This is a genomic window from Terasakiella brassicae (assembly GCF_014641495.1).
Taxonomy (GTDB): Bacteria; Pseudomonadota; Alphaproteobacteria; order Rhodospirillales; family Terasakiellaceae; genus Terasakiella; species Terasakiella brassicae.
Genome location: NZ_BMHV01000017.1, coordinates 1 through 86040, shown reverse-complemented (window position 1 = coordinate 86040; position 86040 = coordinate 1). Strand labels below are relative to the sequence as shown.

87 protein-coding genes, 3 pseudogenes and 1 CRISPR repeat array are annotated in these 86040 nt (G+C 46.5%); of the genes and pseudogenes, 49 read left to right on the top strand and 41 right to left on the bottom strand.

The features are described from left to right. Positions 1-117: 117 nt before the first annotated feature. The 3 genes from IEW74_RS12300 to IEW74_RS12290 all read right to left on the bottom strand — a co-directional run bounded on the left by IEW74_RS12300 (position 118) and on the right by IEW74_RS12290 (position 4117). Positions 118-1140, bottom strand: a complete 1023-nt coding sequence (locus tag IEW74_RS12300; RefSeq protein ID WP_188665533.1) for an amino acid ABC transporter substrate-binding protein — start codon at positions 1138-1140, stop codon at positions 118-120. Positions 1141-1686: 546 nt separating this feature from the next. Beyond that, positions 1687-2706 (bottom strand): asparaginase domain-containing protein, encoded by a 1020-nt coding sequence (locus IEW74_RS12295; RefSeq protein ID WP_188665531.1) that lies wholly within the window; start codon positions 2704-2706, stop codon positions 1687-1689. 10 nt (positions 2707-2716) lie between these two features. After that, positions 2717-4117, bottom strand: coding sequence for an aspartate ammonia-lyase (locus tag IEW74_RS12290; protein ID WP_188665529.1), 1401 nt, complete (start codon positions 4115-4117; stop codon positions 2717-2719). 221 nt (positions 4118-4338) lie between these two features. Between IEW74_RS12290 and IEW74_RS17645 the strand changes: the two are divergent. Next, positions 4339-4500 (top strand): annotated as a pseudogene (locus IEW74_RS17645) (helix-turn-helix domain-containing protein); the annotation flags it as partial. A gap of 60 nt (positions 4501-4560) precedes the next feature. Then, the gene (locus IEW74_RS12285; RefSeq protein WP_229734343.1) at positions 4561-5151 is read left to right on the top strand and encodes a hypothetical protein; all 591 of its coding nucleotides are present in this window, start codon (positions 4561-4563) and stop codon (positions 5149-5151) included. Between the two features lie 38 nt (positions 5152-5189). Here the strand turns inward: IEW74_RS12285 and hutC are convergent, their stop codons facing one another. Further along, positions 5190-5894 (bottom strand): histidine utilization transcriptional repressor HutC, encoded by a 705-nt coding sequence (gene hutC / locus IEW74_RS12280; RefSeq protein ID WP_229734342.1) that lies wholly within the window; start codon positions 5892-5894, stop codon positions 5190-5192. A gap of 171 nt (positions 5895-6065) precedes the next feature. Between hutC and hutI the strand changes: the two genes are divergently transcribed. From hutI to IEW74_RS12245, 8 genes are all read left to right on the top strand, one after another. Further along, entirely contained in the window at positions 6066-7268 is a 1203-nt protein-coding gene (hutI, locus tag IEW74_RS12275) for an imidazolonepropionase (protein ID WP_188665523.1), read from the top strand. A gap of 1 nt (position 7269) precedes the next feature. Further along, positions 7270-8811 carry a histidine ammonia-lyase gene (gene hutH, locus IEW74_RS12270; protein ID WP_229734341.1) on the top strand — a complete coding sequence of 514 codons (1542 nt, stop codon included), beginning with the start codon at positions 7270-7272 and terminating at the stop codon, positions 8809-8811. 19 nt (positions 8812-8830) lie between these two features. Further along, positions 8831-10498 (top strand): urocanate hydratase, encoded by a 1668-nt coding sequence (hutU, locus tag IEW74_RS12265; protein WP_188665520.1) that lies wholly within the window; start codon positions 8831-8833, stop codon positions 10496-10498. Positions 10499-10555: 57 nt separating this feature from the next. Further along, positions 10556-11509: a formimidoylglutamase gene (gene hutG, locus IEW74_RS12260; RefSeq protein WP_188665518.1), complete on the top strand. Its 954-nt coding sequence runs from the start codon at positions 10556-10558 to the stop codon at positions 11507-11509. A gap of 204 nt (positions 11510-11713) precedes the next feature. Further along, positions 11714-12118 carry an SxtJ family membrane protein gene (locus IEW74_RS12255; RefSeq protein ID WP_188665515.1) on the top strand — a complete coding sequence of 135 codons (405 nt, stop codon included), beginning with the start codon at positions 11714-11716 and terminating at the stop codon, positions 12116-12118. A gap of 7 nt (positions 12119-12125) precedes the next feature. Continuing rightward, positions 12126-12275: a DUF5989 family protein gene (locus tag IEW74_RS17360; RefSeq protein WP_229734340.1), complete on the top strand. Its 150-nt coding sequence runs from the start codon at positions 12126-12128 to the stop codon at positions 12273-12275. Between the two features lies 1 nt (position 12276). Further along, on the top strand, positions 12277-14112 hold the full coding sequence (locus IEW74_RS12250) for a carbamoyltransferase family protein (RefSeq protein WP_188665512.1): 1836 nt from the start codon (positions 12277-12279) through the stop codon (positions 14110-14112). After that, entirely contained in the window at positions 14099-15247 is a 1149-nt protein-coding gene (locus IEW74_RS12245; RefSeq protein ID WP_188665510.1) for a hypothetical protein, read from the top strand. The genes IEW74_RS12250 and IEW74_RS12245 overlap by 14 nt, the downstream gene beginning before the upstream one ends. 85 nt (positions 15248-15332) lie before the next feature. Next, positions 15333-15829: direct repeats of the CRISPR family, unit length 36 nt; unit sequence GTTGCGGGTTGACCGCATTTTCTAAGAAGCTACACT. A gap of 71 nt (positions 15830-15900) precedes the next feature. Here IEW74_RS12245 and cas2 read toward each other — a convergent pair. The 6 genes from cas2 to dgcN all read right to left on the bottom strand — a co-directional run bounded on the left by cas2 (position 15901) and on the right by dgcN (position 23417). Continuing rightward, on the bottom strand, positions 15901-16245 hold the full coding sequence (gene cas2 / locus IEW74_RS12240) for a CRISPR-associated endonuclease Cas2 (protein ID WP_229734339.1): 345 nt from the start codon (positions 16243-16245) through the stop codon (positions 15901-15903). A 4-nt stretch (positions 16246-16249) separates the two neighbouring features. Further along, positions 16250-17164, bottom strand: a complete 915-nt coding sequence (cas1, locus tag IEW74_RS12235; RefSeq protein ID WP_188665508.1) for a type II CRISPR-associated endonuclease Cas1 — start codon at positions 17162-17164, stop codon at positions 16250-16252. Continuing rightward, on the bottom strand, positions 17161-20292 hold the full coding sequence (gene cas9 / locus IEW74_RS12230) for a type II CRISPR RNA-guided endonuclease Cas9 (RefSeq protein ID WP_188665505.1): 3132 nt from the start codon (positions 20290-20292) through the stop codon (positions 17161-17163). The genes cas1 and cas9 overlap by 4 nt, the downstream gene beginning before the upstream one ends. A 276-nt stretch (positions 20293-20568) precedes the next feature. Continuing rightward, positions 20569-21420: a D-amino-acid transaminase gene (locus IEW74_RS12225; RefSeq protein WP_188665502.1), complete on the bottom strand. Its 852-nt coding sequence runs from the start codon at positions 21418-21420 to the stop codon at positions 20569-20571. Between the two features lie 18 nt (positions 21421-21438). Next, positions 21439-22422 carry an N-acetyl-D-Glu racemase DgcA gene (gene dgcA / locus IEW74_RS12220; protein ID WP_188665499.1) on the bottom strand — a complete coding sequence of 328 codons (984 nt, stop codon included), beginning with the start codon at positions 22420-22422 and terminating at the stop codon, positions 21439-21441. Beyond that, the gene (dgcN, locus tag IEW74_RS12215) at positions 22419-23417 is read right to left on the bottom strand and encodes an N-acetyltransferase DgcN (protein WP_188665496.1); all 999 of its coding nucleotides are present in this window, start codon (positions 23415-23417) and stop codon (positions 22419-22421) included. The genes dgcA and dgcN overlap by 4 nt, the downstream gene beginning before the upstream one ends. A gap of 151 nt (positions 23418-23568) precedes the next feature. Between dgcN and IEW74_RS12210 the strand changes: the two genes are divergently transcribed. Further along, positions 23569-24057, top strand: a complete 489-nt coding sequence (locus tag IEW74_RS12210) for an Lrp/AsnC family transcriptional regulator (protein WP_188665493.1) — start codon at positions 23569-23571, stop codon at positions 24055-24057. 171 nt (positions 24058-24228) lie between these two features. Here IEW74_RS12210 and IEW74_RS12205 read toward each other — a convergent pair whose 3' ends face one another. Together IEW74_RS12205 and IEW74_RS12200 are read right to left on the bottom strand one after the other, a co-directional pair. Next, positions 24229-24801 carry a cytochrome b/b6 domain-containing protein gene (locus IEW74_RS12205; RefSeq protein ID WP_188665489.1) on the bottom strand — a complete coding sequence of 191 codons (573 nt, stop codon included), beginning with the start codon at positions 24799-24801 and terminating at the stop codon, positions 24229-24231. A gap of 68 nt (positions 24802-24869) precedes the next feature. Then, the gene (locus tag IEW74_RS12200) at positions 24870-25373 is read right to left on the bottom strand and encodes a PepSY domain-containing protein (protein WP_188665486.1); all 504 of its coding nucleotides are present in this window, start codon (positions 25371-25373) and stop codon (positions 24870-24872) included. 255 nt (positions 25374-25628) lie between these two features. On the opposite strand from IEW74_RS12200, the gene IEW74_RS12195 reads away from it, so the two are divergent. From IEW74_RS12195 to IEW74_RS12185, 3 genes are read left to right on the top strand one after another with little or no spacing between them, the layout of a single operon-like run. After that, positions 25629-25961, top strand: a complete 333-nt coding sequence (locus IEW74_RS12195) for a PepSY domain-containing protein (protein WP_188665483.1) — start codon at positions 25629-25631, stop codon at positions 25959-25961. A gap of 29 nt (positions 25962-25990) precedes the next feature. Next, positions 25991-26653 (top strand): response regulator transcription factor, encoded by a 663-nt coding sequence (locus IEW74_RS12190; protein ID WP_188665480.1) that lies wholly within the window; start codon positions 25991-25993, stop codon positions 26651-26653. Next, positions 26650-27981, top strand: coding sequence for a sensor histidine kinase (locus IEW74_RS12185; protein ID WP_188665477.1), 1332 nt, complete (start codon positions 26650-26652; stop codon positions 27979-27981). Before IEW74_RS12190 ends, IEW74_RS12185 begins: the two co-directional genes overlap by 4 nt. Positions 27982-28139: 158 nt before the next feature. On the opposite strand, the gene IEW74_RS12180 is transcribed toward IEW74_RS12185, so the two are convergent. From IEW74_RS12180 to IEW74_RS12150, 7 genes are all read right to left on the bottom strand, one after another. Beyond that, positions 28140-28553: an ExbD/TolR family protein gene (locus IEW74_RS12180; RefSeq protein WP_188665474.1), complete on the bottom strand. Its 414-nt coding sequence runs from the start codon at positions 28551-28553 to the stop codon at positions 28140-28142. A 1-nt stretch (position 28554) separates the two neighbouring features. After that, a complete protein-coding gene (locus tag IEW74_RS12175) occupies positions 28555-29175 on the bottom strand; it encodes a MotA/TolQ/ExbB proton channel family protein (RefSeq protein ID WP_188665471.1) in 621 nt (206 codons plus the stop codon). Between the two features lie 14 nt (positions 29176-29189). After that, positions 29190-29927, bottom strand: a complete 738-nt coding sequence (locus IEW74_RS12170; RefSeq protein ID WP_188665468.1) for an energy transducer TonB — start codon at positions 29925-29927, stop codon at positions 29190-29192. Further along, on the bottom strand, positions 29924-30412 hold the full coding sequence (locus tag IEW74_RS12165; RefSeq protein WP_188665466.1) for a TlpA disulfide reductase family protein: 489 nt from the start codon (positions 30410-30412) through the stop codon (positions 29924-29926). The genes IEW74_RS12170 and IEW74_RS12165 overlap by 4 nt, the downstream gene beginning before the upstream one ends. 10 nt (positions 30413-30422) lie before the next feature. Next, the gene (locus IEW74_RS12160) at positions 30423-31679 is read right to left on the bottom strand and encodes a BNR-4 repeat-containing protein (RefSeq protein WP_188665463.1); all 1257 of its coding nucleotides are present in this window, start codon (positions 31677-31679) and stop codon (positions 30423-30425) included. Beyond that, the gene (locus tag IEW74_RS12155; protein WP_188665461.1) at positions 31679-33748 is read right to left on the bottom strand and encodes a TonB-dependent receptor; all 2070 of its coding nucleotides are present in this window, start codon (positions 33746-33748) and stop codon (positions 31679-31681) included. The genes IEW74_RS12160 and IEW74_RS12155 overlap by 1 nt, the downstream gene beginning before the upstream one ends. Positions 33749-33849: 101 nt before the next feature. Continuing rightward, positions 33850-34218 (bottom strand): hypothetical protein, encoded by a 369-nt coding sequence (locus IEW74_RS12150; RefSeq protein ID WP_188665459.1) that lies wholly within the window; start codon positions 34216-34218, stop codon positions 33850-33852. Between the two features lie 293 nt (positions 34219-34511). Here IEW74_RS12150 and pqqB point away from each other — a divergent pair, with 293 nt between their 5' ends. Beyond that, positions 34512-35444: a pyrroloquinoline quinone biosynthesis protein PqqB gene (gene pqqB, locus IEW74_RS12145; RefSeq protein ID WP_188665457.1), complete on the top strand. Its 933-nt coding sequence runs from the start codon at positions 34512-34514 to the stop codon at positions 35442-35444. Next, positions 35441-36202, top strand: a complete 762-nt coding sequence (gene pqqC, locus IEW74_RS12140) for a pyrroloquinoline-quinone synthase PqqC (RefSeq protein WP_188665455.1) — start codon at positions 35441-35443, stop codon at positions 36200-36202. The genes pqqB and pqqC overlap by 4 nt, the downstream gene beginning before the upstream one ends. Here the strand turns inward: pqqC and IEW74_RS12135 are convergent. The 9 genes from IEW74_RS12135 to IEW74_RS12095 all read right to left on the bottom strand — a co-directional run bounded on the left by IEW74_RS12135 (position 36165) and on the right by IEW74_RS12095 (position 43787). Further along, positions 36165-36899 carry a creatininase family protein gene (locus IEW74_RS12135; RefSeq protein WP_188665453.1) on the bottom strand — a complete coding sequence of 245 codons (735 nt, stop codon included), beginning with the start codon at positions 36897-36899 and terminating at the stop codon, positions 36165-36167. The two genes, pqqC and IEW74_RS12135, sit on opposite strands and share 38 nt — an antisense overlap. Continuing rightward, positions 36865-37992, bottom strand: a complete 1128-nt coding sequence (locus tag IEW74_RS12130) for a M48 family metalloprotease (RefSeq protein WP_188665451.1) — start codon at positions 37990-37992, stop codon at positions 36865-36867. Before IEW74_RS12130 ends, IEW74_RS12135 begins: the two co-directional genes overlap by 35 nt. After that, positions 37989-38750, bottom strand: a complete 762-nt coding sequence (locus IEW74_RS12125; protein ID WP_188665448.1) for a dihydroorotate dehydrogenase — start codon at positions 38748-38750, stop codon at positions 37989-37991. The genes IEW74_RS12130 and IEW74_RS12125 overlap by 4 nt, the downstream gene beginning before the upstream one ends. A 1-nt stretch (position 38751) precedes the next feature. After that, positions 38752-39789 carry a 3-phosphoserine/phosphohydroxythreonine transaminase gene (gene serC / locus IEW74_RS12120; RefSeq protein ID WP_188665445.1) on the bottom strand — a complete coding sequence of 346 codons (1038 nt, stop codon included), beginning with the start codon at positions 39787-39789 and terminating at the stop codon, positions 38752-38754. A 6-nt stretch (positions 39790-39795) separates the two neighbouring features. Continuing rightward, positions 39796-40305, bottom strand: coding sequence for a hypothetical protein (locus tag IEW74_RS12115; protein ID WP_188665441.1), 510 nt, complete (start codon positions 40303-40305; stop codon positions 39796-39798). 97 nt (positions 40306-40402) lie between these two features. Next, entirely contained in the window at positions 40403-41551 is a 1149-nt protein-coding gene (gene pqqE, locus IEW74_RS12110; RefSeq protein WP_188665438.1) for a pyrroloquinoline quinone biosynthesis protein PqqE, read from the bottom strand. Beyond that, on the bottom strand, positions 41520-41807 hold the full coding sequence (gene pqqD, locus IEW74_RS12105; RefSeq protein ID WP_188665435.1) for a pyrroloquinoline quinone biosynthesis peptide chaperone PqqD: 288 nt from the start codon (positions 41805-41807) through the stop codon (positions 41520-41522). The genes pqqE and pqqD overlap by 32 nt, the downstream gene beginning before the upstream one ends. Positions 41808-41892: 85 nt before the next feature. Next, positions 41893-41967, bottom strand: coding sequence for a pyrroloquinoline quinone precursor peptide PqqA (gene pqqA, locus IEW74_RS17640; protein WP_188665536.1), 75 nt, complete (start codon positions 41965-41967; stop codon positions 41893-41895). Between the two features lie 104 nt (positions 41968-42071). Then, on the bottom strand, positions 42072-43787 hold the full coding sequence (locus IEW74_RS12095; RefSeq protein WP_188665432.1) for a hybrid sensor histidine kinase/response regulator: 1716 nt from the start codon (positions 43785-43787) through the stop codon (positions 42072-42074). A 234-nt stretch (positions 43788-44021) separates the two neighbouring features. Between IEW74_RS12095 and IEW74_RS12090 the strand changes: the two genes are divergently transcribed. From IEW74_RS12090 to IEW74_RS12075, 4 genes are all read left to right on the top strand, one after another. Continuing rightward, on the top strand, positions 44022-44432 hold the full coding sequence (locus IEW74_RS12090) for a c-type cytochrome (protein ID WP_229734338.1): 411 nt from the start codon (positions 44022-44024) through the stop codon (positions 44430-44432). A 226-nt stretch (positions 44433-44658) separates the two neighbouring features. Continuing rightward, positions 44659-45093 carry a cytochrome c-550 PedF gene (pedF, locus tag IEW74_RS12085; RefSeq protein WP_188665430.1) on the top strand — a complete coding sequence of 145 codons (435 nt, stop codon included), beginning with the start codon at positions 44659-44661 and terminating at the stop codon, positions 45091-45093. 32 nt (positions 45094-45125) lie between these two features. Then, a complete protein-coding gene (nosP, locus tag IEW74_RS12080) occupies positions 45126-46292 on the top strand; it encodes a nitric oxide-sensing protein NosP (RefSeq protein WP_188665427.1) in 1167 nt (388 codons plus the stop codon). Next, positions 46285-48489, top strand: a complete 2205-nt coding sequence (locus IEW74_RS12075) for a hybrid sensor histidine kinase/response regulator (RefSeq protein ID WP_188665424.1) — start codon at positions 46285-46287, stop codon at positions 48487-48489. Before nosP ends, IEW74_RS12075 begins: the two co-directional genes overlap by 8 nt. 6 nt (positions 48490-48495) lie before the next feature. Here IEW74_RS12075 and IEW74_RS12070 read toward each other — a convergent pair whose 3' ends face one another. The 7 genes from IEW74_RS12070 to IEW74_RS12040 all read right to left on the bottom strand — a co-directional run bounded on the left by IEW74_RS12070 (position 48496) and on the right by IEW74_RS12040 (position 54593). Beyond that, entirely contained in the window at positions 48496-49131 is a 636-nt protein-coding gene (locus tag IEW74_RS12070; RefSeq protein ID WP_188665421.1) for a response regulator, read from the bottom strand. A 138-nt stretch (positions 49132-49269) separates the two neighbouring features. Then, positions 49270-51006, bottom strand: a complete 1737-nt coding sequence (locus IEW74_RS12065) for a PQQ-dependent methanol/ethanol family dehydrogenase (RefSeq protein WP_188665418.1) — start codon at positions 51004-51006, stop codon at positions 49270-49272. A 178-nt stretch (positions 51007-51184) separates the two neighbouring features. Then, positions 51185-52087, bottom strand: a complete 903-nt coding sequence (locus tag IEW74_RS12060) for a quinoprotein relay system zinc metallohydrolase 1 (RefSeq protein WP_229734337.1) — start codon at positions 52085-52087, stop codon at positions 51185-51187. A gap of 38 nt (positions 52088-52125) precedes the next feature. Next, positions 52126-52890 carry a quinoprotein dehydrogenase-associated SoxYZ-like carrier gene (locus tag IEW74_RS12055; RefSeq protein ID WP_188665415.1) on the bottom strand — a complete coding sequence of 255 codons (765 nt, stop codon included), beginning with the start codon at positions 52888-52890 and terminating at the stop codon, positions 52126-52128. Between the two features lie 9 nt (positions 52891-52899). Further along, a complete protein-coding gene (locus IEW74_RS12050; RefSeq protein ID WP_188665413.1) occupies positions 52900-53655 on the bottom strand; it encodes a substrate-binding periplasmic protein in 756 nt (251 codons plus the stop codon). A 209-nt stretch (positions 53656-53864) separates the two neighbouring features. After that, complete coding sequence (locus tag IEW74_RS12045; RefSeq protein ID WP_188665409.1) at positions 53865-54164, bottom strand: hypothetical protein; 300 nt, start codon at positions 54162-54164, stop codon at positions 53865-53867. A gap of 6 nt (positions 54165-54170) precedes the next feature. Next, positions 54171-54593 carry a cupredoxin domain-containing protein gene (locus IEW74_RS12040; RefSeq protein WP_188665406.1) on the bottom strand — a complete coding sequence of 141 codons (423 nt, stop codon included), beginning with the start codon at positions 54591-54593 and terminating at the stop codon, positions 54171-54173. A gap of 163 nt (positions 54594-54756) precedes the next feature. Here IEW74_RS12040 and pedA1 point away from each other — a divergent pair, with 163 nt between their 5' ends. The 7 genes from pedA1 (at position 54757) to IEW74_RS12005 (ending at position 60946) form a co-directional block, all read left to right on the top strand. Continuing rightward, the gene (pedA1, locus tag IEW74_RS12035; protein ID WP_188665403.1) at positions 54757-55926 is read left to right on the top strand and encodes a lanthanide ABC transporter ABC transporter substrate-binding protein PedA1; all 1170 of its coding nucleotides are present in this window, start codon (positions 54757-54759) and stop codon (positions 55924-55926) included. After that, entirely contained in the window at positions 55923-56888 is a 966-nt protein-coding gene (locus IEW74_RS12030) for a YVTN family beta-propeller repeat protein (protein ID WP_188665400.1), read from the top strand. The genes pedA1 and IEW74_RS12030 overlap by 4 nt, the downstream gene beginning before the upstream one ends. Next, positions 56885-57619, top strand: coding sequence for a lanthanide ABC transporter ATP-binding protein PedB/LutE (gene pedB / locus IEW74_RS12025; RefSeq protein WP_188665397.1), 735 nt, complete (start codon positions 56885-56887; stop codon positions 57617-57619). The genes IEW74_RS12030 and pedB overlap by 4 nt, the downstream gene beginning before the upstream one ends. Then, positions 57607-58395 (top strand): lanthanide ABC transporter permease protein PedC, encoded by a 789-nt coding sequence (pedC, locus tag IEW74_RS12020; RefSeq protein WP_188665395.1) that lies wholly within the window; start codon positions 57607-57609, stop codon positions 58393-58395. Before pedB ends, pedC begins: the two co-directional genes overlap by 13 nt. Next, positions 58392-58934 (top strand): rhodanese-like domain-containing protein, encoded by a 543-nt coding sequence (locus tag IEW74_RS12015; protein ID WP_188665392.1) that lies wholly within the window; start codon positions 58392-58394, stop codon positions 58932-58934. The genes pedC and IEW74_RS12015 overlap by 4 nt, the downstream gene beginning before the upstream one ends. A gap of 179 nt (positions 58935-59113) precedes the next feature. Continuing rightward, complete coding sequence (adh, locus tag IEW74_RS12010; RefSeq protein ID WP_188665387.1) at positions 59114-60634, top strand: aldehyde dehydrogenase; 1521 nt, start codon at positions 59114-59116, stop codon at positions 60632-60634. A gap of 87 nt (positions 60635-60721) precedes the next feature. Further along, positions 60722-60946: a DUF779 domain-containing protein gene (locus IEW74_RS12005; RefSeq protein ID WP_188665385.1), complete on the top strand. Its 225-nt coding sequence runs from the start codon at positions 60722-60724 to the stop codon at positions 60944-60946. 15 nt (positions 60947-60961) lie between these two features. Here the strand turns inward: IEW74_RS12005 and IEW74_RS12000 are convergent. Then, positions 60962-61093 (bottom strand): annotated as a pseudogene (locus IEW74_RS12000) (transposase); the annotation flags it as partial. On the opposite strand from IEW74_RS12000, the gene IEW74_RS11995 reads away from it, so the two are divergent. The 3 genes from IEW74_RS11995 to IEW74_RS11985 all read left to right on the top strand — a co-directional run bounded on the left by IEW74_RS11995 (position 61087) and on the right by IEW74_RS11985 (position 62890). Next, complete coding sequence (locus IEW74_RS11995; RefSeq protein ID WP_188665382.1) at positions 61087-62061, top strand: hypothetical protein; 975 nt, start codon at positions 61087-61089, stop codon at positions 62059-62061. The pseudogene IEW74_RS12000 and the gene IEW74_RS11995 sit on opposite strands and share 7 nt — an antisense overlap. A gap of 86 nt (positions 62062-62147) precedes the next feature. Next, positions 62148-62429: a helix-turn-helix domain-containing protein gene (locus tag IEW74_RS11990; RefSeq protein ID WP_188665379.1), complete on the top strand. Its 282-nt coding sequence runs from the start codon at positions 62148-62150 to the stop codon at positions 62427-62429. Between the two features lie 158 nt (positions 62430-62587). Then, a complete protein-coding gene (locus IEW74_RS11985) occupies positions 62588-62890 on the top strand; it encodes a plasmid mobilization protein (RefSeq protein WP_188665376.1) in 303 nt (100 codons plus the stop codon). Between the two features lie 4 nt (positions 62891-62894). Here IEW74_RS11985 and IEW74_RS11980 read toward each other — a convergent pair whose 3' ends face one another. Both IEW74_RS11980 and IEW74_RS11975 read right to left on the bottom strand, forming a co-directional pair. After that, on the bottom strand, positions 62895-64235 hold the full coding sequence (locus IEW74_RS11980) for a relaxase/mobilization nuclease domain-containing protein (RefSeq protein ID WP_188665374.1): 1341 nt from the start codon (positions 64233-64235) through the stop codon (positions 62895-62897). 262 nt (positions 64236-64497) lie between these two features. Beyond that, positions 64498-65055, bottom strand: coding sequence for a hypothetical protein (locus tag IEW74_RS11975; RefSeq protein ID WP_188665372.1), 558 nt, complete (start codon positions 65053-65055; stop codon positions 64498-64500). Positions 65056-65511: 456 nt separating this feature from the next. On the opposite strand from IEW74_RS11975, the gene IEW74_RS11970 reads away from it, so the two are divergent. The 15 genes and pseudogenes from IEW74_RS11970 to IEW74_RS11900 all read left to right on the top strand — a co-directional run bounded on the left by IEW74_RS11970 (position 65512) and on the right by IEW74_RS11900 (position 79940). Next, positions 65512-65760, top strand: coding sequence for an SHOCT domain-containing protein (locus IEW74_RS11970; protein ID WP_188665370.1), 249 nt, complete (start codon positions 65512-65514; stop codon positions 65758-65760). Next, positions 65757-66155, top strand: coding sequence for a hemerythrin family protein (locus IEW74_RS11965; protein ID WP_188665369.1), 399 nt, complete (start codon positions 65757-65759; stop codon positions 66153-66155). Before IEW74_RS11970 ends, IEW74_RS11965 begins: the two co-directional genes overlap by 4 nt. 20 nt (positions 66156-66175) lie before the next feature. Beyond that, a complete protein-coding gene (locus tag IEW74_RS11960) occupies positions 66176-68482 on the top strand; it encodes a heavy metal translocating P-type ATPase (RefSeq protein WP_188665366.1) in 2307 nt (768 codons plus the stop codon). Further along, the gene (locus IEW74_RS11955; protein WP_188665363.1) at positions 68479-68859 is read left to right on the top strand and encodes a cupredoxin domain-containing protein; all 381 of its coding nucleotides are present in this window, start codon (positions 68479-68481) and stop codon (positions 68857-68859) included. The genes IEW74_RS11960 and IEW74_RS11955 overlap by 4 nt, the downstream gene beginning before the upstream one ends. 14 nt (positions 68860-68873) lie before the next feature. Further along, positions 68874-69688 (top strand): annotated as a pseudogene (gene lgt, locus IEW74_RS17635) (prolipoprotein diacylglyceryl transferase). Then, positions 69685-70215, top strand: coding sequence for a ubiquinol-cytochrome c reductase iron-sulfur subunit (gene petA / locus IEW74_RS11945; RefSeq protein WP_188665362.1), 531 nt, complete (start codon positions 69685-69687; stop codon positions 70213-70215). The pseudogene lgt and the gene petA overlap by 4 nt, the downstream one beginning before the upstream one ends. Before the next feature lie 8 nt (positions 70216-70223). After that, positions 70224-70694 (top strand): c-type cytochrome, encoded by a 471-nt coding sequence (locus IEW74_RS11940; RefSeq protein ID WP_188665359.1) that lies wholly within the window; start codon positions 70224-70226, stop codon positions 70692-70694. 134 nt (positions 70695-70828) lie between these two features. Further along, entirely contained in the window at positions 70829-71365 is a 537-nt protein-coding gene (locus IEW74_RS11935) for a Spy/CpxP family protein refolding chaperone (protein ID WP_188665356.1), read from the top strand. 267 nt (positions 71366-71632) lie between these two features. Next, a complete protein-coding gene (locus IEW74_RS11930; RefSeq protein ID WP_188665353.1) occupies positions 71633-72889 on the top strand; it encodes a TolC family protein in 1257 nt (418 codons plus the stop codon). Further along, on the top strand, positions 72886-74619 hold the full coding sequence (locus IEW74_RS11925; RefSeq protein ID WP_188665350.1) for an efflux RND transporter periplasmic adaptor subunit: 1734 nt from the start codon (positions 72886-72888) through the stop codon (positions 74617-74619). The genes IEW74_RS11930 and IEW74_RS11925 overlap by 4 nt, the downstream gene beginning before the upstream one ends. After that, entirely contained in the window at positions 74616-77777 is a 3162-nt protein-coding gene (locus tag IEW74_RS11920) for an efflux RND transporter permease subunit (protein ID WP_188665347.1), read from the top strand. The genes IEW74_RS11925 and IEW74_RS11920 overlap by 4 nt, the downstream gene beginning before the upstream one ends. 41 nt (positions 77778-77818) lie before the next feature. Next, positions 77819-78160, top strand: a complete 342-nt coding sequence (locus IEW74_RS11915; protein WP_188665344.1) for a copper-binding protein — start codon at positions 77819-77821, stop codon at positions 78158-78160. Between the two features lie 206 nt (positions 78161-78366). Continuing rightward, positions 78367-78756 carry a hypothetical protein gene (locus IEW74_RS11910; protein ID WP_188665341.1) on the top strand — a complete coding sequence of 130 codons (390 nt, stop codon included), beginning with the start codon at positions 78367-78369 and terminating at the stop codon, positions 78754-78756. Between the two features lie 231 nt (positions 78757-78987). Continuing rightward, positions 78988-79257, top strand: coding sequence for a hypothetical protein (locus IEW74_RS11905; protein WP_188665338.1), 270 nt, complete (start codon positions 78988-78990; stop codon positions 79255-79257). 20 nt (positions 79258-79277) lie between these two features. Then, entirely contained in the window at positions 79278-79940 is a 663-nt protein-coding gene (locus IEW74_RS11900; protein WP_188665335.1) for a DsbE family thiol:disulfide interchange protein, read from the top strand. Positions 79941-80174: 234 nt separating this feature from the next. Here the strand turns inward: IEW74_RS11900 and IEW74_RS11895 are convergent, their stop codons facing one another. Continuing rightward, complete coding sequence (locus tag IEW74_RS11895; RefSeq protein WP_188665332.1) at positions 80175-80318, bottom strand: hypothetical protein; 144 nt, start codon at positions 80316-80318, stop codon at positions 80175-80177. Positions 80319-80432: 114 nt separating this feature from the next. Between IEW74_RS11895 and IEW74_RS11890 the strand changes: the two genes are divergently transcribed. The 4 genes from IEW74_RS11890 to IEW74_RS11875 all read left to right on the top strand — a co-directional run bounded on the left by IEW74_RS11890 (position 80433) and on the right by IEW74_RS11875 (position 83577). Beyond that, positions 80433-81665 carry a c-type cytochrome gene (locus IEW74_RS11890; protein WP_188665329.1) on the top strand — a complete coding sequence of 411 codons (1233 nt, stop codon included), beginning with the start codon at positions 80433-80435 and terminating at the stop codon, positions 81663-81665. A 71-nt stretch (positions 81666-81736) separates the two neighbouring features. Beyond that, positions 81737-82171 carry a cytochrome c gene (locus tag IEW74_RS11885; protein WP_188665326.1) on the top strand — a complete coding sequence of 145 codons (435 nt, stop codon included), beginning with the start codon at positions 81737-81739 and terminating at the stop codon, positions 82169-82171. Positions 82172-82194: 23 nt separating this feature from the next. Continuing rightward, entirely contained in the window at positions 82195-82665 is a 471-nt protein-coding gene (locus IEW74_RS11880) for a c-type cytochrome (RefSeq protein WP_188665324.1), read from the top strand. A 21-nt stretch (positions 82666-82686) separates the two neighbouring features. Beyond that, positions 82687-83577 carry a c-type cytochrome gene (locus tag IEW74_RS11875; RefSeq protein WP_188665321.1) on the top strand — a complete coding sequence of 297 codons (891 nt, stop codon included), beginning with the start codon at positions 82687-82689 and terminating at the stop codon, positions 83575-83577. A gap of 24 nt (positions 83578-83601) precedes the next feature. Here the strand turns inward: IEW74_RS11875 and IEW74_RS11870 are convergent, their stop codons facing one another. Next, positions 83602-84996, bottom strand: a complete 1395-nt coding sequence (locus IEW74_RS11870) for an ATP-binding protein (protein ID WP_188665316.1) — start codon at positions 84994-84996, stop codon at positions 83602-83604. After that, positions 84993-85715 (bottom strand): response regulator, encoded by a 723-nt coding sequence (locus tag IEW74_RS11865; protein WP_188665313.1) that lies wholly within the window; start codon positions 85713-85715, stop codon positions 84993-84995. Before IEW74_RS11865 ends, IEW74_RS11870 begins: the two co-directional genes overlap by 4 nt. Positions 85716-86040: the final 325 nt, after the last annotated feature.

Sequence of the window (86040 nt, the reverse complement as noted above, 5' to 3'; positions counted from 1 at the left end):
TTCTTTGTTTGCGACATATGCACACTCCAAACTCTTAAAAAAAGAAAAAGTGAGTGTGTTAGCCGAGGAAATCTCCGCAGAAAACACACTCACCCATATATCAACTACCGTGTGATCCTAGCGAACCGGCGGAGCGTACTGCAGACCACCTTTAGACCACAACGCGTTCAAACCACGAGAGATTTGCAACGGTGTGTTCGGGCCAACGTTACGATCAAACATTTCGCCGTAGTTACCGACCTGTTTCACAGCATCAAACGCCCAGTTTGCACCCAGGCCAAGCTTCGCACCCGCATCACCGCTTGTGCCGACAAGACGTTGAACGGACGGGTTTTCACTTTTCATGGCCGCATCGATATTGGCAGAGGTCAGACCCATTTCTTCCGCATTGATTTGTGCAAACAAGGTCCATTTGACAATGTTAAACCACTGGTCATCACCTTGACGAACAACCGGGCCGAGCGGCTCTTTGGAAATAACTTCCGGCAGAACAACGGCTGTATCGGGGTTGTCCAGCTTGGAACGCAACGCGTACAACTGGGATTGGTCAGAGGTCAAAATGTCGCAACGACCCGCCGCAAACCCTTGGATGGTCTGGTCCGCCGTATCGTAAACAACCGGGCTGAATTTCATGCCGTTGAGACGGAAATAATCCGCAAGGTTCAATTCGGTTGTGGTCCCGGCCTGAATACAAACGGACGCGCCGTCCAATTCCAGCGCAGATTTCACACCCAGTTCTTTTTGAACGAGGAAGCCTTGACCGTCATAATAGTTCACGCCGGTGAAGTTCAGACCCAAAGAGGTATCCCGTGTGTGTGTCCATGTGGTGTTCCGAGACAGCATGTCAATCTCGCCGGACTGCAATGCGGTGAAACGTTCTTTCGCGGTCAGCGGAATGAACTTCGTTTTGTTGGCATCACCCAGAACAGCCGCCGCAACCGCACGGCACGTATCCACATCAAGACCTGTCCAGTTCCCTTTTTCATCAGGCAGAGAGAAGCCCGGAAGACCGGCAGAAACACCACACAGCAACTCACCGCGTGCTTTTACCGTATCAAGGGTGCTGGCCGCCATTGCTGCGGTGGCCGTAACAGCCGTAACAACAAATGCGCCCGTCAGGACAGACAAAGTTTTTTTCATAGTTAAATTCTCCTAAGAAATGAAATCCAGTTTTCTTCCAGACCAAAGATCGGCGTGTAAAACTGAACACCTCCATGTTTTGATTAAATTCGCAGTTATGTATAGCTTGTGCCATTTATTATAATGTCCGTAGAAACATCATCCCCAAACCGAACACCATTACATTCGATGTTTGTGACTGAGACTCTACGGATAACAAGCATACTAGAGCGGGCTTTGAATTTGTTTGTTTTGTCAGCAGAAAAACACTCATTTTTCAAACTTTATTCTACATTATCGAAATAATCAGAATAAAATTGCACAGACAAGTTCGCAACTGCAACAATTCCAACAAATCGCCTCTTTTTATTTTCTGTATTTTTTATAGACGAGAGTATCTGGCTCTAGAATTTTGCAAATGGTGCACTTCTTACGCTATCAAACGCACAAAGCGCATCACGTTGCACCATTTAAGAAATAAAAATTCAAACAAAAAAAGACGATACATCAAGATGCACCGCCTTATACTTTGTTAGGTCGTAATATCCAACATCGTTAGGTTTTGACTCACAAAGGATTACATTCCCCACAATAAGGCACCAGCAACTCACGCCGGATAAGATCACTATTACACCCCTTACTGATTAAAAAATGCAACTTCGTAAAGGCGGCTTCCAAGGTCAAGTCCAAGGCAGGGACAACACCGATTTGATTAAAGGTCTCCCCTGTAGCATATGCACCTTGATGCACAGCCCCTTCAATACATTGTGAGACATTCAGGACAACCAAGCCTTTGGCACGGGCCGCCGCCAAGAAATCAATGAGACCTTTATTATTGTTTGGTGGATTGCCAACCCCATAGGACAAGATGATTAAAGCCTTTAGATCTTCGCTATCCAGCATCCCTCGAAACATATGCGCATCAATACCTGGATAAAGTTGCAGCATTGCAACGGAATTTGCCTGAAATTCTTTTTGATGGAAATCCGGTGTCTTTTTTCTCAGTAAAAGTTCTGTACGAATATCAATATTGATCCCCACAGTGCCCAGCCACGGGAAATTTGGTGTATCAAACGCGTCAAATCCGGCACTTTTTAATTTACGACATCGGTTTCCGCGCATAATACGACCATTGAAATATAAACAGACTTCCGGAATGTCATAATCTGCCGCCAACATCAAACTGGTCACGACATTGGGAAAGGCATCATTTCGCAACTCAATCAATGGAATTTGCGCACCTGTGAGAATAACGGGTTTATTCAACCCCAACAAAATGAAAGAAAGTGCCGATGCGGTATAAGCCATCGTATCGGTACCATGCAGGATCACAAATCCATCATATTTGTCTTTATGGGCAATAATGGTTCCCGCAATCTTCGTCCAGTCTGTTGGATGGAGGTTTGCACTATCAATAAGATTATCAAATTCAATCAGATCATAATCCGGCAAAGGGGTTAACGTGCGCCCTTCTAATCGACGGGTTAAGAGGTCTGCAAATCCTTCGACAGGTTCATAGCCATGATCGGTCTGGCGCATGCCGATCGTGCCGCCTGTGTACACAATTAAAATGCGTGGTTTTTTCATTTAGACCTCCCTACGACAAAAACTGCGGTGTCAGCATAGATTGCGGACTGAGCAATTTATCCAATTCCTCAGCACTTAAAATCCCTTCATTCACAACAAGGGAGCGGACCGTCTCACCCGTATGCAGTGCCGTTTGGGCAATTCGGGATGCATTTGCATATCCAATATGTGGGACCAGTGCCGTAATCGTCCCAATACTTTGGTTTAGAAGATAAGCACATCGTTCCTCATCTGCCTGAATACCTTGAATACAGCGTGTTTCAAACATCAAGCAGGTTTCTTTTAACATTTTTATCGAATTTAAAATGTTAAAAATGATAACAGGCTCCATCGCATTTAATTGTAATTGCCCGGATTCTGCGGCCAAAGTAACCGCCAAATCACCGGCAATGACTTGATAAGCCGTTTGATTAACCGCTTCAGGAATAACCGGATTAACTTTACCCGGCATAATAGAAGACCCCGGCTGCATCGGCGGCAGTTTAATTTCACCAATCCCTGTACGCGGCCCACTTGACAATAATCGCAGATCGTTGGCAATTTTACTTAACTTAATCGCAAACCGTTTCAGAATGCCGGAAAAAGCAACAAACGCGCCCATATCGGAACTGGCTTCAACAAGATTTGCCGCTAACTTCATCTCTTTTCCAGAAATCGATGCCAAATGTCCAACAGCCAAATTTGCATAATCAGGATGCGTATTGATACCGGTCCCGATGGCTGTCCCTCCCAAATTAACTTCACACAGTAAGGCTGTTACTTCACGCAAACGCGATATGTCTTCTCCCAGCGTCACGCCAAACGCTTCGAATTCCTGACCCAAGGTCATGGGAACAGCATCTTGCAATTGGGTTCGTCCCATTTTCACGATCTGTTTAAATTCGGTTCCTTTTTTATAAAAGGCTGTTATCAGGCTTGAGATCGTTTCAATCAAAGGGTCAACCGCAAATTGAATCGCAAGACAGGCGGCCGTAGGATAGGCATCATTGGTCGACTGAGACCGATTGACATGATCATTGGGGTGTAGGTGTCTATAATCCCCCTTTTGAAAACCTAATTTTGCCAGCGCCAAATTTGCAATCACTTCATTGGCATTCATATTGGTTGATGTCCCGGCGCCCCCTTGAATAACATCAACAACAAACTGGTCGTGAAGATGCCCTTCACAAATATCGCGACAAGCCGCAACAATGGCATCCACTTTATCTTTATCCAACAAACATAAATCACCATTGGCTTTGGCCGCCGCCCATTTCACCATCGCCAGTGCCTTCACCAGTTCGGGAAAGTGGCTGATCGGTATTCCGGTTATGGCAAAATTATTGACGGCGCGTTGTGTTTGCACCCCGTACCAAACATCCGCAGAAATCGCCAGATCACCCAAAAGATCATGCTCTATACGTTGTCTCACAGAAAAACCTCCTTTGATTTGAAGAAACACAAAGTCCTCGCGTCTTTTCTTTCAATTTAGGACAGAAGAAAAAGGAATGACAATTTGGCACCCCGGTACAAAAAGGTGCAAAAAGACGCAAATAGTGCATCAAAGTGCGCTAGTGTGCTATATTGAGATTTTATGGGATTTTTTTATAATCCCGCCCTCATTTATTGATCGTGTCATAAGGGCCTGCTTCCATGACTGACCACTTCGCAAAGAATTTAAGATTTGCATGCGGGTATTATAAGTCTATCGCCGAGGTTTGCCGCCGCCTCAAATTAAACAGGGCCCAGTTTAATCGGTACCTGAGCGGGCGGCACAAACCATCCGCCAATGCCATGATGCGGTTATGCGATTTTTTTGGCATGGAAGAGTTTGAATTTCTCTTACCTCATGACCAATTTCAGCGTTTACTCCAAGTGAAACCCAGAACGCAAACCATTGAAAGAAGTAACTACCCGGAACTGGAACATTTGACCAAACTGCACCGCACCGGGGATTCTAACCTTGAAAAATATCTGGGATATTATTTTGAATATTATTATTCCCTGTCTTCCCCCGGCAAGATTTTGCGAACACTCATTTGCATAGAACGCCAAGAAGACGGTGTCTATTATCAACGGACCGAACGTTTTCAGGAAGCCTCAAAGCACGTTATTAGTCATGGGGTTTACAACGGTGTAGCCTTTTTTCTGACGGATCGGATTTTCCTGATCGATTACGAAGCAAGAACCGGATACGAAATCACCGAAACAATTTTATTCCCCACCTTCAGAAACAAGTTATCTCGCCTGAGCGGCCTTAAACTTGGTGTTTCTGGCAGTGGTGAACGTATGCCGTGTTGTACACGCGTTGTTTATGAATATCTTGGCCGATCCATAAACAAACATCGCGCCTTATCCCTTTGCGGTCTTTACGACCCGGCAGGAGATGAAATTGACGCCCCGCTAAAAGAGGCTCTTGTCAATAGCATTGCACCAAACGAATGGCATTTCAGGGCGCGCCATTAGAGTTTCAGGTTCACTCAGACATAAATAAAGGGGAAACCTCAGCCACGAGAAACCAGTCGGTAACTATCACCGGGGTGGCTGAGCTTTACCGCAGTTATCGTATCGGCCCCTTGCCACGTGCGTCTTTCAATCACAAACAAGGCTGCGCCGATTTGCACATTCAAAAGATCAGCCATTTGTTCATCCGCGAGTTGTGCAGAAAACACGTGTTCGGCTTCTAAAAACGGTTCTTCCTGAATAAGCCATTCATTTGGGTTAGTGTCTTCAAAGCTTTGCTGAGCCGCGCTTGGTACGCGCGTCAAGTTAATCCAGCGGTCTTCATATTGGTATGGCGTTTCATCCGCAAAATGCAAACATCTGACATGCAGTGCTTTTTCTTTTTCCTTCATAGAAAGCTTCGCACGCACGCCCTCAGGCGGAAACCTTTCCTCATTTTCCAAAAGAACGTAGCGATAAGTTGCCCCGCGTGCCTCAATTTCCTTACGCACAATAGAAATATTGATTTTTGCCGACCGACCAGATTGCAACGCAACACGTGTTCCAGCTTTGCGACGGCGCTCGACAATCCCCTCAGATGCAAGTTCACGAATGGCGCGGTTCACAGTCATACGCGAACACCCGTATTCAACAGCCAAACTTTCTTCACCGGGAATCGTCTCCCCCGGTAACCAATGACCAGCCTTAATTTTTTCCAGAAGATCATCCTTGATCATTTGGAAAGAAGATAATCGCCCCTTATTCACGTCTCGTATCTCTTTCTAAAAGGAATTGAAATCAACTCCCTAAGGTCCAATTTCAGATAAGCAGACCTATTGTGCAATAAATTCAGTTTAACGCCAATTGATTTTACAATTGACTTATTTGTATATACATATAAATATTATGTACATAACTTATGTTTCAGAGGTCAACAGATGAACGCAAAAGTTTTCATCAACGCACAAATCGCGACAATGACACCATCATCGCCCTATGGCCTTATCCCCAATGGTGCAATTGCTGTCTTGAATGGAAAGATTGATTGGGTTGGGTCATCCTCTGCCCTTCCGATGAAATACCAGATTTGGGAACAGGAAGACGTAAACCAGCGCCTGATTACTCCTGCCCTGATTGACTGTCACACACATCTTATCTATGGGGGTAATCGGGCACAGGAATTTGAAATGCGTCTTCAGGGCGCCAGTTATGAAGATATTGCGCTGGCTGGCGGCGGGGTCGTATCGACCGTCCAACAAACCCGCAATCTAAGCGAAGATCAATTGGTTCAGACCGCCCTGCCCCGTCTCGATCATTTCATTGCAGAAGGGGTAACAACCCTTGAAATAAAATCCGGTTATGGATTGACGATTGACGATGAGCTTAAAATGCTGCGTGCCGCACGACGTCTGCAAACTCTCAGACCTATTCGGATCAAAACAACTTTCTTGGGGGCGCATGCTGTACCGCAAGAATATAAAGGAAATGCAGACGCTTATCTTGATGAAATTTGCCTGCCAGCCTTGACACAAGCGGCCAAAGAAGGGCTTGTCGATGCCGTTGATGCCTTCTGCGAAACAATCGGTTTTTCTCCGGCTCAGGTCCAGCGCGTCTTTGCCTTATCTAAAGAATTAAATCTGCCCGTTAAAATTCATGCCGAACAGCTCAGTGACCAAAAAGGGGCAATTCTCGCCGCCTCTTTTCATGCCTTGTCTGCCGACCATTTGGAATATTTAAGCTTGGATGGCATTGAAGCGATGAAAGCCTCACAAACTGTTGCCGTTCTTTTGCCCGGTGCTTTTTACACATTACGCGAAACCCAACTGCCCCCGATTGACGGTTTACGTAAAAACGGGGTTCCTATGGCAATTGCCAGCGACAGCAACCCGGGGTCCTCTCCCCTGACCTCCTTATTACTCTGTTTAAATATGGCCTGCACCTTGTTTCGTATGACACCGGAAGAAGCATTAACAGGTGTAACCCGCCACGGTGCACAAGCCCTTGGTCTTTCAGACAAGATCGGCACGTTGGAAACGGGAAAGATTGCGGACCTCGCAATCTGGAACGTCGAACATCCCAACGAATTGGCCTACCGCATCGGCTACAACCCACTTATCAAACGTATCTATGGAGATGCATAAAATGTCGCTTACCCTTATGCCGGGACATGCGTCCTTAAACGAGTTGCAAAATATTTTAAAAGAACATACCCCGATTAAAGTTGATCGTTCTTTTAAAAAAGCGGTGGAAAAAAGCGCCAAGCGGATTGAAGTAGCCGCGAACGGGGACGAAGCCGTTTACGGTGTCAATACCGGCTTTGGCAAACTTGCCAGTATTAAAATTCCGGCCGAAGATACCGCAACATTACAACGAAACCTTATTTTATCTCATTGCTGTGGCGTGAGCGATCCTTTGGATGAAGGCACAGTGCGCCTTATCATGGCGTTAAAACTGCTCTCCTTGGGGCGTGGGGCATCCGGTGTTCGCTGGGAATTGATTGAACAATTGGAAAATATGTCTGAAAAAGGCGTTATTCCCCTTATTCCGGCACAAGGTTCTGTCGGGGCTTCCGGCGATCTTGCTCCCTTGGCACATATGGCAGCCGTTATGATGGGCGAAGGCGAAGCCTTCTATGACGGTGTACGCATGAGTGGCGCAGAAGCCCTTGCCAAAGCGGATCTTAGCCCCATTACCCTAGGCCCGAAAGAAGGGCTTGCCTTGATCAACGGAACACAAACATCCACTGCCTTGGCCTTGGTTGGCCTGTTTAAAGCATGGAATTGTGCGCAATCGGCTTTAGTCACAGGTGCCTTGTCGACCGATGCGGCAATGGGGTCTTCCGCCCCTTTTCACCCGGACATTCACACGTTGCGTGGACATCGCGGCCAAATTGATGCGGGAGAAACATTGCGTAATCTTATGAGTGGGTCGCAAATTCGCGATGAACATCGTGATGATGATACACGTGTACAGGACCCTTATTGCATCCGTTGCCAGCCTCAAGTCATGGGTGCGGTGCTGGATCTTCTCAGACAAGCCGCACAAACTTTAGAAATAGAAGCCAATGCCGTCACTGATAACCCCCTTACCCTAAGTGACGGCTCCATCGTGTCCGGCGGTAATTTTCATGCAGAACCGGTTGCCTTTGCCGCCGATCAAATCGCCATTGCGGTATCCGAAATCGGTGCCATTGCCCAGCGCCGCATTGCTTTGATGGTTGATCCCGCGTTGAGTTTCGGCCTACCAGCCTTTTTATCGCCCAAACCGGGATTGAATTCAGGCCTGATGATTGCAGAAGTAACCTCGGCCGCCCTAATGTCTGAAAATAAACAAATGTCGCATCCCGCATCTGTTGATTCCACGCCGACCTCTGCCAATCAGGAAGATCATGTCTCTATGGCCTGTCATGGGGCGCGTCGTCTGCTGCCCATGACAACCAATCTCGAACATATTTTAGGGATCGAAGCCATATGCGCCGCCCAAGGCGTTGAATTTCGTGCCCCCTTGGAAACAAGCCAACGTCTGAAAGCTGTTATCGAAACAATTCGCTTGCAAATTCCCGCCATTGTTGAAGATCGCTACTTGGCACCGGACCTTGAAACAGCGGCCATCTTACTTGGCAACGGAACCATGTGCACAGCAGCAGGCATGGACGTGCTGCCTCATTTAAAAATCAAATCATAAGTTATTCTGGAGATTAAGAATGTCGAACCCCCGTCATAATATCCGTGAAGTACGCGCCCCGCGCGGCCCTGAAATCAGTGCGAAATCATGGCTGACAGAAGCCCCCTTGCGCATGATGATGAACAACCTTGATCCAGATGTTGCTGAAAACCCGAACGAACTGGTTGTTTATGGCGGCATTGGTCGATGCGCCCGCACTTGGAAAGATTTCGACATAATCGCAGACGAACTGCGCAAACTCGAAAGTAACCAAACCCTTTTGGTGCAATCCGGTAAACCCGTTGGTGTCTTCACCACACATGAAGATGCGCCACGGGTCCTGATTGCAAACTCAAACCTTGTCCCCCATTGGGCGAACTGGGACCATTTCAACAAACTGGATAAAGCCGGATTGATGATGTATGGCCAAATGACCGCCGGATCATGGATTTACATCGGTTCTCAAGGCATCGTTCAGGGCACTTATGAAACATTTGTTGAAGCCGGACGCCAACATTACGGCGGCAATCTAAAGGGCAAATGGATTTTAACCGGTGGATTGGGTGGCATGGGCGGCGCACAGCCCTTGGCGGCCGTCATGGCGGGTGCCTGCTGCCTTGCGGTTGAATGTAACCCTGACAGTATCGATTTCCGCCTACGTACACGCTATGTCGATGAAAAAACAGACAGTCTTGATGACGCCCTCGCCTTAATCGAAAAATGGACTGCCGCAGGGGAAGCCAAATCCGTTGCCCTTTTGGGTAATTGCGCCGACATTTTCCCTGAGTTAGTCCGGCGTGGGATAAAACCGGACCTTGTGACGGATCAGACTTCCGCACACGACCCGATCAACGGTTACCTTCCCCAAGGCTGGACGATGTCGCAATGGTTGGAACGCCGCGAAAGTGACCCCAAACGTGTGGAACGAGAGGCCCGCGCCTCAATGAAAGTACAAGTCGAAGCAATGGTTGCTTTTTCAGAACGTGGCATTCCCACAGTGGATTATGGCAATAACATCCGCCAAATGGCTTTTGAAGAAGGCTTGGAAAACGCCTTTTCTTTCCCCGGTTTTGTTCCAGCCTATATCCGGCCTCTTTTCTGCAAAGGGATCGGTCCCTTCCGTTGGGCCGCCTTGTCCGGTGATCCAGAAGACATCCGAAAAACAGATGCGAAAGTGAAAGAGCTTTTACCGGATAACAAACATCTTCATAACTGGTTGGATATGGCCGCCGAACGCATAGAATTTCAAGGTCTGCCTGCCCGTATTTGCTGGGTTGGTCTGGGGGACCGTCATCGTCTTGGTCTCGCGTTTAACGAAATGGTTAAAAACGGCGAGCTTTCCGCCCCCGTTGTTATTGGGCGCGACCATTTAGACTCCGGTTCTGTTGCCTCGCCAAATCGCGAAACAGAAGCCATGAAAGACGGATCAGATGCCGTTTCAGACTGGCCGCTTTTAAATGCCTTACTGAATACCGCATCCGGCGCAACATGGGTAAGCCTGCATCATGGCGGCGGTGTCGGTATGGGGTTCTCTCAGCATTCGGGTGTCGTCATCTGTGCAGACGGGACAGATGAGGCCGCCAAACGACTTGAGCGCGTTTTATGGAATGACCCGGCCACCGGGGTTATGCGTCATGCCGATGCAGGATATGAAATTGCCAAAGAATGCGCACGCGAACATGAACTGAACCTGCCTGCTATTTTATAATGCATATAAAGCCCCGGCTAACATGTCGGGGCTTTACTGCGGAAAGGATATCAACCAATGAGCAAACAATTTACCTGGACCGGCAGGGTGGACCCTGAAGATGGCGAGTATGCCAAAAGATGGCACCAAATCGTCACAACATCTCCTCAGCCAGATAACTTTGCTTCCCTCATTGGTTTCCCTTGTGATTTGGGCGTAAGATGCAATAAGGGTCGACCCGGCGCAGAACAGGGGCCCGATGCAATCCGCGCGGCCTTGGCTAATATGGCATGGCATGGCATGGACGGACACATCTATGATCGACAAAACACCCCTGTTGGTCTTGACCTTGCACAGGCGCAAATCAAATTGGGCGAAGAAGTCGAACGTGCATTAAAAGAAGACACAAAAGTTGTTGTTCTCGGCGGGGGACATGAAACCGCAGTCGGCAGTTTCACCGGATTGCTCAATTATTTAAAAAAAGACACAAATGCCTCAATTGGCATCATCAATCTGGATGCGCATTTCGACTTGAGAAAACCCGGTAAAAATGGCATTTCCTCCGGTACTCCCTTTTATCAAATACATGAAATGTTGGCGCAACGCGGTCAAAAAATGAAATACCTTTGTCTTGGCATCTCTGAGATATCCAATACAAAGGCATTATTTGAACGTAGTCGGGAATGGGATGTCCAATATATGCTGGATACGGAAATTCGCCCTCACTTGTTCCATCAGGTCACAGACACAATAGATCGTTTTTTAGAAAGCTGTGATCATCTTTACTTAAGCGTCGATCTCGACGTTTTACCCCATTGGCAAATGCCTGGCGTTAGCGCCCCGGCACCTTACGGGGTCAGCCTCGAAATAATCGAAGACATCATCACTCACCTTGCAACAAAAAAGATCAAATGGTTACTTTCCGATCTTGTCGAATTTAGCCCCAAACACGACATTGATCAGCATGGCGCAAAAACCACCGCCCGCTTATGCGATAAAATTACACGAGCGATGACTGGACCTGTTCGGTAAAACTTTTGTTTGCAACTGAAATATTGGCAACCTGTCACAATATAGCATGATAACTGTGCTCCCACTTTCTTTTCAACGGTCTGAATTTTCGCATTTTTATCTTTTATCTCAACCAATGCGCTCTGAGCCTGGATAGGTTCAATATTTCTTTACCTGCGTTCTATATTTTGCTAGGAAACTAAAAAACATGTGAAAGAATCCTCAATGTCTGAAAATACAAGTCACGTTGTCGTAAAAATGGGGTCTGAACGCAATTTCGGTATTGTGTTCGCTATATTTTTTGCAATCATAGCTTTTTTGCCGACATTAAAAGGGCAGCCCGTCCTAATTTGGGCTTGCGGATTATCTATTGCCTTTTTGTTCGCTGGTTTATTCTTTCCCAAAATACTCACTATTCCCAACCGGGTCTGGTTTAAGTTTGGACTGTTACTGGGGGGTATTGTTGCTCCGGTTGTTATGACCATTCTATTTATTCTTACCGTCGTTCCCATCGGATTAATCATGCGCCTTGCTGGTAAAGATCTGCTAGGGCAAAAGATTGACAAAGCGGCCTCAAGTTATTGGCTGGAACGACCAAAGTCCGATCATTCCATGAAAAACCAGTTTTGAGGTTATTATGTCTTTCTTTTCAGAATTTCTACAATTTCTTAAAGTGAGAAAAAAGTTCTGGCTGTTGCCTATTTTTTTAATGCTTGCTGTTCTTGGTGGCTTGATCGTCTTGAGCCAAGGTTCTGCTGTTGCTCCTTTCATCTACACCTTGTTCTAAAATGACTAACATTCTAGGAATTTCAGCTTTTTACCATGATAGCGCTGCTGCTTTAATCGTGGATGGAAATATTATAGCCGCTGCACAGGAAGAACGTTTTACCCGAAAAAAACACGATGCGGGATACCCTGCTCATGCGATTGATTTTGTTCTCGCGGAAGGAAATATCGCCCCTGACGATATTGATTACGTTGTTTTCTACGACAAGCCGTTCTTAAAATTTGAGCGTTTACTGGAAACTTATGTTGCAGTGGCCCCCAAGGGCCTAAATTCATTCCGTATGTCAATGCCGGTTTGGTTACGCGAAAAATTGTTTCAGAAAGACCTTCTGATCAAACAGCTTAAGGAAAAACAGGGCTTAACGAAGATGCCGGAGTTTTTATTTTCGGAACACCACTTCAGCCATGCCGCCAGTGCTTTTTACCCCTCTCCATTTGAAAAAGCTATTGTACTTACATTGGATGGCGTTGGCGAATGGGCAACCACAACAGTTGCAATCGGCGATGGTAATAATCTGGAAATTGTCAAAGAACTCTATTTTCCGCATTCTCTTGGATTGCTCTACTCTGCATTTACTTACTATACGGGCTTTCGGGTTAATAGCGGTGAATATAAGGTCATGGGGTTAGCCCCATATGGAACCCCCAAATATAAAGACCTAATTTTGGAAAAATTGATCGACCTAAAAGAAGACGGTTCCTTTAAACTAGACCAAACATACTTTAATTATACCAGCGGCTTAACCATGACCAACCGCAAATTTGCGGAACTCTTTGGTCAACCTGCACGTCGACCTGACAAAGATCCTCTAACACAATTCCATATGGATATTGCCGCTTCAGTGCAGGCTGTTACCGAGGAAATCGTTCTGCGTATTACCCGTGGGTTAGCACGAGAGTATAACATTCCAAACTTGTGTCTTGCTGGTGGAGTTGCGCTAAATTGCGTTGCAAATGGTAAACTGTTACGCGATGGGGCCTTCCCAAATATCTGGATTCAACCCGCTGCGGGCGATGCAGGCGGTGCCATTGGCGCAGCGATGGCCGCTTGGCATCAAGAATTAGGGAATGAACGCGTAGTAGATCCATCTGATGCGATGCAAGGTTCCTATCTTGGACCTCAATATTCTCAAGACATTATAGAATCTGAGCTTTCAAAAGCCGGTGCCGTCTTCGAAGTCATGGAAGATCGCGTCCTGTTCGAACAAACAGCATCTGCCCTCGCTGAGAACAAAGCTGTTGGCTGGTTTCAAGGCCGCATGGAGTTTGGGCCACGTGCTTTGGGTGGGCGCTCTATTTTGGCGGATCCCCGTTCTGCTTCCATGCAAAAAACTCTAAATTTGAAAGTGAAATTCCGGGAAAGCTTTCGCCCCTTTGCTCCTTCTGTTCTTGCAGAAGATGTGAGTGACTGGTTTGAACAAGAAACGCCTAGCCCTTATATGCTTATTGTTGCCGATGTTCACGAAAAACGCCGCTACAAAATGACAGATGAGGAAAAGAATTTATTCGGCATTGATAAACTTAATGTGTCCCGTTCTGAAATCCCTGCGATTACGCATGTCGATTACTCTGCGCGTATTCAAACAGTGCATAAAGAAACCAATCCACGTTATCATGCCCTTATTTCAGCTTTTAAAGAAAAAACTGGATGCCCCGTAGTCGTTAACACATCTTTCAATGTACGCGGGGAACCTATTGTAAACACACCACATGACGCATTTAAATGCTTTATGGGCACTGATATTGAAGTTCTAGTGATTGGAAACTGCTTTTTACGTAAAGATCAACAGGATCCAACTTTAGCTGTTAGTTACGAGAATAAATATGAACTTGACTAACCGAACGTCCAATCTGCTGCTTCTTTTCTTCTCTATCGCCATATCGCTGGCTTTTTTAGAAGGAGCATTACAACTTCTTTATGGTACGTCCACACGTTCAGACGATTTTGTATGGTCTTGTGACAAAAATGATGCCTACATAGAAGAAAACGAGTGTTTTGGTCGTTTCGATAATTTTGCCTACACTCGGTATTACTCCAAAGCAGGTTATCGACCTTTAGAAAACTGGAAAGGTCGAGGTGTAAGAATCAATGACATCGGCATTCGCTCCGATATGACACGTCAGGAGCTCAGCTCCATAAATCTTACCTTGTTCTCCGGTGGTTCCACGGCCTTTGGTGCTGGCGTCAAACAAGCAGATATATACTCAAATTTTGTTCCAAATGCAGAAACAGCCGGTGTCGGCGGATATCTCTTTGCGAATGAATTTGATTTTATAAAAGACTATCTGACGGACACTCTGAAACCTAAAGTCTGGGTCGCCTTAAGTGGCTGGAACGATGTCTATGCTGCCTATAGAGGATTTGATTATTATACCTCACCTGATATGCTTTCCGTGCAAAGAGCACTTTATACAGCCAATATTCTCTATCGAAATGCCTACATACCCAAAGTCATTCAGGCACAGACTACAATTACGCCTGAGAAATTTTCAATTAAACTGGTATACGTTGCAGCAAAAATTGCAGAACTCTCAGGCCTAATTTCCGTCCCCAACACAACACTGCAATCTAATGATTTCTCTTATGAACAGTTCTGGTTTAGGTTCAAGAATGAAATCCTCACTGCCAAACATTTCGCTGACCTCAACCAGATAAAGTTTGTTTTCGCTCTTCAACCAAGCTTGTACGTAACGAAAAAAGAACTCAGTTCAAACGAACAGAAACTTCTGGAAACATACAATAAACTGTTTCCAAATTTAGATGTCCATTTTAAAAAGTTCTACCCCAGATTAGAAAAAGATTTATCTGACTTGTCTCAACAATATGACTTCCCGTTCATAAATACAGATTTGGCTTTGGAAGATGTAAAAGAGTCTGCCTTTGTCGATCATGTGCATTTCGGCTCAATAGGCAACAAGGCGCTTGGCCTTTTTCTCAAGAAGCAACTTCTTGATCCCGTCCCTATAAAGTAGAGAGTACTAGGGCCTATATGGAAACTGCCAACGCATGCATCGATACCGGTTTCAGCCAGACGCTCTGTGTATTTGATAGACAGATACTGCGGGTTGACCGCATTTTCTAAGAAGCTATACTAACGCCGATGTCTTGCGTCCCCCATCCCCAGTTGCGGGTTGACCGCATTTTCTAAGAAGCTATACTTGCGCCGCTTGGTTGCCCTGCGATCCAAAGGTTGCGGGTTGACCGCATTTTCTAAGAAGCTACACTGCGATACGCTGTCATAATCCCGTCACGCAAGTTGCGGGTTGACCGCATTTTCTAAGAAGCTACACTCACAGCCGTGTGCGGTGCAGGGTTTCATGGTTGCGGGTTGACCGCATTTTCTAAGAAGCTACACTACGACAGAGCCAATGGATATTTACCCTTTAGTTGCGGGTTGACCGCATTTTCTAAGAAGCTACACTACTCGAACCCAGAACATCCCCCTTATCTAGGTTGCGGGTTGACCGCATTTTCTAAGAAGCTACACTCATTGAGCCGAACGCCTTTTTGCACCAAAAGTTGCGGGTTGACCGCATTTTCTAAGAAGCTACACTAGATAAAGGCCAGTTCATTGTTTTTAAATAATAAACTGGCCTTTTCATTTTCTAAAAATAGAAAAACACCATTAAAACAAAAGCAATTGTTCCGGATTTTTTGACGATTCCGACTTGCGGCTTCTGAAGGTTTGAATATTTTCATATTGTTTATCCGTAATCGCCAGTATTTGAACAGTGCCATATTTCGGCAAATTGCGTTCGATCCTTTTTCGTAAAGATTCGACCGCTTCCTTGCCCGACAACAATCGATAGTATATCGAAAATTGGCCCATGGCGAAACCTTCATCCAACAAATAATCCCTAAATCTGGTTGCTGCTTTTCGGTCTTTCTTTTCAACAACCGGAAGATCAAACATCACAATTACCCACATCAGCCGATACCCGCTTACCCATGTTTCCTGTTCAACGATCATACCCCTACCCCATAAACAAACTGCCTGACTGTCGTAATGGGGGCAATTGAAGGCTTGCCTCTTTATCCGTCAAACACACCACTACAGAACGTGCCAGTTGATGCAGGCAATTCACCAAGGGAGAAGCGCCCTTTTCGGTCAGTAAATCCAATTGCAAGAGGCTGACGAGCGCGCGTTTATATTCCGGTGTTAATTCTTCAATCTCGTGGGCGATTTTCGCAACCTTGCCATCCACGATGGGGCGAAACGGTTCCATCAAATCATCAACCAGGGCAAAAGCGTTGACCTGACTTTTATGATGTAGTCCCAAGGCTGGATGTAAACCAGCGGCAACAACCGCCCGCGCGGTTGCAGCGCGCAAGATGGTATAGCCGTAATTGAGAAAGGCATTCGGTCCATCCAATGTCCGGTCACGGCGAAAATCCTTGCCCATCAAAGCGGGCCAATAATGACGTTCCGCTTGGGCTTCAATATTATCCGGATCACCGGAACGTACGCGTTTCATCAGGGTGCGGAGTTCCTGAACTTTATCCGGGTTTACTCCGGCACATTCCAGAATATATTTCTGATTTTCAATTTTACTGCGCACAAGATGTTGCCAAAGCCTTTTTCGTCGCGCTTCTGAGAGGGCAATTTGGTCACGCAAAATCCCGGCATGACCATAATGGGCCTCCAGCGGCAAAGTAAGGCCCAAGGGATGCCAGTTTTTACCCGTTGTCACGATAATCACTTTGCGTTCCAACAAGGCCGTCATAATATTTTTGGACAAGCTAATTTGATGGGCGGACAGGACAAGGGCCGTGATATCATCCAGCGGCACACGCCCCAATTCATTTGTATTTTCGCTGACCTTTAAAAACCCGCGAAAGAGCGACAAATGCCGGCCATCCTCGGCAATTTCAACCACACCACCAATCATGGGTTTCTCCTTTTATTCAGGTAACGTCCGTCAGGGGAAATAAAGACCTGACGCAAACCTCTATCCCCCAATGAGTTGATAGAGAAATATTGTCGGGGTGCATCAGCCAGATTATGCGGTTTCAAATCCAACCTGTTGTTTGTTGTACTGAACCCAGCCACGCGCATAATATGTTCCTGTCCATCCTCCTGATATGACACCGTATCGTCTTTGAAGATACGCATGACAAAGCGGGCCGCCGGATGTGGTTTTTGTGCATTTTTATCGGGTAGATCGGGGCCGAATTTGGCGCATTCAGCATAATTCCAGAACACCCCTTGCCATGTTTCTTCGCCTTTTTTCCACTTACCTTTTTTGCCTTTTGGTAATGCCCAGATATCACAACAAACATAACTGTCTGGTGCGTAGGCTTTGTGTGGGGCGCTTTGGATGGCAATCGCCGACTGGTTTTTAACCAGAATGCGCAAGCGATGAATATTATGTGCCTTGCCAAACGCGCTTAAATATTCCGGCAATTTCTTGGCTTGATCCGTTTTGGGTAAACCATACCAACCGAGATCATAAAGGTGCTCTTTGATATTGGCCTGTATCAACGGGTCACGAATGGCATCCAGTTCCTTGGGGCTAAGGGAAGCAATCGGTTTGCGCGTCACAAGATTGTAACCATCGCCATGCTGGCTTTGCGGCAACACACCATATGATGTTTCGTTAAAATAACGCCCCAGAATGCCGTGATCCTGCTTGTAGGAAATCAGGATGTTATCAAGCTTTTCCCTGAAGTCCTGTCGCAACTGGCTGGGGAGTTCAGGTATTTCCATATGAATACGATCATCAGCACCGCGTGCGCTTAGGCGGGAGACACGCTGCAACACAGAGCGGTCACTGAGCGCAACCACAAAGGAATCAATCGCATGATGGCGATGATCATCCCGGCTTTTTCGTCCGTCTTCACCCAGGTTTAAGTGCCATTTCCCCCGTAACATCGCCGTCAATCGCCCTGGTGCCGGCACCACATGGTCAGTGAGGCAGTTTAAATATTTGCGCGCCGACCGGGCAATATAGGCGTTGTCTGTCATTTGACGCGCAATAAAATCGTTCTCGCCTTCCCATTTTTCCATTGCATCCGCAGCAAAACGCCACCGTTTGTTTTTGGGAAGACGCGAGGCTCTGTCCAGTATGCCTTCCCAGTCAAAATCAGGATGGCGATTGTCGCCGAAAGCCTCAAACGGGGAATTATTGCCCTTGACCCGGTTTGCCCCTTTGAACGCCAATGTCAGGTTGGCCATTGTATCGTCCAATGTGCGCGAGAAAGGCAGAATATGTTCGATTTCCACCTCGCCATTCACCAGATGATGTCCCGCAATATTTTGCCCTGTAAAGACGCAGCGCCGGGCCATAATATCTGTGCTTAATTCCTCCCACAATTTGACTTTTTTCAAATCACGCGCTGTGGCCTCGCGTCCCTTGGAAATCTCCTGCCATAGTTCCGCCAGCTTTTCATTGCGTTTGGTATTTTTTGCAATCTCTTTATTTATTTCATTACGTTGCTTGGGACCAAGTTTAAGATCGCGCGACAGTTCCACATGAATTTCAGTCGGAGCTTCGCCAAAACGATCAATCAAACTGTTGACCAGCACACGTAACTGATTAAGGGCCACATGCACCGTTGGATTGGCAATACGCCCGAAATGTCCTTCGGGGTCGACTTGCGGATCTTTGCTTGCATCTTCCCCCATAACGGATTGACTTAGAATTTCACCGTAATAAGGCAGTTTTTCTCTTTTTTCGACGCTCGCTGATGCACTATGGTGCAAGGGATTGCCTGTTTCATCACAAAGCTGCGTGACGGCATCATAATATTCCAGCCCCTGATCTCGCATAATCGGCAATAGTTCTTCCATGACTTGACGCGAAAGGTTAACCGTCATGCTCCCAATGGGCAGTGCGGCAAAAGCTTCGGCCTGTTCCTGCGTGATTTTATGCTTGCGTATCAGGTGCGGAACTAACTTGTCATCCTCCAGCGTGCCGTGCAGATCCTCAAAAATATCATCAAGGGTCTGAGGTGAAATCGTTTCCCAAAGGTCTTGAAGCCGCTCATCCGCTTTCATCCAGATCGCGATTTTATGACCGTCCAGTTTCTTGCGCTGTTCACTTTCCAGATTAAAACGGTAATCCCGGTGGAAAAGAGACTTACCATCCACGCCTTTTAATTGACGAATACCGCCCCATGTCACCGTTTTTTGCGTGAGCAGGGTTTGAATAATCGCATCACGTTGTTCCGGCGTTAAAGGGTGGCCTTGCAGTTTTTCATCAATCCAGCGCAAATTCCCCACATCCTGATAAAGGCGAAACCATTGTGCGATGGGCGTATCACGATGGGCGCGACGAAATTCAGGGCGCAAAGTGCAACGCCCCTTCTCCACCGGACGTAGAGGGTGCTGGAAAAGAATACAATTATCGCGCAAACGGTCCCATTCTTCTTCACTCAATTGATGATGGGGAAGCTGTGTATCTTTTAAGGCATTAAATTCTTCCGCATACATGGCACGATCAGGGAACCAGTCCGTTCCCTCTTTAAAACGCACGGGTTCACCCGCTTGCAATCTCTGCCATAAAAACTGCCCAAGAGTCTTATTACCCAAAGCCTCGCGCAAAGTGCTGATTTGCTGGGCACGTGCCGTTTCTTCCTTGGCTTCGTTACTCTCTTTGCGGTTTGACTTAAAGCCACGGCGCAATCCCAATTGAAAAAGCGCACGTCCCAACTCAAAAGGCGATAAGGGACGTTCCAAACCTTCTGCGCGAAGTTGATATGGATTTAAGTTCTCCATTTCACGGCGTTCTGCCTTGTCAGTCGGCATCAACCCCAAATCAATAAGATAGCGCATCATGTAAGCCATGCGATTTTTACCGCGATCACGACTGCGCCGCATACCGCGCCCCATGCGCCGTGCAACCGCCAAACTATCCCCGACACGTCCCCCCTTTGCCGGTTCACGACTATCGGGAAAGATGCGCACACCCATGTCTAAAAGTGAGAAACGTTCCAGTCCTTCTTTTGACGGATCAATTGTCAATGCTGTCCAGCCAATAGAATTCGTTCCTAAATCAAGTCCCAAACGATACCCCATATCACCCTCTTTTTGTTTACAAATTACACCCTATGCAATTTAAAGATAAAAAAGAGTGTTGACAATGCCATAAAATACAGGGAATATGAGGCCAGCTTTTTAGAAAATGCGGTCATCCCGTTAACAAGGATGATTCCAAAAAATTTAAAGGTAGGCTTCGGCCTACCTTTTTTGATTTTACAAACGAGATATTTTTAAAAGTATCATCCAAGATTATCCGTCCTGGTCGATATGATGGCAGCAACTTTATCCATCCTGAAATCTGACAACCCCTGCCTAACCGTTTTGAGCAATCTTTATATACATCTCACGAAGCTGTTGGGTGATACGGCCCGGTTTGCCATTTGCGATATCTTGTCCGTCAATTTTAACGACAGGCATGACAAAGGCAGAAGCCGATGTAAAGAAAGCTTCCTGCGCATTCTGTACTTCTGCAGGTGTAAAGGGACGTTCTTCAATTTTCAGATTGGCTTTCTTCGCAATTGTCAACACGGCCTTGCGGGTAATTCCGTGCAAGATATCATTGCTTAACTGGCGGGTGACAATGATGCCGTCTTTCGTCACGATATAGGCATTGTTCGATGTGCCCTCGGTAATAAAACCGTTATCGTCCATCAACCATGCATCATTTGCCCCTTTCGCCTTGGCTTCCATCTTCGCCATACAGGGATAAAGCAAACCGACTGTTTTGATGTCGCGCCGTCCCCAACGTAAATCCGGCAGGGTCACAACGGAAATGCCGTTATCGGCGGTTGGATCGTTCAACAAAGGTTTGGATTGTGTGAACATGACCAGAGTTGGCTTGACATTTTTGGGATAAGCAAAATCACGATCCGCCGCCCCACGTGTTACTTGCAAATAGACAAGCCCTTCAACAACGTGATTGTCTTGGATCAGCTTTATCTGCGCGGCTTCAATTTCTTCATCACTGCACGGTGCTGCCATATCCAATTCATTTAACGAGCGGTGCAACCGGACCATATGCCCTGCGTTATCGACTAGTTTACCATCCAGTACGGAAGAAACTTCATACACCCCATCCGCAAACAAAAATCCGCGATCAAAAACGGAGATTTTCGCGTCTTCTTCCGGTACGAATGCGCCATTCACATAAACAATACGGCTCATTTAACTATCCCTTGTTCATTATCCCCAAAGTGCAGGCTTTGGCGGAAACATTGTTCCATTTTTAAATTGAATTGCGTTTTCATGATCTTCTGCCAACAAAAGGGGACCATCCAGATCAACGACCTTTGCCCCTTGGGCCACAACCATTGCCGGGGCCATTGCCAAGGACGTCGCCAGCATGCAGCCGACCATAATGCCAAGCCCTTCTTTTTCTGCGGCTTGTTTAAGTGAAAGTGCTTCTGTCAACCCACCGGTTTTGTCCAGTTTAATGTTAATCATGTCGTACTTCCCCTTAATATCATCAAGGGAAGCAAGGCCGTGACACGATTCATCGGCACATACAGGTACAGGACGTTCAATTTCTGCCAAAATCGCATCATCCCCAGCAGGCAACGGCTGTTCAATCATTTCAACACCCAGCGCTACCAACCTTGGCGCAAGCTCTGTATAGATATCGGCCGACCATCCTTCGTTGGCATCCACGATAATACGGGCATTAGGCGCACCGTTTCGCACAGCGATGACACGATCCAAATCACCGGGACCTGCCAGTTTGAGTTTTAACAAAGGCAGATGCGCAACCTCTTTGGCCTTTTGCCCCATGTTCTCAGCCGTATCCAACGACAATGTATAAGCTGTCGTAAGGTTATGAAACGAAGAAAAACCCGCCAAGTCCCAGACCCGTTTGCCTGCTTTCTTGGCTTCCAAATCCCAGAAGGCGCAGTCAAGGGCATTGCGTGCCGCTCCACCCGGAAGGCGTGATTGCAAGTCCATGCGGGTCAAACCATTTGCAATGTCATTTTTCAAACCGTTAATCAGGTCTGTGACGCTTTCAATACTTTCGTTATAGCGCGCATAGGGAACGCATTCACCACGTCCGATATACTCACCTTCATGAATTTCAGCGACAACAACATCAGCGGTGGTTTTTGACCCGCGTGAGATGGTGAAACTACCGGCAATGGGCCAGGATTTATGACTGACCTTAAGTGAAACCGTCATTGCAGCACATCCACGATCCGCCCAACACCGTTTCGAACAGGGTCAACACACGGCAAACCAAATTTTTCTTCGGTTTCGCGCATAAATTTCTCGGCATCTTCATCAGAAAGGTTGGATGTATTGACACAGATGCCAACGAATTTAGCCTCTTTATTAGTCAACTGTGCCATGTGCAAGGCCAGATCCATGACGGCTTGCATCGATGGGATCGGATATTCGGGCAATCCACGCATATGTGTACGGGTCGGTTCATGGCAAAGGATGAGCGCATCGGCCTGTGCGCCATGAATAAGGCCTGCCGTTACCCCCGCAAATGAGGCGTGATACAGGGAACCTTGACCTTCAATCAAATCCCAATGATCGCTATCATTATCCGGAGAAATGGTTTCAACCGACCCTGAAATAAAATCTGCCGCAACCGCATCAATGGAAACACCAGATCCTGTAATTAGAATACCGGTTTGCCCGGTTGCGCGAAAATCAGCTTTCATGCCGCGTGCCCGCATTTCTTTTTCAAGGGCAAGGGCCGTGTACATTTTACCGCAAGAACAATCTGTGCCAACGGGCAACAGGCGTTTACCTGTACGGTTTTTGCCCGAAGCAACCGGGTAAATTTCTGTTGGATGGCGCACATCAAAAAGCTGACGTCCCAAACGATCGGCAATGGCAACCAGTTCCGGTATATCCGCCAGTTTGTTATGTAAACCGGCGGCCAAATCCAGCCCATTTTCAAGGGCATCAATCAGAACACGGATCCAGGCGTCTGAAATCACGCCACCGCGATTGGCAACACCGATCACCATTGTCTTACAACCGGCTTTGACGGCTTCTTCAATCGTCATATCCTCAAGGCCAAGATCGGCTTTACATCCCTCCAGACGGAATTGAGCCATCGCGTTTTCAGGTCGCCAATCCTTGATACCTTGGGCAACTTTGGCAGCAAGCGGATCGGCGGCATCACCGAGGAACAGCAAATAAGGGCGTTTGATCTCCATGCGTCATACTCTTTTCATTGGCACCAGATAAAAGACAAATGGTGGCTGGAAGGTTGAATTCAAATATGTTTTTAGTTTGCACGAATATGCGTGGTAATGTACCCATAGTTTGTAACTCAATTGGGTTTTTGGGATCATATCAGGCACAGGAATGAGCAAATTACCAATCGAATTGGACAAAATAGATCGACAGTTGTTGAATTTATTGCAGAAAGACAATCAGCTTTCCGCCGTGGTCCTAGCAGAAAAGGTCGGGTCGTCACGTTCCTCCGTTCAACGTCGTATCAAACGATTGCGCAATGAAGGGGTGATTGCGGCCGATATTTCTATTCTGTCCCCTAAAATCGTCGCGGATAAAATTCTGACCATTGTTGAAGTCAAGCTGGAAAGCGTACGCAGTGACCTGTTGAACGAGTTTCGCCAAACCATGTTAAAACTGGATCAGGTCCAGCAGTGCTATTTCATATCAGGTAAGGTCGATTTTATCGTCATGCTATCAACAGATACCTTGCAGGAATACGAGGCCTTCGCCCGGCAATATTTCGCAGATGCCCCCAATGTCAAACGTTACCAATCCAATATCGTATCGGATCGTGTAAAAGTCGGCTTGCATGTCCCTTTGAAGCTCAGCCAAAGCTAGACCACTATGTTGAGATCGTTGATTAAGTGGACAGACCAGCCCCACAAAACGGAATTGCTGGCCGGAATGTCCACTCTGTTGTTTTGCGACCTGTCTGTTTCCTGTTTTTGTTTTTTTATAAAATGTCATTCTATCCGCAAGAATAACATACCTTGTTATTGCAGCGTTTTGTCAGACAGAACCAAACATGGTCTGAATAGTTTTATGTCCCAAAATCTGGTGTAACATACCTGCGCCAACATGAATGCCCAGATAAGTCCACATCAAGGGGCCAAAGGCCTCATGGATTTCCTTTACATCATGCAACCAGCCGGTCATTTTTTGGTTTGGGTCGGCGTATACCAGAATAAGGGTTCCCGTAATGGCCAGAGCAGTCGCAATAACAAGCCCCAATCCCTGAATGGAACCGGCCAAAGGCGATGGTTCATCCGTTGATGGCAGTTTAAGGCGGAACAAATAGGTTATATGCGTGAGGATATCGTCCTTTAAAGCCGAAAGACGTTTTTTTGAAAACCACGGAAACAGGTGGCCGAGTGATATGGGTCCCTGTCGAACAAAAGTCCAACCCCAGTTCAAAATCAATACACCAAGCAGGAAGGCTCCCAGATATTCGTGGGCATTATAAAAAATGTTGGCCTCTCTGCCGGGTTTGGGGTGGACCATCATCAGCGTCAGCATCATTTGTGTTGTGATCCCAAAGGCAATCAGCATATGGAAAAGTCGGGTCAGTCGATCATATTGCATTGTAAAATTCTCCGGTCAGAATGTTGGGATCAGGTTGCAAGCTCCCTTACAACCTGATCATTTGATACTTAGCGAAAAAAAGTGTTCCACTGCGACAGAACCTGACCGGTCTGGGCATCAAGGATAATCTCCTGTTTTTGACCATTTTGATCTCTGATTTCCACCTCGTAACGGCCTTTCTCAAGTCCGATTTCCTCGATAGTGGTATAACCTTGTTCGCCAAGAATATTTAAGGCCTGATCCAGCGAGATGTGCGCGGGTATGCCTGCATATTGTGTTTTGTTTTTCTTGTGTTTCTTTTCCAGAACTTTAACGACTTGTGTTTCCGGGACGATGGCAAGCTTGATACGGTCACCATTTGCGTTGCGAACCTTGGCTTTGATAAAACCGTATTCGCTTTCAATTTCGTAAATGTCGCCGTATCCTTGTTTTTGAACGAGTTCAATGACCGTTTTGAAAGATGTCAGAGTATCGCTTTTATAGGTTGGCACATTCTCGGATGAATAAGCCTGAGTGCTCAGGGCGGCCAAAGCGAGAGCGGCGATCATGGAATTGCGGATCATCGGTTTCATGGTGTGTTTCCTTCATATGTTAGGGCAAATCCCGAGCAATCTGTTTTAGATTGCGATGATGCATTTGCGTAAAATCAATAACTTAGGGCATGACACATGAGTCAAATTAAAAGGGACATGCTCTAAATGTCGATGAACAACACTCTAACGGATCATACCTTGTCGCAGACTGAAGGGTGTTTTAAGCTGGCGTTAAGGTTCGAAACTGTATGTTGAACGGAACTTTTCACCCTTAATTGCGAAGTTGAGAAGACGATGAAATTTTTACTTTATCCGCTTGGCATACTGGCGGTTTTTTCAATCTTTTGCGTTGCACAGGCAGACGATGACAGACAGACGGCAATCGAATTGTTAAAATCCGGACAGATCGTTTCTGTCGAGGTTTTACTAAAAAAAGTACAATCCGAGTTTCCCGGACATATCCTTAAAATCAAACTGGATGACGAAGATGATGCACCATCGGGATGGGTTTATGAAACCAAGCTTTTGCGCGAAGACGGTGTTGTGATGGAAATAGAATATGACGCAAAATCCCTTGAGATTGTAAAAGTCGAAAAGGGAAAACAAAAAAAAGATCATCGCAAATAATTTGTCACAAAAAAAAGGGGGCAGACGTAATGAAAGTTCTTGTTGTTGAAGACGATCAGGAAATTGCCCGTCAGGTCAGTTCGGCATTGCGTGACGCAGGCTATGCGGTTGACAATGCCTATGATGGGGAAGAAGGTCACTTTCTGGGTGACACGGAAGCCTATGACATGGTCATTCTTGATCTGGGGTTACCTGTAATGAGCGGTCTAAACGTTCTGGAAAGCTGGCGTAAAAGTGGCCGTACAATACCTGTTTTGATTTTATCAGCCCGTGATACATGGCGCGAAAAGGTCATTGGATTAAGGACCGGGGCTGACGATTATCTTGCAAAACCGTTTGAAATGGAAGAGATGCTGGCAAGGGTTGAGGCGTTGGTACGTCGCGGTGCCGGACAAAGCAATCCGGTTCTTGAATGTGGTGAAATCAAACTGGATACAACCAGTGGGAAAGCTTTTCTAAAAAACGAAACCCTGTCGCTTACCTCGATGGAATATAGGCTGCTGTCCTATTTTATGCATCACCCGGAAGCCGTGATTTCAAAAACTGAACTCACCGAACATATTTATGAATATGATGGAGACCGAGATTCAAATACCATTGAAGTCTTGATTAATAAGCTTAGAAACAAGCTTGGGGCGTCCTGTATTCGCACATATCGTGGCCGGGGATATCAGTTGACGGCGAATGAATGATGTTTAAATCGTCTTTACAACTCCGTCTGATTTTGTCATCCCTGATCTGGACGGTTGCCAGTCTCGTGTTAACCGGATTTTTGATCGTATCCCTTTTTGAAGGCCATATCGAAAAGAGATTTGACAACCAGTTGAGCGATCATCTGGAAGAACTGGTGGCTGCCAGCGATATTTCGGCAAACGGTCGTCTGGATTTAACATGGTCACCGTCTGACCCGCGCTTTAATCGGCCGCATTCAGGATGGTATTGGGAAATACTTGAAAATGGTTCGGTGATACATCAATCAAGTTCATTGTTAATGGCATCGGTCTTTCCCAAGGATCAAAAAACCGATACCTTCCTGCATACAAACGGGCCGTCCGGTAAGGAGCTTCGGCTTTATAGCCGTCAGATCGCCTTGCCCAGAAGCACCAGCATTTTCATTTTCGTCGTGGCCGGTCCTATCAGTGATATGGAAGACGATATTCGCACCTTTTTGAGCAATATTGTGCTGGTTTTATCGGTCTTGAGCTGTTTTCTTGTGGGGATGGTTTTTTTACAAATCAAATATGGCCTGTTACCCCTGAAGCGCCTGACACAATCACTCGCTTTGATCCGATCCGGTAATTTGGACAAAATGCCACAGGACTTCCCTTTGGAAGTTCAACCTTTGGCATCCGAGCTCAATACCCTGTTGGATTATAATTTTACGTTACTTGAACGGGCGCGAACTCAGGTCGGTAATCTGGCCCATTCCCTAAAAAACCCGATTGCCGTTTTGATGAATGAAACAAAGGACATTCCCGGTGCAAAAGGCAAATTGATCAGGAAACACCTGAACAGCGCAACTGATAGCATTTCCCGTTACCTGAACAAGGCGCGAATTGCAGGATCTTCCCGCTTGTTGGGAACAAAAACGAGCCTTGGTGACGTTGCAAAAGACCTCAAGTTTTCACTGGAAAAACTCTTTAACCAATCGAGTTTAAAGATTAGCCTGTCGGGTTTGGACGGCGTGATTATCCGTGCGGATCCACAGGATATGGAAGAATTGTTCGGAAACCTTATGGAGAATGCCTGTAAGTGGGCAAAGAACAAAATTTCCATCTCCGGTACATGTCAGGCGGGGCAAGTTCTCATCCAGATAGAGGATGATGGCCCCGGTGTCCCCCTTGAACAGATGAATAATCTTGTCAAAAGAGGGCTTCGGCTGGATGAAACAAAACCGGGCACAGGATTAGGCTTGCATATCGCGTCCGAGATCGTTGACCTCTATGGCGGGCAGCTTGACTTTTTTAACTCGGACCTTGGCGGGCTGGGCGTTAAAATCACACTCCCTCAAGCCTTGTGAGTTACAAGAACAAACCACACCTGTAAGCCAGAGCCAATCCTGCCAGAATATAGTCAATCCGTTTCAAGCCGAAGGTTGATTTTACGCCCCCCTTAGCTTGATTTTACGCAAATGCATCGTCGCGATCTAAAACAGATTACTCGGGATTTACTCTAGGTTTAATTAGGCGAGGCGGTGGCAAATGATATTCTGGATATATCAGCTTTTTTCAATTCAGAAAGCGCATCTGCGACCAATTGATAAGGTAGATCGGCATCTGCGCCCAATTGAACAACCATTTTCTCTCCTTTGCTTTCCTTAACAGCCTTAAGGGCATTTAAAAGGTCAGCTTTGTGATAGATCACCCCATCCAATTCAAACTGGTTATTGGTTCTGACAATCAATGAAGCGACAATTGGTTCATTTTCCGGGGTACCATTGGCCTTGGGTAAATTCACTCTTAACGCCTGCGACATAATGGGTGCAGCCACAATAAAGATAACCAACAACACCAGCATGACATCAACCAAAGGAGTTACATTGATTTCGGAGAGAGGCTGATCTGGGTCTGATCCATTTCCACCAAGTGCCATATCAATCTCCCCTGCCCCAATGATTTACGATCCGAACCGCATTGCCATCAATCAAGGCATTTAATCGGCGCAGTTTGCGAAGTAAGAAGTTATAGCCAATGACCGCAGGAATAGCAGCCATTAACCCCACAGCGGTCGCCACCAATGCTTCGGCAACGGGGCCCGCAATCATATCCATCGAAATCTGTTCAACACCACCCAAGGCTTGCAAAGCGTGCATGATCCCCCAGACCGTGCCAAACAACCCGATAAAGGGGGCCGAATTACCAATTGTTGCCAACAAAGTCAGCCCGCTTTCCAAATCCAGTTTTTTCTCTCGTAAAATTTGCCCCGCAAATTCATTCAATTCCGACAGCTCCGCATGATCGGGGAGTTCTTCCGCTAGATGAACAGAGGGCACATGCACCGGATGATGTAAAACAAGGGTCCGGGGGGAGTTTGACCCCAAAAGATATTGGCGGACAAGCCTTTCAAATTTCGAAATATTTTTAAATTGAAAAACCTTCTGGATCATCATTGTCCAACTCGCCAATGACAACAGGACCAATATTATAAAAACGCTACGAATAATCCAGTCGGCCTCGCTCCACCAGGCAAACCAGGACATATCAGTTCCAGACATTTAGAAACTTCCTTTCATTTTGCGTTCAATGAGAAGCGAATAGGAACATCGACAACAGCATTGACGGCCTTCAACCCCTTTTGCGCGGGCTGAAATTTCCATTTTTTGACGGTTTCTTTTGCGGCATTATCCAACAAAGCAAACCCTGAAGATTTTTTAATTGATAAAGCAGATACCAATCCTTTAGCGCTCACAGAAACAGACAGCAGGACAATGCCTTCCATCCCTCTTTTGCGTGCCATGCGGGGATAAAATGGTTTTGGATTACGAAGATAAGAAACATGCGCATTCGGCGGGATGTACGACAAGGCCGGAGCCGACACCTCCTGTATTTTAACCGGATGTTTTTTCTCTACAGGTTGTTGAGCGGGCTTTTGAGGAAGACGAGCAACTTTTGGCGGGGTTGGCTTTTTCAAGACCATCACCTTAACCCGCGCAACCGGTTCTGCAACCTTCTCAATATTTTTCTCCACGACAATTTCATCCGGCACCTCCGGTTCCATTGCCACTGTCTTTTCCGGTTCAGGTGGCATTTCCATTGGCTGATCAACGGGCACATCAGGCATAACAGTTGGTGACGGTAATTCCACCATTTCGAAACCGCTTAACGGCACGGGTGCCTGTATCTCTGGTTTTGGGATGAAATACAGGGCACCCAAGACCAAGACATGTCCTAAAAGAGCCAAGAACGATGCAAGTGGCAACCGAAACTCATGTGTCATAAACGACGGATAAGTTGCCACGGCCGTCATTTTGAAAACCCTTTATACCATTGATCGAGGCGATCCCCATCTACCGCCCCTGTCAGGCTATGTCGCGTTCCATCGGGGTCGACAAGATAAGTCCGCGGCAATTGCCCTCGCCACTTGCGATCCACACTGAAACGAATTTTTTCAACAAATGCATGCGCAAACACCCAGGATTCGAACCTTTGTGGCCCATATTTTGCCAAGGTTCGGCGGATACGTTTCATTTGATCCCACGGATCTGTGGACACCAATGTCAACTTCACATCATCATGTTGTTGTGTAAAATGATCAAACTCGGCCATTTCCGCCAGACAGGGCACGCAATCATATGACCAGAAATTCACGATGAGAGGACGTCCCTTTTCCTTATGCAAAATTTCCTGAAAGCTTGTCTCATCAAAGGCATGTTCCTGTGTATCAGCAGCACTTACACGCCCGCCCAGAACAAAAACACAAAATAAAAAAAGGAGAATAATCTGTTTTTTCATCTTCCCCTTCCTATCTTTGTGCAAGCGTAAAGAGTTGCCATCCTTCAAAGGCTGTTGCCCACGAAAGATACAGCCCCTTATCATCTTTAATCAGGAAGGGATGATCCGATGCGCCCTTTGTTGTTGCGACGGGTATCGGTGCAGACCAGCTTTGTCCTTCATCATTTGATTGGATCAAAAGGACGCTGCTTTTCTCCCCATCAAATTCTTTCCATACGATATATAAAATCTCATCAACCGAAAGAACCTGAGGGTGAGCGGCTTGATTGTCTGGATTGCCAAACCCCATTGGTGCAGAAAACATCCCGCCTTGTTTTTGTTGATGGGCATAAAACAGGCCTGATCGTTTATCCGCATCGGTAAACCAGACCACATGACGCATACCGGATGCAGAGATCGAAAGGTCTGGTCCATGATGGGGACACCCGTCAATCGCCCAATCATCTTCGCTGATCCGTTCCATTTTTTCCGGCGTTCCATCTGCCTTGATTTTTAACATGGCATGGTCTCTGAAATTCTTACCGAAAATATGACGCCATATGATCACAGGATTATCGTCCAAATCATAATCCATCGCTGTTCGGCAACATTCACAACTGTGATCCATGCCCTTTTTATTGGCGGAAAAACTGTTTCCACGGTCATCCGAAAAGGCATAATACATCGCAGAACCGCTATAGTTATTTTTCGCCTTCTTGGCGGTAAACAAATCTCGTTTATCCAGCCAAGCGATATGAATCCGTCCCTGTTTATTCACACCTAATGTCGCAAAACGTTGACTACTGGGACGTTCCTCATCACTGATCTTTCGCGGGACGGAAAAACTATTGCCCCCATCTTGGGACTGCGCAAAATAGACCACGCCTGTATATTTTTTCTCCCCTTTTGCAGTAAAGGTGAGGTACACGTCCCCTTGGGGTCCAACGGCAATTTTGGGACGACTTTCCCCATTTATATCCAGTTGACGCGCTTGTTTTGTAATGCGGGAAATTTTTTCAAAACTACCACTTGCGGGATTTTTGCGATGCCCGACATAAACATGCCCATGTTCTGTCCATATAAGCCAAAGTGAGCCATCCGGTGCGATGTGGGGGGTAGGCACATTTGCACACAATAAAGACGGAGAATTTTCCGGTTTTAAACAGTGGTTGAAGGAGGGCTCTTGCCCTCCTCCACCATGTTGATGCGCCCCACTTGCGGCCAAAGCTGTCTCAACAGACATCCCTAACAACAAGAAAAGCACGGCAAATATCAATTTGCGCAACATTAGAATTTAACCTCGATACCCAGAAACGCAGATAAAGGTAAGCCCGGTGCAAATTCTTCCGTTGTACCGTTTAACGAGGCCGCCGTTGCATAACGACGATCCGTCAAGTTCATCACCTTGCCAAAAACATTAAAGTTTTCAGTTACTTTATAGGCACCGCGTAAATTAAACAGATGGTGACCTTCATATTTTGTCGTATTGGCTTCATCCATCCAATATTCCCCCAAATTGACCCATTCAATTTCTAGGTTCAATTCAGGCAAAAGACGCGGCGTATAGTTTAAGGTCGCGTTATTAATCCAACGCGGTGCAGATGTCATCTCTTTACCGGAATAATCTACGGTTGTAGACGGCATCCATTTTTCATAGGTATGTTTCGCATACGAGGAAGCCAGATTGAATTTCCATTCCTCTGTCAAGCGGTACCCAATACTCGCTTCAATCCCTTTGTGCAAAGTTTCACCGGCATTGGTTTGATATCGGTTCACCCCATCGTTATAGGTTAAGATGTCATCTTGTTTACTCATGTAATAAACAGACAATTCATAACTCAAGTCTTGTGTGGGTTTCCCGCGCACCCCCATTTCATAGCTATCGACTTTCACAGGATCCAGATGGATGGAATCTGCAGCCTTACCGGATCTAAACAAGTTACCTTCCGATGGTGCTCTAAAGGCATGCTTGTAAGAGGCAAACCCGTTAAGTTCAGGTGAAAATTCGTATGTTAAACCCGCTTTTGGGCTCAAATGCAGGAAGTTAACCGTATTGTCATCATGGCGACGCCAATTCCCCACTGTCACTACACTTAAATGGTTGTCATACTCATAACGGATGGCATCAAGGCGTAAGCCACCGCTCACGCGCAATTTATCGGTTGGTGACGTTTCCAAATGCGCATATGGGGAAGCGGACATAAATGTTGCATCATAATCATAAATTTGATCCCCGACCGTATAGCTGGTGTATATGTTCCCCACTTTCGTGCGCGTCACCTTTGACTCATCACGCTGTCCAGGGCTGTAATCCAGATCGGCACCAACAACAAGACGGGTGCGCATCGGTTCAAAGTCTTTACGATATTTGCTCATCAAACCGACAGAACTATGCCCCGTTTTATAAATAACCGGATCATAACCCAAGCTCCAGTTTGGCAACATCTCCATTTCGTTCCAACGCAGATAACCTGTCAAAGACGTCAAGCTATCCACTGTTTCCGTTTCATACGCACTGGAAAAACGCAGTGCTTTCACTTTGCGAAATGAAATCGGCGTGTAGTTCGTTGTCGGACTATTTTCATAGTCTTGTCGGTTTAAGCGTGAGGACCCTGCAGTTTCCTGATCAATATTGGATGCTGAAAAAATTGTTTTTACACTAGAGGCATCATCAACAAAGTGATCCCAGCGAACGGTTGTTGCTTGACGATCATAAGCTGTTGAATCGCGCCAACCATCCGTATGAGTCATATTGGCCGAGGCACGCAGACCATCATTTTCCCAGCTATTGCCGTAATCAATCAGGCCACGCATAAAACCGAAAGACCCATATTCCAGAGACATATTCATCTCTTCTTCCAACGAAGGATCGCGCGTCAAAACATTGATGACACCACCGATGGCATCACTGCCCTGTAAGGATGAGCCCGGCCCTTTAGAAATCTCGACACCACCGGATTGCGGAACGTTGATTTCGTAAAGTGCATTATGGTTAAAAAAACCGGTTGATCGTGTCGGAATACCATCTTCTAGATAAAGATATACCGGACTGGTCGAAATGGGCTGACGAATAGCCATCGTATGCCCCTCCCCCCCGGTAATAGCGGCATGCGCGCCGGCAACACGACCAATAACTTCTGTTGGGTGCTGTGGCTTGATATTTTGAATTTCTTCTTCACCAACAGATGAAATCGTCGTGGAAACTTCTGCTTTTGGCTGAGCCTCACGTGTACCGGTAACAGTCACTTCTTCCAGCGTAATATTGCTTTGAGCAAAAACAGAATTTGAACAAATTACAAAAGCGCTTGAAACAAGCAAGCATGCGCGCAAGCTACGCATCGCAAAAAACGTCGTCATTAAGATTACCCCAATAGTCTTTTCATCAAATAAAGACCACCCACGCAATGAGGCGAGCGCCATTCATTGGATAGATGTCTCGTTTTTAGTTTTTTTGATTGTCAGACAAGACGAGGGGGCGCACGTGCCGTATTGTCGGTAACAACGCGCCCTTGTGGGATTATCCCGGCATCGATCTCGACAATGTGTTGTTCGCCTTCATAAATTACATATTCGGCAATCAGGTCACCTGCATCAGGCAAAGAAAAGCCCAACAAAGCCAGACGACAACTCAAACAATGTTCTGCCTGATTGTCCGCTTTAGGGGGTTCATCCCCATCACTTACGCGAACAAGTTTCAAACCGTTCGCGGTACAGATGACCGTATATTCCCCACCAATGCCAGTATCAATCTTGGCATTGACAGGTGTCGATGTAATTAAAGGGACCGAAATTTGAACCATCAAAACAGACAAAATAAAAAACCGCATCGTTCCTTTTCTTAACAAAAGGCCCAATTTTTTTATTTTTCTATTTCTGTTAGCGTTCGACATAACGACTATGTAACCTATTTTAAATCCATCTACAATTGATGTTTGTTAATTTGATCTTGTTAGACGCAAATTCCATTAATTAAAATTGCGATTTAACCGCATTTTCCAAGAAACTACACAAATGCTCCCGTCCCTCATAAAATGGAAGCAGCCTAGACCTTTGTCCAATATGTTTTAAGGTGCCCTTTCACTTATCCTGTTGTTCCGTAAAACAGGCATAGGCACGCAAAATGTTGAAGATTAAAATTCTCGGGGCGGCGGCAGGTGGGGGATTCCCGCAATGGAATTGCCATTGTGACAATTGCCGCAAGGCATGGGCAAATAATCCTGATGCAATTGCCCGCACGCAATCCTCGCTTGCCATCACTGTGGATGGGGACAACTGGTTCCTGTTAAATGCCTCCCCCGATATTCGTCAGCAAATTCAAGCCAATCCCTGCCTGCACCCAAAACACGGTAAACGGCACAGCCCGATCAAAGGGGTTATTCTGACTAATGCCGATGTCGACCATATCGGCGGATTGTTGACGTTACGCGAAAGCCAGCCCCTCGCCCTTTACGCCACCCAACGCGTCATAAACGTTTTAGGCGAAAACAGCCTGTTTAATATCCTGAACCCCGACTACGTTGCACGGCGCAAACTTCCCATAGATCAAAAAACCGAGCTTTGTTTTCTGGACGGACAAAACAGCGGCATTGAGATTGAACTTTTCCCCGTCCCCGGCAAAATCGCCCTTTATCTGGAAGATGAAAAAGCAGGGGTGAATTTTGGTTCCGTCCCCGAAGATACCGTTGGCATAAAGGTTACGGTGCGCGACAGCAAAAAATCTTTTTATTATTTGCCCGGATGCGCTGCCTTGCCCCCGGACTTGGCTGAACGCGTGCAAAACAGCGATTTGGTCTTTTTTGACGGTACAACATGGGTTGACCATGAAATGATCGAAACAGGCTGCGGCGTCAAAACCGGACAACGCATGGGCCATATGTGCATGGCAGGCCCCCAAGGCAGCATTCAGGCGTTTGAAGAACTAAACATCAAGCGCAAAGTCTTTATCCATATCAACAATACAAATCCCGTTCTGTTGGAAAATTCAACGGAACGAGCAATTGCCAATAAAGCCGGATGGGAAATCGGCTATGACACAATGGAGGTTATCTTATGATCAAGCTAAATAAAGTTCTGAGCCCGGATGAGCTGGAACAAACCCTGCAAGGCATCGGAGCAGAACGCTATCACAATCTGCACCCCTTTCATAAATTGTTACACGGTGGGAAATTGTCATTGGGACAAGTGCAGGCCTGGGCCTTGAACCGATATGTCTATCAACAAGGCATCCCGATCAAGGATTACGCCATTTTGTCCAATTGCCCAGATAAGGAACTGCGCAATCTTTGGCGCCAGCGTATTTTCGATCATGATGGCATAGATCAGGATGAAGGTGGCATTGAACGGTGGCTGAAATTATGTGAGGCCTTGGGTCTTGAACGTGCTTATGTTCAATCAATGGAAGGGGTTCTGCCAGCCACCAAACATGCGGTTGATACCTATATCAATTTTTGCCGCCATGCCCCGTTACTAATTGGTTTTGCGTCCTGCCTGACAGAATTGTTCGCCCCGAAAATTCACAAAGAACGGATCGCAGGCATGTTGGAAAATTACGATTTTGTGGATGAAACAATGGTCGCCTATTTTCGAGAACGCCTGACCCAAGCCCCGCGTGATGTGGATTTTGCCCTGCGTTATGTGAAAGAACATGCTCGTACGATTGATCAGCAACAAGCCGTCATTGATGCCCTTTACATGAAAACAGGTGTTTTATGGGCACAACTGGATGCGCTTTATCTGGCCTATGTTAGCCCGGGCATGATCCCGCCGGGATGTTTTACCCCCGTTCAGACGGATGTTGCGGCGGCGCAATAGTCCCATCCTTGATCAAGGTTGCCATTAAATCATCCACACTTGTTTCAAAAAGCCGTTTCCCGTCCACCGGATCCGCCAGTGATACATTGGCCCCGATCCGGCCATCGGGATGTTTATCACGCATATCCTGTGCCCCCTCGTACGCCAACGCGGGGGCACACACAGGATCACAAGCGACATTTCGTAACGTGCTTTCATCCAGATATTGAACAACGGCAATCTCGCTGGGCGTGGCATGACGACCTTCCTGATCGGCATAAAGTAATGCCCGTAATTTTCGGGTTTCAGCCCCCATATACCAATTATAAAAACGGCAATTTGTGACGTCTTCCTGAAAGGTACGTTGCAAAACAGGACCATTACCACCATGCCCGTTGATGAAAATAAACTCTGCAAACCCATGCACTTCCAACGAATGCACCACATCACGAATAACCAGCGATAAAGTTTGCGGTTGTAAGGAAATTGTCCCCGCAAACGCCATATGATGTTCCGCCATCCCAATTGACAGAACGGGGGCGCACATCAGGCCACTTCGACGGGCGAGTTCTTTTGTTATCGCCTCTGCAATCATACTGTCCGTCCCAATCATGCCGCTCGGGCCATGTTGTTCAGTTGAACCGATCGGGATCAGGATCGTTTGGCAGGATTGCAGATAGTTTTCAACCTCCGGCCACGTGGATTTTTGTAGCTCCATTGTTTATTTTCCTTAGATATTGCGCCCGAGCCTGTGGTCTAGGATGCCCAAAATAAACCGCATCATAAACTCGATCCCCTGCTTGTATCACCGCATTTTGGACATGAATTTTATCCAAAGCCCGCAAGAAGGTCTCCGCCCCTCCGCCATAAAAACTTGCAAATCGGTCCGCCTGATATTCACAAGAGCGGATATAGGCATTCAAAATCGGTAAAGCCACTGCCGATATAGCCGGAGCACTTATCACCAAATGACTAAGCGATGTTGAAAATTGTGTAAAGATCAAGATCCCCAACAACGTCAGCCCCCCTTTTAAAAGCTGGAATTTAAAAATATGACGATGGGCATGGTGACCTAATTCATGGGCGATAACGCTGAGAATTTCGTCCTCATTCAGGTGATCGAGTAAACTGTCATTCAGCACGATACGCTTGAAAGGCCCAATCCCTTCGAAACGTGCATTGGCATGACTTGTCCGTTGGGAACCATCCTGAACATAGACATCGACAGGTTCATAACCGGCATACAGACACATATGGGTTACCCGGTTTAACAAATCCGCATCCTCTAAAGGTTTCAGCGCACAATCCAGTCGCGATTGCGTCCACGGGCGTATTGTAATCACGGCACTATCAAGGCAGAACCACACCAGCCACACCCACAGGAAAACCGCCATATGACTTGTCATCGGCATATAATAAAAGACCAGATTAACGGCACCAAACGTCAGCACAAGGCGCAGACATAAGGCCTTCAATATTACTTTCCCAAATATTTGCCATGTCATCCGACCAAAGCCGAAATGACGTTCAACCTGCATCTGCACACTGCCGAGAACCAGGCATCGCAATAACCAATGCGTAATGATCAAGCCTGTCAGGTCGAGAATAGTGGTGAAAGCATCACTGACAAGCAACAACGCACACCACAAAATATCCAGCATATAGGATAAAAGCGCCACATATGCCTTGGCCTTGGCATATCGCCCGATGTCATCGTTATGCCGTGAACCAATATAAGACACTTGCCGGGCACATAACCAAGCATGTGCAGACAACAGGAGGGTCAAGATTAAAACCATCGTTATGGTCATGGCCATAACCCTTGCACCAATTCACGCACGGCTTTTGGACCTTTCAACACCAGAAGGCTGAAAATTTCCACCAAATCCGCCCCCGATGACAAACGCATTTCCACATCTCTTTGCGTCATCACCCCACCAACCGACACGATCTTGAAGGGACACAAATCGGCATAAATATGTTTGATGTCCTGCACATCCTCTTGTGCGATATGTGCAACAACCACCCCATTCAGAGATAAATCCCCGATCCAGTCCGGTATCTGCTCACATCGGACTTTCAGGCATATCGGGCAAGAGACCAATGCATGTAATTGTTGGAACAGATCAATCGTCCAGCCTCGCCCACCTTTTTGTAAAAAGGGTCGACTACGCGGGGAACTCAGATTAATGACCAAAAAATCGGCTTGCGCTGCATAGCTTGCCGCGAGCTTCGTATAATGCACGAGGGACTCGTCCAAGGACATACAATCAACGTCAGCAGCAATGTTCATCCCCAACGGACCACTTTTGGAAAAAGATAACGGCTTTTCTTGCATCAGACTGCCGACTTCCATAAAGCCCAGCCCCAAATTTCGGGCCAGTGCCGTCATAGTGCCCAGTTTATCAAATCCGGCCGCCAGCCCCAACGGATTGGCAAAATCAATCCCCATAACTGTTTTAGGGAACACAGCTAATGGATCATCACATTCAAACCGTTGGGCACGTTTACGCGCCATAGGTAACGCGGCTCTCACCTGAAGATGGCGATGGATTGGGGAAAAATCCATATCACAACACCCGCGCCAACTGCCCATCAAACCTTTTGATAAAGTCCGCTAAGGCCACTACGCCCGCGCGGGGCAACGCATTATATAGGCTTGCACGCAATGGGGCACCCGCCGAATGACCGTTTAGATTAAGCAAACCTTCGTGCTGGGCCTGTTGTAAAAAAAGCTCATTTAAAGCCGGGTCTTTTAAACCGAAACACACATTCACATGCGAACGCATCTCCCCGTTGACACTGGCATGGAAAAAACGACTGTGATCTATCGTCTCATAGAGCACCGCACTCTTTTCCCGGCTGCGTTTCGCCATTTCAGGCAAACCACCTTGATCTGTCACCCATTTTGCCATCAATCCCGCCATATAAATTCCAAACAGGTTCGGCGTATTGACACGAGAATTGTTTCTCGCTTGCAGGGTATAATTAAAGACAGTAGGGGTAATATCCAAGGCACGATCAAACAGTTTCTCATGCATAATAACAAGGCTTAGCCCCGCAGGTGCGATGTTCTTTTGCGCACTGGCATAAACCAAGTCCATGTGTGAAAAATCAATCGGACGGGTCAAAATATCCGATGTCATATCCGCAACAAGTGGCAAACCTTGTGAGTCCGGGAGTTCGTGGAATTGCCGTCCCTGTGTTGTCTCGTTCGTGGTCATATGACAATAAGCCCCATCCGCAACAATCCGGTCCACGACAATCTCGCCATATTTGCTGGCCTCGGCAATTGCCCGTTTGGACCAATGACCTGTATCTAAATAACAGGCCCGTTTTTTATCTCCCATCAGGTTCATGGCAACAAAGGCAAAATGGGCATAAGCCCCACCTTGCAAAAACAACAGATGATGACTGTCCGGCAAATTCAAAACCTGTTGCAACGCCCGATGCGCTGTTTGCATCACCGCCCCAAAGGTCGGATCACCAAACGGGATTTCAAACAGTGACATTCCGCTTCCCTGCCAATTGAAGGCTTCCGCGCGGGCCTGTTCCAGAATATCACCGGGCAACACTGCCGGGCCCGCACCAAAATTAAACGATACCATGAGGTTTTATCCCCCAAACAGAAAACTCGTATGTGAGCCCGCCGCCATGAAAAAAACAGTCGGAAAGCTGAGAATTGTGTTGGTTCGTGATGACAAAAAGGTAATGCGCGAACAGCGCACCCGTTCCTCAAAACTTGCGGGGATAAAACCAATGACCTTTTTTTGATGCGGCCAAAGGACCAACCACAAATTCAAAACCATCAACAGGCCACACCAGACCCCCATCCCCAAAACCGCATGACTGCCATTTAAACGCAGCACGTCCCATAAAATATCGCGGTAAAATAACATAAACAGCCCGCTCCCCAGCACAACGATGGAGGCATAGCGAAACGTTGCATGTTCGCGGCGCAAGGCGGCCTCAAACCGTGCTTCGATGTCAGCCGCAGGCGCCTTCCCCTGTGGCATGTTATAAGTCGGATTTTGAATGACATTTGCAAAATTATGGCCCACCCAAACCAAAATTCCCATAACATGCAGCCAGCGTGCAACCAGATCAAGGACATCCATCGCCATTAACCACTCCCTGCCCAGAAATGCACCAAGAGCGAGAGCAAAACAATCAGACTTAATCCGGCACCAATCGTGCCACCTTTTGTTTCATGGGGAAGCTTCATGCACACACCTTTTTCATCAGATTGCTAACCGCACCGCGTGTGCGCATGACCAAAGGCATACCGGGGCGCCCCGTAACCCGCGCATTTTCAACAGCCGAGGTAATCATGTCAAAATGCGGTGATTTAGAACAAGCCGGGTCCGTGTTGGTCGCATCCCCGGTCAAGGCAAACGCCTGACAGCGACACCCGCCAAAATCATTTTCCTTTTCATCACACCCTACGCAAGGTTCCTTCATCCAGCTTGTCCCGCGATAGGCATTAAAGGTCGGTGATTCATTCCAGATCCAGTCAAGAGGACGATCTTTCACGTTGGGAAATTCAAGATGAGTGATGGTCTGGGCTTCCTGACAGGGTAAGGCAGACCCGTCCGGCGCAATTGTCAAATGAATCGCCCCCCATCCGTTCATACACGCCTTGGGTCGGCCATCAAAATAATCGGGAATAACGAAGTAAATCGTCATGTTTTTACCCAGACGGGCACGGGCTTCATTCACCTTGGCTTCGGCGTGTTGCAACTGTTCAATTGTTGGCAACAGTTCGTCACGGTTTAGCAGTGCCCAATTGTAATATTGCAAATTGGCAAATTCGAGAAACTCCACATTATGATATTCTGCCAATTTGATAATATCTTCAACCGCATCGATATTAAAACGTGAAACCGGGACATTCATCACCACCGGAAAACCGATTGATTTGATATCTTCGATACATTGCATTTTTTGTTCGAAGCTTTTCACACCAACCATCGCGTCATTTTTTGCCGCATCATTGTGTTGCAGGCTAATTTGTATCTGTTTCAAACCAACGCGTTTTAACTCTTTCAAACGATCTTTGGTTAAACCGACACCTGAAGAAATCAAATTGGTGTAATATCCTAATGTGTCCGCCTCATCGACCAATTCTTCCAGATCGCTGCGGACCATCGGCTCGCCACCGCTGAACCCCAGTTGCAGGCTACCGATTTTGCGTGCATCGCGTAAAACCGTTTTCCATTCTTGGGTCGTTAATTCATTGGCGTAATCTTCAAAACCCAATGGATTGGAACACCACGGACATTTCAGCGGGCATTTATAAGTCAGTTCCAGAACCAGCCATAACGGCTTGCCATTCCCATCAAGTTTTAAATCTGATCCAGCCTTTGGCATGGGCGACCTCCATAAATTTTACAACGTCTTTATCAAGGCCCTGTTGGTCAAACTCGCGCTCCAGCTCATGGATAACCTCAGAAACACAACGCACACCGTCACAATATTTCAGAATATGCCCGGCGGAATTGTTCAATTTCACAATTCCTTCTGGATAGAGCAGTAAATAAGCTTGTTCCTGTTCTTCCCAGCGAAACACATACATCGGATGGATTTGCAATTGGCTGATGAGTTCGATTTTTTCTTCTGCACACATTGATCTAAGCCCTGAGATAAAGATGTCCCGGCACATGAGACGATGAGGAAGGAACATAAAGCCCCTTCCCCTTTGTTTTTTTTGCTTAGCGAACGTAAACGTAAGCCGTCACTTCAAAACCAAGACGCAGATCGCAGTAAGCTGGTGTTTCCCACTTCATGAATTTTCTCCTGTTAAAATAATAGAACCGGAGGAATTGTCTGAATTTTAAGAAAGCACCGCAATTAGCCATTAGTCTTAGGGAGGTAAAAAACAGACCTGAACTCACCTCAGCAGGTGATTAAGCAAAGCGCGTAATTTGGCAGGTTTCAACGGTTTATTTAAAATATGATATCCCAGACGTTCACATTCGTTACTCACCGTCTGGGTGCGGTCCGCTGTGATAATAACGGCCGGAATATCGAAACCATACTCGGCATGGATATCCTGAATCACTTTGATCCCGGTTTCACCGTCATCCAAATGATAGTCCGCCAAAATGGCAACGGGCGGTTGTTCGGCATATTTCATTTCTGCCAGTGCTGCACTTTTAGACAAGGCACAGTGCGGAACCATGCCCCATTCATTCAGCAAATCAGCCATAGAATGTGTAATACTGCCTTCATTATCAATAATCAAAACCGGCACGCCCGACAGATTGTAAGGCTGCTTCGGCAAAGGTTCCATCAACATAACCGATTGATGAACACCATCACACAACGGGACATCGACACTAAACACCGATCCTTTGCCAACACTAGAGCGAACATGGATCGGATGACCTAAAATCTTTGCAATTCGCTCCACAATCGCAAGCCCCAGACCAACCCCTTTATTGTCACCATCCAAGCTATTTTCTTTGAGTTGGTGAAACTCCAGAAAAATATCATCCAGTTTATCTGATGGGATACCCGGCCCGCTATCCCAAACCTGAAAAGATATCTTATTTGCCCGGTGCCGACAGCCCAACACAACACGCCCGCTTGCGGAATAACGGATCGCATTGCTCAGGAAGTTACGTAAAATTCGCCCCAAAAGGCGTGGATCGGTCTTGACAGAATATCCACAAGGCATCACACGTAATTTAACATTGGCTTTATTGGCAACCGATTGGAATTCTTCTCCCAATGCCAACAACAATCTATTGGCTGGCACTTCGGAAATTTCGTGAACAATCGCGTTGGCGTCCAGTTTTGCAATATCCAGAAGGTCGGTGAGCAGTTCTTCAGCATTCCCCAACGCATTATGGATGCGTTGCACGAGCGAAGCATCTTTGTGCGATAAATCACGTTCTTGTAATGTCGAAATTAACAGACGTGCCGCGTTTAAGGGTTGAAGCAGATCATGGCTGGCCGCTGCCAGATATTTATCTTTGCTGATATTGGCCTGTTCGGCGGCTTCTTTGGCCTGCTTCAATTTCTGTTCCATAATTTTACGTTCCTGAACTTCACGGCTCAGTTGTTTGTTAAGAGCCACCAAAGCCTTGGTACGTTCTTCGACGCGGTCTTCCAATTCATCATGGGCTTGCTTCAAGCGTTCTTGTGCCAATTTGCGTTCCGTAATATCACCCACAGACCCCACCATTCGATAGGCAATTCCATTATTGTCTCGCAATGCTTTGCCACGAGCAAAAACCCAGTGATAGATACCATCGGTGGCACGCACCCGGTATTCCCATTCAAAATACTCGCTTAACCCTTTCAGATGTTCCGTTACTTTTTGTTCATAGCCTGCAACATCATCCGGGTGCACCCATTCCAACCATTGATGGGTGGTCGTGCATCGGCTTTGACTGGAATGACCCAACGTTTCCATCAAGCGCGAGGAAATGAACAAATCTTTGGTCACGGGGTTCCATTCCCACAGACCTTCGTTTGCACCATCCATCGCCAGCGCATAGCGTTCTTCGATCATTTCCAGTTCGGCTATACGTTTTTGCAGTTGATCGTTTTCTTTTTTCAACTTTTGCAAATCCGTTACGCCCTTAGACATTTTCGTCATCAATACCCGTCATTTCAAGGAACCCGCTTAACATAACGAGTATAGCGATTAAGCGGAGCCGACACCATAAATCAAATATATATCGTCCTCGCATTAGACTTTTTGCCAATCCCCCTTAGCCAAAAGTCGAACAGCATTCCAGCGCACACTTCCTTATCGTTGAAAGGATATAAGCGGCGTTTCATGTGAGGCTTCGCTTTCGTTAATCACCGCGCATTAAAGGAAAGCACACAGATGTTAAAAAAAATGTTGGCAGCACTTGTCTGCATGGTTCCGTTGGCGGCACAGGCTGGCGATGATGCAGAAGTCAAAAACAGTTACTTCGGATATAAACCACCCAGTACAGAAGCCGCAGCGGGCTTGCAGGTTTTCAAACGCTGCAAGGAATGTCATTCGCTTAATCCCGCCCTCAATACGTTCGGCCCAAATCTGCGTGGCGTCTTTATGCGTCCCGCCGCCAACCTGCCCCGTTTTGATTATTCCGAGGCTTTGAAGAAGTCCGGGATTGTTTGGGATGAAAAGAATTTACGCGACTGGGTTTCCGGCAATACCTGGCTGGTTCATGGAAACCGCATGCGCCATGTCCAAATTACGGACCCGGCAGAACGCGACTATTTGATCGCCTTTTTGAAAAGCTTCAAATAGGTGCTTTTTTATTATTTTGACAGACTCTTTTGGATTTTGCCTCAACTTCCCCGCTTCCTGCCGAACAGTAAGCGGGTTTTCTTTCAAAGAAAGAGCGTTTTAGACCTTTGGCTAATACCAATACGACCAAAGTCGAGGAGAAAACCAATCCGTCAAAAAGTTATAAGAATAACAGAGTAAAATTTAACAGTTAAATCGAAAAATTACGATTTGGAGGATCAAAAACATGCTCAAGAAGTTCCTATTCATCGGATTGGCAAGCGCCATCGTTACCGGCGTTGCCACAGCGGCCATCGCTCATGGTGATGTAACGCCCCAGGCCGTCGACACCAGTGGCTTGCCGCAACTGGGCGAAGAATGGTTGGACGAAAACCCGTTCCGTGACGACCAAAATCTTAAACCCCGTGCTGTCGAAATCGGATCTTCCGCCTATAATCAAAACTGCGCGCGTTGTCATGGGTTGCAAGGAATTTCAGGTGGCATCGCACCGGATTTGCGTTATCTTGAAGCAGATATGGATGGCGATGAATGGTTTAAAGAACGTGTCACTCATGGGGCTGTGCGCGATGGTAAAGTATATATGCCGAAATTTGCCGGCACCATTTCACAAGAAGGGTTATGGGCCATTCGGACCTATATCGACGAGCAGCCGGAAGACTGATCACACCCGGTTCAATAAGTAAGGTGTAAAACGTGCTGGATAACAAAGCAAAAAAACAAAAAATACCAAAAGGAAACAGCAAGGCGCGCACCGCCCCCCGTGCAGCCGGGGAGCTTTTTATCGGCTTGGGGAACGAACCGTTCTCCGCCATTTTTTTCTTTACCTCAGGTGCCTATGATATTGCGGCCCTGGGCGATGCCTTAGAAGCTTTTTATCCCGATGCCTTGGTCTTTGGCTGTACATCGGCCGGTGTGATCGGGGAAAACGGATATCAAAATGACGGCGTTTGTGCCTTCGGCCTGCCCGAAGATCATTTTATGGTTGAAGGTGCGCTGATACCGGATGTATCCACCATTGATATTTCAGACTGGTCGGTCCGGACCAAATCACTGGTCACTGAATTCAGGAATAGTCTGCCGCAAAAAAACACGGACCAGTCTTTTGGCCTTGTTCTGATTGACGGCCTTTCCTTGGTCGAGGAAACCGTCCTGAACGCCCTTTATCCCGAATTAGGCGACATTCCCTTATTTGGCGGATCGGCCGGTGATGATCTAAAATTCAAAGAAACCCTTATTTATTATAACGGGCAAGCCCACCACGATGCGGCCACATTGGTTTTAGTCCATACAGATTGCCCTTTCAAAGTCTTTCGCACCCAGCATTTTCTGGAAACCGAACGCAAGATGGTGATTACCGAGGCCGACCCCGCTTCACGCATTGTACGCGAAATCAATGCCGCCCCAGCAACGGAAGAATACGCCCGCCTGATCGGGGTCAAACCAGAAGATCTCAATCCGGAACAATTTGCAGCACACCCCGTCATGGTGCGCGTTGCCGGGTCCTATTATGTACGTTCTATTCAACGCCCCGAAGGCGAAGACGGTTTGCGTTTTTTCTGCGCCATTGATGAAGGGTTGGTCCTGACCCTCGCCAAGGGGCAAGACATTGTCACCAATCTGGAAACCACGTTTGACGATATCGAAAAGACAATCGGCAAGCCGGAACTGATCATTGGCTGCGACTGCATATTCAGAAAACTGGAACTGGAACAAGCCCCACAGAAAAAGGCACAAGTTTCACAATTACTGGTCGATCACAATGTTTATGGTTTCAATACCTACGGTGAACAGTTCGCGGGCATGCACGTCAACCAGACCTTTACCGGGGTCGCGATCGGCTGGAGGGACGCAGATGATTGATGCCCTTGATATCCCCACCGGAACGGCGGATGAAACCCTCAAACTGCGCAAAATCATTTCCGCTTTGATGAAACAGGTGGAGCGCACGCTGGACGTCCAAGGCGGGGCTTATTCTTCTTTTCAAACCGCAACCTTGCTGGATGAAAAAGTTCGTGAACGTACTCACCAGCTGGAACAGGCATTGGGGTCTCTGGAAAAAGTTAATCTGGAACTCAAACGCACCAAAGGTGAAGCCGAAACCTCGCGCATTCGTTTGGAAGAAGCCGTCGAAAGTGTATCGGAAGGCTTTGCCCTGTACGACAAGGAAGACCGTCTTATCCTGTGTAATAACAAGTTTTGGGATTTTTGGGGCAATCACCAAAATGATGTACCCTATGGGACACGTTTTGAAGATATGGCCCGTAAACTGGTGCGCCAATATGTCGTGCCGGAAGACGTGGAAAGTCCCATTGACTGGCTTAAGGAACGTTTAAACCGTCATCGTAACCCAAAAGAATCCTTCGTCATTCAGTTAAAAGACGGTCGTTGGCTAAAAATCAATGAACGCCCGACAAAAGACGGTGGAATTGTCGGTGTCTATACCGACATCACCGATATTAAGGCTGAAGAACAAATCCGGCGCGAACGCGAACTGGCTGAACAAAACGTCCTGTTGCAATCCACATTGGACAATTTGCGTCAAGGGGTCTCGGTCTTTGACAAGGATTTAAAACTGGTTGCTTGGAACCAACGCTTCATCGAATTGCTGGACCTGCCCGACGGGTTGGTCGAACATCATATGACCTACGAACGTTATACCCGGTTCAATGTCTTTCGCGGGGAATTTGGCCCCAAAACGGAAGACGCTTATCAAGAACGCATTCAACGGGCCCGGGCGCAGGAACCGCTTTATTTTGAATATACCCGCCCCAACGGGCAGGTCGTGGAAGTTCAACGCAACCCCATGCCCGGTGGTGGTTTTGTCACAACCTACAGCGATATTACCGCCCGCCGTCAGGCAGCGGAAGAATTACGCGAAGCCAAAGAAAATCTTGAAGAACGCGTACGCGAACGCACTGACGAATTGCACATCGCGAAAGAAGCCGCCGAGGAAGCCAACTTGTCCAAAACCCGTTTTTTGGCAGCGGCAAGTCACGATCTTTTACAGCCCCTGAATGCCGCCCGGCTGTTTATCTCCACACTTTTGGAACGGGCATTGGATGACAAAAACCGCCCTCTGGTCGAACGTGCCGACTTTGCCCTGAAAGGTGTGGAAAGTTTGCTCAGCGCCCTTTTGGAAATTTCAAAACTGGATGCCGGTGCTGTCCCCGTGGTAATTGCGGATTTCCCGTTAAGTGATTTATTCAACCGCCTTCAAGAAGAATACGGCCCAATCGCAGCCCAAAAAGGCATCGCGTTAAAAGTGATCCCGACTTCGGTATTCGTGAACAGTGACCCCAAATTATTATCCCGTGTCTTGCGCAATTTTGTCAGCAACGCCGTGCGCTATACGGATAGCGGGCGCATTTTGGTCGGGGCAAAACGGGAAGGGGAGAACTTACACCTTTGCGTTTATGATTCCGGCAATGGGATCGCCCAGAAAGATCAGGAACGCATTTTTGAAGAATTTCGCCAATTAGACCGGACAGATCAAACGGAAAAAGGTGCCGGATTGGGGCTCGCTATCGTCAAACGGATTGCACAAACGCTAGGGCATAAAATCCTCTTGAAATCCGAGATTAATAACGGTGCCTGTTTCAGTGTGGAGGTCCCGCTCAGTCAAAACCCCATCCCCTCCCCGCCAGTTGTGCAAACCAAAATTTTTACCGAGCATATGAACGGGCTGACTGTCTTGATTATCGATAATGAAAATGACATTCAGTACGGCATGCAAAGCCTGATGGAAAACTGGGACTGTAAAGTTCTCACCGCTGGCTCCCGCAAAGAAACCGTACAGCTTTTAGATGGTCTGGGCTATTTCCCCGATGCCATTATTGCTGATTATCATTTAGATGATGGGGACACGGGACTGGATTTACTGGGGGCCCTAAAACGTGATTACCGACCACATTTTCCGGCGATGGTTTTAACGGCGGATCGCACAGACGAAATCCGCGCAAGCGTCAGCTCACATGGCTATGCATTGCTGAACAAGCCTTTAAAACCCGCAAAACTGCGCGCATGGTTATCACACATCGCCAATGGAAACCGCTTGTAAAAAGCCTTAACCAAAATCCAGCGTTTTTGCCATAAGAACCGCCTGTGTCCGGCTATGCACACCCAGTTTACGCAAGATGGCCGATATATGTGCCTTGACGGTGGACTCTTTGATATCCAATTCATAAGCGATAATTTTATTAGGCTTACCCAACGTCAGCAGTTCCAACACGCCCACCTCGGCTGGGGTCAGCAAAGCAGCACGTTCGCGCAGCCCGTCATCGACACGGCGTTTTTCTTCAATGGCTTCTGCCAGTTCCGGTGGCACAAACGTTTTCCCAAGCAACACCGCATGGACCGCATCACCGATACGTTCCTTGCTGGATGATTTCGGGATAAACCCCAACGCCCCGCAGGTCAACGCGCGCTGGATAACATCCGGGCTTTCTTCCGCCGAGACAATAACCACCGGCAACACGGGGGCTGCGTTTCGGATTCCCAAAAGACCGGAAAAACCTTCGGCACCCGGCATATTTAAATCCAGTAAAACAATATCCAGATCGTCATTTTCGATGGCCTGTTCCCGTGCCTCTTCCAAGGTGGAAACTTCAATAATCGTTGCATCAGGCCAACGTTCGTCAACAACTTGTTTGATGGCATCGCGAAATAACGGATGGTCATCAGCGATTAAAAATGTGTACATCGTCCCAGAGAACCTCAGTTAAAGGTAGTATTTTATTTTATGTATTTCCGGTGATTATATACCAGAAGGGATGAAGCCCAAAGACTTCATCCCTCCTCCAAAGGTCGTAGATGTAATTTTATTTTTTTGCAACCGGGACTACATAACCAGTTTAAAGACCCAAACACTGCCGCCTTGGTTCAAATTCTTAATCCGTTTGGCTACGTCACCGCCCCACAAAGGAACCGCGCCGCCCCAACCGGATACGACCGCGACATACTGTTCACCATCCTGTTCCCATGTAATGGGGGAACCGACAATCCCGGAACCAGTATTGAATTTCCAGACCTCTTCGCCGTTATTGGCGTTAAAGGCTTTCAGATAACCTTCCGGTGTGCCTGTAAAGACAAGTTCCGGCGTTGTCATCACCCCGCCCCATAACGGCGCGTTATTCTTATATTCCCATTTGATTTTACCTGTACGCGGATCAATCGCTTTCAACGAGCCGATGTAATCTTCAAACAAAGGCTTAATGGTAAAACCAGCCCCCAGATAGGCAGCCCCTTTTTTGTAGGTAATCGGCTCGTTCCAGATATCCATGCCCCATTCATTTGACGGCACATAGAATGTTTCGGTCACCGGGCTGTACGCCATCGGCATCCAGTTTTTACCACCCAAGAAAGAAGGGATAGAGAAAATGGCCTTGCCTTTTTTACCGCCTTCGGCATCCATCGGGTTGCCCGGACGACCTGTTTCGCTATACATCGGGCGGCCTGTTTTAAGATCAATGCCCTTTGCCCAAGTGATATCTTTTACAAACGGTGTGGCATTTTGCAGTTTCCCGTTGGTCCGGTCCAGAACATAGAAAAATCCGTTACGGTCTGCGGTTGCCGCCAGTTTTTTACCATCAAGGTTATAAGAAACCACTTCGTTCACACCGTCAAAGTCCCAGCCATCGTGCGGCGTGGTCTGATAATGCCAATTGATTTCACCCGTATCAATATCGATGGCCAGACGGGATGCGGTATAAAGGTTATCACCGGGACGCAAGTGGGAATTCCACGGTGCCGGGTTCCCTGTTCCGAAAAACAGCTGGCGTGTTTCCGGGTCATAGGTGCCACCCAGCCAAGTCGCACCACCGCCATACTTCCACATATCCCCCGGCCAGCTCGCATTTTTCACACCGGTCATGGTGCTGTCTTTGCCGTTTAAAGTGCCCATGTGACCTTCGATCGTCGGACGGGACCAAACAAGTTCACCGGTTTTTGCATCACGGGCTTCAACCTTGCCAACAATGCCAAACTCACCACCGGACACACCGGTTACGACTTTACCTTCAACAATCAACGGTGTCGCCGTCAGGGAATAACCAGCCTTGTAATCACCGACTTTCTTTTTCCATTTCACCTTGCCTGTTTTGGCATCTAAGGCGACGATTTTGGCGTCCAGCGTCCCAAAATAGACCATGTCTTCATACAACGCCGCCCCCCGGTTGATCACATCACAGCACGGCATAATCCCATCGGGCAGACGTGCATCATATTGCCATAGCTCTTCGCCCGTTTTCACATCAATGGCAAACAGACGGGAATAAGACCCTGTGACATACATCACCCCATCCGCAACCAGTGGCTGGGCCTCTTGACCGCGCTGTTTTTCCCCGCCGAAAGAAAAGGTCCATGCCGGAACCAGTTTTTTCACGGTTTTCAGATTGATTTTATTCAGGGGGCTAAAACGTTGGGCCTGCAAGCCCATGCCATCGGTTACGACTTGGGAGGTGTTTTTGTCATCATTGAGAATATCCTCATTGGTAACCTTTGCCAGTGCAGCGTTGGAACCAAGTGCCCCCAGTGCCAGCCACCCCAAGGCGGCTGTCGTGAATAGTGCCCGTTTCATATATATGTCTCCCTTCCAAGGAAAGTGAAAGCCTCAAAAAAATAATGTTCAGTCGGCATGTTTTGCACATGCTTCAAAGACTGCTTCCACTATGAGGGGACGGGTTGTTATGCAATATTGGCAAAAAGTCGAACAAAGCCCATTTACAGCGGTTTTGGAACGTTTCAAGCCTTCAACTTTAGTCGTAAAGACGCGGCAAAGTCTCTTCGACAATCGCGGGCCACAAATACGCCACAGAACGCACAAACTCCGCACGCGCCACAGACAAAGATTGAAAACGTTGCGGGATATCCAGACGCATAACCTCGGTCATTTCAAGGCCATTTTCCGCCGCCTGATACAATGTTTTACGCAGCCAGATCAGATAATCCAGCGTCTGTTTAAATGAACGCCCGTCACGTTCCACCGGACCATGACCGGGCACAACAACATTATAAGGATGTTTTTCCAACTGTTCCAAAGCATGCATCCATTGTACAATATCGGCATGAGGTGTTGTCGGTGTGCGATTGTGAAAGGCTAAATCCCCACTAAACAGCACACCGCTTTTCTCATCAAAAACTGCTAAATCGCCTTTTGTATGCCCTTGAAGCGGCATGAACTGTATTTTACGCCCTGACAGATCCATATGGGATTGGTTGATGGAATGACCGGGTTTGACAAGCGTTGTGTCGATCATCCAGTCCCCGACCATGCGATACATGTTTTCCAGCAGGCCTTCGCCTTCGCGGTCTATGGCCTGAATGGTTTCATCCATCGCCCATATTTGGGCATCATCAAACGCCAGGTTCCCTAAAAAATGATCGGGGTGATGATGGGTAATAATCACATGGCGAACGGGTTTTGGCGTTATTGCGCCAATCGCCGCACGCATTTCATTACCGTATTTTAAAGAGGGGCCAGTGTCGATAACCACCACGCCCGTTTCACCAATTAAGAAACCGGTATTGACGATATTACCACCGTTTTCGCGATTGAAATGATCCGTGCTGCCGATAAAAACATAGACCCCGTCCCCAACTTTTTGCGCCTTCAAATCATAAGACAAATCATCAGCCATACTGTTGTGAGCAAAAGACATCAATACGCCCCATACCACACACCATATTCCCCATCTCATCATCTTGTCCCCACTTCAACATCAAATTCGTTGGCATTGTTGTCTCGCCCGGAAATACGCAACGGCGCTCCTCCCTTGGGAAAATCAAGTGTCAGAACCGGGTTTTCACTGATCGGTTCTTTCAGTTCAAAACGGCTTAGCAATAATCCGTTGGCGTCTTTAAAATTAATCTCTTCGATGATAAAAACCGGGACATCCCCGGACAGGCCCGTATCCATCGGGTGACGTAAACTCAACCTTATTCGTTCGCTATCGACGCGTTGCCAGATACGGCCTTTTGCCTCTAATAAATGATCTGCCCAGTCGGCCTGTGCTGTTTGCTGCGGTCCTGCCGTACATCCACCGCCTTGTGCACTGACAAACGTGCCATTCATATGCCAGATACCATCCGGTGTTTTCGCGATTGCATGAATGACGCTGCCTTCATTCAATTTCACCCGCGTTGCAAAATAAGGTTTGGCCTTCATGGGGAAAAAATGCGCCGCAATTGGAAAGGGGTTGAGATCGGTCATCAAAACAATCTCTTCCACCTTCCCCAGTGCGGACGCATCCACAGAAACAGGAACCTGAAAATTGCTTTCCGCATTGGTCGGGGCAAAAATCTTGAGGTTTTCATCCACAATAATCGTTGCATTTTCCCCAAACGTTTCTTCGGCCAGATATTCCCACATGGGTGAATTTAACGGGTCTTTGGCGATATTGCCCGCTTGTGCCGAAAAGGAAAGTACCGTTAACAAGAACGGAATGACAAATAGATAAGGCATAGCTGCCTCCTAATTATAAAAGCTTGCAGGTGGCGGGGTATAGGTCAGCCCGTATTTTTCAAACAGCGTCTTCATTCGCCCATCCAGAACCATCGCGGCAATAATATCCCCGACCGCATATCCCAACTGGCGGTAATCGCTTTTGACCGCAACACCCAACAACCAGCTTTCCCGCGACAGCCCCGGTGTCGGTATCTTCCCGATATCGTATTGGGCCATATGTTCCCCCAAGGCAGCCTCCACCATGCTGCGCGGTCCCATCAATCCAAACGCTTTTTGCGCAATTGCCTGATCGGCCGCCTCTTGAATGGTTGGGAAATGCAGGACGTTATTTCGAATACTGCCACCAAATGCCGCACTTAAATAAATATCGGCTAGGCTGTCCAATTCGACGGCTATTTTTTCATAACGAAAATGTCCCAAGGTCGCATCCCGGCCCAATTTTTTAATATCACGGGCAACAACCATGTCTTCGCGATAGTAAGGCGCAAGCAGAACAACCAAGTCGTTGCGCCGGGCCAATTCATTGTCATAAGGGACATGCAACATAATATCAGCCTTCTTGCGATCCAGAAAATGACCTTTCCAGATGGCATTGCGCAAATCATCATCAACGTTCTCATCCGCGCTGAGTTCAAACAAATCCAAACGCACGCCCAGTGCATCCGCAATAATCTGTGCAATCTCGACATCCACACCTTTTGCCTGCCCGTTTTCACGATAAGAAAACGGTGCAAAATCGCGATAGACGGCAACGGAAATCACACCACGATCTTGGATATCATCAAAAGAAAGCGCAAACCCGGGAGTTGGGTTTGCGCATACAAGTAATGTTAGGGGAGCTAAAAGCCCCTTCAACAGGTTCGCACTGCCAGAGGCCTTATGCGTCTGAGATTGAGGCTTAAGCAACTTCAGATACAAGGACCTTAACAAATTGCCGCCATGCCCGATATTCGACTTTAGGCGAGAAGGAATCAGTTTTTGGATAAACATTTTATTTCCTTACGACCTGTCACAATGATTGTCCGTTCCCACGGGGTAACGATCTGACACAGCTGTCGGGCATTGTTCATCCACCAGATATTGATGGTCGCGACCCTTTCTTCATTGGCAAAGGCAATTGATTTTGTTTGCCCACCTTCAATGCGCCCAGCACCGCCAACAGAAGACACTTTCACTTGTCGGTCCGTTTTATTATGGATGATCAGATTGCCCGCCTTGGCCTGCCCCATCATCACAACAAGGATCAAAAGCGAGAGACATATCCGTTTCATGGGTCACTACTTCACATGAATTGAGGTAAATGTGCCCTTTTCTTCCAGCCCTGCCGCATAAAGCTTGTAGGTGCCCGGTTTGATCGGAACAAAGAAGAGCTCGGCTTCGCTTTCTTCTTCAAATTCAAGCTCATACAGATGGGATACCTTGATTTCCATTTCGCCGGCCTCGACTTTGCGCAACCAGATAAAATTGAAGAAATCCGCACTACGCAGTGCATAGGGTTTGCGCCCGGTGCTGACAATTTTCAATTGATAAGCCGTTCCTGTTTCAAGGTCATATTGCTTCTGGCTCACCTGATAACCGGCTTCATCCGTTCCCAAAATCAAATCCGGTAAGGTCACAGCCTTGCGGGCCAGATACCCTTCTGCAAAAGCGGAAGTACTGAGAACAACAAGGCAAAATGCCAAAATACTCAAACGTTTCATCTAACTCATCCCTGTTAAAATTTGTTTCGTTTGGATAAGGCTAACAATCCGTCCTTGCCTCTGCCATTCGACAAAGGTCGAATTTTCAAGCTTGCGTGACGTTGCTCTAATAGCAAACATACCGGATTGCCGGTTCGTTCATGCATAATGGGAGTCTGGTTTCATGCGTTTTTTGCTCTGCCTTATCGCCGTATTAGGCCTGACGTTTCCAACAGCAGCCAAACAGGTAGAAACAATTTCCATCGTTTTTGTGTCGCAAAAAGTAGAACACCCGCCCGTTCTGTCCAATTTGATTGAGCCACCTGATGATCTGGGGGTACAGGGGGCTTTGCTCGCCTTGCAAGACAACAATACGACCGGACGTTTTCTTAAACAAAAATTTACGCTGGACACAATCACTTTGGCAGAAGACGCAAATGTACAACAGACCATCGACCAACTCGTCACCAAAGGTCATAACCTGTTTGTTCTCGATCTTCCAAGCGTTAGCCTTCAGACCATCTTAAAACAGACCAAACATCAAAATGTACTGTTTTTCAACAGTCGCGCCCCTGATAATGCCTTGCGCCAGCAGGCGTGTGATATCCGGTTGCTCCATACCATACCCAGCCGGGCCATGCTCACGGATGCCTTGGCACAATATCTGGTCAAAAAACGCTGGAAAGATTGGTTTTTGATCCAAGGTCCCCATAATGTTGATCAAAAATTCGCGACATCCCTTAAAGCCTCTGCGCGCAAGTACGGTGCAAAAATCGTTGCAGAAAAAATCTGGAACGGTGGACGTGATGCCTATCGCAGTGCACAGGCGGAAATCCCCCTCCTCACGCAAGGGGAAGACTACGATATCCTGATGGTCGCCGATGAACTGGGTGATTTTGGGGAATATATGATTTACCGAACTTTCGACCCGCGCCCGGTTGCTGGGACGCAAGGCTTATTCCCCACTGCATGGTACTGGACGCAGGAACAATGGGGAGCTTTACAACTGCAAAACCGATTTAAAAAACAGACAAAACGCCCCATGACAGCACGGGATTACGCAGCTTGGGCCGCAGTACGTACCATCGGTGAAGCTGCAACCCGGACAAATTCAAAAAACTTCGACACCTTAAACCGTTTTGTTCGCAGCCAACAGTTTGAACTGGCCGGGTTTAAAGGACGTAAACTGTCCTACCGCCCTTGGAATGGTCAGTTGCGTCAACCTGTTGCATTAAGTGCAGCGCATTCCCTCGTCACACAAGCCCCGATTGAGGGGTTCTTGCACCGCTATAGCGAACTCGACACCCTCGGCTTTGATCAGCCTGAAAGTAAATGTAAGGAATTTATCAAATGAAACGCCTGATCCTTGCGACCCTTCTTGGTTCAACATTCATTGTCAGTGACTTATGGGCTTCGACAGCTTTCATCAGCAATGAAAAAGACAATACCGTTTCCGTTCTCGATCTGGATCAAATGAAAGTCACCCGGACCTTTAAAGTCGGCAAACGCCCACGCGGTATTATTTTAAGCAAAGACAACAAGCGCCTTTATATTTGCACCTCCAACGACGATACGGTGGAAATTTACGACAGCGCGCAGGAAACCAAAATCGGGGAGCTGCCATCAGGGGCCGACCCGGAACAATTTGCGCTGCATCCCGATGACCGTAAACTGTATATTGCCAACGAAGACGATGCGTTGACAACCGTTGTCGATGTTCAGACTTCGCAAGTACTGGCCCAGATTGATGTCGGCGTGGAACCCGAAGGCATGGCCGTCAGCCACAACGGTAAAATCGCTATCACAACGTCCGAAACAACAAATATGGTGCATTGGATTGACACCCAAAACCATGAACTGTTTGACAATACACTGGTTGACCAACGCCCGCGCTACGCCGTTTTTGAACAGGATGATAGCTTGTTGTGGGTTTCTTCTGAAATTGGTGGCACCGTATCTGTCATTGATGTGAAAGATCGCCAGATTGTTAAAAAAATAAACTTTGCTATTAAGGGTATTCATAAAGATCGGGTTCAGCCCGTTGGCATGCGTTTAAGTCACGATGGTAAATACGCTTATATTGCCCTTGGCCCGGCAAACCATGTCGCCGTTGTTAATCGAAAAACCTACGAGGTGGAAAAATATATTCTGGTTGGACGCCGGGTCTGGCATCTGGAATTCAGCCCGGATGAGAAATTATTGCTCACCACCAATGGGGTCAGCGGCGATGTCACCCTTATTGACACCCAAAACTTAAAAGCAGTGAAATCCATTAAAGTCGGACGTTACCCTTGGGGCATTGCGGTAAAACCATGACCGCATTGTTATCCGCACAAAACCTGTCTTTCACTTATGAAAATACCAAGCAAGCCCTGAAAGATATGTCCTTTAATATCGAACAGGGATGTTTTTGTGCGCTTCTAGGGCCAAATGGTGCCGGTAAAAGCACTTTTTTTGCCATAGCCAGCGCCTTAAACCGTCCAACATATGGAAATTTATTCATTCATGGATATGATATCGCCCAAACACCGCGCGCTGCCTTGGCTTTGATGGGGTTTGTTTTTCAACAGACAACCTTGGATCTGGACCTGAGTATTCTTCAGAACTTACGATATTTTGCCAGCCTGCACGGGATCGGAAACAAACTGGGCGAACAACGCATTCAAGAAGAATTGGAACGTTTAGACCTGTACGACAGGCGCCATGAAAAGGTTCGTCAGTTAAACGGTGGTCATCGCAGGCGGGCCGAGATTGCCCGTGCGTTGCTTCATCATCCCGCCCTGTTATTATTGGACGAAGCCAGTGTCGGGCTGGATATCGCAACCCGGCGCACCCTTGTCGATCATGTCCATCACCTGTGTCAGGAACGCGGTACCAGCGTCCTTTGGGCAACACATTTAATTGATGAGGTCCGCGAAAATGATCAAACCATCATTTTACACAACGGACAAATCGCCGGACAGGGAACCGCACACGAACTCGCCGCCCCCACATTGGAACAGACCTTCAATGATTTGACCCAAAGGGGGCAAACATGCCTTACCTGATTTGTCTAAAAGGCGTGATTATCCGCGAACTATTGCGTTTTCTACAACAACGCGAACGGTTCTTTTCCGCACTGGTTCGCCCCTTGATGTGGTTGTTCGTTTTTGCAGCGGGTTTTCGCGCGGCCTTGGGGGTGTCAATCATTGCCCCATATGAAACCTATATCACGTATGAGGTCTATATCTTGCCCGGCTTGGTCGGCATGATCCAATTGTTCAACGGCATGCAAAGTTCCCTGTCTATGGTCTATGACCGCGAAATGGGCAGCATGCATGTCCTGTTAACCAGCCCCATGCCGCGTTGGTTTCTCCTGTTCGGCAAACTATTGGCCGGGGCTTTTGTCTCCATTATTCAGGTGTACGTTTTTCTGATCATTGCCTTCGGGTTTGGCATTGAATTGCCGCCGTCCGGTTATTTGCTGGTTCTGCCGGTTCTGATTGTCAGCAGCCTCATGCTGGGTGCCTTGGGAATGGTCCTGTCTTCTCGGGTTAAGCAATTGGAAAATTTCGCTGGAATTATGAATTTCGTCATTTTCCCTATGTTTTTTCTATCTTCAGCCTTGTATCCCATATGGAAAATTTCGGAATCAAGCATATTTCTCGCACAACTTTGTCGTTTCAACCCCTTTACCTATGCGGTGGAACTTATCCGTTTTTCCTTTTATGCCCAGTTCAATGCGCAAGCCTTATGGATCTGTCTGCTCTCTTGCCTTGCTTTTTTAAGCATTGCCCTGTGGGGGTACGACCCGGCCCATATTCATAAACGAGGCCCGAAATGAAAACCTTTGTCCTGTTCTTTATCATAATATTGGCAGCCTGTAGCCATGTGCCTGTGCCTGTGCCTGTGCCCGATGGGTATCGTATGAACCGTTACAAAGCCCCCGTTCCCGATCATGTTCCCGGTGCACAAACGATCAATATCAAACAGGCGGTTCACCTGAAAGAAAAAGGGGCGATTTTCATCGACGTGATTGGCTCAGGAAAATTTTTGACGAAATCCCGAAAGGGCGGTTGGATGAGCGTTAAACCTCACACCTCCATTCCCGGCAGTTACTGGCTTCCCGATGTAGGACGCGGCGCTTTAACCCCCGATCAAAACACATATTTTGAAAAGGCGCTGGCACAACTCAGTTCACAGAATAAACAGACAAAACTGATCTTCTTTTGCCTGAAATCCTGTTGGATGTCATGGAATGGTGCAAAACGGGCTGCGAGTTTAGGTTACAAATCGGTTCATTGGCTGGCAGATGGCAAAGACGGCTGGCAGGACGCGGGTCATCCACTGGCCGAAATCACGCCCTTTTCCATCAAAAAATAAATTATAAAAAACAATAAATTAACTCTAAATTACCGAAAAATACGACTTAAGTCGAGTTTCCACAAGTCCTCAAATCAGGCATTACAGAATTGTTGTGTCTGCAAAAGTCACGGCGTTTCCAGTTAACAGGTACAGGCGCCCGTATCAGGCGTTTGCTTCAAACAGTCTAGGAAGATAAAATGCTATTAAAAGATTTAAAAGAATTGGCTGGTGATGTTGCCATTCGCACCAAATACGACAACTTCATCGGCGGCGAGTGGGTTGCACCGGCTGACGGCGCATATTTTGAAAACATTTCCCCGGTGACCGGCGGTGTCATCTGTGAAGTTGCACGATCCAAAGCGGCTGATGTGGAACGCGCACTGGACGCCGCACATGCCGCCAAAGACGGTTGGGCCAAAACATCTCCGGCAGAACGCGCACAGATTTTAAATAAAATCGCGGATCGCATGGAAGAACGCCTGTCCTTGCTCGCAATGGCTGAAACAATCGACAACGGAAAGCCGATCCGTGAAACCACCGCCGCCGACCTGCCGCTGGCGGTTGATCACTTCCGCTATTTCGCTGGCTGTATCCGCGCCCAAGAAGGCTCTATCGCAGAAATTGACGCTGAGACCTATGCCTATCATTTCCATGAGCCGCTGGGCGTTGTCGGTCAAATCATTCCGTGGAACTTCCCGCTGCTGATGGCAGCATGGAAAGTCGCACCGGCTTTGGCTGCCGGTAACTGCGTTGTCCTGAAACCGGCGGAACAAACACCAATGGCGATTATGGTTTTGATGGACCTGATCAAAGATATCCTGCCCAAGGGCGTGCTCAACGTCGTCAACGGGTTTGGTGTGGAAGCCGGAAAACCGTTGGCAACCAGCAAACGCATTGCCAAAGTTGCCTTTACAGGTGAAACAGGTACAGGCCGCCTGATCATGCAATATGCATCTGAAAACATCATTCCGGTTACCTTGGAATTGGGTGGCAAATCGCCAAACATTTTCTTTGAAGATGTTATGTCCGCAGATGATGCCTTTTTCGACAAAGCCTTGGAAGGTTTCGCCATGTTCGCCCTGAACCAAGGCGAAGTTTGCACATGCCCGAGCCGCGTTCTCATTCAGGAAAGCATCTACGAAAAATTCATCGAACGGGCGATCGAACGTGTAAAAAGCATCAAACAGGGCAATCCGTTGGACACCTCCACCATGATCGGTGCACAAGCTTCCAAGGAACAGCTTGATAAGATTCTGTCCTATATTGAAATCGGCAAAAACGAAGGGGCCGAAGTCCTGTGCGGTGGGAATCAAGCCCAATTGGGCGGCGAATACGCTGACGGTTTCTATGTAGAGCCGACCATCCTGAAAGGGCACAATAAAATGCGTATCTTCCAGGAAGAAATTTTTGGCCCGGTCGTTAGTGTTACCACATTTAAAGACGAAGCTGAAGCCTTGGAAATCGCCAATGATACCGCCTTCGGCCTAGGTGCCGGTGTTTGGTCACGTGATGGCAATCGTGCCTTCCGCATGGGGCGCGGCATCAAAGCCGGTCGCGTCTGGACCAATTGTTATCACCTCTATCCGGCACATGCTGCCTTTGGCGGTTACAAACAATCCGGTATCGGTCGTGAAACCCATAAAATGATGCTCAATCACTATCAGCAAACCAAGAACCTGTTGGTCAGCTATAGCGACAACGCCTTAGGTTTCTTCTAAGCCAAGCCTTCCTATTAAGGGCCGTGAAGAGGGACTCCCCCCACCCTCTTTGCGGCTTTTTTTATTTTTTCGGATAAGGATTTTGCCATGATGCAACTAAACATAACACCACAAGCCCTTGATATTTTACACAAACTCAAGGCAGAACATGGCGAACTTATTTTCCTGATTTCCGGCGGTTGTTGTGACGGCAGTGCCCCCCTGTGCTTTATCGCCAACGAATTTACTCTTGGTGAAAGCGATATCCAAATTAGACAAGTGGAAGAAACCTGGACCCGTCCCCTAAATGGAGAAGGTGCTCTCCAGTTTTAGGGGACGGGTCCATTTCTTCCATGTGCTGATCTGGTTGGGGTGCACATCATATTTTTTTGCCAATTCGGGAAGCGTGAGCTCTTCTCGTAAAGCTTCCAAAGCTACTTTGGCTTTGAAGTCGGCTGAATGGTTACGGCGTTTTGCCATCGGATAGTCCTTTTCAAAAACGGTTATCCCACCTTAACACCCTGTCCTGTTTTTGGGGACCATCTCTTTTCATATCCTTTTTGGAGAACCATTCTAACATCTTTAAAGATGTCGATAGCGTCGCCCATACAGATCATGAAATCATTTTCTTTGCATCACTTATAGATGATATCATTAAGTATGATGGACCTTTTAGCCTACTTCTCGAGCCAATAAAAAAACAAACGACTAACAGAAAAAATATAATATTGACCTTATTAAGTAAATTTTTCTTTTTCAAAAATAAACGAAAAAAACAACCTTTAACTAAAAAGCATATTCATATTGATGGACATTTAAAGACGCAAAAATCGGACCTATTCCCCTTAACACGTTCATGTTTACTCTATCACATATATCTTTCTGTTGCTTCCAAACCATCGAACGCAAGTAAATGCCTAAATCGTTTTGAACAGCTAATAGTAGAGGCCAATGCCGCACATTACCGCAATACCAACAATGCAAGTGAAATACAAAAAAAAATCAAATTGGAAAACGCTTGCCAAATTGTTGCAAGCGGAATGAAAAAATGGTCTGAAACTTCCTTTCAGGAGCAAGCTCCTGACTATCACAACCTCGCAAAGTATCTCATCATACATGACTCTGTAAAAATGCGTTTCATTACCTTTATGGATCTTGAACCATTATCCCAAACGTATGCCGCCTTAAAAAGTGAAGAACGTCTGAAAGGGGATAGGACTAACCCCATCCGACCACATGTGGAAGCTGCGCTAAACATTCTTTGCAAAAGAGGGATCATTCCATTAACGGCTGAGCATCCCAAAGGTCAACTTGCTCGCAAAATAAAAGTTTTCTTAAACTACCAAAAAACCGAAGGGGGCTACAGTAAGCATTGCGAAGAAATTTATGCTAATATATTAAGAAAAAATAGAATAAAATCAAAAATATATAAAGTAAAAAACTTTTAATTTCCAGCTCCAGAGCTAAGAAAAATTGAGGCCTCACCTTTATATTTTTTATGCTTTCCATATCAAAAACTAGAATGGATAGCATTATGCTGAATGATGAATTAATTGAGAAATACCCTTTTCTAAAATTGTTGTTAGAACGAGACCCAACCTGGCTTGACTCCGCAGTATCAGCTGAAGAAGCTTCCCGACTAACTGGGGTTTCCGTTGATAGTTTAGCTCGCTACAGAAGTCGTGGTGGCGGTCCGCATTTTCTACGCCCACGCGTTCATGGTCAGGAGCTAAGAATCGTTCGATATTTCAGACGCGATTTATTCGAATGGTTATTAAGCGGTGGTCGACTTGAGAATACCTTCGACGACAGGTAAACACCCGAAAATCAGCTTGAAGCAGCTAATGTCTGTTCAAGCATCCCCTCTTTCCTAATCATAGTGCATTCAATATCACCCCATGAGCACTTAAGCCAATTCTTTGCATGAGTTGGATTTGAAACTCACTTTTCAGACGTGCTTTGAAAGGAAAAAGCATGACACAAAGAACGATCCTTACCAGCGTTCGCCTCAGTTCTGAGGAAAAATACATTTTACAAAAAGCAGCACTAGCGGCAGATATGACGTCCTTATCTGGCTATATCCGTAAATCTGCTCTTTGGAGCGCCAATAACTCGACAACCCAAATATCTTACTTGGTTAAGGAACAGGCAGACGAAGTGATTATGGAAATCAAAATGCTACACAGCCTCCTGTACCTAAATCCTACACCGAATAAATATCAAACCCACAACCTGATCGAAAGGATTGAGCAGAAAATTCGCAGCTGGTTAAAATAACAGTTTACAAGCTCCAACCACCTCTTTGAGAAGATTTCACAGGGCCCTGTTTTTTTCTTTTTTTCTGACGTGCTTGGCGCAACTCAAATACCAAATCTCTCCATTCATTTTGCATAATGTCAAAACGTTCTGCACGATCAAAAATCCCGTTTCTGAACATTCTTGATAACGATGCCAGCATTTTCTCTTTATCTGTTTTCTTTTTTACAACCCGCCTTAACATCGGCTGCCAGTTATGAGGCCATGAACCAAGAGCCCTACCCGTTAAAGCATTCACGACTTCCTGACCACCCTTAGGTTTGGGAACGCCTTCGACCAGCTGACCTATCATTCTAGGCCGAGTGGTTAGCACCCAAATACCAAAACGGTGTGCTTTTCGTCTCCGCCCTTCACAATTTGGATGCTGAATCAACCAAAGCCAATTCTTGTATGCTGTTTTTGGTTCCAAATACATCCGTTCAAACAAAGCGGGAACTTCAAGTTTTTCCTCTTTATTAAAAAGACGCCACTTTTGCTTTTGCGGTTTCGCGTTTTGAGCCATATGCAAAAGAGCTGGTCCTTCCACACGGTGTCCTCCTGTCGGAAAAGGGGGGCGTAAAGGCGCTTCATCCGACAAAATTTTCCTTCTGATATGATGACGGTCTTCACGCCGAGTGGCGACATAATCAAGGCCGACATTTTGTAAGTGCGTTGCAAAATTATCACGCAGAATATCAAACATGTCACCAGTCCGATCAAAATGCAGACGGTTTCCCCGATCCGGTTGCGCTTTGATCACAAGGTGTGCATGCGGGTGATCTTTCGTGCCAGCGTGAATGGCCCAAACGACCTGAAAATAATGTTGACCAAAATTTTCCGCAACAAAGCCACGAACTGCACATTCCAGTTTGAACTTTGTTTCACTTATTCTCGCGTCATGTTCTTTCTGGACAGAACACACCAAATGCCAAGCTTGGTTATTGCGCCAAGTCCCGTCTTCTCGCTGGTTTTCCTGATCCGTTCGCAATTCCCAATTTTCGATTGCTTCCTTATCAGTAGGCAAACCGAATTGATCATAGATTTCTACTTGTTCGTCTTCATCTTCACGCGAAATATATTTGACCAAAGCCCGAACCGAGCTCGCCGACTTTTTAGCAGAAACCACTTTGACAACAGCTTCACGCTTGCCCTGATCGCCAGCATAATTTCTATAGTTGTTATAGCGAATACGTGCGGCCCGACGTGAACGCGCAAAACCACTGGAAGAACGTCCCCCATTTGCAAAAAAACGCTTCATCAACCGCTCGTCTTCCTGATTGACCGAACCGCCCTTTACGTATCCGTATTCTTCATCCTCAAAAACCATAAACACAGCTTATCGACAAAAAACAAGAATGTCTGTCATACATTTCGCTAATCCTGCAAAAGAATTGAAGACTATGTAATTTATGTAACCTGTTGTTTTTCAATAATTCTGCAATTTTGTTTTTGAATATGACCTGTGTTTTTCGCGTGTTTTTGCAAAAATGCCCTGTGGCTTTTATCAAAACCGCTGTGGCCTCAGCAAAAAGTCTTGTGGCTTCTTGCCAATCAGTTGTGGCTTTATCCAAAACTACCGTGGCCCTAAATTAATCGTCTGGATCGATTTCCCGGATAGAAATATCTAACTCAACAAGCGTTATCCCCTTCTGCTCAAACGTCGCAGATATTGCCTCGGTCTTTTCAATCGGTAGATCGCCATAACGAAAAGTGAACGGCTTATTTTTCGTCAGAGAAAAATTGTAAACCCTGGCCCAATCCTCATGCATAACAAAATATACATCATGCAAATTTGGTTCGCGCTCATACCCAGCAATCACAAAATCATAAAAGGTGCTTTCACTGCGAGGGCTGAATTTGCCACGAACCCTAAGCATATTTTTATAAGTACAAACTCGCTGCTTCGATTTGCGAAGATCACAACGAAATTTGGAATTTAATAAATCGCCATTGCTTCTCGCCTCAGCAATATCCAAAGCGGCCTTGGCCTTGATCGTCACCTCAAACACGTCAGAACCACTACCGCCAAACAGCGACCCAATTTTGTCAAACACACCAGCTTCAGTTGTGCCAGAAATAATCACGAGAACAAAGCCAACAAACAACATGCGGGCTGGCAATTTCAGCTTATTTATTTGATTTAACATTATCTATTCCCCTACTGAGCCAGAGCCCTCGCGGTACGCCCCCGCAAAGGATATGCTCAATTGATCTCTGGTGATCGGGGAGTTAGTAAACCAACACTAGATGGTCCCAATGGCCTTTAGTTCGGAGAACCTGGACATACGCCAAAGGCTCCCCGACCATGGAGGTCAACAAGGTATCATTACGGTCGATACTGACCGCTAGTGTGGAGGTTACTAAGCCCCAGAGCTGTGCGTTTCAGCTCCAAAGTCACATTAGATCAAGAATAACAGAGATTAAAGTAATTTTACTTCGCCCATATCAATTTAGTTTGTGACAAAGTTTGTCAAAACTCCTACCCGTCAAGCTTTGTAACTATTCCCCCTATTCTGAGACATACTCCAGCAACATTGATGGCGCTAAATTGAAGTTGAAGCAGCAGATGGCCTGTTAGCATCAAAGGAATAATGGAGGAAGTCATGTGGAATTCAGATTGGTCCCATCATGCCATGTACGGTGATGGAAGCTGGTTCAGCTTTTGGGGGATGCACGGGTTTGTCTCCTTGTTTTTCCTTCTGTTGGTAATTGCTCTGATTATTGGTCTTTATCGGATGATTAGAGGCGAGAGGTCCCAAGACCCAGCACTTTCCGCTTTGGGAGAAAAATACGCTAATGGCGAAATTTCACGCGAAGACTATCTTCAAAAGAAAAAGGATTTGGCAGGATGAGACTTCAAGACGTCCATACAAAAGGTATTCGTTTTATTCATGCCAATAAAGAATGCCTTGAATATTTAACCCGCCAATTGTTTGACCCTGAAGTCATTTGTCATGAAGGTCATCAGGTATGTCCGCGTTTAAGCGATGTTATTCGTTATATGGAACGAAACTTTGAACGTGAAGAGGTGCTTATACGTCTGTCTGGATATAGTGCATACCAAGAACATAAAAACGATCATAGCGATTTGTTGAGACGGTTGAAAAACATCCAAAAAAGAAACAAATGCAGCGAATATGACAATGTGGCTGTCGCAAATGAAATTAGCGCCTGGTTGAAACGACATACGGCTGAGTTTGATCACGACTTCATTGAATTCTGGTCAGGTCTGTATGCGTCTAATTGACGAAAAAAGAGGAGGTCATCATGTTACATGCTCATCATCATAAAAACGAGGTTTCGCCGTCTATTTCATCTGTACGGTTAGGTCTTAAAGGGATGGGCTGCGCCTCCTGTGTTGCAACTATTGAAAAGGCCTTGCTCGCCCAACAAGGGATTCACACAGCCAGTGTTAATTTTGCGGCTTCGACAGTGGAAATTGGGTTTGATTCTGATATCGTCTCAGTCTCGGCCATTCGACAAGTGATCAAAGAAGCCGGATATTCTGCCGTAGAGCCCCGTGATGACAGCGAGGAATCCTTGCAAAAGGAAGAGGCTGAAAAGCTGGCTGAATACCAGACCTTGATGAAAAAATTCTGGTTGGCAGGCGCTATCTCCATTCCGAACGTGCTCTTGATGTATCCTCAACTCATCCCTGGGCTAAATGAATTCATGCCCCCGGAAAGTCTGGAACGACAAATCGTCTGGATGATCCAAGGGGTGTTGACGACTTTTGTTCTTTTCTGGTCAGGTTCGCAGTTCTTTACCGGAATGTGGGCTGCACTTAAGCATCGCTCCGCCAATATGCATACGCTGATTTCGGTGGGCGTAAGTGCTGCTTATCTTTATTCAATTGTTGCAACACTATTCCCTCATATTTTTCCAAAAGAAGCTGCAGCAGAACCTTTCTGGGATGTCACCTCGGTTGTCATTGCCTTGGTGGTTTTAGGGCTTGCCATGGAAAGCAAAGCCAAAGGGAAAACATCTGAAGCGATCAAAAAATTGATTGGCATTCAAGCTAAAACAGCACGAGTTATTCGCGGTGGAACACAAAAGGAAATCCCTGTTGAGGAAGTCCTTGTTGATGACATTGTACTTGTGCGCCCCGGAGAGAAAATCCCTGTTGACGGGATTGTGACAGAAGGGGCCAGCAGTGTCGATGAATCCATGATTACAGGTGAACCCATTCCGGCTGAGAAATCTGTTGGGGATGAAGTTATCGGTGCGACGATCAATAAAAATGGCACATTCTATTTCCGGGCAACAAAGGTGGGTAAGGATACTGCACTTGCCAATATCATTCGTTTGGTCCAGCAAGCCCAAGGATCGAAAGCGCCGATCCAGCGGATTGTCGATCAGGTTGCCGCCTTCTTTGTCCCGACGGTTATGATCCTGTCTTTGTTAGCCTTTATGGGGTGGTATAATTTCGGCCCAGAGCCGCGCTTTATCTTTGCGATCATATCACTGGTAACAACGCTGATTATTGCGTGTCCTTGTGCTTTGGGGCTAGCAACGCCGACATCCTTAACTGTTGGTATTGGTAAAGGGGCTGAAAATGGTATTTTGATCCGATCAGGTGACGCCTTACAAACAGCAGAAAAAATCAATGCCATTATATTGGATAAAACAGGAACGATCACAGAAGGTAAGCCTGCTCTGACCGATATCACTGTTATGCCCGATTTTGAAGACAATGAGGTCTTGAAATTGGCGGCATCATTAGAGGCCCTGTCAGAACATCCGTTGGCCGAAGCGGTTGTCGAAGGCGCAAAACAGGCAGACCTGTCACTGGTGCCTGCTCATGATGTTAAGGCCGTAACTGGACATGGTATTTCAGGGACTGTTGAGGGGCGAAACGTTCTGATAGGCACATCCAAGTTTTTGTCCGAACAAGGTGTGGCAGTGGACGGCCTGATTGATATCGCTGAAATTTATACTCCAAAAGGTAAAACGCCAATTTTGATTGCCATTGATGGAAAGGCCGCAGCCGTCTTTGCCGTAGCTGATAAAGTCAAAGCTGATTCTAAAGAAGCCATTGCGCAGCTTCATCGTATGGGATTGGAAGTCTTCATGATTACAGGGGATAACAAAGTGACCGCAGAGGCGATTGCCAAGGAGGTCGGTGTTGATCATGTTTTGGCTGAAGTTTTGCCAGAACAAAAAGCCCATGAAGTTCAAAAACTGCAATCACGGGGTAAGGTCGTTGCCATGGTTGGCGATGGTATTAATGATGCACCTGCTTTGGCTGCTGCCGATATCGGTTTGGCAATTGGCAGCGGAACAGATGTTGCTATTGAAGCAGCCGATATAACGTTGATTAAGGGAAGCCTGAAAGGTGTTGTAACGGCGATGGATATCAGTCGGGCAACCATGCGCAACGTTAAACAAAACCTGCTTGGGGCATTTGGCTATAATGTTCTGGGTATTCCGGTTGCCATGGGCGTACTTTATCCGTTCTTCGGTATTTTGCTCTCCCCGATTATTGCGGGTGGGGCAATGGCTTTCAGTTCTGTCACCGTCGTTAGCAATGCCAATCGTCTGCGTTTCTATAAACCGAAAGGAGCAAAATCATGACCTGGGACCAAATCTTAGTCACAATATCCAGCTTCTTTCTGATTGCGCTCATCATCAAGTTTTTCTGGATGAAGCCGAAAAACTCACAGCCCAACATTGCCGTCACGGACGGAATACAGAAGCAATTGATCATTGTTAAAGGCGGATATACACCTGACACCATTTCGGTCAAAAAAGACATCCCTGTCCGATTGACTTTTAGACGCGAAGAAAATGCCTCCTGTTCTGAAATGGTCGTTTTGCCTGATTTTGAAAAAAGTGAAAAGCTCCCTGAAGGCAAAGAAATCAACATTGATTTTACACCAAGCGAGACTGGAGAGTTTGAGTTCACCTGTCAAATGAGCATGTATCGAGGCAAGCTATTGGTAAGCGCTTAAGTAGGAGAGTAGAGATGTCTTTTCCTGATATTGATCCTGTCCTTATTCAAATCGGACCCTTTGCCATTCGCTGGTATGCGCTTGCCTATATTGCTGGTTTGATGTTGGGCTGGGCCTACATCAAATGCATGTGTGGTCGTTTCAAGCATGCCATTACATCAGAAAACGTGGATGATTTCCTGTTCTGGGCCATTGTCGGTGTCATCATCGGTGGTCGGGGCGGTTATGTTATGTTCTATAATCTGGATTATTACGCCAGCAATCCGATGGCAATCTTAGAAGTGTGGAAGGGTGGCATGTCCTTTCATGGTGGCTTTTTGGGTGTAGTCGTCGCAACCTACCTATACGCCCGCAAGAAAAGATTGAAGTTATGCTTCTTGCTGATTTGGTGGCAACGGCAGCTCCTATTGGTTTGTTGTTCGGGCGGGTCGCAAACTTTATCAACGGTGAACTTTATGGTCGGGTTACGGATGTTGCCTGGGGTGTGGTTTTTCCGAACGGGGGAGAAGCCCCCAGACATCCGAGCCAACTCTATGAGGCCGCCCTGGAAGGCCTATTGCTTTTTGCCATTCTAAATATTCTGGTGCGATTTTCTGCTGTGCGGGAACGTCGAGGGGTATCGACCGGGGTATTCTTGATCGGTTACGGCTTGGCACGCTCATTTGTTGAACTGTTTCGCCAACCGGACGTTCAAATCGGCTTTTTAACGGGTGGTTCCACCATGGGACAGTGGCTTTCCGCTCCTATGATTGTGATCGGAGTTGGCTTGATCGTCTACGCTATCTTTAAAAAGCCGTCAGTAGAAAGTCAGAAGGAGATTGTCACATGAGCACAACAGTTTCACAGCCTAACCGTCGCGATATTTTGTTGCTGGGTACGACTGCGATTGGTCTTTCTGGTACGGCCCTTGCCCTTTGGCCGTTCATTGGCTCCATGATGCCTGCTAAAGATGTTGCTGCTTTGGCAACGACTGAGGTTGATATTTCTCCTATTGAAGAGGGTCAGCGTATTACAGTCATTTGGCGGGGAAAACCTGTTTTCATTGAGTACAGAAGTGAAAACACCGTGCAGAAAATCCGTTCTGAAAAAATAGAGGATTTACGTGACCCTCAAACAGATCAAGACCGTGTGCAAAAAGCACAATGGCTTGTCGCTATTGGTGTTTGTACTCACTTAGGGTGCATCCCGATGGGGCAAAAAGAGGGAGACCCAAGAGGTGACTGGGGAGGATGGTTTTGTCCTTGCCATGGTTCCCATTATGATCAATCCGGGCGGATCAGGAAAGGGCCTGCGCCGCGCAACCTTGCTATTCCTCCCTACACTTTTAAAGCAAATGATATTCTTCAGATTGGATAAGAAAAGATATGAATAAAAATGCTCTCGCAGTTTCTTTTGCAGTCCTATTTAGCGTCGGTGTGGCAACGTTTAGTTATTTCCAGTTCGCAGGTACAGCCGGTGGAGCTGATCCTAAAAATACCCATCAAGTCGCGCTTGGGAAACAGGTGTATGATCAAAATTGTGCCTCCTGCCATGGGGTAAACTTTGAAGGGGAAGACCCGGATTGGAAGCGCACAAAAGAAGATGGAACCCAATACGCCCCTCCTCATAATGGCGATGGTCATACATGGCACCATGGCGATCAGCTCTTATTCAAATACGTTAAGGAAGGCGGTCAGGCGATTGCCGGAAAAGATTTTAAAAGCGCCATGCAGCCTTTCTCAAAAAGCTTATCAGATGAAAAAATCTGGGCAGCCCTTGCCTATATCAAAACGTCCTGGAAAGAGAAACAGTTGGAGTTCCAGACCAAGGTGAGCGAACAAGAAAAGTCTCAATAGAACACAAAAAAGGGAAATGACAAACTTTGTCACAACTTTAATGTTTTCAGACACATGCTCGTTACATTACCGTATTATAATATTAAGAATATAAGGAGCTTAGGGCTCTTCATTTCAAAATAGGGGAAGTTAAAATGAAACGCACTTTTTTGATTTCGTCCGTAGCAGCACTTGCTATTGTCGCCGTAGCTTCTTACAGCGCTTTTGCACATGGTCCACAAAATGGGCAACGGATGGGCGGCGGTATGATGGGCATGATGATGGGAGGCGGCTATGGCCATATGAGCCAATATATGCAGGTCAAACCGCTTACGACTGACGAGCTGAAAACAAAGCTCAAACTCACAGATGAGCAAATTCCTGCATGGACAGCTTATATCAATACGTTAAAAACCACAGAAGAAAACTTTGAAACCCAACATGAAAGTATGGATCCACAAACCATGCATGAAATGAGCTTCGAAGATCGTCAGAATTATATGAAAAGCATGTGGGATGCCCACAGCGAAGATGCAAAGGCCCTTGAAACGGCTGAAGCTGCCCTCTTGAAAGTCTTGACAGCAGAACAAGCTGAAATTTTCAAATCTACCCCAACATTTGCAGATATGCCCTGTGGTGGGAATTATGGCGGTGGCTATATGATGAACTCTGCACCTCATATGTCTGAATAATCCTTCAGGCGATAAATAAGGTTAACAGTGAAGAAGCCTACAGGATTGTGGGCTTCTTTTTTTGTGCGGCTTTAGAAGGGAGAAACTGGCTTGCAGGATTTGGTCAAAGTTTGTCACAATTTGGCACAAACTACCCTAGTCATTGAAAAACATTAGTCACATTTTTTCTTCACATTCATCTCAACTAAAATTTTGCACTGCAAAACAATGATGAATGAAAGGATAAAGAATGTCGGTCGGCTATAGATTTCAAAAGGGTGCGTACAAATGAGAAAATTACGTACCTTAAGCGTGAGCTTTCTTACGTTGTCCCTTTTTAGTACCGTCGTTTTCGCTCAGGAGCTCAGTCTCTCAGAAGCGGAAAACCTTACTCTAGCAGCGGACCCCTTATCAAAGCAATTTCAGAGCAATTCAAAAGCTCAAGAAGAGCTTGCTATTGCAGAAGGACAACTTCCCGACCCTATGATCAGTCTTGGGGCCTTAAATCTGCCCACTGATACCTTTAATACCGACCAGGAAGCCATGACCCAGTTTCAGGTCGGCATCACACAACAAATCCCAAATTTCAGTGCACTTGATGCCAAATCTGAAATCGCATCAGCCCTTTCTCGTGTAGATCAAGCAAATGAGACAACAAGGAAACTCCTTTCCCTTAAGGCTGTACGCCTATCTTACCTAGAAGCCCTATATTGGAAAAAAGCTTTACTGATTCTAGAAGATTACAGAGATTTGGTTGAAGATGACATCAAGTCTGTGCAGGCAAGTTACAGTTCGGGCCGTATCAGTGCGCAAAGAGTTCTCGCAGCTGAACTTGCTTCTAGTCTTCTTGATGATCGATCCTTAGATGCTCTTAAAAACCTTGATGTTACCAAAGCAAACATCAGCAAATGGATTGGTGAAAATGCAAATGCCAGAACATTGCCTGATGATCTACCTGCATTGGCTCTCCCGTTAGATGAAATCACTTTCTTGGATGCACTCACAAAGCACCCCTCTCTGAAAATGTTCAATGAACAAGAAGAAGCATCCAAAAAACGTGTCAAACTTGCAGAAGCTGACTATGCACCAAAATTCGGCGTTGGTGCATCATATGGCTATCGAGAAGATACGCCCATGGGGCAGGAGCGAGCTGATCTCGTCAGTTTTAAACTCACAATGAGCATTCCTCTCTTCACCGACAAACGCCAAGACCGAAAACTCAGCGCGAGCAAACACCAAGCTGCTGCCGCACGCCTTCGTGCAGATGAGCAATTACGCGAACTAACTCAAGAATATCGTTCAGAAATCGCGAACTATAATCGTACGAAAGAACGTCTTGAAAATTTTGAAAGCCAAATCCTTAAACGCGCCCAAGACAATGTATCAGCTGCGATTACCGCCTATCAATATGAAGCATCTGATTTTGATGAACTGGTTCGCGCCCGTGTCGCTGAACTGGAAGCACGCCTTAAACATCTGCGTCTTCAAATAGACAGCTCAAAATCACTTGCTCGCCTTCAATATCTTCAAGGAGAAACGCTGTGAGTTCAAAGACAGTTGTGATCGCCCTATCCGCAGGACTGTTGGGCGCAATCGGTATGTATGGCCTCCAGCAATCCGGTATTTTGAATAGCTCGGCAGATGGCGTGGGAAGTAGCGCCAGCGCGGAAAAGAAAATCCTCTATTGGGTTGCCCCGATGGATGCGAATTTCCGTAGCGATAAGCCCGGTAAATCCCCGATGGGTATGGACTTAATCCCTGTCTATGAGGGTGCTGAAAATAACGACGATGATAGCAACGCGATTAAGATCAAAGCTTCCGTCGTTAATAATATTGGCGTCAGAACGGCGTCTGTCAAACGTTTGGATTTATCCCAAAATATTGAGACAGTCGGCTATCTGAATTATGACGAAAGCAAGATCAAACAGGTTCATGTCCGCTCAGATGGTTGGATTGAACATTTGGGCGTAAAATCTGTCGGTGAACGGGTGAAGCGGGGCCAATTGCTGTTCGAATACTATTCACCCGATCTTGCGAACGCCCAAGCAGAATACCTCCAGGCCCTACAAACCAGACGCACCGGATTGATTGCGGCTTCGGCCGAACGCCTACGTGCCCTTGATTTCAATCGCGATCAAATTGACCAGCTTCGAAAAACAAGAAAAATACAGCGCCTTGTTCAAATTCGCGCTCCACAAGATGGTGTTGTCTCAAGCATGAATGTGCGTGATGGCATGTATATCACTCAACAACAAAGCACATTTACGTTAGCTGACCTATCGTCTGTCTGGTTACTGGCTGATGTGTTTGAAGATCAGGCTCAAGCGGTAAAAGTTGGGCAAGATGCTTCCATGAGCTTGTCATATGCCCCCGGCAAACACTGGGAAGGACGGGTGGAATATATCTATCCCACGCTTGATGCTAAGGCACGCACTCTCAAGGTGCGTCTTAAGTTTGATAATCCTGATGAAGAACTGAAACCCAACATGTATGCCAAAGTTAGCATTTCAGGTGTTGGTAAAGACGATGTTCTTACTGTGCCAAGAGAAGCTGTCATTCGCTCTGGTAAACGAGATCGTTTGATTTTGGCCTTGGGGGAAGGACGTTTTAAATCCGTTGAAGTCATTAGCGGCATTGAGGCCAATCAACGTATTGAAATTGTCAAAGGTATTTCAGAAAATGACAAGGTGGTGACATCCGGTCAGTTCCTGATCGATTCAGAAGCCAGCCTTTCAGCCAGTATTCAACGCCTATCAGATACTGAAGAAGCTGATAACAAAGCTGACGAAACTACCGCCCCAACAGCTATGGCAAAGGTTAACGCCCTTATGCCCGATCACGCTATGGTCAATTTGACACATGATCCAATTGCATCAATCGGATGGCCTGCAATGACAATGGATTTCAAACTTTTGCAAGGCGCATCACTGGATGGCCTTAAAGAGAATGATAGCGTCCATATTACCCTTGCCCAAGATGATGAAGGCATGTGGGGTATTTCCAAAATTATGCCTATGTCAGGCCCTAAAATCGAAGCTTATGGAGAGGGGGTTATCAATTCAGTGTCGGTTGAAAATAACACCCTTAATATGAAACATGCCCCCATTCCTGAAATTGGATGGCCTGAAATGGAAATGGATTTCACAAAATTAGGTGATTTTGACCTTTCAGAGTTAAACGCGGGTGACAAAATTCGCTTTGGCCTTTCCAAAGATTCTGAAGGTATGTTTGGCTTAGGAAGCGTTAAAGTATTGGAAAAGGGTAACGCCCAATGATTTCCAATATTATTCAATGGTCCGTGAATAACAGATTGATCGTTATCTTACTGACTCTTCTATTCGTTGGTTGGGGTTCCTACACGGTGATGAAAACACCGCTGGATGCGATCCCCGATCTTTCCGACGTTCAGGTGATCATCAAGACCAGCTACCCCGGTCAGGCCCCCCAAGTGGTTGAAGATCAGGTCACTTATCCGTTAACAACAGCCATGTTATCTGTGCCGGGTGCAACCAACGTAAGGGGCTATTCCTTCTTTGGGGATTCATACGTATATGTCATTTTTGAGGATGGAACCGACCTTTATTGGGCACGTTCTCGCGTGCTGGAATATCTCAGTCAAGTTGCGCCAAACCTTCCACCCGAAGCGCGTGCAGCTTTAGGGCCGGATGCAACGGGTGTGGGTTGGGTTTATCAATATGCATTGGTTGATAAATCAGGCAAACATGACTTATCACAACTACGCTCTATTCAAGACTGGTTCTTGAAATATGAACTGCAAACCGTTCCCGGCGTTTCAGAGGTCGCTACGATTGGCGGGATGGTAAAACAATATCAGGTTATTGTTGATCCTGATCGCCTACGTGCGTTTAGCCTTCCTTTATCAAAAGTTCGCATGGCTATCATAAACGGCAACCAAGAAGTTGGCGGTTCAGTGATTGAGATGGCAGAAGCCGAATATATGGTTCGCGCAACGGGTTATGTTCAGTCAGAGGATGATTTACGTGCCATTCCTTTAGGCGCAACATCAACAGGTACGCCGATCACCATGGGGGATGTCGCGGAGATTCGTGTAGGCCCTCAACTTCGCCGTGGTATTGGCGAACTCAATGGTGAAGGTGAAGCTGTGGGCGGCGTAATCATCATGCGTTGGGGCGAAAATGCCCTAACCACAATTGATGCCGCAAAAGCCAAGATTGAAGAACTTAAAAAAGGTCTTCCTGAAGGGGTGGAAATTGTTGAAACCTATGACCGTTCCGGCTTGATTGAACGCGCTGTAGAAACACTACAAGAAAAACTGATTGAGGAATTTATTGTCGTTGCCCTTGTCTGCGCAATCTTCCTTTTCCATGTGCGTTCTGCGCTTGTGATTGTCGCGAGCTTGCCTGTTGGTATCATCGCCGCCTTCATTATCATGGGACAACAGGGCATCAACGCCAACATCATGTCTTTGGGGGGGATTGCCATTGCTATTGGGGCGATGGTCGATGCCGCCATTGTGATGATTGAAAATGTCCATAAACATATGGAGAAAACGGAACTCAATGACGAAAACCGATGGCGGGTGATTTCACAAGCTGCTGGTGAGGTCGGCGCACCGCTGTTCTTTTCCCTGCTAATCATTACGTTGAGCTTCGTGCCTGTCTTCACACTTGAAGCACAAGAAGGTCGTCTATTTTCCCCACTCGCATTTACAAAAACGTATGCGATGGCCGCAGCGGCAATTTTGTCGATTACACTTGTTCCTGTTTTGATGGGCTATTTCATCCGTGGTCATGTGGTTCATGAACATAAGAACCCGGTCAACCGCGCTTTGATCGCCATGTATCGCCCCTTTATCAATACGGCATTACGTTTCCCAAAAACGCTAATCGTTGTCTGTCTTGTCGTGGCAATGAGCGCGATCTGGCCGCTTAAAAATTTGGGCAGCGAGTTTATGCCAGAACTGGACGAAGGCGATTTGCTTTATATGCCCAGTGCCTTCCCAGCCATTTCAGTTGGCAAGGTGAGTGAGGTTGTCCAACAGACAAACAAACTGATCAAAACCATCCCCGAGGTGGAAACGGTTTACGGTAAGGCCGGTCGTGCAGAAAGTGCCACCGACCCGGCTCCACTGACCATGATTGAAACAACGATTAAACTGAAACCAAAAGATCAGTGGCGTGAAGGTCTGACTATGGACGATCTGAAGCGAGAACTTGATCAAATCGTTGATGTGCCAAGCCTGACCAATACTTGGATCATGCCGATTAAAAACCGCATTGATATGCTGGCAACAGGGATTAAAACACCTGTCGGGATTAAAGTCGCAGGCCCTGACCTTGAAGTCATTGCCAAAGTAGGTGAAGAGATTGAAAAGGTTATCAAGAATGTGGAAGGGACAGCCTCTGTTTATGCGGAACGCGTAACAGGTGGGCGATATGTCACCGTCGATATTGATCGTGCAGCGGCATCGCGTTACGGCCTGAACATTCAAGATGTTCAAGATGTTGTCAAAACTGCTATCGGCGGAATGACAGTGACACGCACGGTGGAAGGCCGTGAACGCTACCCTGTCAACTTACGTTACCCACGTGATGTGCGTGATTCTGTTGATCAGGTTAAAACCCTGCCAATTGTAACACCAAGTGGCGCACAAATCCCCTTGGCAGAAGTTGCGAACGTCAAAGTGGTCGGTGGGCCGGGTATGATCCGCTCAGAAAATGCCCGTCTCAATGGTTGGATCTATGTCGATATTGCAGATCGAGACCTCGGGTCTTATGTTGTGGATGCAAAACAGGCAGTCGCCGATCAGATCAAGCTGCCTGCTGGGTATTCTATTGCTTGGTCAGGTCAGTATGAATTTATGGAACGCGCCAAACAGAAGCTTTCCATCGTGGTCCCTGTGACGATTGCCATTATCGTTGTCTTATTATTCCTCAATTTCAAAAACCTGGTTGAGGTGGGCATCATCATGGGCACACTACCCTTTGCTCTGGTGGGAGGTGTCTGGCTTCTTTATCTTTTGGGATACAACTTTTCAGTAGCTGTCGGTGTGGGCTTTATTGCCTTGGCAGGTGTAGCGGTCGAGATCGGAGTATTGATGCTCGTCTACCTGAACCAAGCTCTTGACCGCCAAATGGATCGTGTCGCAGATCGTCAGATCACACGGGAAGACCTTGATAAATCGGTCATTGAAGGTGCGTTATTACGTGTCCGGCCCATTATGATGACATTCTCTGTCGTTATTGCAGGGCTTCTCCCGATTATGTTTGGTACCGGCACAGGATCAGAAGTCATGCGACGCATCGCGGCCCCCATGGTGGGCGGCATGATCAGTGCCACAGCCCTCGCTCTGCTCATCATCCCGGCTGTGTTTGTGTTGTGGAAACGCGCGCAGATGAAACGGGCAGAAAAACAGCTCAAAAAACTTGAAGCCCAAGAAGCGGCTTCTTGATTGATCACCTCTTAATTCAACTCCATAAAAGGAAAACTTAAATGAAAAAACTTCTCTCTATCGCTTTGGCTGCCTTAAGCATTGGCTTTCTAAGCACTGCTGCGTTGGCAGATGATGGGCACACTATGAAAGAAATGAAAGGCCATGAAATGACAATGGAAGGTATTCATGCCTCCGGCACAGTCAATGGCGTTAAAGATGGCAAGATCAATATCGCTCACGGAAAAATTAAAGAATTGGGCTGGCCTCCCATGAAAATGGATTTTACAGTTGCTGAAGGTGTTGATGTTAGCAACGTCAAAGCTGGTCAAAAAGTAGACTTTACTTTAGGTAAAGGCAAAAGCGGCATGTATGAAATTATGGGGATTAAAATGGCTCATTAAGCCGTTTCATTCTTTGTACATGATCAAAAGAGGTGCTTAGCGAGCACCTCTTTTGTTTATTATTTGTCAGATAGATAGATCGAAATATTTTGTTTCAATTTAAGATGTCTTTGTTGCAAAAAGACACAATCAGGACAAACAACTGACAAGCCTGTCCGCCATATTCCTCTTCAGCGAAACATACTAACCTAACAAGAGGAAAACTTATGAAACGCTCTTCACTTTTTGCACTCGCTCTTCTCGCAACGACAGCCATCTCTTTTGGTGCCCAAGCCGGTTCTGTCACCGAGTATTCCAATACATGGAAACCCGGTTTCTCGCATGATGACGGTCCCTACCAATATACACGGACAAAAACCGTGCAAGAAGATACCGGCTATTACCCTGACAGCAAGATGATGACCGTAACGAAAACATCAAGCACTCCACAACCTGGTTATACACCTGATGATAACGGAACGTATTTCAAGGTTGTTCAGGTTCCCAACCCTAAATATGGAACCAACATGGTTCAAAAAGCGCCGCATGAACAAAGTGAATGGGCTGCAGATCATTCATATGACGATGACAAAAAAGTCTACTATAAAATCAATTGATGTAAAATTGACAAGATTTTGAATAAAAACGAGCTGAGATTACTCAGCTCGTTTTTTATGTATTGAAGGAAACTATCACACAAAAAATTGTTGCAAATTGTGACAACCCTACTCTTCGACAAACTCTCGTAATGAAATTGATGTTTAATGCAATTGATCAACTGAGAGAAAAAAGGATCCTCTCGTGATTTCCCTTTACCTTCATTCCCCCTGTTAAAAACGGAGATTAACATGAAACACCTCAAATCATTCTTTGGTTCCCACATGGGCATGATGTTGATTTGTTGTCTTGCAATGGTTGGTGCTTATTTTCTGTTTGCCAGTGGTATTGCACAAGGAAGTACTTTGGCCGCATTAGCTCCGTTAATCGCCTGTATCGGTGTTCATTTCCTTATGATGAAAATGACCGGCAAGAGCTGTCATGGATCACATGAGCACGACAAAAAAGAAAACAAACAACAAAACGCCACCCCTCACGGCATCCCTAAAACCACCTCTTAATTTTACAAAAGGAGTTTGTCATGGGCAGCCACCATAGCATTCACCTTCACCACCACGTATCAAAACAGGCAGACATCAAACATAAGAAATATGTCGTAACCTACCTACCTGTTTTGATCATTCTGGCTCTGATCGTCGTTCTCTTTGGCAGTTACAATTTCTTAAACACCAAAGAGACCACCTCAACCATCGGAACCAACGTTCCTGATTTTTCGCTTCCTCCTGTTAAAGGGGAGCTGTCCGGCTTGAATTCAGGTGATTTTACAGGCCAAATTTCACTCATTAGCGTTTTTGCATCTTGGTGTGACGAATGTCAGGAAAACCATTCTGTGCTTGTAGAACTAACACAACAACAACAAATTCCAGTTTATGGTCTGAATTATAAAGATCCTCCCAAAGATGTCCGCCTTTGGCTGGATAGACATGGTAACCCTTTTAAAAAAATTGGCGCAGATCTAAATGGCGATGTCGCTGCAAGCTGGGGTGTTTATGGTCTCCCCGAAGTTTTTGTGATCAACGCAAACGGACAGGTCATATATCGGCATATGGGAAGTATTAATTCTGAGCAATTTAACCGAGATATTCTGCCTTTAATCACCCAAAATGAAAGACAAACTGAACATGTCTTCCCCCAGAATACAAATGAAGAAAAGGCTGTTGATCCAGCATCGAAAGATTTGTAGGGACGCGTTCAGGAAATTGTCAAAGCGCGATAACTTGCCGAAGAGTCATTGTCGATAAAAGAACTCAAGCAACGATTTGGTATTTTCAGTACACGGGTCCATCAGTGCCTTTATCAAAATAGACAACAATGCCATGAACCAACACGACACCCGTAAAAAGAGAATTTTGTGACAAAATTTGTCAAACCCGGCAATTGTCAAACTTTGTCATGCTCTTCTGTGTTCCGGACATACTTACGACATGACTTCTCGTGAAAATAACTTCCACGAAAGGGCGCTGAGATAGGTGATTTGAAAATGCAATTCCACAAAGTAAAGCATTTCACCAATTGCACGTACCATCGTCATTAAAACATTTGAGGAACTGCGAGAGGCCATGAGCGAAACACTTGGATATGCCAAACTAATTGGCTGTGATATCGAACAGGTTCCCCAATGTATCAAAACCATGGTCGATTATGTTGAACCAAAGGAACGTGGGGAAAAAAACTCGTGAATAACAGGGCATTTGCCAAAATAGCATCAATCATGGCAGTAGGCATTTTCATTGCTTCATCTGTCTATGCAGAAAATCCGAAACAAGATGTTTACCTTCATCAACTGAAAGATGTCAGTGGGATCGTTTTCAATCCAAAGGATCAAGAAAAATTCACCGTATCCACACCGCATGGCATCTTTACGGTACGTGACAACGGCCTAGTCAAAAAATTAAACAAAACACCCGGCTATTTTATGGAACTGATTTCTCATCCAAACAATCCAAATGTCATGTTTGCTAGTGGCTATGTCAGCAAGACAGAAAAGATGGGCGTTGTTCGCACAGAAGATGGCGGACGCAATTGGCAGGAACTCGGTGAAGGCGCAAAAGGGAAAGCATCCTTTTATGCCATGACCATCAGTCCGATCAATCCACGTATTCTTTATGGTGTAGATGAAGCAATTCAGGCAAGTCGTGATGGCGGTAAAACTTGGCAAGTGATCAGCCCGATCCAAGGTGAACGCATATTTGAAATTGCTGTTTCCCCCCTAAATCCCCAGACCGTTTATGCAGGAACATTCAATGGTCTGTTGAAAAGTGAAGACGGAGCCAAGACCTGGAAAAATATTGGCCCAATAGACAAACCTGTCGTCTCCCTTGAAGTGACCAAGCAAGGGGAAATCCATGCATTTATCTATGACTATGGATATATCAGTTCTTCAGAAAAAAGCCTTAAGTGGAAACGTGGGGCAAAATTTTTCCAGAACCGCGCATTGTTAAACGTCACTATTGACCCTCGTAATCCCAAACATATCTACGGTGTGTCAGATACAGGTGCCATGATGATCAGTAAAGATAGCGGTAACAGCTGGGCCAGCTTTGAAGGTCATCAATATAGTTCTGCGAAACGTATAAAGGCAGGTAAACAACTCTACGAAGATAACTGCCTTGCCTGTCATGGAAAAAATGGCATTGGTGAAAACCCGGATGATCCCGCAGCCATTGATGACAACGGTTTACCACTGGCTCCTTCTTTGAACAATACGATGCATGCTTGGCATCATTCAGATAAACAGTTGATATTGACGATTTTGAATGGATCGCCACGCAATGAAAGAATGATAGCTTGGAAAGAACAGGATCTTACAAGAGAAGATGCTGAAAATCTGGTTGCCTATATGAAAAGCCTTTGGAACTTCAATAGTCTGTCATGTCAGGGACCGCGACATATGAGCTGCATGCATTAAAGGAAGCGGATGATTATTGTTACTGAAACGCATACAGACTAAGCCCTATACGGTAAGAAAAAGAGAAACAAATGAATTTTTCCCAACAAATCCCTAAAATATTGATTTTCGGCCTGCTCTTGAGTGGTATCGGTGTTGTCGTCAATAACATGATGTCCGGTTCAAGTAATGCTGCCATCGTAGATGTCAAGATGCCCGCCAAACTGTCTGCAAAAGCGGTAAACGGTAAAAGAACATTTTCGAAGAATTGTGAATCTTGCCATGGTGAAAACGGTTCAGGTTCTGAGCAAGGACCACCGTTAATTCACGATATTTACAATCCTGGCCATCACGGTGATGAGTCCTTTTATCGTGCTGCTGTTTCAGGCGTCACAAGCCACCACTGGAATTACGGCAACATGCCGGCTCAACCTCAAGTATCTCAATATGATATGGAAAATATCATTAACTTTATTCGTGAAGTCCAAAGCCAGAATGGTATTCGCTATAAAGCCCATGGAATGTAATCCCTCAAATAGAAAGACCTAAAATGAAAAAAAAATCTTTTAAAACTAAAGTTTTAACTCTCAGTGCTGTCATAACTGTTTCAGCCACAACAGTTGTATTCGCCCACGGTGGGGCAATGGGCGTTATTAAAGAGCGTATGGATCTAATGAGCGCCATTGGCAAGAACATGAAATCCGTTGCAGCAATGGTAAAAGGCGAAGTCAAGTTTGACCCGGCTGCAATTGAATCATCTGCCAAATCCATAGCAGAGCATTCCACCAAAGTTAACGACCTGTTCCCAAAAGGCTCATTGGATAAGCCGACTGAAGCCCTGCCTGCTATCTGGGAGGATTGGGATCGTTTTACACAGTTGAGCAAAAGTTTAGAAACAGAAACCAATAAACTCGCTGAAGTCGCTGCCTCTGGTGATAAGCGCGCAGTAATGATGCAATTTGCAAAAACAGGAAAAATTTGTTCCACCTGCCATACAGATTTCCGCCTTAAAAAAGACTAAGCAACAAAACCAGGAGCCCCCATGTCCAAACATTCTTATGCATCAGGCTTTTTAGCCTTAGCCCTTATGAGCTCTTCAAGTGCGATCGCCAACAACAACGACGAAGACGCTATAAAACGAGGGAAATATGTGATGGATATCGGGGGCTGCGTTTCCTGCCATACGGATAAGAAAAACAAAGGGCAACATTTGGCGGGAGGTGTCGCCTTACCCACACCATTCGGGACATTCTACACTCCCAATATTACATCTGATGAAAAATATGGCATTGGCGCATGGACAACTGAGCAATTCATTGAGGCCATGACGCAAGGGGTCGCCCCAGACGGATCACATTACTTTCCTGCTTTTCCTTATACCTCATATGCAAAAATGAAAAGACAGGACCTGATTGATTTAAAAGCTTACCTCAACACCGTTGAGGCAGTAGCTGAGCCGACACCCGATCACGATGTTCCTTTCCCCTTCAATATTCGTGAGGGCATGATCGTCTGGAAAGAGTTGTTCTTTGACGATAGCCCCTTTAGCCCAGATCCTTCAAAAAGCACCATGTGGAACCGGGGTGCCTATCTGGTAAACGGCCCCAGTCATTGCGTTGAATGCCATACATCTCGCAATTTCCTCGGTGGATTGGATAGGGATAATTTACTGGCAGGTGAACCAAAAAGCCCAGAAGGTGAAAAAATACCTAGTCTACTCATTTCAGATGGAAGTGAGTTCTCAAATTGGAGTCATGCTGATACCATTTTTAGCCTTCAAATGGGAATGACACCAAAAGGTGACTTCCTCGGCGGTTCCATGGGAAAAGTTGTGACCAACACCACAGGCAAGATGACCGAAGAAGACCTCCAAGCGATCGCGACCTATCTTGGCAAACCGGTTAAAAAGAAATCTGCGGGCAAGCGAGACTGAAACAAAAAAAATCCGGAAGGTCGATTATTGAGGAAGGATCACCTTAGCCTCAAGCCCGCCTTCCTCTCGATTACTCAGAATAAGTTCTCCGCCATGGGCCTCCACAATGGATTGCGCGATGCTCAACCCAAGACCTACCCCTCCAGTATCTCGGTTACGTGATGCCTCGCAACGATAAAACGGCTGGAGAACTTTCTTCAATTGATCCTCGGGAATACCCGGTCCTTTATCACAAACAATGATTTGCAGAGCGTCAGTATCCATCGTGACGGAGATTTGAGCAGCCTCTCCATATTTAACAGCATTTTCAATCAGGTTTGAAACAACGCGTTTCATGCCGACCGGTGCGCATTCAAACAGAATTTTCTCACAATCGTCAAACAACACTTCCTTGCCTGCATCTTCCAGATCATCGCAAATGCTGCTAACAAGGGCCGATATATCCACTTTGCGGCGTTCTTCCGTTTCGGCTTCCTGTTTTGCAAACTCAAGGGTCAGGGAAATCATATGTTCCATTTCATCCAGAGTTTCCAACATCTTTTGACGATCTGTTTCATCCTCCACTAATTCTGAGCGAAGGCGCATTAATGTAATTGGCGTGCGCAAATCATGAGAGATCGCAGCCAACATTTGGGTGCGGTTTTCTATCATTCGCTGAAGACGATCCTGCATTTCGTTGAAGGCTCTGGCTGCTTCCTGCACTTCCAGGGGCCCGGATACGATCATCGGGTCAGCTTTAACATCCTTCCCCAACCTTCTCGCCGCTTGTGCAAAGGTGCGTAATGGAACTGTTAACCGTCGAACAACCCAAATCGACAAAACAATAACAGCAACAGCCATAGAAATAAGCGACATGATGGAGGTTGGTGACCAGAACGGATTGCTTTCTGGAATATCGGTTGCGAAATTTAACCACTTACCATCAGGTAAGGTAAAAGATACCCGTAAGGATTGATGGGCAGAAATACCGTGCATTTCGCTCATCATTTGCATATGCATCCATTGATTGGGGTGAAATTGCCCGAGAAAACCACCATCATGTGGCGTTTCAAATAATTGTACAGCCAAGGGCGTATTGGTCGGTAAACCAATTTTAAAACGAAGGAATTGTTTTAACAGCGTTAGCTGCTCACCATCGTTTTGCACATTAACCAATGTGCTTTCAGGACTTATAGACACCCGAAACGTTGGTTCATTTAATGCCGCAACAATGCGGCCTCGCCATTCAGGCGGTGTTTCAATAATGACGTGGGAAACACTGGCAATACGTTGTGCCATGTTGCGTCCACCAAGCATGGAAAGTGATTCCGTACGATCCCCCGAATAAATCACCATACTCAAAAAGTGTGAAACACTGAGGCCAATCAGCAGCACCCAAATGGTTTGTGTCGTCAGCGTTTTAGGCAGGAATCTTCTCATTCTTTTGTGACTTCAGGCGTGAAAACATAGCCCCCACCCCAAACCGTTTTAATGAGTTCCGGAGCTTTGGGGTCTTTTTCGATTTTACGGCGTAATCGGCTGACTTGTGTATCAATGCTCCGATCAAAGGCGACAGATGCTCTGCCCCTTGCAATATCCAGAAGCTGATCTCTGTTAAGGACTCGTTGTGGACGTTCCACCAAGGCCATCAGCAAAGTAAACTCCCCTGTACTTAAGGGAACCACAACTTCATCTATCGAAATAAGCTCTCTCTTTGACGTATCAAGCTTCCAGTCATCAAACAAATAATTGATGGGCGCATCAGTAGATACAGCGGGAATACCGACGTCGTGATAACGTCTCAAAACAGCTTTGATACGAGCAAGCAATTCGCGGGTGCCAAAAGGTTTGGGAACATAATCATCTGCCCCCATTTCTAAACCAATAACCCGATCAATTTCTTCGCCTTTGGCGGTCAACATAATAATCGGAATATTGGAATCCGCCCTAATATCACGACAAAGGGTCAAACCGTCATCACCCGGCAACATCAGGTCCAACAAGATCAAGTCAATGCGGGCATCTGATATAATCTTCTTCATTTCCCGACCGTCACCAGCTGTTGAAACACGATAACCATCTTTGGTCAGAAAACGTGAGACCAAATCTCGAATTTCTTTATTGTCATCTACGACAAGTATATGCTGTGAAGTACTCATGGGTACCGATTATATCTGTCTTATCAAAATGATGCGAAGATAAAAGTGTGACAGAGTTTTACAGAACATTTTGAAAATAAAATCGTACCATAAACGTCACGAGCATTCATAAGCTGATTTATAGATGTTTACCTATTGATGACCCAAGGAGATTTCGGCGGGTAACAGGGCAGATAGTTTTGGTGTCATTTTATCGCTCTTATCAGGTTGGACCCGTCCCCTAAAACTGGAGAGCACCTTCTCCATTTAGGCGGCGTTCAATTCAAACTGCATTGGACTTATGTTTCCCAGATATGAATGTCGGCGTTTGGGATTGTAAAATCGA

Excerpts from the sequence above, each read along its gene's own strand:
- IEW74_RS12300 (WP_188665533.1), bottom strand. The coding sequence starts at position 1,140 with ATGAAAAAAACTTTGTCTGTCCTGACGGGCGCATTTGTTGTTACGGCT.
- IEW74_RS12295 (WP_188665531.1), bottom strand. The coding sequence starts at position 2,706 with ATGAAAAAACCACGCATTTTAATTGTGTACACAGGCGGCACGATCGGC.
- hutI (WP_188665523.1), top strand. The coding sequence starts at position 6,066 with ATGAACGCAAAAGTTTTCATCAACGCACAAATCGCGACAATGACACCA.
- hutH (WP_229734341.1), top strand. The coding sequence starts at position 7,270 with ATGTCGCTTACCCTTATGCCGGGACATGCGTCCTTAAACGAGTTGCAA.
- hutU (WP_188665520.1), top strand. The coding sequence starts at position 8,831 with ATGTCGAACCCCCGTCATAATATCCGTGAAGTACGCGCCCCGCGCGGC.
- hutG (WP_188665518.1), top strand. The coding sequence starts at position 10,556 with ATGAGCAAACAATTTACCTGGACCGGCAGGGTGGACCCTGAAGATGGC.
- IEW74_RS12255 (WP_188665515.1), top strand. The coding sequence starts at position 11,714 with ATGTCTGAAAATACAAGTCACGTTGTCGTAAAAATGGGGTCTGAACGC.
- IEW74_RS17360 (WP_229734340.1), top strand. The coding sequence starts at position 12,126 with ATGTCTTTCTTTTCAGAATTTCTACAATTTCTTAAAGTGAGAAAAAAG.
- IEW74_RS12250 (WP_188665512.1), top strand. The coding sequence starts at position 12,277 with ATGACTAACATTCTAGGAATTTCAGCTTTTTACCATGATAGCGCTGCT.
- IEW74_RS12245 (WP_188665510.1), top strand. The coding sequence starts at position 14,099 with ATGAACTTGACTAACCGAACGTCCAATCTGCTGCTTCTTTTCTTCTCT.
- cas2 (WP_229734339.1), bottom strand. The coding sequence starts at position 16,245 with ATGATCGTTGAACAGGAAACATGGGTAAGCGGGTATCGGCTGATGTGG.
- cas1 (WP_188665508.1), bottom strand. The coding sequence starts at position 17,164 with ATGATTGGTGGTGTGGTTGAAATTGCCGAGGATGGCCGGCATTTGTCG.
- cas9 (WP_188665505.1), bottom strand. The coding sequence starts at position 20,292 with ATGGGGTATCGTTTGGGACTTGATTTAGGAACGAATTCTATTGGCTGG.
- IEW74_RS12225 (WP_188665502.1), bottom strand. The coding sequence starts at position 21,420 with ATGAGCCGTATTGTTTATGTGAATGGCGCATTCGTACCGGAAGAAGAC.
- dgcA (WP_188665499.1), bottom strand. The coding sequence starts at position 22,422 with ATGACGGTTTCACTTAAGGTCAGTCATAAATCCTGGCCCATTGCCGGT.
- dgcN (WP_188665496.1), bottom strand. The coding sequence starts at position 23,417 with ATGGAGATCAAACGCCCTTATTTGCTGTTCCTCGGTGATGCCGCCGAT.
- IEW74_RS12210 (WP_188665493.1), top strand. The coding sequence starts at position 23,569 with ATGAGCAAATTACCAATCGAATTGGACAAAATAGATCGACAGTTGTTG.
- IEW74_RS12205 (WP_188665489.1), bottom strand. The coding sequence starts at position 24,801 with ATGCAATATGATCGACTGACCCGACTTTTCCATATGCTGATTGCCTTT.
- IEW74_RS12200 (WP_188665486.1), bottom strand. The coding sequence starts at position 25,373 with ATGAAACCGATGATCCGCAATTCCATGATCGCCGCTCTCGCTTTGGCC.
- IEW74_RS12195 (WP_188665483.1), top strand. The coding sequence starts at position 25,629 with ATGAAATTTTTACTTTATCCGCTTGGCATACTGGCGGTTTTTTCAATC.
- IEW74_RS12190 (WP_188665480.1), top strand. The coding sequence starts at position 25,991 with ATGAAAGTTCTTGTTGTTGAAGACGATCAGGAAATTGCCCGTCAGGTC.
- IEW74_RS12185 (WP_188665477.1), top strand. The coding sequence starts at position 26,650 with ATGATGTTTAAATCGTCTTTACAACTCCGTCTGATTTTGTCATCCCTG.
- IEW74_RS12180 (WP_188665474.1), bottom strand. The coding sequence starts at position 28,553 with ATGGCACTTGGTGGAAATGGATCAGACCCAGATCAGCCTCTCTCCGAA.
- IEW74_RS12175 (WP_188665471.1), bottom strand. The coding sequence starts at position 29,175 with ATGTCTGGAACTGATATGTCCTGGTTTGCCTGGTGGAGCGAGGCCGAC.
- IEW74_RS12170 (WP_188665468.1), bottom strand. The coding sequence starts at position 29,927 with ATGACGGCCGTGGCAACTTATCCGTCGTTTATGACACATGAGTTTCGG.
- IEW74_RS12165 (WP_188665466.1), bottom strand. The coding sequence starts at position 30,412 with ATGAAAAAACAGATTATTCTCCTTTTTTTATTTTGTGTTTTTGTTCTG.
- IEW74_RS12160 (WP_188665463.1), bottom strand. The coding sequence starts at position 31,679 with ATGTTGCGCAAATTGATATTTGCCGTGCTTTTCTTGTTGTTAGGGATG.
- IEW74_RS12155 (WP_188665461.1), bottom strand. The coding sequence starts at position 33,748 with ATGACGACGTTTTTTGCGATGCGTAGCTTGCGCGCATGCTTGCTTGTT.
- IEW74_RS12150 (WP_188665459.1), bottom strand. The coding sequence starts at position 34,218 with ATGCGGTTTTTTATTTTGTCTGTTTTGATGGTTCAAATTTCGGTCCCT.
- pqqB (WP_188665457.1), top strand. The coding sequence starts at position 34,512 with ATGTTGAAGATTAAAATTCTCGGGGCGGCGGCAGGTGGGGGATTCCCG.
- pqqC (WP_188665455.1), top strand. The coding sequence starts at position 35,441 with ATGATCAAGCTAAATAAAGTTCTGAGCCCGGATGAGCTGGAACAAACC.
- IEW74_RS12135 (WP_188665453.1), bottom strand. The coding sequence starts at position 36,899 with ATGGAGCTACAAAAATCCACGTGGCCGGAGGTTGAAAACTATCTGCAA.
- IEW74_RS12130 (WP_188665451.1), bottom strand. The coding sequence starts at position 37,992 with ATGACCATAACGATGGTTTTAATCTTGACCCTCCTGTTGTCTGCACAT.
- IEW74_RS12125 (WP_188665448.1), bottom strand. The coding sequence starts at position 38,750 with ATGGATTTTTCCCCAATCCATCGCCATCTTCAGGTGAGAGCCGCGTTA.
- serC (WP_188665445.1), bottom strand. The coding sequence starts at position 39,789 with ATGGTATCGTTTAATTTTGGTGCGGGCCCGGCAGTGTTGCCCGGTGAT.
- IEW74_RS12115 (WP_188665441.1), bottom strand. The coding sequence starts at position 40,305 with ATGGCGATGGATGTCCTTGATCTGGTTGCACGCTGGCTGCATGTTATG.
- pqqE (WP_188665438.1), bottom strand. The coding sequence starts at position 41,551 with ATGCCAAAGGCTGGATCAGATTTAAAACTTGATGGGAATGGCAAGCCG.
- pqqD (WP_188665435.1), bottom strand. The coding sequence starts at position 41,807 with ATGTGTGCAGAAGAAAAAATCGAACTCATCAGCCAATTGCAAATCCAT.
- IEW74_RS12095 (WP_188665432.1), bottom strand. The coding sequence starts at position 43,787 with ATGACGAAAATGTCTAAGGGCGTAACGGATTTGCAAAAGTTGAAAAAA.
- IEW74_RS12090 (WP_229734338.1), top strand. The coding sequence starts at position 44,022 with ATGTTAAAAAAAATGTTGGCAGCACTTGTCTGCATGGTTCCGTTGGCG.
- pedF (WP_188665430.1), top strand. The coding sequence starts at position 44,659 with ATGCTCAAGAAGTTCCTATTCATCGGATTGGCAAGCGCCATCGTTACC.
- IEW74_RS12075 (WP_188665424.1), top strand. The coding sequence starts at position 46,285 with ATGATTGATGCCCTTGATATCCCCACCGGAACGGCGGATGAAACCCTC.
- IEW74_RS12070 (WP_188665421.1), bottom strand. The coding sequence starts at position 49,131 with ATGTACACATTTTTAATCGCTGATGACCATCCGTTATTTCGCGATGCC.
- IEW74_RS12065 (WP_188665418.1), bottom strand. The coding sequence starts at position 51,006 with ATGAAACGGGCACTATTCACGACAGCCGCCTTGGGGTGGCTGGCACTG.
- IEW74_RS12060 (WP_229734337.1), bottom strand. The coding sequence starts at position 52,087 with ATGTCTTTTGCTCACAACAGTATGGCTGATGATTTGTCTTATGATTTG.
- IEW74_RS12055 (WP_188665415.1), bottom strand. The coding sequence starts at position 52,890 with ATGCCTTATCTATTTGTCATTCCGTTCTTGTTAACGGTACTTTCCTTT.
- IEW74_RS12045 (WP_188665409.1), bottom strand. The coding sequence starts at position 54,164 with ATGAAACGGATATGTCTCTCGCTTTTGATCCTTGTTGTGATGATGGGG.
- IEW74_RS12040 (WP_188665406.1), bottom strand. The coding sequence starts at position 54,593 with ATGAAACGTTTGAGTATTTTGGCATTTTGCCTTGTTGTTCTCAGTACT.
- pedA1 (WP_188665403.1), top strand. The coding sequence starts at position 54,757 with ATGCGTTTTTTGCTCTGCCTTATCGCCGTATTAGGCCTGACGTTTCCA.
- IEW74_RS12030 (WP_188665400.1), top strand. The coding sequence starts at position 55,923 with ATGAAACGCCTGATCCTTGCGACCCTTCTTGGTTCAACATTCATTGTC.
- pedB (WP_188665397.1), top strand. The coding sequence starts at position 56,885 with ATGACCGCATTGTTATCCGCACAAAACCTGTCTTTCACTTATGAAAAT.
- pedC (WP_188665395.1), top strand. The coding sequence starts at position 57,607 with ATGCCTTACCTGATTTGTCTAAAAGGCGTGATTATCCGCGAACTATTG.
- IEW74_RS12015 (WP_188665392.1), top strand. The coding sequence starts at position 58,392 with ATGAAAACCTTTGTCCTGTTCTTTATCATAATATTGGCAGCCTGTAGC.
- adh (WP_188665387.1), top strand. The coding sequence starts at position 59,114 with ATGCTATTAAAAGATTTAAAAGAATTGGCTGGTGATGTTGCCATTCGC.
- IEW74_RS12005 (WP_188665385.1), top strand. The coding sequence starts at position 60,722 with ATGATGCAACTAAACATAACACCACAAGCCCTTGATATTTTACACAAA.
- IEW74_RS11990 (WP_188665379.1), top strand. The coding sequence starts at position 62,148 with ATGCTGAATGATGAATTAATTGAGAAATACCCTTTTCTAAAATTGTTG.
- IEW74_RS11985 (WP_188665376.1), top strand. The coding sequence starts at position 62,588 with ATGACACAAAGAACGATCCTTACCAGCGTTCGCCTCAGTTCTGAGGAA.
- IEW74_RS11980 (WP_188665374.1), bottom strand. The coding sequence starts at position 64,235 with ATGGTTTTTGAGGATGAAGAATACGGATACGTAAAGGGCGGTTCGGTC.
- IEW74_RS11975 (WP_188665372.1), bottom strand. The coding sequence starts at position 65,055 with ATGTTAAATCAAATAAATAAGCTGAAATTGCCAGCCCGCATGTTGTTT.
- IEW74_RS11970 (WP_188665370.1), top strand. The coding sequence starts at position 65,512 with ATGTGGAATTCAGATTGGTCCCATCATGCCATGTACGGTGATGGAAGC.
- IEW74_RS11965 (WP_188665369.1), top strand. The coding sequence starts at position 65,757 with ATGAGACTTCAAGACGTCCATACAAAAGGTATTCGTTTTATTCATGCC.
- IEW74_RS11960 (WP_188665366.1), top strand. The coding sequence starts at position 66,176 with ATGTTACATGCTCATCATCATAAAAACGAGGTTTCGCCGTCTATTTCA.
- IEW74_RS11955 (WP_188665363.1), top strand. The coding sequence starts at position 68,479 with ATGACCTGGGACCAAATCTTAGTCACAATATCCAGCTTCTTTCTGATT.
- petA (WP_188665362.1), top strand. The coding sequence starts at position 69,685 with ATGAGCACAACAGTTTCACAGCCTAACCGTCGCGATATTTTGTTGCTG.
- IEW74_RS11940 (WP_188665359.1), top strand. The coding sequence starts at position 70,224 with ATGAATAAAAATGCTCTCGCAGTTTCTTTTGCAGTCCTATTTAGCGTC.
- IEW74_RS11935 (WP_188665356.1), top strand. The coding sequence starts at position 70,829 with ATGAAACGCACTTTTTTGATTTCGTCCGTAGCAGCACTTGCTATTGTC.
- IEW74_RS11930 (WP_188665353.1), top strand. The coding sequence starts at position 71,633 with ATGAGAAAATTACGTACCTTAAGCGTGAGCTTTCTTACGTTGTCCCTT.
- IEW74_RS11920 (WP_188665347.1), top strand. The coding sequence starts at position 74,616 with ATGATTTCCAATATTATTCAATGGTCCGTGAATAACAGATTGATCGTT.
- IEW74_RS11915 (WP_188665344.1), top strand. The coding sequence starts at position 77,819 with ATGAAAAAACTTCTCTCTATCGCTTTGGCTGCCTTAAGCATTGGCTTT.
- IEW74_RS11910 (WP_188665341.1), top strand. The coding sequence starts at position 78,367 with ATGAAACGCTCTTCACTTTTTGCACTCGCTCTTCTCGCAACGACAGCC.
- IEW74_RS11905 (WP_188665338.1), top strand. The coding sequence starts at position 78,988 with ATGAAACACCTCAAATCATTCTTTGGTTCCCACATGGGCATGATGTTG.
- IEW74_RS11900 (WP_188665335.1), top strand. The coding sequence starts at position 79,278 with ATGGGCAGCCACCATAGCATTCACCTTCACCACCACGTATCAAAACAG.
- IEW74_RS11895 (WP_188665332.1), bottom strand. The coding sequence starts at position 80,318 with ATGGCCTCTCGCAGTTCCTCAAATGTTTTAATGACGATGGTACGTGCA.
- IEW74_RS11885 (WP_188665326.1), top strand. The coding sequence starts at position 81,737 with ATGAATTTTTCCCAACAAATCCCTAAAATATTGATTTTCGGCCTGCTC.
- IEW74_RS11880 (WP_188665324.1), top strand. The coding sequence starts at position 82,195 with ATGAAAAAAAAATCTTTTAAAACTAAAGTTTTAACTCTCAGTGCTGTC.
- IEW74_RS11875 (WP_188665321.1), top strand. The coding sequence starts at position 82,687 with ATGTCCAAACATTCTTATGCATCAGGCTTTTTAGCCTTAGCCCTTATG.
- IEW74_RS11870 (WP_188665316.1), bottom strand. The coding sequence starts at position 84,996 with ATGAGAAGATTCCTGCCTAAAACGCTGACGACACAAACCATTTGGGTG.
- IEW74_RS11865 (WP_188665313.1), bottom strand. The coding sequence starts at position 85,715 with ATGAGTACTTCACAGCATATACTTGTCGTAGATGACAATAAAGAAATT.